At 31.3% G+C, this 81,622-nt stretch carries 67 protein-coding genes and 1 tRNA gene; 36 read left to right on the top strand and 32 right to left on the bottom strand.

Translation table 11 applies throughout. The features are described 5' to 3' along the window. Positions 1 to 108: 108 nt before the first annotated feature. The gene (locus ACODSB_RS17340) at positions 109 to 519 is read right to left on the bottom strand and encodes an XRE family transcriptional regulator (RefSeq protein WP_488937973.1); all 411 of its coding nucleotides are present in this window, start codon (positions 517 to 519) and stop codon (positions 109 to 111) included. A gap of 441 nt (positions 520 to 960) precedes the next feature. Here ACODSB_RS17340 and ACODSB_RS17335 point away from each other — a divergent pair, with 441 nt between their 5' ends. The 6 genes from ACODSB_RS17335 (at position 961) to ACODSB_RS17310 (ending at position 13,714) form a co-directional block, all read left to right on the top strand. Continuing rightward, positions 961 to 1,146, top strand: coding sequence for a class IIb bacteriocin, lactobin A/cerein 7B family (locus ACODSB_RS17335; RefSeq protein ID WP_053470560.1), 186 nt, complete (start codon positions 961 to 963; stop codon positions 1,144 to 1,146). A gap of 952 nt (positions 1,147 to 2,098) precedes the next feature. Further along, positions 2,099 to 3,082 carry a hypothetical protein gene (locus tag ACODSB_RS17330; protein WP_488937972.1) on the top strand — a complete coding sequence of 328 codons (984 nt, stop codon included), beginning with the start codon at positions 2,099 to 2,101 and terminating at the stop codon, positions 3,080 to 3,082. Between the two features lie 306 nt (positions 3,083 to 3,388). After that, positions 3,389 to 7,420, top strand: coding sequence for a DUF5977 domain-containing protein (locus tag ACODSB_RS17325; protein WP_488937971.1), 4,032 nt, complete (start codon positions 3,389 to 3,391; stop codon positions 7,418 to 7,420). A gap of 5 nt (positions 7,421 to 7,425) precedes the next feature. Then, positions 7,426 to 11,052 (top strand): DUF6443 domain-containing protein, encoded by a 3,627-nt coding sequence (locus tag ACODSB_RS17320; RefSeq protein ID WP_488937970.1) that lies wholly within the window; start codon positions 7,426 to 7,428, stop codon positions 11,050 to 11,052. A gap of 5 nt (positions 11,053 to 11,057) precedes the next feature. Further along, on the top strand, positions 11,058 to 11,510 hold the full coding sequence (locus ACODSB_RS17315; RefSeq protein WP_488937969.1) for a hypothetical protein: 453 nt from the start codon (positions 11,058 to 11,060) through the stop codon (positions 11,508 to 11,510). A gap of 815 nt (positions 11,511 to 12,325) precedes the next feature. Next, a complete protein-coding gene (locus ACODSB_RS17310) occupies positions 12,326 to 13,714 on the top strand; it encodes a serine hydrolase (RefSeq protein ID WP_488937968.1) in 1,389 nt (462 codons plus the stop codon). A gap of 279 nt (positions 13,715 to 13,993) precedes the next feature. Here ACODSB_RS17310 and ACODSB_RS17305 read toward each other — a convergent pair whose 3' ends face one another. The 5 genes from ACODSB_RS17305 to ACODSB_RS17285 all read right to left on the bottom strand — a co-directional run bounded on the left by ACODSB_RS17305 (position 13,994) and on the right by ACODSB_RS17285 (position 18,001). Beyond that, positions 13,994 to 14,440 (bottom strand): hypothetical protein, encoded by a 447-nt coding sequence (locus ACODSB_RS17305; protein WP_488937967.1) that lies wholly within the window; start codon positions 14,438 to 14,440, stop codon positions 13,994 to 13,996. A 170-nt stretch (positions 14,441 to 14,610) separates the two neighbouring features. Then, complete coding sequence (locus ACODSB_RS17300; protein WP_488937966.1) at positions 14,611 to 15,225, bottom strand: hypothetical protein; 615 nt, start codon at positions 15,223 to 15,225, stop codon at positions 14,611 to 14,613. Positions 15,226 to 15,284: 59 nt separating this feature from the next. Next, positions 15,285 to 15,722: a hypothetical protein gene (locus ACODSB_RS17295; RefSeq protein WP_488937965.1), complete on the bottom strand. Its 438-nt coding sequence runs from the start codon at positions 15,720 to 15,722 to the stop codon at positions 15,285 to 15,287. Between the two features lie 51 nt (positions 15,723 to 15,773). After that, positions 15,774 to 16,493 carry a hypothetical protein gene (locus tag ACODSB_RS17290; RefSeq protein WP_488937964.1) on the bottom strand — a complete coding sequence of 240 codons (720 nt, stop codon included), beginning with the start codon at positions 16,491 to 16,493 and terminating at the stop codon, positions 15,774 to 15,776. A gap of 23 nt (positions 16,494 to 16,516) precedes the next feature. Continuing rightward, complete coding sequence (locus ACODSB_RS17285) at positions 16,517 to 18,001, bottom strand: hypothetical protein (RefSeq protein WP_488937963.1); 1,485 nt, start codon at positions 17,999 to 18,001, stop codon at positions 16,517 to 16,519. A 751-nt stretch (positions 18,002 to 18,752) separates the two neighbouring features. Between ACODSB_RS17285 and ACODSB_RS17280 the strand changes: the two genes are divergently transcribed. After that, positions 18,753 to 19,631, top strand: a complete 879-nt coding sequence (locus ACODSB_RS17280) for a Shedu anti-phage system protein SduA domain-containing protein (protein ID WP_488937962.1) — start codon at positions 18,753 to 18,755, stop codon at positions 19,629 to 19,631. Between the two features lie 154 nt (positions 19,632 to 19,785). Further along, positions 19,786 to 21,663 carry a P-loop NTPase fold protein gene (locus ACODSB_RS17275; RefSeq protein WP_488937961.1) on the top strand — a complete coding sequence of 626 codons (1,878 nt, stop codon included), beginning with the start codon at positions 19,786 to 19,788 and terminating at the stop codon, positions 21,661 to 21,663. A gap of 309 nt (positions 21,664 to 21,972) precedes the next feature. Here the strand turns inward: ACODSB_RS17275 and ACODSB_RS17270 are convergent, their stop codons facing one another. The 6 genes from ACODSB_RS17270 to ACODSB_RS17245 all read right to left on the bottom strand — a co-directional run bounded on the left by ACODSB_RS17270 (position 21,973) and on the right by ACODSB_RS17245 (position 26,196). After that, positions 21,973 to 22,437 carry a JAB domain-containing protein gene (locus ACODSB_RS17270; RefSeq protein WP_488937960.1) on the bottom strand — a complete coding sequence of 155 codons (465 nt, stop codon included), beginning with the start codon at positions 22,435 to 22,437 and terminating at the stop codon, positions 21,973 to 21,975. 211 nt (positions 22,438 to 22,648) lie between these two features. After that, the gene (locus ACODSB_RS17265) at positions 22,649 to 24,190 is read right to left on the bottom strand and encodes a recombinase family protein (protein ID WP_488937959.1); all 1,542 of its coding nucleotides are present in this window, start codon (positions 24,188 to 24,190) and stop codon (positions 22,649 to 22,651) included. Next, on the bottom strand, positions 24,087 to 24,377 hold the full coding sequence (locus ACODSB_RS17260) for a hypothetical protein (RefSeq protein ID WP_488937958.1): 291 nt from the start codon (positions 24,375 to 24,377) through the stop codon (positions 24,087 to 24,089). The genes ACODSB_RS17265 and ACODSB_RS17260 overlap by 104 nt, the downstream gene beginning before the upstream one ends. A gap of 265 nt (positions 24,378 to 24,642) precedes the next feature. After that, entirely contained in the window at positions 24,643 to 24,960 is a 318-nt protein-coding gene (locus ACODSB_RS17255) for a hypothetical protein (protein ID WP_488937957.1), read from the bottom strand. Positions 24,961 to 24,989: 29 nt separating this feature from the next. After that, positions 24,990 to 25,328: a hypothetical protein gene (locus ACODSB_RS17250; RefSeq protein WP_488937956.1), complete on the bottom strand. Its 339-nt coding sequence runs from the start codon at positions 25,326 to 25,328 to the stop codon at positions 24,990 to 24,992. A gap of 13 nt (positions 25,329 to 25,341) precedes the next feature. Beyond that, positions 25,342 to 26,196 carry a hypothetical protein gene (locus tag ACODSB_RS17245; RefSeq protein WP_488937955.1) on the bottom strand — a complete coding sequence of 285 codons (855 nt, stop codon included), beginning with the start codon at positions 26,194 to 26,196 and terminating at the stop codon, positions 25,342 to 25,344. 173 nt (positions 26,197 to 26,369) lie between these two features. Between ACODSB_RS17245 and ACODSB_RS17240 the strand changes: the two genes are divergently transcribed. Continuing rightward, positions 26,370 to 26,780, top strand: a complete 411-nt coding sequence (locus ACODSB_RS17240; RefSeq protein WP_488937954.1) for a helix-turn-helix domain-containing protein — start codon at positions 26,370 to 26,372, stop codon at positions 26,778 to 26,780. A gap of 120 nt (positions 26,781 to 26,900) precedes the next feature. On the opposite strand, the gene ACODSB_RS17235 is transcribed toward ACODSB_RS17240, so the two are convergent. Beyond that, complete coding sequence (locus tag ACODSB_RS17235) at positions 26,901 to 29,174, bottom strand: AAA family ATPase (RefSeq protein ID WP_488937953.1); 2,274 nt, start codon at positions 29,172 to 29,174, stop codon at positions 26,901 to 26,903. A gap of 592 nt (positions 29,175 to 29,766) precedes the next feature. Here ACODSB_RS17235 and ACODSB_RS17230 point away from each other — a divergent pair. The 6 genes from ACODSB_RS17230 (at position 29,767) to ACODSB_RS17205 (ending at position 35,475) form a co-directional block, all read left to right on the top strand. Continuing rightward, entirely contained in the window at positions 29,767 to 30,159 is a 393-nt protein-coding gene (locus ACODSB_RS17230; RefSeq protein ID WP_488937952.1) for a plasmid mobilization protein, read from the top strand. Continuing rightward, positions 30,147 to 31,391: a relaxase/mobilization nuclease domain-containing protein gene (locus ACODSB_RS17225; protein ID WP_488937951.1), complete on the top strand. Its 1,245-nt coding sequence runs from the start codon at positions 30,147 to 30,149 to the stop codon at positions 31,389 to 31,391. Before ACODSB_RS17230 ends, ACODSB_RS17225 begins: the two co-directional genes overlap by 13 nt. A gap of 145 nt (positions 31,392 to 31,536) precedes the next feature. Then, the gene (locus tag ACODSB_RS17220) at positions 31,537 to 32,388 is read left to right on the top strand and encodes a hypothetical protein (RefSeq protein ID WP_488937950.1); all 852 of its coding nucleotides are present in this window, start codon (positions 31,537 to 31,539) and stop codon (positions 32,386 to 32,388) included. Between the two features lies 1 nt (position 32,389). Beyond that, on the top strand, positions 32,390 to 32,725 hold the full coding sequence (locus tag ACODSB_RS17215; protein WP_488937949.1) for a hypothetical protein: 336 nt from the start codon (positions 32,390 to 32,392) through the stop codon (positions 32,723 to 32,725). A 440-nt stretch (positions 32,726 to 33,165) separates the two neighbouring features. Next, on the top strand, positions 33,166 to 34,923 hold the full coding sequence (locus ACODSB_RS17210; protein ID WP_488937948.1) for an RNA-directed DNA polymerase: 1,758 nt from the start codon (positions 33,166 to 33,168) through the stop codon (positions 34,921 to 34,923). A gap of 114 nt (positions 34,924 to 35,037) precedes the next feature. Next, positions 35,038 to 35,475, top strand: a complete 438-nt coding sequence (locus ACODSB_RS17205; protein ID WP_488937947.1) for a hypothetical protein — start codon at positions 35,038 to 35,040, stop codon at positions 35,473 to 35,475. A gap of 579 nt (positions 35,476 to 36,054) precedes the next feature. Here the strand turns inward: ACODSB_RS17205 and ACODSB_RS17200 are convergent. The 3 genes from ACODSB_RS17200 to ACODSB_RS17190 form a co-directional block, all read right to left on the bottom strand. After that, positions 36,055 to 37,092 carry a hypothetical protein gene (locus tag ACODSB_RS17200; RefSeq protein ID WP_488937946.1) on the bottom strand — a complete coding sequence of 346 codons (1,038 nt, stop codon included), beginning with the start codon at positions 37,090 to 37,092 and terminating at the stop codon, positions 36,055 to 36,057. Then, entirely contained in the window at positions 37,092 to 39,494 is a 2,403-nt protein-coding gene (locus ACODSB_RS17195) for a hypothetical protein (RefSeq protein ID WP_488937945.1), read from the bottom strand. Before ACODSB_RS17195 ends, ACODSB_RS17200 begins: the two co-directional genes overlap by 1 nt. A 159-nt stretch (positions 39,495 to 39,653) precedes the next feature. Beyond that, positions 39,654 to 40,484 carry a hypothetical protein gene (locus tag ACODSB_RS17190; RefSeq protein WP_488937944.1) on the bottom strand — a complete coding sequence of 277 codons (831 nt, stop codon included), beginning with the start codon at positions 40,482 to 40,484 and terminating at the stop codon, positions 39,654 to 39,656. Positions 40,485 to 41,340: 856 nt separating this feature from the next. Between ACODSB_RS17190 and ACODSB_RS17185 the strand changes: the two genes are divergently transcribed. The 8 genes from ACODSB_RS17185 to ACODSB_RS17150 all read left to right on the top strand — a co-directional run bounded on the left by ACODSB_RS17185 (position 41,341) and on the right by ACODSB_RS17150 (position 50,412). Further along, a complete protein-coding gene (locus ACODSB_RS17185) occupies positions 41,341 to 42,201 on the top strand; it encodes a DUF6602 domain-containing protein (RefSeq protein WP_488937943.1) in 861 nt (286 codons plus the stop codon). 271 nt (positions 42,202 to 42,472) lie between these two features. Continuing rightward, positions 42,473 to 42,589 carry a tyrosine-type recombinase/integrase gene (locus tag ACODSB_RS17180; protein ID WP_488937942.1) on the top strand — a complete coding sequence of 39 codons (117 nt, stop codon included), beginning with the start codon at positions 42,473 to 42,475 and terminating at the stop codon, positions 42,587 to 42,589. A gap of 203 nt (positions 42,590 to 42,792) precedes the next feature. Continuing rightward, positions 42,793 to 43,185 carry a hypothetical protein gene (locus ACODSB_RS17175; protein ID WP_488937941.1) on the top strand — a complete coding sequence of 131 codons (393 nt, stop codon included), beginning with the start codon at positions 42,793 to 42,795 and terminating at the stop codon, positions 43,183 to 43,185. A 28-nt stretch (positions 43,186 to 43,213) separates the two neighbouring features. Continuing rightward, positions 43,214 to 45,430 (top strand): helicase HerA domain-containing protein, encoded by a 2,217-nt coding sequence (locus ACODSB_RS17170; protein WP_488937940.1) that lies wholly within the window; start codon positions 43,214 to 43,216, stop codon positions 45,428 to 45,430. A gap of 221 nt (positions 45,431 to 45,651) precedes the next feature. Then, positions 45,652 to 46,287, top strand: a complete 636-nt coding sequence (locus ACODSB_RS17165; RefSeq protein WP_488937939.1) for a hypothetical protein — start codon at positions 45,652 to 45,654, stop codon at positions 46,285 to 46,287. A 141-nt stretch (positions 46,288 to 46,428) separates the two neighbouring features. Beyond that, positions 46,429 to 47,367, top strand: coding sequence for a HamA C-terminal domain-containing protein (locus ACODSB_RS17160; protein WP_488937938.1), 939 nt, complete (start codon positions 46,429 to 46,431; stop codon positions 47,365 to 47,367). Next, entirely contained in the window at positions 47,364 to 49,634 is a 2,271-nt protein-coding gene (locus tag ACODSB_RS17155; RefSeq protein WP_488937937.1) for a DEAD/DEAH box helicase, read from the top strand. Before ACODSB_RS17160 ends, ACODSB_RS17155 begins: the two co-directional genes overlap by 4 nt. Before the next feature lie 205 nt (positions 49,635 to 49,839). After that, the gene (locus ACODSB_RS17150) at positions 49,840 to 50,412 is read left to right on the top strand and encodes a hypothetical protein (protein WP_488937936.1); all 573 of its coding nucleotides are present in this window, start codon (positions 49,840 to 49,842) and stop codon (positions 50,410 to 50,412) included. 143 nt (positions 50,413 to 50,555) lie between these two features. Here the strand turns inward: ACODSB_RS17150 and ACODSB_RS17145 are convergent, their stop codons facing one another. Both ACODSB_RS17145 and ACODSB_RS17140 read right to left on the bottom strand, forming a co-directional pair. Next, complete coding sequence (locus ACODSB_RS17145) at positions 50,556 to 51,800, bottom strand: relaxase/mobilization nuclease domain-containing protein (RefSeq protein WP_488937935.1); 1,245 nt, start codon at positions 51,798 to 51,800, stop codon at positions 50,556 to 50,558. Continuing rightward, positions 51,788 to 52,180: a plasmid mobilization protein gene (locus ACODSB_RS17140; protein ID WP_179001266.1), complete on the bottom strand. Its 393-nt coding sequence runs from the start codon at positions 52,178 to 52,180 to the stop codon at positions 51,788 to 51,790. The genes ACODSB_RS17145 and ACODSB_RS17140 overlap by 13 nt, the downstream gene beginning before the upstream one ends. Before the next feature lie 474 nt (positions 52,181 to 52,654). On the opposite strand from ACODSB_RS17140, the gene ACODSB_RS17135 reads away from it, so the two are divergent. The 3 genes from ACODSB_RS17135 (at position 52,655) to ACODSB_RS17125 (ending at position 55,015) form a co-directional block, all read left to right on the top strand. Continuing rightward, positions 52,655 to 53,488, top strand: coding sequence for a phosphoribosyltransferase-like protein (locus ACODSB_RS17135; RefSeq protein WP_488937934.1), 834 nt, complete (start codon positions 52,655 to 52,657; stop codon positions 53,486 to 53,488). 1 nt (position 53,489) lies between these two features. Beyond that, entirely contained in the window at positions 53,490 to 53,801 is a 312-nt protein-coding gene (locus ACODSB_RS17130; protein ID WP_488937933.1) for a hypothetical protein, read from the top strand. A 179-nt stretch (positions 53,802 to 53,980) separates the two neighbouring features. Further along, positions 53,981 to 55,015, top strand: a complete 1,035-nt coding sequence (locus tag ACODSB_RS17125; protein WP_488937932.1) for a reverse transcriptase domain-containing protein — start codon at positions 53,981 to 53,983, stop codon at positions 55,013 to 55,015. 57 nt (positions 55,016 to 55,072) lie between these two features. On the opposite strand, the gene ACODSB_RS17120 is transcribed toward ACODSB_RS17125, so the two are convergent. Then, positions 55,073 to 55,465 (bottom strand): helix-turn-helix domain-containing protein, encoded by a 393-nt coding sequence (locus ACODSB_RS17120; protein WP_488937931.1) that lies wholly within the window; start codon positions 55,463 to 55,465, stop codon positions 55,073 to 55,075. 173 nt (positions 55,466 to 55,638) lie between these two features. On the opposite strand from ACODSB_RS17120, the gene ACODSB_RS17115 reads away from it, so the two are divergent. From ACODSB_RS17115 to ACODSB_RS17095, 5 genes are all read left to right on the top strand, one after another. Beyond that, a complete protein-coding gene (locus tag ACODSB_RS17115) occupies positions 55,639 to 56,493 on the top strand; it encodes a hypothetical protein (protein WP_488937930.1) in 855 nt (284 codons plus the stop codon). A gap of 11 nt (positions 56,494 to 56,504) precedes the next feature. Continuing rightward, positions 56,505 to 56,843: a hypothetical protein gene (locus ACODSB_RS17110; RefSeq protein WP_488937929.1), complete on the top strand. Its 339-nt coding sequence runs from the start codon at positions 56,505 to 56,507 to the stop codon at positions 56,841 to 56,843. A gap of 28 nt (positions 56,844 to 56,871) precedes the next feature. Next, positions 56,872 to 57,189 (top strand): hypothetical protein, encoded by a 318-nt coding sequence (locus tag ACODSB_RS17105; protein WP_331138646.1) that lies wholly within the window; start codon positions 56,872 to 56,874, stop codon positions 57,187 to 57,189. Positions 57,190 to 57,480: 291 nt separating this feature from the next. Further along, positions 57,481 to 57,690: a hypothetical protein gene (locus ACODSB_RS17100; RefSeq protein WP_129746339.1), complete on the top strand. Its 210-nt coding sequence runs from the start codon at positions 57,481 to 57,483 to the stop codon at positions 57,688 to 57,690. Beyond that, positions 57,647 to 59,203, top strand: coding sequence for a recombinase family protein (locus ACODSB_RS17095; protein WP_488937974.1), 1,557 nt, complete (start codon positions 57,647 to 57,649; stop codon positions 59,201 to 59,203). Before ACODSB_RS17100 ends, ACODSB_RS17095 begins: the two co-directional genes overlap by 44 nt. On the opposite strand, the gene ACODSB_RS17090 is transcribed toward ACODSB_RS17095, so the two are convergent. Next, positions 59,163 to 59,235 (bottom strand) — tRNA-Met (locus ACODSB_RS17090). The two genes, ACODSB_RS17095 and ACODSB_RS17090, sit on opposite strands and share 41 nt — an antisense overlap. Positions 59,236 to 59,351: 116 nt before the next feature. Here ACODSB_RS17090 and era point away from each other — a divergent pair. Both era and der read left to right on the top strand, forming a co-directional pair. Beyond that, entirely contained in the window at positions 59,352 to 60,233 is an 882-nt protein-coding gene (era, locus tag ACODSB_RS17085) for a GTPase Era (RefSeq protein ID WP_053470550.1), read from the top strand. 232 nt (positions 60,234 to 60,465) lie between these two features. Further along, a complete protein-coding gene (gene der / locus ACODSB_RS17080) occupies positions 60,466 to 61,773 on the top strand; it encodes a ribosome biogenesis GTPase Der (protein ID WP_053470548.1) in 1,308 nt (435 codons plus the stop codon). 77 nt (positions 61,774 to 61,850) lie between these two features. Here der and ACODSB_RS17075 read toward each other — a convergent pair whose 3' ends face one another. Next, complete coding sequence (locus ACODSB_RS17075; RefSeq protein ID WP_488937928.1) at positions 61,851 to 63,722, bottom strand: transthyretin-like family protein; 1,872 nt, start codon at positions 63,720 to 63,722, stop codon at positions 61,851 to 61,853. Positions 63,723 to 64,063: 341 nt separating this feature from the next. Between ACODSB_RS17075 and ACODSB_RS17070 the strand changes: the two genes are divergently transcribed. Continuing rightward, the gene (locus ACODSB_RS17070; RefSeq protein WP_488937927.1) at positions 64,064 to 66,826 is read left to right on the top strand and encodes an outer membrane beta-barrel protein; all 2,763 of its coding nucleotides are present in this window, start codon (positions 64,064 to 64,066) and stop codon (positions 66,824 to 66,826) included. Between the two features lie 226 nt (positions 66,827 to 67,052). Here ACODSB_RS17070 and ACODSB_RS17065 read toward each other — a convergent pair whose 3' ends face one another. From ACODSB_RS17065 to ACODSB_RS17020, 10 genes are all read right to left on the bottom strand, one after another. After that, positions 67,053 to 67,838 (bottom strand): hypothetical protein, encoded by a 786-nt coding sequence (locus ACODSB_RS17065; RefSeq protein ID WP_488937926.1) that lies wholly within the window; start codon positions 67,836 to 67,838, stop codon positions 67,053 to 67,055. 60 nt (positions 67,839 to 67,898) lie between these two features. Continuing rightward, complete coding sequence (locus ACODSB_RS17060; protein WP_488937925.1) at positions 67,899 to 68,243, bottom strand: zinc-ribbon domain-containing protein; 345 nt, start codon at positions 68,241 to 68,243, stop codon at positions 67,899 to 67,901. A 210-nt stretch (positions 68,244 to 68,453) separates the two neighbouring features. After that, positions 68,454 to 68,996 carry a hypothetical protein gene (locus ACODSB_RS17055; RefSeq protein WP_488937924.1) on the bottom strand — a complete coding sequence of 181 codons (543 nt, stop codon included), beginning with the start codon at positions 68,994 to 68,996 and terminating at the stop codon, positions 68,454 to 68,456. Positions 68,997 to 69,218: 222 nt separating this feature from the next. Continuing rightward, a complete protein-coding gene (locus ACODSB_RS17050; protein WP_488937923.1) occupies positions 69,219 to 71,765 on the bottom strand; it encodes a TonB-dependent receptor in 2,547 nt (848 codons plus the stop codon). Positions 71,766 to 72,018: 253 nt separating this feature from the next. Next, complete coding sequence (locus ACODSB_RS17045) at positions 72,019 to 72,432, bottom strand: RrF2 family transcriptional regulator (RefSeq protein WP_053470541.1); 414 nt, start codon at positions 72,430 to 72,432, stop codon at positions 72,019 to 72,021. 81 nt (positions 72,433 to 72,513) lie between these two features. Next, positions 72,514 to 73,329, bottom strand: a complete 816-nt coding sequence (locus ACODSB_RS17040; RefSeq protein ID WP_488937922.1) for a TPM domain-containing protein — start codon at positions 73,327 to 73,329, stop codon at positions 72,514 to 72,516. Between the two features lie 3 nt (positions 73,330 to 73,332). After that, positions 73,333 to 73,770, bottom strand: a complete 438-nt coding sequence (locus ACODSB_RS17035) for a TPM domain-containing protein (RefSeq protein ID WP_053470539.1) — start codon at positions 73,768 to 73,770, stop codon at positions 73,333 to 73,335. A gap of 60 nt (positions 73,771 to 73,830) precedes the next feature. Then, positions 73,831 to 74,415 (bottom strand): LemA family protein, encoded by a 585-nt coding sequence (locus ACODSB_RS17030; RefSeq protein WP_256637108.1) that lies wholly within the window; start codon positions 74,413 to 74,415, stop codon positions 73,831 to 73,833. Positions 74,416 to 74,449: 34 nt separating this feature from the next. After that, complete coding sequence (locus ACODSB_RS17025) at positions 74,450 to 74,782, bottom strand: MerR family transcriptional regulator (RefSeq protein WP_053470537.1); 333 nt, start codon at positions 74,780 to 74,782, stop codon at positions 74,450 to 74,452. Between the two features lie 46 nt (positions 74,783 to 74,828). Next, positions 74,829 to 75,806 (bottom strand): peptidoglycan DD-metalloendopeptidase family protein, encoded by a 978-nt coding sequence (locus ACODSB_RS17020; protein WP_256637110.1) that lies wholly within the window; start codon positions 75,804 to 75,806, stop codon positions 74,829 to 74,831. A gap of 279 nt (positions 75,807 to 76,085) precedes the next feature. Between ACODSB_RS17020 and alaS the strand changes: the two genes are divergently transcribed. Continuing rightward, complete coding sequence (alaS, locus tag ACODSB_RS17015) at positions 76,086 to 78,722, top strand: alanine--tRNA ligase (RefSeq protein ID WP_488937921.1); 2,637 nt, start codon at positions 76,086 to 76,088, stop codon at positions 78,720 to 78,722. A gap of 207 nt (positions 78,723 to 78,929) precedes the next feature. Continuing rightward, on the top strand, positions 78,930 to 79,307 hold the full coding sequence (locus ACODSB_RS17010; RefSeq protein ID WP_180858571.1) for a GxxExxY protein: 378 nt from the start codon (positions 78,930 to 78,932) through the stop codon (positions 79,305 to 79,307). A gap of 92 nt (positions 79,308 to 79,399) precedes the next feature. Here the strand turns inward: ACODSB_RS17010 and ACODSB_RS17005 are convergent, their stop codons facing one another. Then, positions 79,400 to 81,145 carry an ABC transporter ATP-binding protein gene (locus ACODSB_RS17005; RefSeq protein ID WP_053470533.1) on the bottom strand — a complete coding sequence of 582 codons (1,746 nt, stop codon included), beginning with the start codon at positions 81,143 to 81,145 and terminating at the stop codon, positions 79,400 to 79,402. Positions 81,146 to 81,622: the final 477 nt, after the last annotated feature.

Raw genomic sequence — 81,622 nt, 5'->3', positions numbered from 1 at the left:
CTTAATTAAATATTTTTGTCTAATTAAATCTGTATCGATTATTTAGGACTAGTCATATGTGTGATACTAAACTCAAATTTTACTTGAATTAATATCTTTTTATAAAGTTTATTTATCCTTTAATAATTTCTCTAAAACCTTAATATGTTCATCTTTGGTTTTCAAAAGCTCCAAATTTAAACGTTTAATTTCCTCTAAAGCTTCGATCCATTTTTCTATTGGATTTACATTAAATGTTGGACTATGCCCTGCATTCAAATAAGCTCCATTATCAAATGTATTTGAAATAATATTAATCGCCTGTTCTTCATCAAAATTCTGAAAAGCTTCAACAGGAATTTTTAAAACTGCAGAGATTTGTTTCAGCAGATTTTCTTCAATTACATCTTTCTGCTCCAGTAAAGAAATTTTCTTTTGGTTCCATTCTTCGCCCAAATCATAAGCTAATCCTTCCTGTTTTATGTTAAGCATTTCTCTGAAACGTTTTACGTTTCTTCCCTGATGTATTTTCTGTTCCATAATGAGTGTCAATTTTTCTAAAGGCTCAAAGACAAAGCCGTTTCAGATTAAAAATCCTGAGTTTCAAAGATAAAAAAATATCCCGTAAATATTCCTTTTGTCAGATATTATAACCAAATCTGTAATACTTTATCCATTTGAAAGAATGTATTCTTAGAATGTATTTTGATTTAAATAATTGAACAAAAGCTGCAAAATGAGGTAAGTCCGTAAAAAATCAATATTTAGATAAGATATATTCGTACAATGTAAGTTTTCCCTAAGAAATAACCATGACTGAATTAAAATATTTTCTAAATGATTTTTCAGAAGAAGAAGCATTTGAGAAGAGATTTAGTTCAATTTATAAAATATAGAAAAAATTCTTGCGCGAGGATAGACAAAAATCCCAAGTGTCTTTAAATGATTGGGGTATTAACTAAATTTTTAAAACCTTAGATTATGTTAAAAAAAATTTTAAAATTAAACGGAGCTCAAGAATTATCTAAAGATGAGCTAAAAGCGGTAAATGGTGGAATAACAGAAATTTGCGTTAAAGGGATTGCAAGTGGACTGGCCATTTTAAAAACTGGACCATGTCCTCCAAATTATCCTCTAGAGGGTGGAGGATGTTGCTTCGCAGATTAATAATTAATTTCACAAAAAAATATTTATTGTAAGACATGGAAAATTTAAGAGGTTAAGCTACCCCATACAAAGGCAGTTAAATTTTCAAACAAAAAACTTAAACTAATGCTCTTACTTTGTTGATTGTATAATGATATACTATCTTCAATATTTATATTTTTTTAAGAAGAGAGGAACTTATTTCCTCTCTTTTTTATTATAAAATTTCAAATTTCTTACTGCTGTTGCAATTGTTCCGATCGTAAACAACGAGATATAATGAAGGTTTTCTAGAGTCCAAACGAGATAATTCTCAAACCATTTTTAGTTGTTTCAATAAAATATTAGGATGTTTTGTTTTCTCTTTTAAATAAAAAATAAGATTTCAAAAAAAAGAGAGGTCTTACAGAATTTTCAAAAGATAAGGTTAAATAAGCCCTAATAATAAAAATTAATTTAGAAATCTTTACTATTTTATTTGCTGTTTTGTTATTTTTTAGTATTAAAGCTAAATGTAGAAGAGCATAATTATTTGATAAATTAAATGCTTAGTTTCGTACACTAAAAATAAATCTATATTTAAATTAAAAACTTTCGACATTTCTTAACTTGTAATTATTGTTTATACTTTAGATGAGGTGGAATTAGCCTTTGAATGTTAAGAAATCATAGATGTCGGTTGGTTTTGTTTTTTAACAATTATAATTTGCGCTTTCTGGATGATGTTGACAAATACATCAAAGAAAATAAGCATTTGTATGAAATTGCTTTTGTTACTGAAATCAATGTAAAACTTTTAAAAAACTTGAACAAAAATTATTTATGAAAATTAAAACACTATGCTTATTTTTTCTTCTTTCTGTAATTTCTATAAATGCTCAAATTTATACACCACAGAGTACAATTCAAGGAGCGTCAACAAATGATAATGTAGGTATTGGAACTAATGCTCCTGTAACTAAATTAGATGTAATTGGTATCTACAACACTTACTGTTGGGTTAGGCACTGTAGTGGGAAATAGACTTATAACATTAACACCAACTATTGATGCTTCAATGCCAAATATTCAAGGAATTCTAGCAGGAACAGGGGCAGGAAGTTTTACTTTACAAGGTTTAGGAGGAAACGTTGGTATAGGCTCTCAAAATGCACCAACCGGAAAATTAGATATTTTTACCGGTATTAATGGTGTTCCCACAACAATAGCATCATTACCTACTGGTATGATTTCATTTGCAAATAATGGTTTAAGTACAGCAGTTCCTACTATCTTTAGTAAAAGCAGCAACTCAATAGGATTCTCAATTTTCGCAGGCACAAATGATGCAAATATAAATCCAGATATGAGATTTGTAGTAATGGAGGAAGATGGTACTGATTTCGCAGCTCTCACAAGTCCAGCATTTAGATTCTCTAGATTCAGTACTCCACTAGTTGAAATTTTAAGAAATGGAAATGTTGGAATTGGAACTGCATCGCCAATAGCAAAATTTCATATCGTTGACACAAATGGAGGAGTTTTCTTTGATGGATCAAATGCAACATATAATAGATTTAAGTCAACAGCAGTTGCTCCAGGTAATCCAAAACCGTTATTGATTAGCGCACAATTATCAGGGACTACTCCTGATGTTTACATTACTTCTGGAAATGTAGGTGTAGGAACTATCAATCCAACTTCCAAACTTACTGTTGCTGGTAACATAAATTCTCGAGAAGTTAAAGTAACTGTTGATGCTGGAGCAGATTTCGTTTTTGAAAACAACTACAATTTAACATCTCTATATGCTCTTGAAAAATATCTAAAAGAAAACAAACATTTACCAGAAATCGCTTCTGCTGATGAAATGAAAAAGGAGGGAATCAATTTATCTGAAATGAATATAAAACTTTTGCAGAAAATTGAAGAATTGACCTTATACACAATTGAGCAGCAAAAAACAGTGAAAAACTAACAAAAATTATTGAAGCATTAACCATAAGATTGGAAGTCGTGGAAGGAAAATAATCTTAAACTGCATTGACTACAATTATATTGAAAACATGAGTATGAACAAGATTTATTTTTGTAAAATATGTAATGTGTTTAACAAATTCAATACCTTTTAATATCTATGCTTTGTTAAGATAAGAAATGAATAATCTAAGGGAGACTTTCTTTGATGATTTAAATGTTTCATGAAAGTGTAGAGAAAAAATAAAACGTACAATTCTTTAGTAAATCATATTTTATACTCTCAAAAATCAATTTATATTTTATAATGAAAAACATACAAACAAAACAAGTACTATTTTTTACGTTATTATTTTTAATTTCATTAAATGGCTTTACTCAAGTTTCATCTACATATGTACCTAAACTTAATATTCCTTCTTCTCCAGAAACATCTAAATTCAATCAGTTTGTAGATACTCCAGTTGGATACAATACTGGAATGCCTAATATTGACATTAATTTGGGAGAAATCAATATTGATGGCGTTTCTGTCCCTATTTCATTAAGTTATCATTCAGATGGTATAAAAGTTGATGAAAAAGCAACATGGGTGGGTTTAGGTTGGAGTTTAAATGCGGGATATAAGGTATCTCGAAAAGAAAATGGTATTCCTGATGAGAGCCGATTGTTTTTTCAACTCGATCCAAACTCACTTAATTCAATACAGGGAATTAAAAATTTTTCTGACAATAATCCTCAGACCATACCAAACTCTATGACTGTATCTACAGCGTTAAAAAAAGAGAATACTAATTCTGATTATCGCCCTGATGAATTTAATTATTCAACCCCTAGTTCAAATGCTAAATTTTTGTTTTCACAGCTAAAACAAAAATTTGTTGCTTTTCCTTCGAATATGGATAAAATAGAGGTTGATTATCAGTTAAGTAAAATCAATAATGTTAAAATCACTGATGATAGTGGTGTTAAATATTTTTATGGTATAGATTCAAATGCAAAAGAAAGAACAAATCCAATAGCTCATAATTTTTATAATTCATGGAACATAAGCAAAATTGAAAATATTAAAAACCAAGTAATTTCTTTTTCATATAACTTATATAGTTTACAAAACTACGAAAGACCAGTAGTTTTAATGGATAACCTTTCGACTACAATAAGTAATGATCAACTAATCAATTTAGAATCAAGTTATATTTCTGAAATAAATTATTCAGAAGGTAAAATAGAATTTATTGCTCAGACAAATAGACAGGATTTAAAACAATTTCCAAAATTGAACTCTATTATTTTTAGAAATAAAGCTAATCAAGTAATTAAAACTATAATCTTTAATTATTCTTATTTTGTAAACACTTTGCCAAATGCTTCAAGTGATAATTTTACTGAAAACAGTGGAAAAAGATTAAAATTAGATAGTATTGATATATTAAATAATATAAATACAGAAAAACAATCCTATTCTTTTTCTTATTACGATGCTAATATTCCAGATAGATTAAAAGGTGGTAGTGATTATTGGGGTTATTACAATGGAACTATTCAAAGTGGTGTGCCTTCTCGCGTAAAATACGCTACTAATATTACTACTGGTCAAGAAAATCCAGATATAATGAGTGGCTATTATTCTGGGGCTGATAAAAATATAAATACTCAAACTTTTAATACATTTTTATTAAAAAGCATCACCTATCCAACTGGTGGAAAACAAGAATATGTATATGAAAACAATTTTGGAAAACTTTCTAACAATAAAGATCAAACATTTTTTTGTTTAGCTAACAAGTATCTGCCTGTTAATCAAAAACTGCAAAATTGTAACATTAACATTTCTGGGCTTTTTAGTCAAACTTATGCAGACGGTATTTACTTCGGATCTCCTCAGCCTTCAGAAATAATTACTCTAAATCAATACGAAAAAAAATATATTTTTAGAACAAGCTTTCCAATTAATATCTCAAACGTAAAGAGTATAGGTATGTTATACACAAATAATCTGTCTCATAATTTTGATAAAACAGTACTTGGTGTAACAAATGCAAGTCAATTAAACATGGGTATTGAAGAAAAAAGATATTTAATAAAAAATGGTGTAAAAACCCTAATATCTGGTCCTGGTCCTATGAATACAAGTTTACCTAATAATAATGAAAAATATATTTCATATTATGCGACAAACTTATTAAATGATAATTATGATACTTTTGAAATAGAAATCTCATTTATTTATAACAAACTATTGACTCCGCAACTTAGTAATAGACCTTTTAATTTTAATTATAATTTAGATGATGTTAAAAGAGACTTCAATCAGTTAAACAATGATAATGTTTACTTAATAGGCGGCGCAAGAATTAAAGAAATAAATGTAATTGATAAAAATTCTATAATCAAAAAAAGAGGTTATAAATATTCAGATGATTTTTCAGAAAGTGGTTTGGCTTATTTTGTTCCCTCTTTTTCGCAAAGAAGAGTGAAATACAATCGTTATGTTGATGATCAATGTGGGTTACCATGTGGATATATTGCAGATCGTTATTGGTCTTATAGTTCAGATGGTATCTTTAATACATCCAATGGGAGTAATGTCGCTTATCAATATATAGAAGAACAGATTTATGGGACTGGTAATTCTTATTTAGGAAAAACAGTTTATGAATATTATTTGTCTACACTATCTAGTGATAATAATTATACTTCATTTAATGCAAATCCTTATTCATTTATAAATACTTTCGACTGGGTTAATAAATCATTAAAGGCTAAGAGAATTTATAATTCAACAGATGCTTTAAATCCTTTAGTTAAAGAAGAATATGAATATTTTTTTAATAAACCTAGTATAATAGAAAGCGTAGATGAAATAAGAAATGATTTGGCAATTAATGATATGATTATAACCCAAGGAGATGATTGCTTATATTCTATATTTTATACTTATGAGTATGCTAGTGTTTTTAAAAAATTGCCCTATTTTAAGCATTTTCAAGGATTTAGTTTGCCTAAAACAAAAACGATAACGGAATATTTTAATGGAGCTGCACTAATAAATACTACTAGCTATAATTATAATTTTACTGGAGATTTATTATTATTAAAAAATGAATTGACAACTAACTCTAAAAATGAAAATTTAGAAAAAAAATATTATTATCCAGTTGATTCGGCAGATCCTGTGAGTTCTAATTTAGTTGCAGCTAATAGGATTTCAAAACCAATAGATACAGAAACTTATAGAAATGGATCAAAGTTATCTGAAAATAAAACAATTTATGTTAATGACGCCACAACAGCAGGATTACTATTACCTAAGTACGAGTATGCTGCTAAATTCCCTAATAATTTACCTAACATTACTGATATTGGGACTCTGGAAAAGAAAATCACATACAATCAATATGATTCCAATGGAAATATTCAACAGTATACCCTTGAAAGCGGAATTCCAGTAAGTTTAATCTGGGGTTACAATAAAGCGCAGCTCATTGCGAAGATAGAAAATGCTACAAATGCACAAATAGCCACCGCATTGAGAGTTTCTGATGTGAATACCCTAAACGAAAGCAACTTATCAGCAATTAATGCTTTGCGAGGTGATATTTCTTTTGCCAACAGTATGATAACAACCTATACCCACAAACCCCTTGTTGGAGTAAGCACTATTACTGATCCTAAAAATGATACAGTTACATATGAATATGATTCTTTTGGCAGATTAGAATTGATTAAAGATTCTAAAAACAACATATTAAAGGAATTTGCTTATAACTACAAAACAGCTGTTCAACAATTTGGTAATTCAACCATTAGTAAATCTTTTACTAGGAATAATTGTGGAGCTGGTACAACAGGTGGAACAGTTACATATAATATTCCAGCAGGAAAATATGTAGCAAGTTCTCAATCACTAGCTGATCAGTTAGCACAGAACGATATGGATACGAATGGACAAAATTATGCTAATATAAATGGCTCATGCACAACTTCAAATAGTTGTTCATTTACTCAATCTGCCTCAATTCCAACTTTTACAACCTCCACAATTGGCTTTACAGATTCAACGGTTTCATTTTCATTTGTATTTACACCAAACGCATCACAAACTATAAATTTACAAAACTATGCCAGCATATCTTTAGGGAATATTACTTCTGGTTGTAATCCTACTGTTCAAAGACGCTTTAATTATGTAGAATCTACATCTCCATATAGACAATGGGAATTTACTGTAGAAACGTCAGGAGCCATTTCATTAAAACTATTATATTTTTCAGGAGTAATGTCAACGGACTGGAAAACTACTATATCCCTAATTAATGCATCATTTCCAAAATAAAACCAATGATTAAAAAAATAACCATCATTTGTTGCCTTGTTATGGTTTTTCAAATGACATTACAAGCGCAAACTCAATCTGAAAATTATATTAAAACCGTTACTTACAAGACAGCAAGTACCGTAAAAATAGCTGCACCTACTATTTTACAGGCATCACAGACGATTACTTATTATGATGGACTAGGAAGACCTATTCAGCAAATTGAAGGGCAGCAGTCTGCATCGGGAAAAGATATCATTACCCATATCAAATATGATGGTTTTGGAAGACAGGTAGAAGAATATCTTCCTTTCAAATCTTCTAATACGAATATGGCCTTTGATCAGACTGCTGAGGCAAACGTATTGGCATATTATGCAAATCCTATACTTACCATCACTGGAAATCCATCAATGGAAGCCACAACGAATCCTTTTAGCAGAAAAGAACTTGAAGCTTCTCCACTTAATCGGGTACTAAAACAAGCGGCTCCTGGAAACGACTGGAAATCAGGGGTAGGGCATGAAATAAAAATGGATTACCAAACCAATGGTTTAGAAGAAGTAAAACTTTTTACTGCCAATACCAATTGGGATGCAACAGCAGGATTGTACACAATTACTTTTTTAAATAGCGGTTATTATTTTCCTAATCAACTTTATAAAACCATTACTTATGATGAAAACACTGCTGCTACACCATCTGAAATAAATGGATCAACAATAGAGTTTAAAAATAAAGAAGGGCAGGTTATTCTTAAAAGAACATATGGAGCTGTTGGAACAGGTACAGTGAATGAGAAACATGATACCTATTATGTGTATGATATTTACGGAAATCTAACTTATGTGATTCCTCCAAAAGCTTTGGATCTTATAGGGACATCCACTGGTATTCAGGCCGATGTAACATCCACGGCAGTTGTAACTACGACAAGTGGTCCTTTAAACTTAACAGCAAGCAATTCTATTAGATTATTACCGGGCTTTAATGCAACAGTCGGAAGTACTTTTAGTGCGGTTATCGATAACACCAATCAAACCATTTTGGATAATTTATGTTACCAATACAAGTATGATTCGCGTAATAGGCTGGTTGAGAAAAAGCTGCCGGGTAAACAATGGGAATTTATTGTATATGATAAATTAGACAGGCTGGTAGCTACAGGACCTGCTAATTCTCCATTTTCAGATTTGAGTACTACAGGATGGCTCATAACTAAATATGATGCTTTTAGCCGCCCGGTTTATACAGGGTGGATGACTTCTACTTCAGCAACAAATCTAGGAAGAAAAGCATTGCAGGATGCTCAGAATAGCGCTGCACTTACCGTACTTAATGAAACTAAGCAAACAAGTGGAACAATAGATGGTATTGATGCCTATTACAGTAACATTGTAGCCCCAACTTCTTTTAAACTTCTTACCGTTAATTACTATGATAATTATACTTTTCCAAGTAACCCAACAATTGTAATACCTACAGAAGTAGAGGTGCAAGCTGTGTTGACGACTGCGCAGGTAAAAGGACTGGCAACTGCGTCCTGGACAAGAGTACCTACTACCAGCACAGCAATATTAGGAGAAACCAATGCTATATTTTATGATGCAAAGGCAAGGCCTATTCGTAACTATACTATAAATTATCTGGGAGGTTATATTTGCACTGACAGCAAGTTAAAGGATTTCTCTGGACGATTGGAATATACTATAACAAAACACCGAAGATCCTCTTTAGATACGGCTGACCTTATTACAAAAGAGACATTTAGCTATTCTGATCAGGATCGTTTACTAACACAGACACATCAAATAAATGGAGCTTTGCCAGCCGAGCTTATTCTAAGTAATACCTATGATGAATTAGGACAGTTAATTTCTAAAAAAGTAGGAAATACTGCGGCAGCTCCAACTCAAAACATAAATTATACCTATAACATCAGAGGATGGATGACGGGGATTAATGATATCAGTGCTTTGGCGAAAGCGGGAGATCCAAAAGATCTATTTGCTTTTAAGATAAATTACAATATGCCAACAACAGTAATTACCGGCGCAAAATCATTATATAATGGAAATATTTCAGAAACTTTTTGGACAAGTGCTTCTGAAGCTACACCGGTAACTCGTGCATACGGTTATCAGTATGATGACTTAAACCGCCTTAAAAATGCTGTATTTAAAAGAGGTACTGCTGTAGCAAATAATGCTTACAATGAAACACTGACTTATGATAAAAACGGAAATATCATAACACTTTTACGTAATGGGGGAAGCGATGTAACGGCAGTTCCAATAGATAATTTAGTCTACAGTTATGCCAATAATAACAGTACCAATCAATTGATGAAAGTGGCAGACAGCAGTAATAAAACTTTAGGGTTTGTTGACAGTGCGACAAATACGGTAGACGATTACAGTTATGATGCCAACGGTAATATGATCAAAGACAACAACAAAAACATCACGTTAATTACTTACAACCATTTAAACCTACCTACAAAAATAACTTTTGCTGCAACCGGAAAGATTGTATACCTTTACAATGCTTCAGGACAAAAGGTGCAGAAAATTGTAAATGAAACAGGGAACCCTACAGTAATTACAGATTATCTGGGAGGATATCAATATGATATTGTAAACAGTGTCAGTACACTAAAGTTTTTTCCAACTGCAGAAGGTTATGTTGAACCAGCCGGAAGTTCTTATAAATATATCTATCAGTACAAAGATCATTTAGGAAACATTCGTGTGAGTTATGATAAGACGCTTGCTATCAAAGAAGAAAGTAATTTTTATCCATTTGGTTTGAAACAGGAAGGATATAATAATATTAAAATTGGTGTAGAGAATAAGTATAAGTTCCAAGGTCAAGAGCGTCAAGATGAGCTGGGATTGGGATGGGACAGTTTTAAGTGGAGAAACTATGATCCTGCAATTGGTAGATTTATGTGTATTGACCCTTTAAGCGAAAAATATAGCTATCAATCTCCATATAACTTTGCTGAAAATCGAGTTATTGATGGTAGAGAGCTGGAAGGTTTAGAATGGGCCAATATTAAAAATAATGATGGGACTACTACTCGACAATTGACAATTCAAATGTATAATAATTCTTCATTGTCTGATAAACAAGTTGCTAAAGCAACAGAAACAATGAAGGCTGACTTTGCAAAAACATATAGTGGCGAGGGTGCTTCTGCTCAATTAGTTGTAAACAATGTTTCCGAAGCTAAAGGAGACTTCTTAGTTACTTTGGTTGATAAAATTTCTAATACTCTCTATGATAGTAATGGTGAGATTATTGGAACTGCTGTTACAGCTGGTAAAACAGGAGAATTAGGAAATACGCAAAAAAATGCCTTTGAAGTAGCTGCCACGGTTGATGGAGTAAAAGTAAGTAACTCAGATATGTCTAGGACGGTATCCCACGAAGCTGGTCACACGGCAGGCCTACAACATCCTTCACAATCTACAAATCCTGTAAATGATATTAGACAGGATGCTGAAGGTGTTTCAGCAAAAACTGTAAAGGATAACGTGATGAATTCTGATCAAAATAAAATTAATCCATCCCATTCTGGAACAAATGCAACTGCTGGACAACTTAAAAGCATGGATGAATTAATAAATAAACAACAAAAACAATAAGTCAAATGAAAAAAATAACAGGAATTTTATTATCAATAATTGTTCTTAGTTGTTCTTCAAAAGAAAAAATCGTTAAAAATATTTCTTGTGGAGGAAATGTTTCTGTCCAATATGATAGATTGAAGCCGAAAAAATCAGGTATTGTGTCGAATCAAAATTTGAAAGCATTTACAGTTTATTTTTTGTATGAGTTTAATGATGATATCAAAGGATTTGTTAATAATGAGTTGAAATATGAAAAAAAATTAAACCTATCTGGAAGTTCAGATACTTTGGAGGAATATTTTGGTTATAATTATTCGAAAGATTCAGAGATTCCTATTTTGAAAGTAATTTCCGAAACAAAAAAAACTTGTTTTGATATACGAATAGACAAAAGATATAAGATAATTTATGTTTATCTCTCGAAAGACGGAAAATGGACTATTAGATTTTCTAATGTCTATTATACAAGCTAATCTCTCTGCTGGCGCAAGCATCCCGCACGTGAGCACAACGAGATGTTGACAAAGAGGGGTTTTAGGATAGGTCAAAACAAAAAAAGCTTCAGAGAAATCTGAAGCTTTTATATTTGTTATATCTATGTTTAATACTCAATTCAAATTTTACTTGAATTAATATCTTTTTATAAAGTTTGTTTATCCTTTAATAATTTCTCTAAAACTTTAATATGTTCATCTTTGGTTTTCAAAAGTTCCAAATTTAAACGTTTAATTTCCTCTAAAGCTTCTATCCATTTTTCTATTGGATTTTACATTAAATGTTGGACTATGCCCAACATTTAAGTAAGCCTCCCCGCTCTCCGAAGAGTTCAACTGAAAAATTGCATAAATGTCTCTGACTTTGCGCACTTTTTGTTATTTAGAAATTGTAAATGTGCTAAAAGTCTACTGATTTATTATTAGAATTGATAATGCAAAACAAAAAAAGCTCCAGATTTCCCTGAAGCTTTTGGTCTTAGCAGCGGAAGCATTCAAATATCTAACTAGATTGTCTTAAATTATTAAAATGTTTTAGCATTCGCATCTTATTTTTTCTATGCTTTTGTTTGCATAGCCACTCATATAAGTCCCAAAAAGTATCAATCAAAGTTAAAGTTCTTTTGACAGTTTGTAGTGGAAAAATTATATATTTGAAAATAAATCATGTGTGAAATTTATCACAGATATCTAACCAAATTTGGATGACTTTGTATGGTTTTGTCACACATATAAATAAGTTGATGGCAATTTTGCAAGACATCTCACCTACATTAATTAACAAGAAATAAAAAATGAAATTAACAATTACAATCGGACTTCTTTTAATTGCACATCTTACATTTGGACAAGACAGAATTCAAAAAATTGACAGTTTACTCAATTCTCTTTATTCAAAAGAGAAAATCAATGGAAATTTTCTAATTGCAGAAAAAGGGAAAGTTATTTATAACCATAGTTTTGGACTTGCAAACGAAGCAACAAAAGAAAAATTGAACGAAAATTCGATTTTTGAATTGGCATCTTGTTCAAAGCAGTTCACAGCTATGGGGATAATGATACTTAAAGAAAAAGGGAAGTTGAATTTGGACGATGATATCGCAAAATACTTACCCGAACTTTCTTTTTATAAAGGTGTAACTGTAAGAAACTTATTGAATCATACTGGAGGTCTGCCAGACTATATGCAGCTTATGGATAGTTTATTTGACAAATCTAAAATTGCTACTAACAAAGACATAATCAATATATTTAGTAAACATCAACCAAAAATATTATTTGAGCCAAATACTAAATGGGAATATAGCAACACGGGCTATGCACTATTGGCTTCAATAATTGAGAAAGCATCGGGTATGACATACGCTGACTATCTAAACAAAGCTATTTTCCAACCGTTGAAAATGAAAAACACCTTTGTTTACAATCGTAGATTATCGCCAAAGAAAATTGAAAATTATGCTTTTGGTTATGTTTACTCAGATAGTTTGAAAAAATATGTTTTACCAGACGAATTGAAAGAAACTAAATTTGTTATTTGGCTTGATGGTATTGTTGGAGACGGAACAGTTAATTCAACTGTAAACGATTTATTGATTTGGGATAGAGCATTATATGCCAATAAATTACTCACAAAAGAGGGAATGAAATCAGTTTTTGAATTAGCAACTTTGAAAGACGGAGCTAAAAGGAATTATGGTTTTGGTTGGGGAATTGAAGAAAATGCTGATTTTGGAAAAATTGCAAACCATGATGGGGGTTGGCCAGGTTATGTAACTTTTATCGATAGACATATCACAAATGATAAAACAATAATAATACTTCAAAATCACAGCAACGTTTCAATTCCTTCTAAAGCAATTAGAAGTATTCTATATAATAAACCATTGCCTGTGCAAAAAATCAGAAAAGAAATTAGTATTACTACTGAAGAACTTCAAAAGTTTGTTGGGACTTATGAAGTTGAAAAAGATTTTGAAATCAAAATTTCATTAGATAAAGACCAACTATTTTCACAATTGACAGGACAAGATGCGTTCCGAATATTTGTAGAAAGTGAAATGTTATTTTTCTACAAAGTAGTAGATGCACAAATTCAGTTTGAAAAGAACGAAAAAGGAGAAATTTCAAATTTATTTTTATTACAGAATGGAAAAAAGATAGAAGCAAAACGGACGAAATAAAAACTTCCGATCGCTCCGATATGTAGACAACGATAGCGCAGATTTGCAATCTGTGCCCATAAAGAGAATCAGGAAAGGGTAAAAACAAAAAAAGCTTCAGAGAAATCTGAAGCTTTTTTTTTAGTAGCCCTAACGGGACAATTTTCGAACCATTTTGTAGATGATTTAAAAAGAATAAATATAATTCAATGATAAAGAGATTAATTTGTTTTAACAGGTGTAGAAAACAGACATCTTACTTTTTGCCCATTTTTAAGCAAGATCAATTTAGAATGTTGATCATTCAATTTTTTTATTTAGTTTTTTCTGAGTAATTCTATACTTTTTAATTTTACTACAGTCGATTTCTTTATTGTAATCGTATAAATAAGTATTGCTAGTTTCTTTTTTTATATGAGACAAATCAATAAAATAAATTCCCTTTGCAAAATAAATCTCTTTTAGATATAATTTCTCTCCGTAATCTAAATTAAAATTTATTTTTATTAAAATACTCATTGTGGATTTATCGTTTTTAATGATATTCAAAATAATAATATCGTTTTTTCGTGGATAAGGATTCCCCATATAGATGTACATGAATTCCGTATCAGTCCGAATTCTATCTCTATAATTCTTCCAGTATTCATCTGTAAGATAAGTATTTTTTGATTTCTTATAATATTCTAAAGAAGGAGAGTCTATTTTAAAATGGTGTTTAATCTTAATTGAATCTTTTTCTAACAAGCTATATTTTAATTTAAAAATAGCTGGTGGTTCTTGAGCAAAGCAAAAAAAAAGATTGAATAAATAGAAGTATGTAAATATAGTTTCTCATAATTAATATCTATCACATTAAGAATATTACCTGATCAATCGGGTTTATAATTGCTGCAAAAATATCTATTGCAGGAAGTTTATTCTTCAATATACGCGGTAATATCATTTATAATTTCTCCTGTTTTACCATCAATTTTGATTGTTCTAGTTCCTGCCATTGTAGCTATTTGTATTGAATAACAATAACTAGTTATAAAATAGAATCGCTTGTAAAACGATCTTTCTATTACTAATGATTTATAATTACTATCATTAATTAAATCAATTTGAAGCTCTTTTTTGAACATTGAAATTAAATCCTTTATGGTAAAATCAAATCCTTCATCATAATTTGTCAAGTTTTTTAAAGTACCATTTTCCTCATAGCTTTTCCAAACACCAATAGGCATTCCGTAAAAATGGCATAATTCATTTACTAATGAATTTGTAGTTTTACTATAAACAAACTCGTGCTTGAAACTATAATTATTAGCTATCAATACTTTTTTATAATAATTTTTATCTTCATATAATTTGACAATAGTGTCCTTTAGAAGATATTCATAAGTACTATCTTTTTTGTTTTCATCGAATCTTTTTAAATCAAATTTTTCCAGAGATTTTGAGGTCAATTTTTCAGAATGAATTGCTTTTCTATCCTTACAAGATAAGAGACCAAATATTATAATTACTAAATAAATTGATTTTTTCATTATCGTTATTTAAGATTATTGCTCAAATCTATTGAATTGAGCGTATGATGTTATTTTTCTTAATCAAGACAATCATAAAAACCGCTTTCAATCTTTTCTTTCAATTTCTTTACGAGTTTACGATAGTATCTGCTATTTTTTCTCGCTGCTTTTTTACTTTGAAAATAAATTAAGTCATCTAATTTAACTGTACCTAAATTAATTTCGTAGCAGTTTTTATCAGTAATTAATATCTTTTTGGGCTTAATAAACAATAGCTTGACAATTAATTCCTCGTCTTCTCTTACTTCAATTTCAAATTTGCCATCATTGTCGGTTTTTGTTTTTCTTTCCGTTCCTACTACTTCAATATCAGCATCACTAACGGGAAGAGGAATGCTTGAAAAATAGGAGTTATCAAAAACAAATCCTCGGATTAATTTGCTTTTTGTCACTACTTCCTGTCCAAATGATAAAATAGCCAGATGACAGAAAAATAGAGATATAATTTTTTTCATAAATACTTTTGAAATTGATTTATAATATTTGAAGCCTACATTTGTATTCTTTTAGTCTATAATTTGCATGATTATTTTAACCGTAATTTTATCATTATTTCGCCATTTTATCCAGCCTTGAATATCTTTGCACTTTTCATTTCCAACAATATAATCAACAGGTTTAATTTCTGCCCATTCATTTTGAACATCTATTACTCTGAAAGCACAATGATCATCAAGTATAATAGTTTTTGATCCCTTAGGTTTGTCATAAAGTACTTCTTTATTAAAAAGATTTATCATCTGGGCACTTTGCAGATAACTTTTCCAGCTTTTATAATCGTACTGCTTTTTAATGTTTTTTATTGGTTTAATGTATCCGATTTTTTTAGTGGTTTCATTTAAGATGACTTTAAAATATTTAGGATTCGATTCAATTACCGTAAATTTTAAACTAGTTCCATAACTAGTTAAACCTGAATTGATGAGGCCTTTACTTTCGGCTGTGCCTGAACTGGCAGATATAGCATAAGGTTTGAATTTTGTTTTTAAAACACTTGAGTTAATTTCGAGGCGCCCACTGTTTTTTCCCAGATAAACCCGGTCAAAGGTTATGGTATCGATTACTTCCTCAAGGGTTTTAGATAAATATATAGGTAGTCCTTCATGGGAGTTAATTTCCAATATTCCAATTCCAATAGGATTTTTAGTTTCAATTTCAAGCGGTTTATTTTCTGAAATACAGGAAACAAACAGCAGAGAATATAATAGCCGAAATAGCTTTTTCATAGTTAATTGTGTTTTTTTCTAATTTAGTCATCTAAATATTCATTTCCTTTTAAATCCAACCAGCCTTTTTGTCCATTTGGCAGCTCAAAACGAGCAAAATTCTTTTGGAAACTCTCCAACTTTTTATATTTAATCTTTTTCATTATTGGGTAAAGAGTACATAATCCATCTTTTTCAATAAAATAAGTTTGAGGAGATATTAATTTAATATCATCTAAGTTTTTGGGTAATTTAGTATTAAATGTTACAATTTCATTATTGGGATTTTCTGTCCCTAAATATTCAATTGTGTTCAAATTATATTTTCCGTTTTTGAGTTTTGCATAAATCATAATTGGAAAATTTACACTAAAATCCATCATTTCAGAATTTAATGTTATAGACGTATTTTCATCTAAAAATTCAATTGTTTCGTATTCATCAGCATTGAATAGCTTAAAATGATTTTCAAAACTTACTAAACTCGGAACAAGCGAAAAAATATTATCTGTATACAGATAAAAATGATCATTTTCCTTAGTGATTTTAAATTCAACTCTAGAAGAATCAAAATAATTTGAAAAGTCGGGAATGTATTTTATATCTCCAGCATTAAAATTTTCTCCAATTAAGTTTATTCTTCTTATTGAATTGCCTTCAATAATCTGTAAAACCGGATAAAATCTTTCTTGACCAACTGCTTTTAAATTTGCAATTTTTAGCTCCTGAAATGTATAATTATAAAGATTAATTTTTGCTTTTTGATACGCTATTACAAAGTAGTCATTAAAAATAATTGAATCAAATGTTTTATTGACAGCTCTCTGGTTATAGACATCTAGAATTTTTACGCGTTTGTTTTTTAAGCTGTCAATTTTATAGAAATTTTCATTAAGTCTTAATTTTTCTACCTGTAACGAAAAAACTTCTGCTGTTGTTAAGTTTTTAAGCTCTGAAATTCTGTAATTTCTAAAAGATGTAGTTAAGTCATTTTCTTTAAACAAAAAAATAATTTTTTCTTTTGTCGGAATAATAAACCCTCCTTCGTGATAAATAATTTTCTTGTTATTGCCAAAATCTAAAATGCAGTAATGAAAAATATTTGCTTTTATGGGTTTCTGTTTAGAATCTTTTATAAAATCTATTCCGAAGAAATTTTTATTGTACTTATAGAATTGATAATTACCATCATGATTAATCGTTGTGAATTTTTTGGTTTCAAAATTTTTAAAGTCATAAGTTGCGATGTCAGGTGAAGCAATAGTTGAACCATCTCTTTTTACAGCTTCTATTTCTTCTATTGTCACACTTTGTACCTCGTATTTAGAATCTCTGGCAAACTTGTCATAATCCTTAATTTTCTGTAACCTTATTTCATAATATGAATTTCCTTTTTTTATGAAAATCCCTTTTTCAAGATTTATAAATTCAAGTTGTCCTTCTTTAATTTTAAAAACTTTTTGTCCAGAACAAACCTGAGCTAGGAGAACAAAAATAAAAAGTAGTTTCTTAGGGTATTTTGCAATCATCAAATAATCAATTTAATTGGAGAAAGATAGCATTTTTTTAGAAGAAGGAATAATTGTTTTGTTTCCAGTTTCTATTTAGATAGATGATTATTTGATCTAAAAGGTTGGGAGCGGTAATGAAAATAAATTTTCAAATATTTTAAAATTTTTAACTTAACGGGACTCGAACCAAATTCTCTTGAAAATACGGGAGTTTCAAATTTTAAAAAATTGAAACAAGATTTTTCGAACCACAAAAAAAGCCGAGAAATCTAGGTTTCTCGGCTTTTAATTTTTCTTAGTAGCCCTAACGGGACAATTCTCGAACCATTTTCAAGATGATTTGAAAAGAATAAATATAAATTCAAGATCAGTTTTCTGCGTTTAAAAGCGTTGTTTTAAACTTAATGGTTATTAAATAAAGGCTTCTCTATTTTCAAATAGTATCTGTCATTTTCCGATTACTAAAAAAGACTTAATAACGACGTTCTTATGAGACTTGTTAATAGTGCGAATGATTCAATTATGTAGCCTTTTTGAGATTTTTACAGTATTTTATCTTGCGTGTTTTTTTTCTCCACTTTTGTTTACATATGAATTGTATTAAGTGAAAAAAAATAATCAAATTTAAAGCCTTTTTGATAGTTCTAGTGACTTTGTGAAAATTAAAAATATGTGAATTTTCCTCGCTTATCTATATGAATTTAGATAGTTTTGTATAGTTATGTAACATATAGAAATAAGTTATAATTCATTTTAAAACATTTATAATATGATTAAAAATTACTACGAAACAATAAATAGTCAATTTAGGGAATTAATAAATCGTGAAAAAAAATCATCCTCATATGGGGAGCAAACCATTCACCAGTTTATTTGTGAAAATCCAACTTGTCTGTTGGGAACAGTGATGAATGGGAAAGTAGATGGTTATTATTTATATGGGGATTCAATTTTTTCAAAAATCTCAATAGGAAATTGGGAAACACGAATACCTGATTTTATAATAATAACTTACAATTCACTAGAAATTACTTTTAATTTGATTGAGATTGAAGCCCCTAACAGAAAGATATTTACAAATCAAAATGATTTCACAGCTGACTTTAATCATTCATTTACCCAATTAGAAGACTGGAAAAGATTATTTCCAACGAATGCCAATGAAATGACACGAAAAATGATAACATCTTGTTTTAGTGACATAGGGATTTATAACGGTTCTCAAGCAATTACATCAAAATACATATTAATATATGGCTCATCTGAGGAGTATAGTGGTCAAGAAATAAAAATCCAAAGACTTAATCAAAAATTCGAGAATGCAGGTTTTCACTACTCATCATATGATCGATTAATTAGAAATTTTATTGCTGAGCGCGGTATATATACGCTAAAATATAATTCTACAACTGGTGGATTTACTGCAATAGGATGTACTCCGTATCTAAATTATCCTTTAGAAAGAAGGAGGGTATTTGGAAGAATTGAGGAAAAGGAATCATTAATAATTGCCTCAAGTTTCTTAGAACCAGACCAAAAAGAACAATTACTAAGCCAAATGGAAGCTTTAGATAAAACTGCAATAAGTAAACTTGAAGAAGATGATCTTGGAGTTGAATTAATCTCAGATCTTAACAAATACGACTAATAGAAATGAGTTATTACATTGGTTTTTACAAATTTAGATTTGGATGTTTAATAGGATAATCTTTTTCTACATTTGGCTTAAGTCCAAATAGATGGGTAACGTCAAACAAACCGAAACTTCACAAAACCACTAGACATTGGCAATAATGATACAAATGAACACCGAACAAGTAGAGATAATAAAACAATATCTAAATATTGAAACAAACTATGCTGTAATCATAAACGGACAGTACGGGGTTGGCAAAACTCATTTTTATAAAAACTACTTATCACCTAAAATCAAAGAAGTATCGCTTCTTAAAGATGAAAGAAAAAAATTCACTCCGATACATATTTCACTTTTCGGGTTTAAAAATTTAGAAGAAATTCAGACAGCAATTTTTGTTGAGCTTTATCCAATTTTGAAAAATAAAGGGTTAAAATTAGCTGCAGGTATAGGAAAATCTTTGATTAGAGGAATAGCTCAAATAAAAGGGGCAGGCGATATAGACAAATATATCGGTGATATAAGCCAAGATGCAGACAATTGGTTAAAATACGACGAACTAGTTATTTGCTTTGATGACCTTGACAGAAAAAGTGAAAGTTTAGATTTGCGTGATGTTTTCGGTTTTATAAATTCATTAGTCGAAAATCAAGGAGCGAAAATTATAATTATTGCTAATGAAGAACAGCTCATTAATGACGAGAATTATTCTTCAAATCTAAGAGAAAAGGTAATAGGTGTTTCAGTTCAATTTGAGCCAGAAATAGCAGTAGTTTATAAGCAAATTATAGAATCGAGATATTCATCTTCTTCAAAGTTGTTTTATACTTTTCTAGAAAATAATTCTTCGCGAATTATTGAAATAATTCAAATCAATCAAAACAACTTGCGAAATTTGATTTTTTTTCTTGAGCACTTCAGGACAATATATTATCCCTTAGAAAATGAATTTGAGACTGATAAGGATTTTAATATTTTAAAAGACAATAAGCTTAAATCAGTACTTGATTTCACTTTAGCAATTACAATTGAATATAAACTTGGGCTAATAAACTCAACCAATTTCAAAGATGTTAAAGAATTAGGCACAGATGCCTTTTCTAAGTTTGATTTTAGCTCATTTCTCAAGAAAACGAATAATAAAGAAGAAACACCACCTACCTACATAGAAACATTTAGAATTAAATATTTTTCAAATAAAAAGTATTATTTCTTTAAATCTATTTTTGATTACGTAACAGGTGCTAAATCATTTTGTATCGAAATGCTTAAATTAGAATTGATGGACTACTTTATTATTAAGGACGGTAAAATTCCTGAGCATGATAAAGTGTTAAATGACTTAGCATATTTAGAATGTCTTGATTTAACTGACAAAGAATACAAACAACTAACCTCTAAAATGCTTGATTTTGTAGACGAAGGTAAATTTCAGCTTCGACAATATGCTACAGTATTCCATTATGCAACACGTTTCAACAATTTGCTTAAATTCAATTTTTCATCTCTTAAAAAGAGATTTAAAAAGGGTATTATAGTAGGGAAAATTAACTACAATTATCAAAATCATCTCAGTTTCCATATGTCAGTAGACAATAATACGGAGTTTAAAGATGACGTGGTTGAAATAATTGAATTCTGTATTGATGTAAATAATTCTTTAAAAATTGATAATAAACAAAAAGACTTAGATGATTTATTTTCAAAATTTCAATCAAACTACAGCAGCTTTTTAGAAATGGTTTCTGAATCAAATAACGAATACCGATTTACACCATTTTGGTTAGATTTTAATTTAAACAAGGTAGTTAAAACAATAATCAATTTAGAAAACAAACAAATTTGGGAATTAGGACACTATTTTCAAGATAGATATCGTGTACAGATTTACGAAAAAATTTATCCCGAGAAAGAATTTATAATTAAACTTAGAGAAGCAATTGACAAGCCAACAAAAAAAAGAAAAATCAAAAGCCTAAAAAATTCAAGTTTGGACTATCTGACAAAATCATTAATTGAATGTGAAAAAAACTTTCCAAACTAGGGATTCCCAATGCCAACACAAAAAGTTTTTAACCCAAATATTAGGCATTTTTAATCTCAGCCATAGGTAGCGTGATACCCCTTTGCAGTAAGCTTTGAAAAAAAACTAAATAAAATCTTACAAATAAAATATATCTATCGAATATCATTGTGATGATACTGGGCATTTGTTTAGGTAGTGTTACAGATTATGGGTAATGTGTCAGATGTGTTGGTGATATTCGAAAGATGATAAAGTATGGAAAGACAAAGCCTTGCATTCAAAGATATATTTGCAGAGTACGACAGTATAAAAAATGGTAAAAGGCGCCTACAAGACGCCTTCATCCGCAAAGGAGTAATAAGTCTCCGAGGTTATGATTAGATGATCCAGTAGTTTTATATCAAGCAGTTCGCCTGCCTGCCTGATCTTTGCAGTCATATGTTTATCTGCTTCTGAGGGGCTTGTATTTCCTGAGGGATGATTATGTGTAATCATAATATTTGTGGCATTTGCTTTCAGGGCTGCCGAAAATATCATGCGAAGATCTACTATAGTTCCCGTTATTCCTCCCGAGGACATTTCGTAAAGTCCTAAGGCTTTGAATGAATGATTCAGAAACAAGATCTTGAATTGTTCAAAGTAATCTATCTTGCCTTGATCCCATGAGGATTTCAAAAGTAAGTAGGCGTCTTTAGATGATTTGATCTGAGGTCTTTCAGAGGTTTTAATTTTTGATTTGTAGATTAATTCAATTTCCGATACAATCTGCCATTTCTGATTTAAAGTTTCCATAATTTTTAAATTTTAGATTAATTATGGAACATCAATTGGAAATCATCCAGCAAGTGCAAAAAGCAACGCAATAAAGCAGGATTTTTATCCTGCATTTATGGGGGAATTTTTTGCAAGCGCCCGCAGGTGATTCCCGAACTTTGTGACGAAATTAAATAAGATATTATAATAATTTACCTTTTGTACAGTCAAAAGAAAAAAATCAATATAACTATGGTTCGAACCCCTCCGCGGTCACTTGACGGGACAAAGAAGATTTTTTCTTCTTTGTCCCGTTATTCTTTGGGTCTAATTCCTCATTAATTAAGTAAACTATCTGAACAACCTCATTAACTCTTGCGGTTCGAAACTGCTTTTCTTCGATTGTGAATTTTTCAGGATATATTGAACCGATAATATTGCGAAAGTGAGTTAAATCCGCTTCACTACAGCATTCGTTGAGTTTCATTAAATTTTTAATTCCAGTTTTTGATAAATCCGAAATACTGATATTCTCCTGAGATAAATCGGCTAATTTAATTTCAAGACGATGAATTTTATTGTCATAATCAGTTTTCATCTCAGTGTAATCTTTCACTTCAATCTTTCTTGAAGCCAGCAAATCTCTAATATAAGAAATTTTCTGTTCGAATTCTTTCAGCTGAGAAATGACTCTGTTCTTTTCTGCCACTGCCTCCTTGTTGAAATCATTAAAATATTCTTTGACAGCTGTAATGTAAATCTTTTCTGTTTCAGGTTTTGGAATATACTTTCGTAACTGATCATAGAAAATGCGGTTAACCTCACATGATCTGATTCTGTAATTACAGCCTTTATAGCAATGATAATATGAATAATGACTATTTCTGCCTTTAGATATGCTTGCAGTTAAAATTTTATCGCATAAAGGGCATTTAATTAAGCCTCGAAGCGGAAACGGTTCGGAGGTTACCGACTTAGCCCTGAAATTCTTTCTTCGTCCGTCTAAAACATCCTGAACAAGATAAAACAGCCCTTCAGAAATTAACGGCTCATGCGATCCCATTACATATTTTGCTTCCTCATCCTTATATTTGGGAATTAATATTTTTCCGCAGTAAACAGGATTGCGGATCTGTCTCCAAAAATTATTTTTACTCGTTTTAAGACCTTTCCTTTTTGCCTGAAGAAAAATCTGTTCCGTATTAAAAATATCTTTTGCAATTTCTTCAAAACACCATTTTAAGATAGATGCTTCAGGCTGGTCGAACGTTATATATTTCTTACCATCTTCGGTAATTTTATTTATATAACCAGACGGAGCCAGTCCCATGTAACGCCCCTCCTTTCTTGCTCTTCGCATACCATGAAAAGTGTTTAAAGCCCGTCTGTCATTTTCTACTTCAGGAGCTGCCAGATAAAAAGCAAGCATCATTTTATTTTCTGGAATAGACAAATCCAAAGGCTGTTCTATTGCCTGAGGCTCGACACCAAGTCTTCTCAGTGTATTAATCATCTGGTATGCATCACCTGCATTTCTGCTGAACCTGTCCCATTTGGTGAACAAGATCAAATCGGTTTTGTTTTTGTACTTTTTAATTGTTGCCAGATAAAGTTTCCATTTGGGTCTATTAAATGTTTTTGCAGAATGATCTTCATAAATAATATCCCTTATATGAATGGAATTAATCTCACAATACTTTCTTAGCATTTCCTCTTGGTTTCTTTGAGAGTAACCTTTTTCCGCCTGCTCGTCCGTACTCACTCTCACGTATAAATCTGCTGTCTTTTTCATCCCTCTTCTTCTTTAAATAGTTTAAAACCGTTACTTTGGCAAGCAGTCGTAAAAAATCTAATACTCTACCTGCCTGTTCAAGCGTTACATCTACATTCTCATCTTTCAGCATTTTCATGGCTTGCTCTGCCGTCATTTTTCCTCTTTCATTCTCATCTTCATTTCTCATTTCACAATTCCTCTTCATTAAAAAAAGACCGAGTCTCGGTCTTTTTTGTTCCACAATCATTCATCGCTATAAAGTTAAAACACTTTTCTCTTTTTATCCTGCGCAAAATTTGGGTAGGATAACACAAATATAAAACCTAACCAACTAAGGATCATAAGTAAAATTTACTTATCATCACTCAATCAAATTTTTGATTCTGACAAAGATAAAATGCTTTTCTCTCAATCTCATGGACATAATATGTTCATGAAAACGGTATTGGAATTATTGATAAGCCCAGTGTTCATTTATCTTCCCTCTGCTTATTGAGCATCCTGTATATTTCATCCAGAACCTCAATTTCTGCACTTGGAATCAGCTGAAGGGCAAGTTCCAGAACAGAACCTATGTATATTTCTCTGTTATCCAGCTCGTCTGAATAAATGATGTGCAGGCACATTCGGATAAGATTCACTCCAAGACACGTCATATCAGTGTATCCGTAAAATCTTATCTCACATATTGATTCCCCTCTCTTGTCCAGAGCAGGTTTCAGAAGCTTGAAATGAAACGATGCAAAATCCTTAAATTCATCCAGTGTTTTTATTTTGTCAGTTTCCATAATTTTAAAATATTAAATCTTAATCTGTGCTATTCTGTTTCTTCTTTACTTTCTGAAAACAGATCAGTAATCTCATTTAAAAATTCTAATTCGTCAACTGGAAAAAGCTGAAGTGCAATCCCCAGTATAAGCCCAACATCAATGTATTGATTTTCAATCGTGGGCGGAACTTCTGCGCTGTCCTGATCTAAGGCGATAATGCAGAGTTTTATCAGGTTTCTTATAATTGAAGCAAGCTCATAATAATCATAAACTCTTATCTCTGCATTATACATTCCTCTTTTATCGTTAGCTGGTTTCAAAGCAGTACGAAGTCTTGCACTTAATTCTTTGATAGTTTCCAGTTTTTTGATTTCATCGGTTTCCATAACTTCATTTTTTTTATGCTGATAAAGTCAGATCCTGATGAATTTCCGCAAGTCTCGCAAGTTCCTTCTCAATCATAGCTTCTGCCTCTTTCATAAAATCACGGCATCGGTCTTCCATGAGCTGATAGTACAGATAATCAGAGCTGTTTGTTCTGCTGAATCGAAGAGTGTTTGGATTCTTTTTCAGAAGTCTGAACATATTTTTTTCATCCCTGCTGTTTCGAGGGAAGTAATCAGAAGTTATGCACGTAAAGTATTCGCATAGTTCAAATAAGTAGCCCATAGAAAAACGGTTAGGTGTGTACCCCAGAAATACCCTTATGAGTGAAAGGCACGTCTGCTCTACGATCTGATGAAGGGAGCTCATTCTGACTTCATAGGAAAAATACTGGTCATTATTGTAAATAAGATCCCAGATCGATGCAGAAACACTGCTTCGGTCTCCAGCATATAATGTGGTACTTTTTACATGGCGTATCCCAGAATTAACTCCAAGTTTGGGATGCTTTTCGGGATCAATAAACAGAGCCTGAGAGTTCTTAATAATATTACATAAGAATAACTGCTGGTCGCCGTATAATTTCACAATATTTCGCAGGCTGTGCATGAGAATAGTTACCGTTATTAGACCTTTTGATCTGCTTTTTATTTTATCGGTAAGGTCATTTCCTATGTTATCCTCGAACTCTTCCGCTATGACCAGCAGATAAAGATGAACATGCTTCTCTTTTTTAACGGGCTTTTGAAAAGGCTCATTAAAAGTATAACTGCTTTTCTTCTCTGCAAAACAGTAAATGCCTATCGGATCGATGTTTTGGGAAATAACTCGATAAATTAAATCTGATTTGGTGTTTTGAATTGCTTTCATAATTTTACTCATTTTAGTTAATACTTGTCTGAAAAATTGTATTTTTGTTTAATACACAGGCAAGTAAGCAATTACTGGTACCGTACCGTATCAAATTTTACCGTACCGTACATGAGATTTTTTGTATCATACATGAATCTCGCTTTTTTATTCTTAATTATTATCTTTGAGCTATGAGTACATTAACAAAACCAAACCACATGGGGCGCAAAATCAGCCGTATCCGTGAACTGAAAGACATGAAACAGGAAGCATTGGCACAGGCTATGGGAACAAACCAGCAGACTGTTTCGATATTAGAAAATAGTGAAGATATTGATGATGAAAAATTAGCAGAAGTCGCAAAAGCCTTAGGAGTTACTGTCGAAGCAATTAAAAATTTTTCAGAAGAAGCAGTGTTAAATATAATCGGAAATACTTACAATGATAGTAATGTTGTTAATGGAAATGCATACAGTTGTAATTTCAATCCACTTGACAAACTAGTTGAAGTTTACGAAGAAAATAAAAAACTTTACGAAAGATTATTGAAATCTGAACAGGATAAAATCGAATATTTGGAAAAGCTACTTAAAACCAAATAAACTTTTATAAAAACATATTAATTCCCAAAAAGAGACTTTAGAGTCTCTTTTCAGTTTTATAACATCCTAAAAAATGTTAGAAAATATTTTAAATAATATTACAAATTATAACAAAAAGTTTTAAACACATATTTTTTTACAATGCTCAACCTGCCCTTTGAATTTGTATTCAATATGTTTAACTAAGGCTTCACATACTTCTGCATATTCATCATCATTAATTGGTGCCTGCTCTGTTCTCCATCCCCCGTGCGATAAATCATTTATTAATGTATAAGATTTTTTATCGTCAGGAATATTCTCTCTTATATATTCAGCAATACTGTCTGTCGAAATGTCAATCTTTTCGAATTTTGTTAATGTTTCGATGATATGACGTATTGAATTAGCAGTTGTATGAGTAGGCGAATCATTTAATCGAGCTATTTTATAAATATCAATAAGATGAATTATGTATGGAACTGTTAGATTATTATTAAACTCCTTTAGTTCACTATTTTTTAACAGTAAACGTTTGTCAACGATATTATTTGTTGCAAGTACTCTCATAAAATCATTGTTATGTGTAAAGATTAAAAGTCTCTCTCTTTCAAGTTTATCTATTATTTTACTGATATCCCTAATTACACCACATAAAGTATAAACATGCGAAAAGTCCATGCTTGAAATAGGATCATCAATAATAAAAAATATTTTCTTGTAGTCATCTTCAGTTTCAACTTTTAAATGAGTATCTCCAATATAATATGCAAACGCTACTATGTTTTTTTCACCCTCACTTAAAATATCTCTGGCTTGATTCTTTTCCAAAGTATTTTTATAAAATATGAGTCTAAAAGATTCTTCATCAAGAGAGTACTTATCTGCAAAAAAATAATTTAATACTGTTTTAATTGTTGAAGCAACTTTAGCTCGCTTACTAACTTTTTGTTGCTCTTTTTTCTTTTTTATATCTTCACTAAGCTTTTTATAATCCTCACGTAGTTTTAAAACAGTTTTAATATTTGCTGAATGAGTATCAAGCAAATAATTATAGGCACTTTTACAGATATCCTTTCTTACTGCTTTACTCTCTTCTCCAATTTTATTCTTTTTATTATTAATATTCTCTATTTCTTTATTATTCAATTCAATCATGTGTTTTAAGGAAGTTGTATAATTTTCTAATGATTGAATCAGTTGATCTTCAATTACAATTTTTTTATCAATACTTTCCAGCTTCTTAAGATTAAGCGAAATTAATTCTGATAACGCATCTATTATTTTATTTGTATCTAACAGATCTAGTTCAATACTTACGCTTGACGGTATATATTTAGTTTTATAAATATTAAATTCATTAACTCTTTTTGAATTTAGGTTTTCTACATATTTAACGTTTTCAATATATTTTTCTAAAATTTCAATATAAGTTCTAAATTGCTTAATTGTTTTTGCTTCAGTATCATTTAAATATTTAGTGTATTGATCTATCAGTTCCAATGACTTGTCTTGAATTTTCTGTTCACAGAATGGGCATTTTGATTTTTCATTTTCATTAAGTAGTTCCATTCCTAATTCAATAAAATCTTGTTTATTTTTTAGTTTGTTTTTAAAGTCTTCAGCTAACGAACTAAGGCTATATTCTTTACTACAATTATTTTTTATTTCCGCTATTATACTGAAATCAACTTTTGGAATTTCAATGAATTTGATATTTTCCAAATTCTCAGGAACTGATTTAATTTTATTATAGTTATCTATTAAGTCTTCAAAAGTGGCTGATAAATCATACTTTTCTTTGTCGACGTTTCCAAGAATATTTAGATATTCTAGATTTTTATATTCATTAAGTCTCTTTATATCCTGAATATTACTAATATTTGCTTTGACATAATCATTAATTTCTTTTTCAATTTGTGTAGCTAAAACTTTTCCTTCCTTTATTATTCTTTCAAGCTCTTCTTCTTCTTCCTTTAGATCAATATTCACTTTCCCTAAAATAAACCCCTCTATTTCGCTATTTTTATCATAACTTAATGCTTTAATATTATCTTCAACGTAATCTTGATTAAAAGTGTGATATATGTATTCGGTTTTAGGAATTAAAGGAATCTGACCTTTTCTTATTTCAATTTTAAAATTTTCTTTAACAGTGCCTGTACTATCTATTATTTTAAAAGAGAAACTACAATCATTCTTCCCAAGCGAAACTATTCTATCCGTCAAACATTTACCTTCGAAACTAAGCTCCGTGCCTTTCTCTGTTAATCTAAACAATCTGCTGATAAAGGTTTTTCCACTTCCATTATTTGCGAATACACCAATTTTCAGCGAGTTTGAACTAATTTCTTTTGATAGATTTAATATTGGTGCAATATTTTGACATTGAATAATAGTTTTAGTGATTGCCATAATATTATAGTTAAATGTTAGTATTCTTTAATTTGCTATTGAATCGTACTTATTATAAAAACAAAAGTTGTAACAACATAAAATCGGGCATCTATTCGCCAATTATCTTATTATCAAATATATTGATTTTTTGATTCAATAAATACAATCAATTAAAGGGCTATAATCTCGAAGTTGGTTAATATATGACAGTAATTCTAAAGAAAAAAAGCAAAGCAAGGTATTGGACACAGCCAGAGAAGTGCACATAACATTTTTCTTCGTCCCTCAAAAAATGCCCTTCGGGACTTATAGCACTTCACCTGTCTGACTGTCCAATTGAAGACTGCTTTCTTTTTTCCCTTTTTCTTTTTTTAAGCATTTATCCATTGTAACAGCCTACAGCTATCATGACCATATTTTGCGCATGATACATTCAAATATTTTCTTTAAATTACAAGCCTGCTTTTAAAAATCTCCAAAGATTGCCACGTTCCTGCAATCAGCAAGATGAACGGTTGTTTAACAACCGCCTATCTTGCCACCCATTGCCTCGGAACTCGGCGGTGGAGAAACTTAAAAGATAAGAGTTTGATAACAATGAAAATGAAAGATGATGAAAAGAGAAAAATCAAACAGAACACGAATCGTGGGACTGCGATTCACTCCATTGGAGTATGCCGAACTGGAAAAAAGATTCAGAGCAAGCACCTGCCGAAAATTAAGTGACCACATCAGAAGCCACTTATTCAACAAACCAATTGTAGCCACTTACAGAAACCAGTCTTTAGACGAACTGATGGAAGAGACAGCTTTACTTACTTCCGAATTAAGGGCAATAGGCAATAATATCAATCAGATTGCCAAAAAGATAAACACGCTCAAAACAGTTCCCGAATTCAAAGGACATCTTTATCTGTTCGAAATCCAAAGAGAAAGGCTTTTTGATAAAATGGAGGAGGTTTCTGTCCACACCCAGAAAATCGCAGAAAAATGGTTGCAGTGATAAAAACAAGCTCGTCCATAAGAGGTATTCTGAATTACAACGAAAATAAAGTTGAGATCGGAAAGGCTGAATGTATAAGTGCTGTGAATTATCCATTGAAATTGGAAAAACTGAATTTCACTTCAAAATTAAACCGCTTCCTAAAACTGGCAGAACTCAATACAAATGCGAAGCGAAACACAGTGCACATCTCGCTCAACTTCGATCCATCGGAGAATCATTCGAAAGAAAAACTGGCTGAAATTGCAGACACCTATATGGAAAAACTGGGATTCGGCAGACAGCCTTATCTAGTATACCAGCATCATGATGCAGGGCATCCGCACTGCCATATAGTGACAAACAACATTCAGAGAGACGGAAAAAGAATCGATCTGCATTTACTGGGAATCAGAAAATCAGAACCTGCCCGAAAAGAAATTGAAGAAATGTTCGGGCTTGTAAAAGCCGAAGGAAGAAAACAGAAAGAACAATTTTCATTAAATCCGATAGATGTCGGCAGAGTCCAATACGGAAAAGCAGAGTCCAGAAAGGCAATCAATTCAGTTTTAAATCAGGTATTGTTTGACTATAAATATTCAAGCCTGCCTGAACTCAACGCGGTTTTAAACCTCTACAATGTTCATGCAGACAGAGGAAGCGAGGAATCTAGAGTTTTTAAAAATAATGGATTGCTTTACAAGATACTTGACCAAAATTTAAAACCGATAGGCGTGCCGATAAAAGCCAGCGAATTCTACAGCAGACCTACTTTAAAATTTCTGGAAGAGAAATTTAAAACTAATGACGCAGAGAAAGAGTCTTGTAAAAAATATGTAAAAAATGCCATAAAACTGGCTTTCTTTCGTGAAGACATATTTTCTCCCGAAAAATTATCCAAGATATTGGAAAGAGAAAGCATTCATATGATACTAAGAAAAAGCAATGAAGGACAGCTTTACGGAATAACTTACGTTGACCATAAAACCAGATCCGTTTTCAACGGAAGCAGTCTGGGGAAAGAATTCAGTGCAAAAGGAATTCAGGAAAGCTGTGCCAAGAAAATTCTTGCTCTCGAAAGAAAGCATCAAAACTCTATTTCAACTAGTTCAGAGAAATTTCATGACCTCAAATCACGAGAGTCTATAAAAGAAAATCTGGTCGAAATTCTGCTTCGTGGTGAAAAAGCAGATGAGTATGTTTCAAAACAGTTTAAACAAAAGAAGAAAAAGAGGCTTTATAAGGGCATTTAAAATAGTTAAGGGTGTAAAATTACACCCTTAACTTTGTCTCCAAATTTCGTTAGCACATCCAATCTGTATTTAAAAGAAATATCAAAAGATGTAGTTAAACTATTTATCTTAAAAACAATATCAAATTTGTCTTAAAAAAAAATTTATGAATAGCGAAACTAACTTATTAAAAAGACTTTTAAAATCATATCCTATTAAAGTATTAAAGGAAGTATTTGATATCAGAGGTTTAAATCAAAAAAATGTTATTGATGAAATATTAATCTCTAACAGCCATGAAATTATAAAAACCTTCATTTTTACTAATTTTTCTTTTTTAAGACAGCATATTTATGTTTACGACATTAATGGCACAATGAATAATGATTGGATTTGCGACGAAGAGTTACTTTACAATCAAAATATTGTCAACAACAGTAACAAGACATTAAACTTATTTTTCAAAGCCACATACCAAGTGTTTAGCACCGAAACAAATGGCCTAATAGATGTATTGTTTTATAAGCCTGTCCAAATTAGAATAATAAATAATAAATTAATAATTAGCATAAATATTCAAGAAAGAGACACTGCGAATTTATTCCCTACTAGAAGTTTTTTAATAAAAAAAGACATGTCTGATCATGATATTCTAACTCATATTATTTCAAAAATGCCATTAACTGCTAATCTTGTAAAGACAGATATCAATAGGGGCATTAAACAATTATGGGAAGAAGATTTTGTTGATGCTGCATTTGTTCAATTTAAAAAAGCCTCATCGACGTCAACTGAATCAATGGATGAAAATTTTACTCTTAAGGTTAAATCACCAGAAGAATACCAACGACTAGTGAACGAGCCACTACAAAAAAATGTGCTTAAAATACTTGGGAGTGATGTTATAATATCTCATTTTACTACAGAGCCTGGTATAGGAAAATTGTCTTTTACAAAATTTCCCGAAACATTAGATTCAATCCCTAGCCTCGTTGATTTAATTTTAAGCAAAAATTAACATGTTTAAAAAATATTTTAAAAGAAAAGCAGAAATAATTGAAAGAACTGATCCCGATAGAATATATGTAGAAAATATCAGGAGCTTTTTCAATTTACCTTATAATATTGCAAAAAAGCTGTGTGATATGGCTGTTAGGCAAAATTATTTTCGAAGAAAATATGGCATCTATTGCAAAAATGATGACTGTAGAAGAATAATAAATATCTACGACACAACAGAAGATGTGCCAGATCAAATTGAATGCTATATATGCGAAGCAAAAGAAAAAGAGCATTATATTTTTAACAAATATGAAGTAGAAATTATAGAGTTCTATCAATTAATATCCAAATGAATTTATCTAAAAGACAAGCCGATACGTATGTTATTTTAAGTAATATAATACTGAAATTTATAGTAACAATAGTCTCGTTGGGCGTTTTTGTTACCATCCTCTATATGTTTTTTAATAGCGAATGCAATTTGGAAAGTAAAATTCCATTGGGTATAATTGAGGCAATCTTGGCAGGAACATTATATAAAATGTTTGATCATTTTTTCCCGAAAGCTAATCCTTAAATATTTTACATTAGAGAACAGTATTATAAACTTTGATTTTATTTTATCATTGTAAAATGGTAGTTACTTTTATATTCAATACATTGTTATAGACACTCATTACTAAAATATTATGGTTTTCCGCAATAACATCATATTCTTTTTGAGTTAATTTGTTAAAATGTGGTAGAAAAATGCACTAGAATGTAGATATGCATCTTTAGATAAGAACTCACTATGAAATTAAAAAAACTGTTACAAGATGGTTATTTTCCAAAAGAACTTCCACCTCCTTTTCATACAAAATCCTTCGGAGAAAAATCAAGATTTGTAATTTCAAAATGGCAAAAATTATTAGCTGATGAGCAATTACCAAAATCTGGTGAAGTCCCAAAAGATGCAAAAAATAGATTTAATGAAAATTTTACTCAAAAATATGGAAGTTCAAAATTGATTGAATACAGTATTTCTAAAGGTGTTTATTCTAGAAGAAAACTTGAAATTCCAAACCCTAAACAATATCTTGATTTAGCACAAGCCATCGTTGATAATTGGAAAATTATTAATGAAACATATAAAATAAGTTCATACTCTGAAAGTAAACCTGTTTTACACAAAGCAAAGCGCTCCATAAGAACAAAAAGTAAATCTTGGAATAACTTTAAATTTGAACTTATTGAAAAATCATTTAATAGAAAAGTGGAACTTAAAATTGATATTTCAAATTTTTATCCGACTATATATACTCATTCAATACCTTGGGGCTTACTTGGAAAAGTGGATGCGAAAAAGTATTTCAAAATTAAAAATTCTAAGCCCGCTCAATGGGCTACATTGTTAGCTACCGATTCAAAAGCTAAAACATATAGGGTTGCAGATTTTATTGATACATTAGTTCGGAATTGTAATGAAAGACAAAGTATAGGTATTCCTATTGGACCGGATACTTCATTTTTACTAGCTGAATTAATAGGATGCAGGATTGACTTCGAGATCCATAATAAAATTAAAAAAATTTCTCACGAATGTATTCGATATTATGACGATTATTTTTTTTATGTAGATACACAAGGAGAGGCTGAAAACATTTTAAAAATTGTTCAACGAATTTTATATGAATTTCAACTAGAAACAAATGAAAATAAAGTTGGCATCAAGGAAATTCCATTACGATATATCGAAAATTGGTCAATTACATTATCTAATTTTAAGTTTCAAAATAATGATAAATACGAGCTTAGAAATTATTTTACAATTCTGTATTCTATTGTTGATAGTAATAAAGCAAATTCATCTTGGATTATAAACTATGGATTGACGCGTTTTGAATACGGAAATGTAAAGATAAAAAAAGATAATTGGCAAATATTTCTATCATTCCTTTTACAAACTATACTCATTGATCCAAGTAATATCAAGCAGATATTCAAAATAATATTATCATATAAAATCTATGTAAATCCTAAATCCAAGGAAAGAATTATATCGGTATTAGACAAAATTATAAACGAACATATAAGTCTTAATCATTCTTTTGAAGTATCGTGGTCGCTTTGGTTTTATAAGTCATTTAATATGAAATGCAAAAGTGATACAATTTCATCTGTATTAAAATCGCATGACGAAATCTCAAAGTTAATTGCTTTAGATTTAATTGATTCTAAGCTATTCTTTGGCAAAAAGCCCACATTAACTGAACTTGCAAAATCTGTAACTTCTCAATCTCTTTTTGACGAACATTGGATTTTTGCTTATGAAGCATATATAAAAAATTGGCTTGACTTTAAAGGTAGAAACATTTTAAGCTCAAATGATTTTTTTAATATTCTCAACCACTATAACATTTCATTTTATGATCTAAATCTTCAGTTAAAAACAGAGTTTACAATTAATACTCCAATAGTTGTGGATGATCCATTTCCCGATTGGCCAGATTTTCTAGATGCCGAAGATGATGATGATGATGATGATGATGATCAAGGTGGAGAATACTAACAACAAATAACTTTTAAAACGGATTTGGGCAATTGCTCAATAGCAAATGTTTTTGATTTTAGATTGGCAGATCCGAAAGTACGAAGCAAGACGCTTATAAATATTAAAAAAATTATGGCTCTAAGTGAAAATGATAAAGAAGTATTAGATTTAATAGACCTTGTTATTCTCCAATGTCCTGAACATACAGTTTTTTACATTGGAACAATTATCGAAGAAGATTTAAATTTACCAGATAAAAAATATTTGGCTGATAAAGTTAGAAGTGGAATGTATAATTTGGGATATATTGAAATTACACAAATTATTAATTTATTATCAAACATTACACTCTCAGATTTTGGCAAAGAGGTAAAACGACTAGGAGGTCATTATAAATACATAAAATGGCTTGAAAACGAAGACAAAAAGGAACAATTTAAATATGAAGCAGAAGTCAAAAATTTAGAATCTTCAACAAAATTAAATGATTGGCTATATAGAACAAAATGGTTACCTCTTATTCTTTCGATCATCGCATTAATTGTTTCACTGATTGCATTACTTAAATAACAATTAATAATTAACTTTTAATTTAAAAATATGGCTTACTTGCTTTATACGATAGTGAGATCAAAAAAACTAACCGCATAACATTAAGACCTCATAAATATTCTACTCATCAAATTATTGAACATTTTTTTGATTTGGAAGCGGTTTAAGATAGTTCTATTAAAGTAAATAATGTTGCTATTTACAATCTAACTGAGTATAAAAATAGCCAAAAAACTTTTGCTAATTCATTTACTATGCTTTCATTTTTATATTGGATTAAAGACGGTCTTATTGTAGATTTACATATACTTCCCACTTGAAAATATATTATAAAATGTTATTAATCTTCTTTAAATCATCTTCAAAATGGTTCGAGAGTTGTCCCGTTAGGGCTCTTCAATTTATAGATGAGTATTTTTTTCTCGAATAATATAATCACTTAACTTATCTCCATTTTTTGTTCACATATCCCAACTGGCGTTCTGGCACTACAAGAGGTTTGGGATTAAAGATGCGAGTTTTCCATTATGAACAAATTTGCCAAGTACAAAACCATCTTTAAATTCAGCCAAATGCCCAAATCTCGTGTAACGGTTGCTATGCGACGCCATTTTGATCTAGTTTTTCTGTTAAGCACATTACTCTTTTTAGTATTTCATTATATTCTGTTTCGGAAAGTTTATCAAGTGTAGAAATAATATAATCAGATATGCTAAGCATTTCGTCCATTGTATTTTTCTGCACAAAAGAATATGTCGAAAGTGTGTATAATCTATAACTCAGTTGATGTAAAACATCTTTAATAACTAGTTCATTTTCTGTAAATTTAATACTATCTAATTCTTTTTTAAGTTCTTCAAGTGTTTTTGCTACAAATTTATTTGGAGCCTTGTTATATATTATAAATTTATCATCAATGTCTTTGAGTTTAGATATAAGTTTTATTGCTTTTACAATGTTTTCTATGTTTTGGGTTTTAGAATTTAAAGTTATTAATGTTGTTTCGTGACCTGTAATTGTATCATTAATAGAATCAACTTTCGCCTTAGAGGATGATAATATTTCTTTCAATTCTTTAAGTTCATCTAAACTTCTAATATTAATAATTAATGGAAAAAAAATACCTAAAAATCCAATTACACCAATCCATATTGAAATCCAAGTATTTATTTTTGATATCTCAGTATCTATTTGATTTTTAGAATCTTCTACTGCCTTAGTAACAGTTGAATTCAAGAATTCTATATGTTTAATTATTTTTTCTTCACTTTTAATTTCATTGTTTAATATGTAAGGAGAAATATTAAAAACACTATTTTGACTATTTTCCTGACTGTATTTAGTTGATATATAATCTACAATAGCAATTTTTAAAGAATCGTTTAATTCTTTTTTATTTTGTACCGAACCATTTGCCTCAATCAGAATTAAATCTGGAATCAAAGATTTTTCTTTTGATGCATTGATTAATATTTGAGATATTACATCTTTGCTTTTTTCTTTGTGGTTATTAATGAGGTTATATGTTATGATATGACCGATTAGAAGTAATAAAAGAATAACAATTAATGAAACTCCGATTATTCTATAATGGCATTTGTACCATTTGTTTTTGTTTTGAACTACTTCTGACATTATGCGTAAACTTTAGATAAAATTTTGAATGGTAATTGCGATGGTATTTTTGAAATAATATTTTTATAATCATTAGCAATTGTAGCATCCTTTGGATGAAACAATTTTGCAAAGTTTATTTTATATTCTTCCGAATTATTTACAGCGTGAATCGCTGAGTCAAATATCATATTATCATGTGTGAACATAATTAATTGCAATGGCATATTAGGAGTATATTGATTAAAAAGATTAAATAATTTTTTTATGAATTTCTCAATAGTTGCTCTGTTTTCGAAATCACTTGAATAGAAAATATCATCTAAAATTAAAGGTAGATTAATTTTCGTTTTTTTTCTAGATGCAATTGCAATGCTAATTGCAACCATTGTGCAAAATAATTTATAATGGAAAGTATTAAAATATTTGTTAACAGGTATTCTGATATTTTCTTTTCCCTCTTTTATATATGCAACAATTTTATTTGATAAAATTTCACCGGTTTCATTATCAATTTCATCCGGTTCATTCTCTAAGATTAATTCTACTTCATTATTTCTTGATTCCCTTAAATAATCATTTAACACAGCTAAAATGATTTCTTTTAAAGGTTCAAATATTTCTGTTAATTCATTATTGATTTCTTTATGAATTATCCTATATAATTCTGTAGCTTCTCTTTTTACATTGATGTAAAAGTTGTTTTCTCTTAAAGCAATCTCATATTCGTTTGTAAAATTTTGTAATCCATTGTTCAAATTATTAATTTGATTTTCCAATTCTTTTATTTCATTTTGTAGCAATGATTCTTGTAAAATTCTATCAGTAATATTTCTATTACTATTTACTTTATCTTCGAAATATTGTATTGAATCTTTTCTTCTGTCGTTTAATATATTAAGTGTTTTTATAAAATAGGGTAATCGTTCATATATATAATTTTCGCCTTTTTCAAATAAAAACTGAATGAACTCAATTGTTTTGGCAGTTGAATTTTCTATTTTTTCTTTATTTTTTTCTAAATCAATAATTAAATCAGAAGATGTTATATTTATTAATGTGTTTCTAATATTTAAAATTACCTCTTCATATTCTTCAGAGATAAAATTTTCTGAAGCTTGCTTTATTTCAAGCTCAACTTGGTGTCTTAGTTTGTAAAATGTATTATTTATAAAATTTATAGATTCAAGAATATTTATTGATATACCTTCTAATTCAGCACTTATTTTCTTATATGATTGATATTCATTAATTATACTTTCTGTACTTTTTTCAATCTCAGTTTTTGACAATTTTGAATTTTTGCAAAATGGGCAATCTTTACTTTGTTGTAATAATTTTAATCCTGTCTCTAAGAAATTAATTTCTGAAATATTACCAATTTTTGAACTTAATTTCTTCATAGATTGGTTTTGTTCATTAAATCTAATTATATTTTTTCTTAAATCTTCGTATTGATAATTAATAGAATAATCTTTTGTCTTTAGTTCGTTCACTAATGAAAGTGATTTGAGTGATGAGATTCTTAGTTCTTCAGATAAATCTTCTTTAGATTTGTTTAGAAGTTCATTCTTATTTACTAACTGCTCAGAATAAGATTTAATTTTTTTATTTGAATCTTCAAGGTTGTTTTTAGCTTTTTTGACATTATTTGATTCTATTAATCTATTGTATTTGATGAAATGAAAGAGATTTTTATCTAATTCAATTAATTCTGATAGACCAACATTTTTTGCTATTAAATGATTAAAAGAATCAATATTACTACTCTCGAAATTTAATTTACAATTTGTAGTTATGTCAAACTCACTTATAAAATGATTATTAGGATTGAGTAATTTTCTGATTTTTAAAGGAATGTTATCTTTGTTCAGTGAAAAATCTTCACCTTCTTTTGTCAAAATATTAAATTGACACTCATTAAATGGATTATTATAGTGCTGTAAATAGCTTTTAAAATAGCTATCTTCATCTTCTAATTCATTATTAGTTCGCAATTCAGCTTCTCCAATCCTTTTTGTATAGCTATATTCCAAAGCATTAAAAAGAGAGGATTTCCCAACGCCATTACTTCCGATAATAATGTAACTTGAAATATCATTATCTTCTTTAAAGTTTATCCCAAAGGGTATTTCTGATTTTGGAAATGCTCTTAAGTTATTTATGGTAATTTTTGAAATTCTAAAATCTTTATTTTCCCACTTAGAAATTTCTGAAACTTCATTATCATCAATTAATTCTAAATGAAAAATGCGGTCTTCAATTTTATAATCATTATAGAAGCGTTTGACGTTATCAAAAAAAAATTCTCTTTTTGAAATATCGACATTTGGATTCTTAGCAAATATTATTGATAAAAGATTATCTTTTAAGTGTTCGTTATTTGCAACTTTAAATAGAAAATTTGTTTTTTGGTCACTCATTGAATCTGTTTTTTAGGTATTGTGTCGCATAACGTTCCGTCGCTTGTGGCTCTTGTGGGCTTATGAAACTGAGTGTTTTCGGCTTAACGTAAATTTGAATAAACAACGCTAATTCCACTAAATCCCATAATAGACACAAACGACTGTTGTGCGAAGTTACTATTCTTCTAATGCTTTTCGCTGTTTCCATTTATCATACAAAATACTACTAAAAATTGATGTTGCTACTCCAAAGAAAGTTCCAAATAAAAATTCATAAATACGTGTTGACCAAGACTTATAATTTACAATTGAACTCAATTCTTCTTTACGTTTATCTATCAAATCTTCAACACCTTTAAGTTTCTCGTATTCTAATGTAATTTTTTTATTTTGTATTTCTGTTTCAATCATATCTTCTTTAATTCGATTTAGATCTCCTTCAAGATTTTTAATCCCACTTAAAACAAGTTCAACATTTTCAATTTTATTTTCTAAAGGTTTCTCTTCTTTGTTTCCAAAAAATGAAAATATTGATGTAGATGAAACAACAATCGATGTAATTACCGCGATAAGTGATGAATTGAACAGAGCTGATGTTTTCTTTTTTTGGACTTTTAAGTTTTGAAAGTAGCGTCTTGCCACGTCACCGTGTTTATCAAGCAATTTAAATAATTCTTCTTGATCATAAATGCTTATTTTGTCGGTGGAATATTTACTTTTAACTTGTCTTGGAATTTTAGCGGAAACAATAAAAATAAAGTTATGATAAAACTCAAATTGAGTTTTAGAATTTTCTAGTTGTTCTATTAAAGAGTTTTCGCTAAATGTCAATTTATGTTTAACTTCGATGCCAGTTTTGACTATTCCATTATGGCCTTGAATATCGACAGTTTTTCCATTGTTGTTTTCAAAAATGAATAGTTTATCATAAATGAATTCAGCTTGAAATAAATCAGCACATAATTGTACGAATTTCTCTGGTTTTAACTCAAATATTGGATATTTCATCGATTTTTCGCTTTAATTTCGCACAACAGCATATACTACTGGCAACATTAGACTAATCACCCCTAAATTGGGTAGATATGTCTGATAAACTTCAGGGTTTATTTATTATCAAATATATAATAATAAGCTTATAAATCATCAAAAGGACTTTTAATTTGTTGAATGCTTTTTGTACTGACATGAGTATAAATTTCGGCAGTTTTACTATATTATATCCTAATAATTGCTGAGAGAAGTAAAACAACTTTCAACCGCAATCTATCGTAAAAAAATAATTGAAAAATAAAAATAAAACAAGAGCTTTAGACAAATCTAAAACCTTTTTTTAGCAGGAACTTCATTCTAACCAAGGTTAAGTTTTCTCCGAATCAGAAAATTAGATTCCATTCAAAACCTTTAAATCTTCCATTAAGCGGTTCGAATTCTGTACCGTCAAGGTCACATTTAATAACAAAAGTATACCCGTTATTAATTTGTATTTTTTTTAATCTCTAGTGACCTTGACGGTACAGAATTCGAACCTTTTATTGGAGGATTTAAAGATTTTAAATGATGCTTAATTTTTTGATTCGACGTTAATATTACTATTGGTTAATCGTGTTTGTGTTGATCCAATTAAGCAGCACGTCCCCCGAATTCTATATCCATTTCAGTAGCAAAAGCATTCAACGAATTGAAAGCTCTTTTGATTATTTATAAGTTTATTATTATATATTTGATAATAAAATAACCTGACCTTTGTCTGTCATATCTACTCAATTTTGGAGGTGATAAGTCTGATGTTGTCTGTAGTATATACTAGTTAGCTGATATAGCCCCGAAAAGAAGAAAATTTTAAAATCAAATACAATAAATTATGAATGCAGTTCACGGAAGTATTTTAGAAAACCTCAAATTGGTCGAAATTATTTATGAAGAAACCGTTGACGCATTTAAAAAAGATAGGACTAATACTTCCGATTCAAAGGAAGTTACAGTTAATCAATTTATAGGAAGTTATCTACCATCAGACTATCAAATTAAAACCCGTAGTAAAATTTATTCTCGAACTCAAGAAACTAATAATATTGATTGCGTTGTACTTTCTCCTCACCATCCAAGACTAATTACTCCGAAAAGAGAGGTGGTCATTGCAGAAGGTGTTTTTGCGGCAATTGAGGTAAAACCTGATATTAGGACTCTGACAGAAAAAGGAGAATTTTATGTTGCTCTAAATCAGATTAAATCTGTAAAAAATATCATTCGAGACATTCAAAGACTTGATTTTTCAGAACTCTTTGAAGAAAAAAAGCCTCCTGCGTATTACGACAAAATTCCTAGCGTAATCTTTTCTTCTAAATCTTCAGATTTGGAAAAAACAATAAAGTTTATGATTCAACAATTACGAGAAAATAAATTTGACTTTGAAGAGTTTCCAGATGTCATTGTTTCTCTTGAAAAAGGTATAATAACTTATTCTCCACATTTTGAATTTACTGGGTTAGCTGAATATTTTAAAAAGGAAGTTAAAGGGGATATACCTAAACGCGCTTTTATTAGCTATGAATCAAAAGAAAAATCATCAATATTAATTTTATTTTTGAGACTTTTTTTAAATTTCACTCCTTCTCAAATGCACGTTAGTGATTTTATTATCAAAAACTATCTTTCAGATATTAAGACAAGCTTTAAAATAAAAATTTATGATGTAGATAAAATTAGTAGAGCGGAAAACTAGATCAGCTACTATACGCTACAAGCAATTTGGAAATTAGGCTTAATTTGAAAATGGTTTTGCATTCAGAATGATTTGGCAAATCCGAAGAATGGGTTTAAAATATCAAACTTATTACAAAGCAAAAAAAATCAGGACTATTGTAAAAACTTAAGCACTAAAATGAAAAGAATAATCTAATCTTAATTGCTGTTGTCACAGTAGTTGTTTGCTAAAAAAAAAATACTAAATATTCTGACAGGAGCTTAAAAGAGACATTAAAAAAAGTATTAAATTGGCGGGCATAAGCAAACCTGTAACTTTACATTGGCTCAGACACATTTATGCAACGCATTTGTTGGGAAGCTGTACAGATTTACGTTATATACAAGAATTACTAGCACATATATAGTAGTACAAAAGCAGAAATTTATACTCATGTAAGTATGAAAAGGCTACAACAAATAAAAAGCCCTTTTGATGACTTATAAAAAATAAAAACTTAACAAGAGTTGAGTATATACAAGAATAAATTGATGTACATACTCAGTAAAATGATTAAAAAATGGGTATATAAACAAGTTCGTGATAACCCTGAAGAAAGACAAATAAAATATGAGTTTCAACCAAGAACCGAAAGACCCTAAAAAATCAATAAGACTAAAATATAATCGTAGACGAGAATTTTTAAGACATAGCCTTGAACAGTTCATCATTTTTGCTAATGAACGACTTAATGAAGAAAAGTATGGTAAAATTTACAAGAAAGAAGAAGTCGAAAATCTCCTAAAAGGAGCTGACAACTTCTTGAAAACATTTCCTCCTGTAAAAGAATATGAATTTACTGCTGAGGACTTTGCCAATTTTGATTTAGCGATGGAGGAAGCTGCTAAGGAGACAGAAAAACTCTTTGAAAACATCAAAAATGACAATACCGACTACGTTGCTTTGTTAAAGGAAATTCATGAAGAAATGGAAAAGCGAGAAAAAAAAGACAATTCAAAATAAATAGTATAATGATTAATACACAGGCGAAATGCAGTTAAATATCAAACAGAGGTTTTCAGTTGTCGGAATTTACATCGCCTTAATTTTAGGTATCGGATACTACTTTTCCAATGACTGGCAATTTCTTGTTGACACAAGCAACAATTTAAACGCAGTTTTAATTGCAACAGGACTTGCGTTAATTTTAAGTGTTTATATAACCGAACCTTACTTTTCAAAGCCTGTTGACGTAATTACAAGGTGGGTAGCAATATTTCTATTTCTAATCGGGCTAAACAGCAAGCAGTGCTTATCTCTAACTCTATATTGGTTTATTGCTTGTGCTGTTTTTACTGTATTAGGTTTACTACTGATATTTTTACATGGCTTCAAAAAATTTGAGAAACAGCAACGAATTGCGGTTGACTTCATTTGTAAAATATCAAGACCTGAAATTGTTTTTACCCTTCTCTACTTTGACATTGTTATTTCCTTTTTTCATTACAATCAAAAAGAATATCCCATTCTAATTGGATTTGGCTTTTTGCTTGCAGTAAATAAACCCATTGTTTGGTTTGTGAATTTTATTTTCACTCAATTCAAAAACATAACATCAACGACAGATGCTTCAAAATTTATCGGGCAAGTAATTGGACATGAAAGCACAGACCTATACAAAGTTGAACTTCAAAGTGACAACCCATTTAGACAAAAAGAATTGAAAGGTAGTTTGGTTTATCTTGAAAATATCACAAACGGAGTTGCTGGAATTGTTTTAAGTGAACGAATATTGTTAGGAAAAAAATGGTTAGAGATTTTATCCCTACGTGATAAAAATCAAAATCTTATTTCTTTCGACATTAAGACATTTATGCCACTTACAGGAGAAAAATCTATTTTTTCCAAAACGAATGCAGTATATCTATTGAATATTGACTCTTTGGAAGAACAAGTAAGAGAGGCAATCAATTCAAATAAAGTAAAAGCTAATTTTAAAAATTTAATTGGGAATGTTTGGGAGGGTTCAACCATAAACAAAATAAAATTCAACAAACTTTTCTCAGATGAACTTCAAAAGGAAAGAGGAATTGGCGAAGGAAGTATAATTCAAACTGAAATTGCAAACGAAGAAGTATTGTATCAAATAATTGATGCAAAAACAGACAAAGAAAGTTTAGAATTTAAAGATACACATGGTTTAACAATTGGAACGGCTCAAAAATTAGGTAAATACATTGCAGTATCAAACGAACTTAATACTATTAAGTGGTTGCCTGAAATCTACACTCCAATTTTTTTACTTGACCCTTTGACTGTTGCTTATAACACTAACAACTTCATTGGGAAATTACCAAATACCAATTATGGTATACCAATTAAATCACCCCATGAGCTTGTAACTCACAATACCGCTATTCTAGGAATTCTCGGCATTGGTAAATCATGCCTAACATTTGAATTACTTCAAAAGTTACTTTCAACAACAGAAGTTAAAATCTTCTGTATTGATTTGACAAATCAATATTCAAAGGAATTACCAAAATATGTTTCGCCAACTTTAATTCAATTTGATTTTATTGCAGCAACATTAACAGCATTGAAAACAGGAAACGCAACTGGAGTTCCTGCAAATCCAGCAACTTGGGGAAACGAAACTTTGTATAAGACGACAATTGCTACAGAAATTGATGCTTTTATAGCGTCTGACAAAAGAGTTATTACCATTAATCCTGACATGCATAATGTTTCAAAGCCAGGTAGTCAATTTAATATTACTCACAAAGTTGATTTAACACCAGCAGAGAAAGTGAGATTGATTTCAGAAAGGCTAATCGTTAAAGCAAGTTCATTGGGCGAAACATCAGAAGCAAGATTTCTCATTGTGTTCGAGGAAGCACATTCTCTCGTGCCAGAATGGAATTCTATTGCAAATGAGGGCGACAAAAATGCAACCAACGGAACAGCAAAAGTTATTCTTCAAGGCAGAAAATATGGTTTAGGTTCATTCGTTGTTACTCAAAGGACAGCTAATATCAGTAAGAGCATTTTAAATCAGTGTAACACCATTTTTGCAATGAGGGTTTTTGACGACACAGGGAAACAATTTTTGGAAAACTATATAGGTTCAGACTACTCAAATATTTTGCCGACACTTGAAGAGAGACATTGTATAGCAATTGGAAAAGCACTAAAACTAAAGCAACCAGTGATACTTGAACTAAATGATATGAATGAAATTATTCTACCTCCAGTTGTAATTACTTAAAAGTAAGCTCACATTATGAAACACATAGAAACCACTTGGACAGAAGAAAGGGCAACCACTAACAGCACATTTGCAATAGGCGGAGTTTCGTGCCCCGTAAACAGTTTAGTGGTAGCTAAAGGTTTTGTGCTCCACATAAACATTAGTGGTGAAAAGCCCACCCATCGCAAATCTTCAAGCCTTTAGCTGTTAATTTACAAAACTGCCTAAAATATAGACTTATGAATACAGAAGAAATACCAGATATCGTTTTTATTTATCCATATAATTTTCCAGATGAATTAATATCAGAAGAAACTATAGAATTAAATTCTAGTGGATTAAACATAAAAATTCAGAAAGTTGAAAATGAACCTTTCAGCGCTTTTGAATGGGTTATTCCAACTGCTTTTGGTGTTTATATTCTTAAGCCTTTTTTTGACTCATTTCTTTCAGAAGCGGGAAAAGATTTTTACATACTGTTGAAAACAGCTTTGAAAAAAGTTGCTGAAAAAGGAAAACAATTTAATTACAAATTAATATCAGCGAGCCAATCAACGCAAAAGTTGTCTGGAAATTATAATCAGTCAATAACTGTTTCTATAAATATTCAGACAAAAAACAACAGACTCATAAAACTTTTATTTGATAATAATTTAGATAAAGATGATTGGGACAATGCGATTGACCAGATATTGGAATTTGTGATTGAAAATTACGAAAACTGCCCAAATGATCGCTTGACAAAAAAAATAAATTCAATAAATGAGAATGAACACAAAACTATTTATGGAAAAATAAATCCAGAGACTAAAGTTGTCGAATTTTTTGACGACAATTTGATGTTTTTCCAGTTTAAAAATAAAAACAACAGCTAACATGCGTTTGTAGATATTTTGGGATTAGGCTTTATTTGAAAAGATTCGGGCAAGAATAAAAATAGTATTAATTTACAAAGTATGGTTGTTAATTCGCCCACAACAGCTATAAGCACGTTAGACAACATTTTAAACCGAAATATGAATACGCCTTTCAACTCAGAAAATATTATCACACATAAAATAAATGAAAATGGATTCAGTACATTTCTTGTTGGTTTTGATATTGATGATAAAGCAACTCCTGTATACAGATTAAAACCATTAATTCAAAAATTATGTGATGTATTGCAAGAATTTGCTTTTGGTTTTCATGAAGGTGAATCAACTGAAAATACTAAAACATATTCTAAGCTAATTGAAGCGGCTCAATCAATTTACAAAATTGATGCATTTCAAAAAGTAAAAGACATATATGATAATAATGGTTCTATTGATGATGATGTAGATGATAAATTTTTAAGACGTGGAGAATTCGGAGAGTTAATCTTACACCTTTTGTTGAGAGATTTTCATAATACAATTCCACTCTTATCAAAAGTTTATTTTAAAGATTCTCTTGGTCATGCAGTACATGGTTTTGATGCAGTACATATTGAGCCTAACACAAAAACACTTTGGCTGGGAGAATCTAAATTATATACTAACGGGAAAGCAGGATTAAAAGCATTAATTACAGATATTGAAGAACATTTTAAAAGTGACTACTTAAATTCTGAATTTATGCTTATATCAAAAAAACTTACTCAAATTGACAATATTCCTGATAAAGATTATTGGTTAGATTTGATAAGTAAATCAAAAAAATTAATTAACCAATTAAGCGCTATAAATATCCCACTTTTATGTACTTATCATTGTGATTTATTTTCTTCACATAATGATGAGAATAACCAAATGTTTGTAGATGAATATATAAAGGAAATGAGATTGTTAAAACAATATTTCGAAGATAATAATCAACATCCATTAAAAACTAAATTAAATATTATTCTTATTTTATTTCCAATTCAAAATAAAAAAGAACTTGTAAAAGGGTTACATAATAAACTTTCATTAATTCAACAATTAGGGGAATGATAGAAAATTTACTTTTAGAAATCAAGTCTAAAGACTATTTCAGCTACGAAGAAACATTCGATTTTTACAAAAAATGTAGTCAATTAATAATTGAGAATGAAAATATTGCTCAAAAACTTATTATAAACATCCTCGATGAAAAAAGTAAATTTGATCCAAACTTAAATTTAATATTAACTGATTTAATAGAAGCAGTCGGTTTCTATCCATATATTGAAAAGGAAAATTTTAAATTAGATTCTACAGACGCTTTAATTAGGCAAGTATATCATCATTCAGATAATTTAGACAAATATTTGCATGAAGATCAGAAGCACTTATTATCCCTTTTAAATTCAGATAAAAATGTCATAGTTAGTGCTCCAACAAGTTTTGGGAAAAGTTTATTAATTGAAGAAATTGTTGCATCAAGAAAATTTAAAAACGTAATAATAATTCAACCAACACTTGCATTACTAGATGAGACGAGGAGAAAACTAAAAAAGTATGATGACAATTACAAGCTAATTGTTAGAACTTCTCAAGAAACCTCAATTGAAAAAGGAAATATATACCTTTTTACAGCAGAAAGAGTTAATGAGTATAAAGAGTTTATTGATGTTGATTTTATTATTATTGATGAGTTTTATAAACTTAGTTCAAAAAGAGATGATGAAAGAGCGGATTCACTAAATAATGCTTTGCATTATATTCTTAAAACTTTTAACTGTAAATTTTATTTATTAGGACCAAACATAGATGGTATTTCTCAAGGATTTGAAGATAAATATAATGCAATATTTTATAAAACTCAATCTTCTTTAGTTGATGTAAAAAGTATTGATTTATACACTCCAAATAAAGAAACATTTGATAAGACCAGTCATCATAGTAAAGATGGATATAAAGACGCAATCATATTTAAAGAAGATAAATTATTTGAATTACTTTTTGAAAAAAAAGATGAGCAATCAATAATATATTGCTCATCACCCAATAGGGTTAGATATTTATCTCAAAAATTTTGTAATTTCTTAATTGGTAAAGGGATTAATAAAAGTGACTCTAATTTAGATATAATAGAATGGATTAATCAAAATATATCTGATAATTGGAGTTTAATATCGTTATTAGAAAACAATATAGGAATCCATGACGGTGCATTACAAAAGCATATTACAACTACAGTAATTGATTATTTTAATAGAGGACAGATAAATTTTCTTTTTTGCACAACTACAATTATCGAAGGAGTAAATACAAGTGCTAAAAATATTATTTTTTTTGATGGAACAAAAGGAGTTAATACCAAAATAGATTATTTTGATTATTCAAATATAAAAGGTCGAGCTGGACGTTTAATGATTCATTATACTGGAACAATATATAATTTTAACCCAATTCCTCCCAATCAGCAAGTTGTAATTGACATTCCTTTTTTTGAACAAAATCCAATTTCGGATGAAGTGTTAATTCATTTAGATGAAAATGAAGTAAAGAATATCAATTCAACTCAATACAAAAAAATCAAGGGTATTCCTTTAGAAGAAAAAGGAATTATTAAAAGAAATGGAGTTCAGGTAGATGGCCAATTAAACATTTTTAATACATTAAGAGAAGATATATCTAGTAAATATCATTTAATCTTTTGGAATACAACACCAGATTACAAACAATTGATGTATTGTTTAAATTTGGGTTGGAAGTACTTAATGAAAAAGGGAGAATCTAAATCGTTAGGTATAAATAAGCTGGTCAACAAAACATTTAATTATGGTTTACACCAAAGCTTAGGTAGACTCATCACATCTGATATTGACTACACAATTAAGTCAATTGAATATTATGAAAAATATAAAAATTCTGAAGATGAAGAAATCAATACTATTATGCTTAATTATGGACAAAGGTATTCTGCATTCTCTGAGCAAGATATTTTAGAAGAAGTAATCATGACGAACTTTCAGATTCAAAAACACTGGTTTCAATACAAAATCCCTAAATGGTTATCAGTTTTAAATTCAATTCAAGAATTTGTTTGTATTGAAAAAGGACTTAAACCTGGTAATTATTCTTATTATTCTAATCTTATAGAAAATGAATTTCTTAGAGAAAATTTAGCGATATTGTCGGAATTTGGAATTCCTAGTTCCGCAATACGCAAACTAGAAAAACTAATACCAGCTGTAGTGCCTCAAGATGAAGTAATAAACATGATAAGAAGCAAAAAAATATTTGACAATAACATTTTCATTGATTACGAAAAGAACAAACTAAAAGAAACATAAAAAAACGTCGCCTAACATGCGTTTGGAGAGATTACGAATTTTTCGGTAAAATCAAGTTCACGTTTCGCAAGAAATTTTATCTTTAACAGAAAATAAGCAGTTCCAAATTTCGCAACCTCCCCAAGAGCAGTAATGTAACCTCTAATAGCACAGATAACAGTAGATAAAGAACAAACGATTTAATAAATTTAAAAAAAAAACTAAAATGAATATTATAGAAAAAGAAGCTGATACTTTTTTTAGATTTGAACTTTACAATGGGGTTGATAGTTTAAGTGGAATTAAATCAATAATTACTTCAAAGCTTTATGATTTTAATCGTGATCGTGATAAACTTGATTTTCTCAGAATCATTTACGAAAAAACAATAGAAGCCAAAAAAAAACATCCTCAAAACTGTACTTGTTCCTTTGACAAATCTCGGAATACTGGATTATTTGCAATTGAACAAGAAATTGACAACATAAATTCATATTATACTTATATCGCTAAATCAGAAGATTCATTTACCATAATTCAAGAATCTAAACTGCATACTATGCTCAATGAAATGGCTGAAAACTTAAAAAAACTTGGCTATGGTCAAGAAATTATTTTCGATGAAATTGATGAACTTAAAAGCCATTTTAATTTAGGAAAACATAATTGGTTTCAATTAGTAAAAGGTAAGTTATTTGACATTGGTATAGCGTATGGAGTAGAAAAGTTAATACTTGAAGGAATGTACACTGACTTGGCAAAAGAAGTGGAAAATGTAATTCCTACCTTTTTAAACTAAAAGCTACTGCAGGGTAACAGCCGTAACAAGCCATTTGCGGATTTAGTGGAATTATTAACCAAAAATTAAACCTAAATAATCATTGTATGAGCAAGCAAAATTGAAGAGATATTTAAGGATTCAGGTCTGCATCCTTAAATATTTTAGATTCCATTATAATGTCTCCTCTTCTTTTTTTGTTTAAAATGTTTCGAAACATAGTCGTTTACTTTTTCACTACGAAGAAGTATATCGGCAAGATTTTCTTTTATATACTCATTTAACTCAATATTTTGAAATGTTTCTGAATTTATTGAAATAGAGTTTTGATACTTTCTCTCAAGGGAAAGAATATTCATGGCACAGTTTTCCTGAATTCCTTTTGCACTGAATTCTTTTCCAAGACTGCTTCCATTGACAACCGACTGTGTTTTAAAGTCGATAAAAGTAATTCCGTAAAGTTTTCCCTCACTGCTTTTTCTTAAAATAGTATGAATCGCTCCATCTTTGAGCCTTTCGGATAACCTCTCGACAGAAGTCATTCTTTGATCCAATAAAGCCTGTCTCAAAGCATTTTTGACGTGGCTTTTGCCGTATTGTTTCTTTGTTTCATTTACCCTGAATTTTTCCTCCAGAAATTTTAAGGTAGGTCTGCTGTAGAATTCGCTGGCCTTTATCGGCACGCCGACTGGTTTTAAATCTTTATCAAGTATTTTATAAAGCAGTCCATTGTTTTTAAAAACTCTGGATTCCTCACTTCCTCTGTCAGCATGAACATTATAGAGGTTTAAAACTGCGTTGAGTTCAGGCAGGCTTGAATATTTGTAATCAAATAAAACCTTGTTTAAAACTGAATTGATCGCCTTTTTGGACTCTGCTTTTCCGTATTGAATTTTGCCGACATCTATCGGATTTAACGAAAATTGTTCTTTCTGTTTTCTTCCTTCGGCTTTTACAAGGCCGAACATTTCTTCAATTTCTTTTCGGGCAGGTTCTGATTTTCTGATCCCTAATAAATGCAGATCTATTCTTTTTCCGTCTCTCTGAATGTTATTTGTCACGATATGGCAGTGCGGATGACCCGCATCATAATGCTGGTATACAAGGTAAGGCTGTCTGCCGAATCCCAGCTTTTCCATATAAGTGTCTGCAATTTCAGCCAGTTTTTCTTTCGAATGATTCTCCGAAGGATCAAAGTTTAGCGAGATATGCACCGAATTCCGCTTCGTATTGGTATTGAGTTCTGCCAGTTTTAGAAAGCGGTTTAATTTTGAAGTGAAACTCAGTTTTTCCAGTTCCAGTGGATAATTTACCGCACTGATGCATTCCGCTTGTCCGATTTCAACTTTATTTTCATTGTAATTCAGAATGCCTCTTATGGACGAGCTTGTTTTTATCACTGCAACCATTTTTCTGCTATTTTCTGGGTATGGCCTGAAACCTCTTCCATTTTATCAAAAAGTCTTTTTCTCTGGATCTCGAACAGATAAAGATGTCCTTTGAAATCTGGAATCGTTTTGAGCGTGTTTATCTTTCTGGCAATCTGATTGATATTATTGCCGATTGCCCGTAATTCGGAAGTAAGTACAGCTGTCTCTTCCATCAGTTCGTCTAAAGACTGGTTTCTGTAGGTGGCTACAATTGGTTTGTTGAATAAGTGGCTTCTGATGTGGTCGCTTAATTTTCGGCAGGTGCTTGCTCTGAATCTTTTTTCCAGTTCGGCATACTCCAAAGGAGTGAATCGCAGTCCCACAATTCGCGTTCTGTTTGAATTTTCTCTTTTCATCATCTTTCATTTTCATTGTTATCAAACTCTTTTCTTTTAAGTTTCTCCACCGCCGAGTTCCGAGGCAATGCGTGGCAAGATAGGCGGTTGTTAAACAACCGTTTCATCTTGCTGATTGCAGGAACGTGGCAATCTTTTGAGATTTTTAAAAGCAGGCTTCTAATTTAGGGAAAATATTTGAATCGATCATACGCAAAATATGGTCATGATGGCTGTAGAATGTTACTATGAATAAATTCTTAAAAAAGAAAAAGAAAAAAAAGAAAGCAGTCTTGAATTGGACAGGCAGACAGATGAAGTGCTATAAGTCCCGAAGGGCATTTTTTGAGGAACGAAAAAAAATGTTATGCGCACTTCTCTGGCTGTGTCCAATACCTTGCTTTACTTTATTTACTTTATCATTATCAAGTATTCATCCCTTACAATGTTTTATCTTGCAAAGGAATTTGTACTAATTTATTTTTATATTTGTTATCTATGGATATTGAAGTAATAGCTAAAATACACTCAATTTTTAATGTCAAGAAATGGCACGGTAATGACGGAAATACTATAGTATTTACTAATTTTTGCAATTTATTATTAAACTTAACGGAGGTACAGAGAAATCTTATTTTTGAGCTAGCTGAGCGTTACACTTGGATTACTTTGGCAGAATACCAAGGTAGGCTTTTAAATATTTTTAATAGAATTAATGATAGTGAATTGGTAGATGTTTCTAAAATTACTATTTTTCCAGTTATAAAGCCTGAGCATGAAGATGATACTAAAAGTGGAAATACTGTATTGTATATTATAAAAGGTCTTAAAGGATTGTTGCCAAAGTTTAAAACGATAGAATTTGAGTATCTTGAACAATACGAAAAACTTCATCAAAAAGACTTTAAGATTAAAAAAAATGAGAGAATTTATTTGCTAGATGACTATTTAGGATCTGGAGAAACTGTTAAGGCTTCAGTTGCAGAAGTATTGAAGAATACAAGTATCAAACCAGAAATGATAACCGTAATTTCTTTGGCATCACAGCAAGAATCAGTAGAATTTTTAAAAGAGCAAGGCATTTCTCTTTATACTGACTTTATACAAAGAAAAGGAATAAGTGATTTTTATTCTTCTCCTGAATTAGAAGAAAAGGTGAAAGTTATGCAAGAAATTGAAAATTTAATACCAGCTAATCACTTTAGATTTGGATATAATGAGTCTGAAGCATTAATAACATTATCTCGCACTCCTGATAATACATTTCCTATTTTCTGGAAAGAATATAAAAAAGATAGTAAAAAATATGATGCACCCTTTTCAAGAATTTAAAATGGATAATAATTTATATTTACTTCTCGATGTTATAAAAAAGAGTGGTTCTGTTAAAAAGCTGACTCGTATAGGAATAACATTTAATCAAATAGCTGAATATACGAATCAAGCTATACAAAAAGGCTTAATTACAAATGTTGAAAATAAAATAGTTCTGACAGAGCTAGGATTAGAAAGTTTCGAAGTTTTGGAGAAGCACTATAAGAAAACAAATAAAGAAGAGTGGATTGAAATTGATGTTGAAAATAAAATTCCCAAAATAGAAAAAAATTCTATATTTTTACCTAGACAAAATGCGTTAACATTTTAACTTAAAATATTAAATCGTGTCGGTTATACGACACCGGAACCGTGAGGTCACTGTTCTGTAATTGAATGCTTTTTCAAGCGTTAAGATTTTAAAGTTCCTCCGCAGAGCTCCAGAACTTTAAAATCTTTAATCATAATTTGAATGTGGGACTTTGTTCCACATTCAATTAAAGAACTAAAATGGAATTTGCATACTACAAACAAGAATTTATAAAAGCGGCTATTTCAGCAGGGTATTCTGAATTAAACATTCAAAGATGTTTAGATTATGCTGAACCTTTAATAAATAAAAATCTACCAGTAATTTATAACACTTCCCATCTTTCTGGATTAGTTGGGTACAAAACAAAATACCTTAAGAGAGCAGTAACATATACTTCGTTTTATTACAATGATTACAAAATCTTAAAAAAAAATAAAACATATAGAATAATATCCGAACCCTTGCCAAGTTTAAAGGAAATACAAGTTTGGATTCTTGAAAATATTTTAAATGAAGTTAAAGTAAGTTCATATGCTAAAGCTTATAAACAAAATGTTAAGCTTATGGAAAATCTTAAGTTTCATAAGAAGCAAGCTAAAGTTTTTACAATTGATTTAAAAAATTTCTTTCCGTCAATTACACTTGACTGTGTTAATGAAATTTTTTTGAATTTAGGTTATTCGAGATTAATTGCTAATTTATTAGCAAAGTTATGTTGTAAAGAAAATTGTTTGCCTCAAGGTTCTCCTACCAGTCCTTATCTTTCTAATATTTATATGATAAAAGCTGATGAAATTATAGCAAATTATTGTTTAGAAAAGAAAATAAGATATACTCGTTATGCTGATGATTTGAGTTTTTCGGGTAATTTCGATGAAAATGAACTAATGAATGTTGTAAGTTCAATTATCGCCGAAATGAATTTAGAGATAAATTATAAAAAAGTTAAACTTATGAAGCAAGGTTCTCGACAAACTGTTACAGGTATTGTTGTAAACGAGAAGCCTCAGGTTGTTTTTCATAAAAGAAATGAATTAAGACAAACAATGTATTATATACAAAAATTCGGATTGGAAGATCATATGAAACATCAAAAGATATTGCAATCAAATTATCTCGAGCATTTGTTAGGAAAAATAAATTTTATACTTCAATTAAATTCTTCTGATAAAGAATTTAAAGGATATAAGCAGTATTTGAATAAATTAAAACAACAACGAGAGCTATTGTAAAAAAAAAGAGACTGTTAAGCCTCTTTTTTTGTGAATCAATATGTCCTTTGTAATGGCTTATTTCCCTTTTAGTAATTTTTCCAAATATTCAACCTTATCTTTTTCTGCTTGAACTAATCGTTCATAAAGCTCAACAACCTTGTCGATAGGATTAAAGTTAATTGTATCTTGTCGCCCAAAATTATTATTTGCAACGGCTTCATTAAAAGTGTTGAAATAATTAATCACACCTTCATCAGAAAAATTCTTAATTGCTTCTACAGTTACTCCCAAGGCTTTTGCTACTTCTGCTAATTTTTCATCGTCGATATCTTCACTATTTTCTAATATCGAAACAGTCTGCTGGTTTGTACCCATAGCCTGCGCGAGCGCTTCCTGTTTCATGTCTTTCAGTTCACGGATACGGCTGATTTTGCGCCCCATGTGGTTTGGTTTTGTTAGTGTACTCATAGTTCAAAGATAATAATTAACAATAAAAAAGCGGGATTCATGTATGATACAAAAAATCTCATGTACGGTACGGTAAAATTTGATACGGTACGGTACAAGTAATTGCTTACTTGCCTGTGTGTTAAACAAAAATACAATTTTTCAGACAAGTATTAACTAAAATGAGTAAAATTATGAAAGCAATCCAAAACACCACATCCGATTTAATTTATCGAGTTATTTCGCAGAACATCGATCCGATAGGCATTTACTGTTTTGCAGAGAAGAAAAGCAGTAATACTTTTAATGAGCCTTTTCAAAAGCCCATTAAAAAAGAAAAGCATGTCCATCTTTATCTGCTGGTCATAGCGGAAGAGTTCGAGGATAACATTGCCAATGATATTACCGATAAGATAAAGGGCAGATCGAAAGGCCTGATAACAGTGACCATCCTCATGCACAGCGTGCGAAATATTGTGAAATTATACGGCGACCAGCAGTTATTCTTATGTAATATTATTAGGAGTTCGCAGGCTCTGTTTATTGATGCCGAAAAGCATCCTAAAATTGACATTCATTCTGGGATACGCCATGTAAAAAGCACCACATTATATGCTGGAGACAGAAGCAGTGTTTCTGCATCGATCTGGGATCTTATTTACAATAATGACCAGTATTTTTCCTATGAAGTCAGAATGAGTTCCCTTCATCAGATAGTGGAACAGACCTGCCTTTCCCTTATAAGGGTATTTCTGGGATATACTCCTAATCATTTTTCTCTTGGCTACTTATTTGAGCTTTGCGAATACTTCACGAGCTTGACTTCTGAATACTTTCCCCGAAACAGCAGGGATGAAAAAAATATGTTCAAGCTTCTGAAAAAGAACCCAAACACGCTTCGATTCAGCAGAAGGAACAGTTTTGATTATCTGTACTATGGGCTGATGGAAGACAGATGCCGTGATTTTATGAAAGAGGCAGAAGTTCTGATTCAGAAAGAACTGGAGAGGCTTGAGAGAATTCATCTGGAAGAAGCTTTATCAGCATAAAAGCCAAAGTCATGAAAACTGATGAAATCAAAAAACTGGAAGACATCAGGGGGTTAAGCGGAAAACTGCTTAATACCCTGAAAAAAGCAGAGGATAAAAGAGGGATGTATAATGCAGAGATCAGGGTTTATGGCTATTGCGAACTTGGTTCAGTTGTTAGAAACCTAATGAAGCTCTGCATTATCGCTTTAGATCAGGACAGCGCAGAAGTTCCGCCTACGATTCAAAACCAATACATTGATGTTGGGCTTATACTGGGAATTGCACTGCAATTATTTCCAGTTGATGAACTTGAATTTTTAAATGAGATTACGGATCTGTTTTCAGAAAATAAAGAAGAAACAGAATAGACTACATTAAGTTTTAATATTTAAAATTATGGAAACTGATAAAATAAAAACACTGGAAGAATTTAAAGATTTTGCATCCTATCATTTTAAACTGCTGAAACCTGCTGGGGACAAAGGCGGTGAATCAATACGTGAGATAAAATTTTATGGTTACGCAGATATGACATGTCTGGGAGTGAATCTTATCCGCATGTGCCTGAATATCATTTATTCGGACGAACTTGATAACAGGGATATTTACATAGGCTCTGTTCTGGAACTTGCTCTTCAATTAATTCCAAGTGCCGAAATAGAGGTTTTGGATGAAATATACAGAATGCTGAATGAGAAGAGTGAAGTTAATTGAATGCTATGCTAAAGAAGTTTGTCAATAGTAGCAGAACTATTTTTATGTACATATTATGTCCATGACATTGAGAGAAAAGAGGCTTATCTTTATAATAATCTGAAAAAGGATTGAGTTATAATAGGTAAATTTTGCTTATGATCCTCAGTGGATTAGGTTTTATATTTGTATTATCCCCACCATATTTTGATCAGGATAAAATGAAAAAAGTTTTTTAACTTTAGAGCGGACAGTGATTGTGGAACAAAAAAGACCGAGGCTCGGTCTTTTTTTAATGAAGAGGAATTTCAAATGGAGAAAGATGGAAGAGAAGAAAGAGGAAAAATGACGGCAGAAAAGACCAGAAAAATGCTGAAAGATGAAGGAGTGGAAGTGACGCTGGAACAGGCGGGAATGATTTTAGAATTTTTAAGAAAACTGGCAAATATGGCAGTTTCAAACTATTTAAAGAGAAAAGATGAGAAGAATAGCAGACCTATACGTGAGAGTGAGTACCGATGAGCAGGCAGACAGGGGCTACTCACAGAGAAATCAGGAAGAAATGCTTCGCAAGTACTGCGAAATAAATGCAGTTGAAATAAGACATGTTATTTATGAAGACCATTCGGCAAAGACATTCAACCGTCCGCAGTGGAAGAAACTGCTTGCGGATTTAAAGAAGCATAAGAATAAAACCGATCTTCTCCTGTTTACCAAATGGGACAGGTTCAGCAGAAATGCGGGAGATGCATACCAGATGATTAGTATCCTCAGAAAATTGGGAGTTGAGCCTCAGGCAATAGAACAGCCTTTGGATCTATCAATACCTGAGAATAAAATGATGCTGGCTTTTTATCTGGCTGCTCCCGAGGTGGAGAATGACCGTAGAGCCCTGAATACCTTTCACGGAATGAGAAGAGCTAGAAAAGAGGGAAGATACATGGGAATTGCTCCCATTGGATATGTTAACCGAGTAAAAGAAGATGGCACAAAATATATTGCATTCGACCAGCCAGAAGCCTCTATTTTAAAATGGGCTTTTGAAGAACTTTCCAAAGGAATTTTCAATACGGAACAGGTGCTTCACATGGCAAAAGAAAAGGGGCTTAAAGCAGGCAAGAACCATTTTTGGAGAGCGATCCGCAATCCTCTTTACTGTGGAAAGATAGAAGTTCCTAAATATAAGGAAGAGGAACGCACTTTAGTGAGAGGACAGCACGAAGCTTTAATTTCGGAAATACTTTTCTATAAAGTTCAGGATGTGCTTGACGGAAGATCCCGCAAATATCTTCCAAAAACTCTTTCAGCCAAGCCTTTTCCGCTGAGAGGTTTTTTTATCTGTCCCGACTGCGGGAAAATATTGACTGGAAGCATATCTAAAGGACGACATAAATATTATCCATATTATCATTGCAGTGCAGGTTGCAGATACAGGATTAATTCGGAAACAGCCAATGAGATATTTATACAAAACCTGAAAAAATATGTTCCTATTCCTGAAATTAAAAATATCTATGCCAATGTCATAGGCGACTGTTATAAAGAACAGATTAAGGATGTCTTGGAAGAAAAAACTAAAATCATAAGCCAGATCAAAGATTATGAAACCAGAATCTCAAATGCAAGAGATCTTCTCGCAACAAAGCAGATAGATGCTTCGGACTACAGAGAGATGAAGTCAGATTACGGTGAGATGGTAAGAAGGCTTGAACTTAAATTATCTGGCATTGATGATGAAAATAAAGATATCGAAGAGCTTTTAAAAGCAGGAGTTGAGAATCTAATGAAGCTTAACGAATATTATGAAAATGGCAACTGGATTGAATCGAGAGATTTATTAGGTTCGATTTTTCCCGAGAATTTTACGATCTCAGAAAACGGGTTTCGAACCGCTAGAGTAAATGAAGTGGTGCATCTCATCTACAGTATTAACAGGCTGATAGGGCTAAATAAAAAAGGGACAAAGAAGAAATTTTCTTCTTTGTCCCAATTAGTAGCGGGAACAGGACTCGAACCTGTGACCTTCGGGTTATGAGCCCGACGAGCTGCCTACTGCTCTATCCCGCGATGTTTCGGGTGCAAAGATACGCCGATTTTTGAGAATTCCAACGAAAATTTTAAAAAATGTTTTATTTTCTGTATTAACTTGATATGACTACCTTTGCAAAATAAATAATACGCAAATGTCACATAAAGCAGGTTTTGTAAACATAATCGGGAATCCAAATGTTGGAAAATCGACACTAATGAATGCCTTTGTTGGAGAAAGATTATCAATCATAACATCAAAAGCACAAACAACACGTCATAGAATCTTGGGAATCGTAAATGGCGAAGATTTTCAAATGGTACTTTCAGATACTCCCGGAATTATAAAACCGGCTTATGAAATGCAGGAGTCGATGATGAACTTCGTAAAGTCGGCTTTTGAAGATGCTGATGTTTTAATTTACATGGTCGAAATAGGGGAGCAGAACTTAAAAGATGAAGATTTCTTTAATAAAATCTTTTATGCTAAAATCCCGGTTTTACTATTACTGAATAAAATCGACAACTCAAATCAGGAACAATTAGAAGAACAGGTTGGTTTTTGGAAAGAAAAACTGCCAAACGCTGAAATTTTCCCAATCTCGGCTTTACAGAATTTTAATGTTCCGGAAGTTTTTGGACGAATTATCGAATTGCTTCCAGAATCTCCACCTTATTATCCAAAAGATCAATTAACAGACAAACCGGAACGTTTCTTTGTAAACGAAACCATTCGTGAAAAAATCTTATTGAATTATAGTAAAGAAATTCCGTATGCAGTAGAAATTGTAACAGAAGAATTTCATGAAGACGAGAAAATTATTAGAATTCGTTCTGTAATTATGGTCGAACGCGATACTCAAAAAGGAATTATCATTGGTCATAAAGGTGCAGCACTAAAGAAAGTTGGAACCGAGGCCCGTGCCGATTTAGAGAAATTCTTCGGAAAACAAATTCACATTGAGCTTTACGTAAAAGTGAATAAAGACTGGAGAAGCAATGCGAATATGTTGAAACGATTTGGTTATAATCAATAGAGTTTAATTGTTTCAAGTTTCAGGTTTCAAGTTGAACATCAGGGCTCAACTTGAAACCTGAAACTTGAAACAAAAACAATAAAAACTTAGGTACTTAGAAACTTAGCGACTTAGTCACTTTTTTAACTACCTTTGCAAAAAATTAAAATAAAGCATTTTGGATTACAGATGGTTAGGTTTTTAGGAAGCTAAAAATCTAAAATCTGAGATCTGAAATCTAAAATTCAAAAAAATGAATAACATTGTTGCGATAGTAGGAAGACCTAATGTAGGGAAATCAACCCTTTTTAATAGGCTGATACAAAGAAGAGAAGCTATTGTAGATTCAGTATCTGGGGTTACCCGTGATAGAAACTATGGTAAAAGCGAGTGGAACGGAAAAGAGTTTTCTGTTATTGATACGGGTGGATACGTTCGCGGATCTGACGACGTATTTGAAGGTGAAATCCGTAAACAAGTAGAGCTTGCTATCGACGAAGCAGATGTTATTATTTTTGTAGTTGATGTAGAAGAAGGTATTACGCCAATGGATGAAACGGTTGCAAAGTTACTTCGTAAAGTAACAAAACCAGTTTTATTGGCTGTAAACAAAGTAGATAACGCAATGCGTGAAAAAGATGCGATTGAGTTTTATAATCTTGGTTTAGGAGATTATTTTACTTTCGCAAGTATTTCTGGAAGCGGAACTGGAGATTTATTAGATGCATTAATTGATGCTTTTCCAGAAAAAGAACCTGTTGAGGTTACAGAAGAATTACCTCGTTTTGCAGTTGTAGGTCGCCCGAATGCTGGAAAATCTAGTTTTATCAATGCCTTAATTGGTCAGGATCGTTATATTGTAACTGATATTGCAGGAACAACACGTGATGCAATTGATACAAAATTTGACCGTTTTGGTTTCGAATTTAACTTGGTTGATACTGCGGGAATTCGTCGTAAAGCAAAAGTTAAGGAAGATTTAGAGTTTTACTCGGTAATGCGTTCTGTAAGAGCAATTGAGCATGCTGACGTTTGTATATTAGTAATTGATGCAACTCGTGGTTTTGAAGGGCAGGATCAAAGTATTTTTTGGCTGGCAGAGAAAAACCGTAAAGGTGTTGTAATCTTAGTAAACAAATGGGATTTAGTTGAAAAAGATACCATGTCAAGCCGCGATTACGAAGAGAAAATTCGTAAAGAATTAATGCCATTTACAGATGTGCCAATTTTATTCGTTTCGGCTTTAACAAAACAACGTTTATTAAAAGCTTTAGAAGCTACAGTTCAGGTTTTTGAAAGCAGAAAACAAAGAATTGCAACTTCAAAATTCAACGAATATATGTTGAAAGTTATTGAAGCTTATCCTCCGCCAGCGACAAAAGGAAAATATGTAAAAATTAAATATTGTATGCAATTACCAACGCAGACGCCTCAGTTCGTGTTTTTTGCTAATATGCCGCAATACGTTAAGGAACCATACAAAAGATATCTGGAAAATAAAATTCGTGATAACTGGGATTTCTCAGGAGTTCCAATCGATATTTATATCAGAGAGAAATAGATTTTCAGGAATCTAATCAAAATAAAAAAGCAGTATTTCAAATTCGAAATACTGCTTTTTTGATTTACAAAATGATTTTAAACATCATAAAAGAATAATTGTTCCAGAGGCGTTCCGCCGTCAGAATCTCCATAATCACCATTATGTTTTCTGGTTGATGAATACAGTTTTAATGTATATGTACAACGCGTCATATCTGCAGGAGGATTGTTCAGCTGCGAACTATTGTTGGTTCTTTCGTCAACAGCCGGAAGTGCATTTATTACACCGTCCAGAATATCTCTTTCAACCGAATGGCTATTATTATTCAAGTGTAAACTACAGCCTGCTAAATACGGATGATAAACAGTATATCGTCCATGAATTGTTCCGCTTATTGGACTGCAAAGACTGCTTTCGTCTAATTCCTTAATAGATAATTTTCTATATATAGGATTATTATTCATCACGACAGAATTCAATGTTTTTCCGTTTCCGCCAATAACACCAAAATTATTAGAAGGCTTGTCGATCACTTCTCTGATTTCAAATCTGATAGCAAATTTTTCTAACGGAATTTTGCTTCCAGCTGGAATATTCTGTCCTGCATTGATACTGTTTGCCGGAATACTCGGAGCTGTTGTAAGTGCTGTAGTATTTAGCGAAATCAGCGTATCTTCTTCAATAATATTATAAAGCGCTAAATCGGCAGGAGTTAATCCCACGGCAATTAAAGTTCTTTCAATAGCATGATTAACATCAAACCAGCCTTCGGAATCAAAATCACTTTGATCACTCCAAACAAAAATATCGTTAAGAATAAAAGAGAAAACTTTACGGGTTAGTTTAGAAACTATGCTTGAAGTAAATAATCCAGGAGTTACACCAACAATTTTGGTAAAATTAGACTCTGGTAAACTAACCGTATTATTTGGTGCTGTTGTGTCGCTCACTCTAAAGCGGTATTCGATAGGGTTTCCTGAACCTGATTTCAAGGCAGCTTGTCCCGTTAATCGTATAACAGAGTATAAAACGTTTTTACCAGCTCCGGCAAAACCATCAGCATCAAAATCATAAGAGCTTGATCCGTATGAAGAACTAAAAGCAGCTCCAATTCCTGTCCACGCACTTGGGAAATTAGGATCGTTTGGATCTACCACATTTACATCAGAACATAAATTTACGCATAAACAAAAACCAACATTTTTGCGTGCATCAGCTTTGGTTTCGTCAACTAATTTTGTACCGCCTAATTCCGCTTTAAAATAAACATCAGGCCCGCTCTGGAAAGAAAGAAAACTTGGATCAGTTTCTATGTTAATCCAAGGCGATAAAAATGTCTTTTTAAAATCGGCAGAAGTATAATCAATTCTAAAATGTCCGTTTGAATCTGTTGTTGCCGTTCCTAAATTATCATCGGTAAAAAAATCGGCATCCATTGCCGTAACCTTCGCATTAGCAATTGGTTTATTAGTCTGACAGTTCATTAAATGACCGCAGATAACCCAAGCATCAAAAAAGTGTCCGCGAATATAGCACCACCATTTATAAGCAATAGCATATTCCCATCTGTGTTTTTCATCTTTTGCTTGTTTTTCAAGCTCTAAACGCATTGAGAAAGTTGTAATATGCAGCTGCACTATTTCATCTCTTTTTGGTTTTGGATGTTTTGGCGGAACAGTGCCGCACACAAAATCAATATCGAAGCTTGAATCAAGATGATTTTCACTAACTTCAATTTGAAAATTACCTTCTGCATCTGTTTTTGCTTTATAAACAAGTAATTCTGCTCTTTGTTTCGCTTCTTCTTTTGAAACAAAACGAAATGTTTCTTTTACATTTGAGGCCGCATTGGCAGTAGAATTAGCATTTCTGTATGGATGATAAATTAGAATTTCTACTTCAGATACGGCTTCAAGACAATCTTCACATACATATCCTCTTAAGGAGCCTTTAAAAATATTTCTCATGGTAATTGGTTTTAAGTTGCCTACTCTTATCAGTTTTCGACTTTTCTGTCATACTCTGTTTTAGGATTTTCTGAATTCTCCTTTATTGTTGTCGCAAAGTTTTTGTATTTTGATGAAATAGATGTAAGGCTTAATACTGTTTTTAAAAGGGCGGTTTTACCCTTTTTTAAAGGGTTTAAAATATTGAAAATCAATAATTTATTTATAATAATAAAGCTTTTGATATATTTTTTGTTACCTTAATAGAAGCTAAAATGGCATACTATTTGAATAAATGTAAAAACTACAATTAAACCTTTTGGCTTTTATGTAGTCTAATCATCTAACTAACCAAATTTTTTATGACTAAGATTTATTCATTTCTTTCGTTTTTTTTCCTTTTTGTCTTTACAGCCCATTCGCAGAATGATATTACTATTAGAGGGGCAATTTTAGATGTTAATACCCAATTGCCGCTGGAAATGGCAACTGTTTATTTCACCACAATTAAAGATTCTACTGTTATTGAATATGCCACCACAGATAAAAATGGTGCTTTTAGAATGGATATCAAAAAATATGATAAACCTGTATTTTTGAAGGTAAGTTATATGGGATATCAAACCTATTTTGAAGAATATAAAGGACTTACAGAAAGTAAAGATTTTGGTAAAATATACATGCTTGAAAATGTAAACGCCTTAAATGATGTTGTTATTAAAACAGAAGCAGCGCCCATAACAATCAAAAAAGATACTTTAGAATTTAATGCGGCGTCATATAAAGTCCGTCCGGATTCTAATGTCGAAACTTTACTAAAGCAATTGCCCGGATTTGATGTCGATAATGATGGAAAAATTACCGTAAATGGGCGAGAGGTCAATCAGGTTTTAGTAAACGGAAAGACCTTTTTTGATAAAGACGGAGCCATTGCGATTAAAAATTTACCGGCAGATATTATAAAAAAGATTCAGGTTTCTGATTTTAAAACCAAGAAAGAAGAACTGGCAAAACAAGAATCTACTTCAGATTTTTCGAGTATTAATATTACTATTGATGAAAAGAAAAACAAAGGATATTTCGGGAAAATAATGGGCGGTTATGGTACAGATGATCGTTATGAAGCCAATGTAAACCTGAATTATTTTAATAATAAACAAAAAATAAGCTTGCTGGCTTCTTCCAATAATATCAACGCAACCGGATTTTCTATGGATGATGTTTTTGATAATATGTCGGGCGGGAGAAACAGCAGCGGAAGAGGTGGAAGTACAAATTCTGGCGGAAGCGGGAAGGGGATTACACAGTCAAATTTAGTGGGACTTAATTATTCTGACGACTGGACGAAAAATCTGCTGGCAATGGGAAGCTATAACTTTTCGAATACCATTAATAATAACGACAGTAAATCAAATCAGCTTAGTTTTTTGCCAACTGGAAATATTATTACTGAGGCAGAGTCTAAAACAAGAAACGAAAGCACCGGGAATAATGTCAATTTTGAATTAGAATATAAAATTAATCCAAGTATGCGAATTGTGGTGGCGCCAAAGCTGAATCAATCGCGAACAAACAGCAATTCGACTTCATCAAGTTCTTCTGAAGATGAAAACGGAAATGCATTAAACGAAAGCAATTCTAAATCATATTCTGAAAGTGATAATTTTAATTTTGGCAACACAATCAACTTTAATAAAACTTTTGAAAAGAAATCCCGAAATCTAAGTTTTGTATTCACCAATAATAATACAAGTACGGATTCTAATGGTTTGAATCTTTCTGAAACAATTTTCTATCAGGACAATCAGCCAAATGATGAAAGAAATCAGACTACAAAAAAGAAAAACAGCAGTGATGCTTATTCTGCAGATATCGAGTATACAGAACCCATAACCGATTCTTTAAGAGTAAGATTTGGATCTGATTTTGATTGGAATACTAGCGTAAATGATGAAAAGACTTTTAATTTCAATCCTGATACACAAGAATATAGTGACTTGAATTTGTCTTTAAGTAATTATACAAGTTCTGTACAAAATTCAGTTACGCCAAAAGTTGGAATTACGCTGCAAAAAAACAAGTTTACATTAAATCTTGACAGCCGAACTTCAATCGTAAATTTTGATAATCATTCGTTATATTTAAATAATGCGACAGATTTAAATAAAAAATATGCATTGCCATTTGCGACAGCCATATTTAGATACAAGTTTACGCGTTCTAAAAATTTATCGCTTAAATATGATTATTCAAACGCGCTGCCGTCAGCAACGCAGTTAATGCCTGTTGTAAACCTTAACAATCCGCTAAATACAATTGTTGGAAATCCTAATTTGTATCCGGTTGAAAAAAGTAGTGTAAATTTCAATTTCAAAAATTACGATTTCCGTTCACGTTCCGGTTACAGTTTATATTTAAAAGGAGATTATTATGATAATGATATCGTGTCGACTTCTATTTATGATGAAAGTGGAAAAAGAAATACAACGTATGTAAATATTTCCGGCGTTTACAATGCCTCTATTGGTGCAAACTGGAATCAGTCGGTAAAAAGCGGAGCACATACTTTACGATACGGTTTAGGATTAAACGCAGGGTATTCTTTTGACAAAGGATTTACAAATGCTGTTTTGTACAATGCAAAATCAACTTCGATTACTCCAAAAGTTTATATGTCATACGATTATGGAGAAATATTGACTATTGCGCCATCTTATAATTTATCATACAATCAGTCGAAATATGAAAATTATTCAAGAGATGCGACCTCAAATGTGGTTCACCGAATCAATTTACAGACGACAACGTACTGGCCGGAAAATTTAATCTTCGGAAATGATTTTGGATATACTTATAATTCGAATATTTCCGGTGATTTCAAAAAAGATTTTTATCTATGGAACACCAGTTTATCTTACGGATTCTTTGATAAAAAACTGTATGCAAAAGTAAAAGTGTATGATGTTTTAAACCAAAATTTAAGTGCTACACGAACTATTTCTGCAACCGCAATTCGCGATGAAGAAAATACTGTTTTAAGACGTTATGTAATGTTTTCCCTGGCTTATAAAATCGGAAACTTTACAGGATCTGAAAAAGGAGGAAAGAGAAGGCAGAGAGAGTAGGTTTTTTGAGGTTCAGAGGCTCAAAGGGACAAAGGTTCAAAGGAACATAGAATAGAAAAAATCCTAAATCAAATTTATTTGATTTAGGATTTTTCTATTTATTAAATAATTCTTTTTATTTATGTTTTGATTTTTTACATCTGTTGCTATTTACTATTTCTGTTTTTTGAATTTACATTTAGAATAATTTACATTTTAATTTATGAAATTCTCTCCATTGCAGGAATTATGAAGCAGTTATTTGCAGACCTTTTCTCAGAAGTTCTAAAAAAACATCAGGACTTGTCATTTGAGAATATAAAACAATAAACATTTCATCTCCGTTTTTACTAAATGCTGCGATATTGCCGTCTTGGGTAAGAGTAACGGTTTTCATATCAGAAAATAAAAAGTCTTTGTTGTTGATAATAACTTTTGTTTTAGATAAAACTATATTTTTGTTGTACTTGCTTAATCTTGAAAGAGGTGCATGAACCATTTGATTCATTATTGGGTTATTATCCGTTGATGTTTTAAAAACAATATTGTTTCCGTTGTCTAGCTGCTCAGCCAAAATTGGTGTGCGTTGTTCGTGATAAAGATTCTTAAAATGATTTATTAATTCCATATAATTTTTAACATCCGAATTAATTATATACCATTCTTCACCATCATTTTTTTGAAATGCAAGATTTAATAATGACATTTTGCCACTATAAAAACTTACTTCATTTGTAATATCTCTAATAGAAATCTGTTTTCTTTTTTTAGTTTTTCGATTTATAATTGTAATATCATTTTCTGAAAGTTCAAAGTTTACTTTTGGTAACATTTTGCGTGATAATACGAAAAAGAAAATACCGCCAATTAGAAAAAGAAAAATGCTTTTTTTTGATTTGTTTGCTAATTCTGATATCTCAGCAGAATGGTTAAACAAGAAGAAAAAACAAGCTGCACCAATTGTTAGGCATAATATTGCAACAGCCATTAATAAATTACTATTTAATGCACTTGAATTATATGTTTTTTTCATAATATTTTATTGTAATACTTAATTCTTGCCAGATCTGGCATTTGAAGTTAAGAAGAGAGGTTAATTTGCTAAATGGCTGTTATATAATTTATGCAGATAAACAGCAGCTATAAGTAGTATTGTAATTATTAAACCAGTAAAGAACCATATTTTTGGAGCTGGAAGTTTTGTCTCGTATTCTTTTGTATAAGAAGACGGCATAGTATGGTCATCAGTACTATATCCACAGCTGGTGCATACGGTTACTCCTGAGCGGGAAAGAGGTATAATAGGGATAAACCAAATGTGATAATATTTTTGGTAATACTGAATTTGAGTAGTATGTGTTTTTTTGCAGTCTGCACAAGATATATTGTTTGATTGCTCCTTTTTTGTTTTTACAGTTCGTGTTCCGTAAACAATCATGATATATTATTTTTTAAAATAGTTATTGCCTAAATCGAAATTTATTTTTTTAATAAACAGATGATTTCAGGATGTTATAAAAGATAAAAACCGAGTGTAAATTTCTTCTTTAGGAGCTTTTCATAGGGCTTTTAAAAGTTCAAAAAATATTAAAAAAGGATATTTATGAATGTTTGTAATTGTCTGTTAATTTTAGAATTACAATAAAATCTAAATTGTAGAACAATATTTGGAGTCGAAAACGATGACTTTACTATTTAAGTTTAAAAACGATTCCAGCTGCGGTATGATTTCCATTTCTAAAAAACGTACTTCGGGATTGGATTTATTTTCGTTTTTGATGCGGGCTGTTAATTTGATCTTTTTAATTTTATTACTGTCCTTAGAAGTAAGAACATAATGATAACTCATTGCTCCGGACTTTGTAACAATATCTATTACATTGTTAAGTGAAATCACTTTCTTTTTACCCCGCAGCGTAATTTTGTACAAAGCGTTTTCGGTTTTATCAAAAATAAATGTCTTTTTATTTTTAATCATGAATTTGTAAATGCCATTAAATATTAAAACAGCACTTATAAAAATAGAGATAATAAATCCGATTTTGAAATCACTTAAGTGTGATAAAATAAATCCGGAAGCCAAAACTAAAATTCCCGATATGCATTTTAAAATGATATTTGATTTTACATACCAATAAGGACTATATGACATTTGACTCGCTGAAACTGTGAAATTATAGTAATTCGGCATTTAGTATTCTCTTTATATTGCTGATTATCTTTTGGCTAGAAGAAAAATCATTGCTATGAAATACTAAATTCATTGTTTGAGACTAAAAAGGAAGCCTTTGTAAGTTTTTAAAATAACAGTTTAAGGTAATTTATGCTTTGAAGAAACATTTTGCAAAAAAAAAACGAGATACGTTTTACCGTATCCCGTTAATTAGTTTTTAGTTTTAATTTTTATTTATTCTTATAAGTTGTATTTCAATGTGATTCCGTAAGTTCTTTGGTCACCTAATACACCAGCATATTGTCCTGCGTTACCTCCTGCAGGCAATAACTGCTCATAATAATCTTTATTTAAAAGGTTACGTCCCCAAAAATGAACAGATAAACCTTGAGATGCACGGAAACCTAAACGAGCATTAAAAATCGCATAACCTTGTACAACTAAATATTTTGAAGCCGAAGGGCTTGAAGAAAATTCAGAACGAGCGTAAGAATCAATAGCAAGGAAAACTTTTCCTGCGTTTCCAAAGAATCTTGCACTATCAGAAAGTTCACCGCCTAAAGATCCTGCCCATCTTGAAGCACCCGGAAGATTAGTTCCTGAAACATCTTTGAAAGATACCGGAGCTCCGGTTTCTTCTAACGGAAGCGGCGCATTAGTAAATTTTTCATAAATCGCATCTGTATAAGTTGCGGCACCATTTATAGTTAAATGAGAACTTACTACAAAACTTGCATCTAATTCAACACCTTGTACACGTACTTTATCTGCATTAGCAAGATAACCACGGTTTACACCCAATTCAGCAGCCTGGACGTTAGTTTGAAAATCTTTAATGTCTGTTTTAAACGCAGCAATATTGAAGATTGAATTTTTGAAAGGAGAAGTTTTTACCCCAACTTCATAATGATATACTTTTTCAGGTCTAATAACCGCAAGATCTAATAAAGGAGCACCTTTAGAATCTGTTGGAAGTCCCGCAACATTTACACCAACCGGTTTGTAGCTTTTTGCAAAAGTTCCGTAAGCATTGATTCTGTCATTTGCTTTAAAAGTAACCGTAATGTTTCCAGAAAAGTCAGTGTTATCAGTACTTGAATCAAAAGCCTGATCAGAATAAACTAATTTTTTCAAGGCTAACAATGCCGGATCAGTAGTTTGTAAACCTCCGTATGTTGTACGAGCGTAGTGCGCGTCTTTTTTATCAAAGTTATATCTTAAACCTGGTAAAACGTGTAACCAATCTGTAATTGCCCAGTCAATTTGTCCAAATACTGCAGCACTCGAAGCTCTGATTCTTGCATCAGTTTTAATTCCGTATCCTTCAAAAAGACCCGGAGTTTTCCATAATGCACTTGTTGTACTTTGAGAGAATCTCCATTGTGCATTTCCAGATTCTTCTGTTCCATCAGTTTGAGATGTTTGATCGATAAAGAATACTCCGGCAACACCGCTAATTTTAGATGTTAACTGTCCTGCGTAACGAACCTCTTGCGTAATTTGAGTTTGTCTTGTTGGGTTTTGAGATTTAGCCAATACTTGTAATCCTGTAAAATCCCTGTCATTTGATGGATCCCAGTTCCAAAAACGCCATGCAGTAGTAGAAGTAAGAGTTCCGCCTCCAATTTTTGTATCAACATTTAAAGATAAACCTCCCATATCCTGATTAGAACGCCAAGGTGTATCCTGATCAATTCTACGATCAAAAGCATTTTGACTTGGAAGCTGATAATTTAAATCTTTAATGATAGCATCAAATTGACGGTAAGCAGCTCTTTGAGTTGGAGCAACACCAGCCACAACTTGTGCATATCCATCAGGACGCTGCGTTGTAATATCAGCAGCAAATATAACGTTAGTATTTACAGTTGGAGTCCAAAGTAACTGACCTCTAATACCTTGATTGTTTAATGTATTGGTAGATCTTCCGGTTGCAACATTATCAACTAAACCATCACGTGATGTACCTGAGAAAGATAATCTACCTGCAACTTTGCTTCCTAAAGCACCCGTAACAGAAGCTTTTGCCTGCAGGAAAGAATAATTTCCGTAGCTCACTTCAAAGTCAGCGCCTGAAGTAAAACTTGGTTTGCGAGTTGTAATATTGAATGCTCCGGAAGTTGTATTTTTTCCGAATAAAGAACCTTGTGGTCCGCGTAAAACCTCGATTTGTTCTACGTCGATAAAGTCAAGAGTTGTAGCTGCCGGACGAGCGTAGTAAACACCGTCAACATAAAATCCAACTCCCGGATCGATACCGTCATTTGTTAAACCAAATGGAGAACCTAAACTTCTAATATTAATACCTGTATTTCTTGGATTTGAAGAATAAAGCTGAACTGAAGGAACTAATTCTTTAATACGGTTTACGTTAAAAGCTCCCGTTTGTTCTGCTTGTTTTCCTGTAATAACAGAAATGGCAATTGGCACATCCTGAACTTTTTCAATTCTTCTTCTTGAAGAAACCACAACTTCAATAAGTTCGTTTTCTTCTTTAAGCAAAACCTGAATTGGATTTACAGGGATTGAAGTAACTTCAATTTCAGATGTTGTATAACCTACATACTGAATTAAAAGTGTTAATGGCAATCTTCCTTTTGAATCGATTGTAAATTTACCGCTGTTATCTGTAACGGCACTTGTTGTAGTTCCTTTAATTACCACGTTTACGGCTTCTAAAGGGATATTTTCGCTTGTTGTAACAACACCTTCAATGTTTTGTGCAAATGAAATAGAGAAGGTTAAAAAGAATAAAATTGTAAGTATATTTTTAGTGGAATTTTTCATATTTTATAGTAAGTATATATGATTAGTAGAATTTAAAATAAAATTTTTTTAAATCAACAGCACATACATATAATAGATGAATTTCTATTTACAGGAGCAGAAAGCCCTGTTTGTTTATTTTGCAAAAATTTTGATACACCCGATGGACTAAAATGTACTTTCATGTTAAAAATTTTGTAAATGGTTAGTTAATTATTTTGTGCAAATATAAATATTAATTCTATAGATTTGCTAGGAATTAGAAAATATTTTTTTATTTATTTACCAATGAAGCTATAGTGATACCTTCCATAGCCTTTAAAGTTTTATCTCTAATAAGCATTAAACCGTGACGCAGACTGCATTCAGACTCGGTTTTACAATCAGAGCAAGGCTCGTAAAAATTTAAAGAAGCGCATGGCAAAAGTGCAATTGCACCGTCAAATAATCGGTGAATTTCTGCCAAAGTGATGTCATTTTTTGATTTTATCAGGTAATATCCGCCAAATTTTCCCTGCTTACTGCTCACAAAACGTCCTCGTTTTAGATCTAAAAGAATCTGTTCTAAAAACTTTTTAGGAATGTTAGCGCCATCAGCTATTTCTATAGTTCTAGAAATGTGATTTTCGTCTTGTTCTGCTAAATAAAGTAAGGCCTTAAGGGCGTATTTTGCTTTATGTGATAACATCTATATAATTAATTGTAAAATGTAAATGTATGAATTTAAACTTGAAACTGAAAACTGCGACTGCAAACTGTTTTTCTTTTTCTACCAGCTTCCGCCAGAACCTCCTCCGGAGAATCCGCCTCCGCCAAATCCACCGCCGAAACCGCCGCCTCCGCCAGATGAACCACCGCCAAAACCTCCAAATCCACCGCCGCTGCTTCTGCCAAGACTGCTTAAAAGGATTACATCCATCAGGCTTGGACCGCCGCCACTGCTGCCAGAATTTCCACCTCCTCTTTTGCCGCGAGAAAGTAAAATTAAAACAATTACAACAATAACGATAAATGGAAGTATAGGAAAGTCTTTTCCTTTAGACTGCTTGCGTTCGCCTTTGTATTTGCCTTTAAAAACATCAAAAAGTGCATCGGCACCTTTATCAAGTCCGCGATAATAACTTCCGGCTTTAAATTCGGGAATAATAATGTTTCGGGTAATTTCTCCTCCAATTCCTGCGGTTAAACGATCTTCTAATCCATAACCAGGCGAAATCCAGATTCTTTTTTCGGCTTTAGCCAATAAAATTAAAACACCGTTGTCTTCTTTTGCTTGTCCAATTCCCCATTCCTGAGCCCATTTTGGAGTAAGAATTCCAATATCTTCACCTTTTAAGCTTTCGATAGTAATGACTACAATTTGAGTGGAAGTGGAATCAGAATAACGAACTAGTTTTTCTTCTAACTGCGTTTTTTCAGCAGCACTTAAAACATTGGCGTAATCGTAAACAGAAGTTTGAAAATCCGGTTTTTTTGGAATATCAAATTGAGCAAAAATGCTATTGCTGATAAAAAGCGTGATAAACAAAAGAGTAAACTGAAAAATTCTGTTGGAATTTAAAATTTTATTATTGGAATTTTTCATTATTTATCCTTTTGAGATTTCGTTAGATAATTCGTTTGTATCGTCTGCTAATGAAGGAAAATGCTTTTTTAACTGTTCTCCGGCATTCAAAATACCATCAACAATTCCCTGTTTAAAGTTACCAGATTTAAAATGATTGGTCATAATGTCTTTGGTACAATCCCAAAAATCATCAGCAACCAAATCATCGATTCCTTTGTCTCCGCAAATCACGAAGTTTTTATCCTCAACTGCAAAATAGAGTAATACACCATTTTTTAGTCTGGTTTCATGCATTCGTAATTCATGAAAAACTTCTAAAGCTCTGTCATAATGAGCTTTAGAAGTTGTTTTTTCTATATGAACCCTAATTTCGCCAGAAGTATTATTTTCGGCCATGCGAATAGCTTCAACAATTTCCTGCTCTTCTGCTTTGGTTAAAAAATCTTCTACTTTTGACATGTGAAATATTTTAGAGTTTAGATTTGTGATTTTAGATTATTTTCTAAAAATATTAAATTCTTAGAATTTTACTTCAACTGGTTTATCTGCTCCGGTAGAAGCCTCGAAGTATGGTTTTTCTTTGTACTCGCTCAGGAACCAGTTGTTTGGAATTTTTAAGATGTAACCATTATAACCTTGTACCGCTTCGTTAAAACGAGTTCTAGCCGTTAAAATTTGGTTTTCGGTACTTGCTAATTCGTCTTGCAATTTCAAGAAATTCTCGTTTGCTTTCAATGTTGGATATTGTTCCACAGAAACCAATAATCTTGATAAAGAAGAAGAAACACCGCTTTGAGCCTGATTAAATTCTTTTAATTGCTCTGGAGTTACATTACTTGGATCAACAGTTACAGAAGTCGCTTTTGCACGAGCCTCAATTACTGCTGTTAAAGTTGATTTTTCAAAATCAGCAGCACCTTTAACTGTATTTACTAAATTCCCAATAAGGTCATTTCTTCTTTGGTAAGCCGTTTGTACGTTACCCCATTCTTTATTTACAGCTTGGCTGTATTGCAAAGCACTATTTTTAATTCCAATCGACCAAAATGCGATAATGGCAATAAATACGATAATAATTCCTACAGGGATTAACCACTTTTTCATATTTGTTTTGATTTAAGTTTATTTCTATTTTTAATTACAATTCGTTTTTGATGTCGTTCAATTGTGTTTTAATGGTCTCTAATTTACGTATTATTTCGAATTTATCTAATGTTTTCTTCTGACCTTCTTTTAAATGTGTTTTGGCACCTTCAAGTGTAAAACCTCTTTCTTTAACTAAATGATAAATCAATTGCAGATTGGTTACATCTTCGGGCGTAAACATTCTGTTGCCTTTGGCATTCTTTTTTGGTTTTAGAATATCAAATTCGCTGTCCCAAAATCGTATCAAGGATGCATTGACATTAAAAGCTTTGGCAACTTCGCCAATGCTGTAATATCTTTTATCTTTTGAAAGCTCAATATGCATGTTTTTTTGTTTCTAATTTATTTCAAAAATAATACTTTTTGTAGTATTAATCTAATGACTGATTTTCCTGGTTTGCCATTTTCGAAATTGCCACGTATTCTGCCGCCGAAATATTGCCATAATAGAAGTTCAGCGGGTTGACAACATTACCATCTTTATGTACTTCATAATGACAATGCGGCCCTTCAGATCTTCCTGTGCTTCCTACATAACCAATTACGTCACCGCGTTTGACATGTTGTCCGGGTCTGCAGTTATATTTGCTTAAATGCGCGTACAAACTCTCATATCCAAAACCATGCCTGATCACAACATGGTTCCCAAAGCCCGAAGCTGTGTTGTCAGCCCTTGCCACAACGCCGTCGCCAGTGGCATAAACAGGCGCTCCCGTGTTGGCAGTAAAATCCATTCCGTTGTGCATTTTTCGCACTTTCGTGAAAGGATCGATTCTGTATCCAAATCCAGATGCAACACGTTTCAAATTTTCATTTCGCACGGGCTGAATCGCCGGAATCGCTAACAATAAACTTTCTTTTGCACCGGCTAATTTCAATATTTCATCTAATGATTTCGACTGAATCGCCAATTCTTTTGAAAGTTTATCGACTCTTTTTGTCGTATTCAAAACCAGCTGCGAATTGTTATAACCTTCTAATGTTTTATATCTTTCAGGATTTCTAAAACCTGCTTTTCTAATAGAATCCGGAATTTCGGCTTTATTAAAATATACTCTGTAAATATTATTGTCACGTTCTTCTAAAGCCTCTGCGGCAGCGTCGATTTCGTCCAGTTTTTTATTCAAAATGGAATATTGCAGCTTTAAATTTTCAATTTCACGTGCCTGTAAACGATCTTTTGGCGTTTCAAAATACGGAGTGTTAATTAAAAGTACAAAAACTAAAAATCCAAACAATGCCGAAGCCACTAAAAACAGTAAAGCATAACCGATTTTGATTCTTTTTCTGGTTTTTATTTTTGTATAAGCCAGATTTTCTGAGTCGTAATAATATTTTACTTTCGCCATATTTTAAAATACGCTATTTTTGCAGCTTGTAAAATCAATTAGTCGAACAATAGTGCTAAATGTTTCAATTGTTGACAGCTTTTTTACAAGAACAAAATAATTTGATAATTTGGGGGAATTACATAATTATATAATGCGCAAAATAGGGAATTTATTGTTGAAAAGCATAAGTTTTAATTTTCGATTTTAAAATTAACGCATTATTAATTTGAGATTATTTCTAATTATCACATTATCAAATTGACACATTTGTAAACAGATACATTTTCTAATTTAAATATGAAATCACAAGACGTACGTAAGCAATTTTTAGACTTTTTTAAAAGCAATGGACACCTTATTGTTCCATCGGCTCCAATCGTTCTTAAAGACGATCCAACCTTAATGTTCAATAACTCGGGAATGGCCCAGTTTAAAGAATTTTTCTTAGGGAACGGAACTCCAAAAAGTCCAAGAATAGCCGATACGCAAAAATGTCTTCGTGTTTCTGGAAAACATAATGACCTTGAAGATGTAGGTTTTGATACCTATCATCATACTATGTTTGAGATGTTAGGAAACTGGTCTTTTGGAGATTACTTCAAAAAAGAAGCAATCAACTGGGCTTGGCAGCTTTTGACAGAAGTTTATAAAATTCCAAAAGAAAATCTTTATGTTTCTGTTTTTGAAGGAAGCAAAGAAGATAATGTTCCATTTGATCAGGAAGCTTGGGATATCTGGAAAACATTAATCGATGAAGACCGAATTATTCTTGGAAATAAAAAAGACAATTTCTGGGAAATGGGAGATCAGGGACCATGCGGACCTTGTTCTGAAATTCACGTTGATTTACGTCCGGAAGCTGAGAAAGCTTTAGTTACAGGAAAAAGTTTGGTAAATAATGATCACCCGCAAGTAGTTGAAATCTGGAATAATGTATTCATGGAATTCAACCGTAAAGCTGACGGATCTCTTGAAAAACTTCCTGCACAACACGTTGATACCGGAATGGGATTTGAGCGTTTGTGTATGGCTTTGCAAGGAAAAACATCAAATTATGATACAGATGTTTTTACACCGCTTATAGAAAAAGTAGAACAAATTACAGGTTTAAAATATACATCTGATGAAGTAAAAAACATCAGCGAAGAACAAAATAAAACCAATATTGCAATTCGTGTTATTGTAGATCACGTTCGTGCGGTCGCTTTTGCAATTGCCGATGGACAATTACCGTCAAATACTGGTGCTGGTTATGTGATTCGTAGAATTTTACGTCGTGCAATTCGTTACGGATTTACATTCTTGAATACTAAAGAACCGTTTATCAATAAATTGGTAGAAGTTCTGGCAAACCAAATGGGAGAATTTTTCCCTGAAATTAAATCACAGCAGCAATTAGTTACCAATGTAATTCGTGAAGAAGAAGCTTCTTTTTTAAGAACTTTAGATCAAGGTTTACAATTGTTAGAAAATGTAGTTGCAGAAACTACAGGAAAAGAAGTTTCTGGTGCTAAGGTTTTTGAATTGTATGATACATTCGGTTTCCCAAAAGATTTGACTGCTTTAATTCTAAAAGAAAAAGGATTCTCTTATAATGAAGAAGAATTTGAAGTTGAATTACAAAAACAAAAAACACGTTCTCGTGCAGCTTCTGAAGTTTCAACAGAAGACTGGAATGTTTTGATTCCCGGAAATGTAGAAACATTTGTGGGTTATGATAAAACAGAAAACGAAGTAAAAATTACTCGTATCAGAAAAGTTGATTCTAAAAAAGATGGTATTTTGTACCAAATCGTTTTAGATAATACACCTTTTTATCCAGAAGGCGGAGGACAAGTTGGTGACAAAGGAACACTAGTTTCGGCAAACGAAACGATTGAAATTATCGATACCAAAAAAGAAAATAACTTGATTTTACATTTCGCAAAACAGCTTCCTGAAAATGTAGAAGCAGGTTTTGTAGCAAAAGTAAATACTGATTTAAGAACTTCAACTTCAAAAAATCACTCAGCTACGCATTTAATGCATTTGGCTTTGAGAAGCATTTTAGGAACGCATGTAGAGCAAAAAGGATCATTGGTAAATCCAAATTACCTGCGTTTTGACTTCTCTCATTTCAGCAAAGTTTCTGATGAAGAAATTAAACAAGTTGAAGCTTCTGTAAATGCTCAGATTGAAGCGCAATTACAGTTGGTTGAACATAGAAATATTCCAATTCAGGAAGCATTAGATAAAGGCGCAATGGCTTTATTTGGTGAAAAATACGGAGATAATGTTCGTATGATTGAGTTTGGTGAAAGTAAAGAGTTATGTGGAGGTATTCACGTAAAAAATACAGCAGAGATCTGGCATTTCAAAATTATTTCTGAAGGTGCAGTTGCGGCAGGAATTCGTCGTATTGAAGCGATAACTGGTGATGCGGTGAAAAACTTCTATCTAAACCAGGAAAATACATTGGCAGAGATAAAAGAAACGCTTAAAAATCCACAGGATATTTTGAAATCTGTTGCTTCTCTTCAGGATGATAATGCGAAGTTGAAAAAACAAATTGAGCAATTATTAAAAGAAAAAGTAGGCGCTTTAAAATCAGAATTAGAGAAAGATTTCCAAGAGGTAAACGGAGTAAATTTCCTTGCTAAACAAGTTGATTTAAGTATGGCTTCTACAAAAGATTTAGCTTCGGCTTTAGGAAGTTCAAAACCGGATTCGTTTGTTTTTTTAGCTTCTGTTGAAGATGGTTTACCAAATATTCACTGTTATATCGCTAAAGAATTGGTCGCAAGTAAAAGCTTAAATGCTAATGCAGTTATCAAAGAATTAGGAAAATATATTGACGGAAATGGAGGAGGACAGCCTTTCTTCGCATCTGGAAAAGGTAAAAATGCTGCTGGAGTTGTAGAAGCTTTGGCTAAGGCGGTTGAGTTTTTAAAGTAAGTTTTTTTTTAATCTCGCAAAGACGCAGAGTCGCAAAGTTTTTTTAAGCTTTGCGATTTTTTTTGGAATAGTCTTGCTCGCTAAGTATTGAGTTTATTAATTTTTTTTTAATCTCGCAAAGACGCGAAGTCGCAAAGTTTTTTAAACCTTGCGATTTTTTTTGGTTTAATAAACTACATTTGTAAGTTTTTACTTTAATATTTTAAAATGACTGAGAATGAAATTTCGGCTGTTGTAGTTGATGCTTGTTATAAAATACATGTAAAATTGGGGCCTGGATTGTTGGAGTCAGTATATGAAGCTATTTTGCATCATGAATTGACAAAGAGAGGGTTGAGTGTTGAAAGACAAAAAACGTTGCCTGTTATTTGGGATCAAATAAATTTAGATATTGGTTTTAGAGCAGATTTAATAGTAGAAAATAAAGTGATTTTAGAAATAAAATCAATAGAACAGCTAACAGATATCCACGCAAAACAAGTGCTGACTTATCTTAAAATCACAAAAATGAAACTAGGTCTACTTATAAACTTCAATGTACCAATTATCAAATTTGGTATAAAAAGGGTAGTTTCAAATCTTTAATTAAACACTTAAAAAACTTTAAATAAAAGCAGAGTCGCAAAGCTTAAAAAAACTTTGCGACTCTGCGACTTTGCGAGATTCTTTACGCGCAACTATTTTCGTTCCCCAATTTGCTGACGCCACATAGCATAATACAAACCTCTTTCAACAATTAAATCATCATGTTTACCTTGCTCGATGATTTTACCTTGTTCTAAAACAAAAATTCTATCAGCGTGCATTACAGTTGATAAACGGTGTGCAATTAAAACCGTGATTCTGTTTTTATCAGATATATTTCTAATTGTAGCATTAATTTCTTCTTCAGTAATAGAATCCAGAGCAGAAGTTGCTTCATCAAAAATCAATAAATTTGGATTTCTAAGAATTGCTCTGGCAATAGATAAACGTTGTTTTTCTCCACCCGAAACTTTGATTCCGCCTTCACCAATTGTAGTGTTTAAACCATCTTCGGCACGTTTAAGAAGTTTATCACAGCTGGCTCTTTTTAAGGCATCATATAATTCTTCGTCAGTTGCATTTGGTTTAACGAATAATAAGTTTTCGCGAATTGTTCCAGAGAATAATTGGGCATCCTGCGTTACAAAACCTAATTGTTTTCTTAAGTCTAGTAAATCAATTTCTGTAGAATCAATATCATTATAAAGAACCTGGCCTTCGGCCGGAGTATATAAACCAACTAATAACTTAACCAAAGTTGTTTTCCCTGAACCAGACGGGCCGACAAATGCAACAGTTTGGCCTTGTTTGATTTCAAAATTGATATTTTCAACCGCTTTGAATTTTGCTGTTTTATGCTGAAAACTTACATTCGAAAATAACAAAGACTGAATTGCTCCAACATGTTTTGGATTTTTTGGACGGAATTCTTTTGGAGCGCTTAATAGTGTTTTAAAGTTTTCCATCGAAACTTTAGTTTCGTTCAAAGCAATAATGAAATTTCCAAGTTCCTGAAGCGGACCAAAAATGAAAAACGTAAAGAATACCATTGTCAGCAAATCACCCACAATAATTTTTCCTCCAAATAAGAAATAATACAAAGTGAAAACAACGCAAGTTCTTAAAAAGTGAACAGTTGTTCCCTGAATAAAACTCAAACTTCGAATAAATCTGATTTTTTCTAATTCTAATTGCAGAATTTTAAAAGTGTTTAAGTTCAAACGTTTCTCTTCCTGATAGGTTAAACCAAGACTTTTTACCAATTCGATGTTTCGTAAACTCTCTGTTGTAGAACCCGCCAAAGCATTCGTTTGATTGACAATTTTTTTAGAAACAATTTTGATTTTTTTACCTAAATAAGAACTTACCAAAGCAATAATTGGAGCTGTAATTAAAAAGATAAGTGAGATTCGAAAATCAATTCGGGCAACATAAAGAATTACAAAAATGAATCCGATAACGGTTTGAAAAATCAAAGAAATCGAAAGTGTAATTAATTTTTCAGAATCAGACCGAACTTTGGTTAACTTACTCAAAGTTTCACCGCTTCGCTGATCTTCAAATTCGGCGTAAGGTAAATCGAGGGATTTTTTAATTCCGTCGGTATACATTTGTGCGCCGGTTCTCTGGATTACAACATTCGTGAAATAATCCTGGAAGTTTTTGGTAATTCTGGAAATCATCGCGGCACCAAGCGAAAGCCCAAGCCAGAAAGAAAGTGATTTGATAAAACCAGTTGGATTTCCTTCGTATTTGTGTAATCCAACACCGCAATCCTGCATTAATTTACCGGTAATAATAGAGTCTGATAAACTGAAACAAATGTTTATGGAGGCCATAATCAAAGCAAAAAGCAAAAGCATTTTGTGTTTGATTATATAAGAATATAATAATTTCATATAGAGTATAAAAAAATGGAAGATGCAAAAGTAAGCAATAGTTTGTCTTGATGGAGTTGATTTTTGTTATTAAAAATGTAAATTTTTAATAATTGATTTTTAGCTTATATCGAAGGGATTATTGTTTAATAACACAATGAGCAAGTATTGGTATTTATTTGAGAAATTATATTTATAATGATAAAGATTATTATTGAATAGAATAGAATGCATCAACTAGTTCTGGAGATAAAAAATACCTTATTATAATAGTAAAATGACAGGAATAGCTCATTTTTTTAAGTGGTGTGCGATATGTTTGTTTGTATAAATCTAATACATGCCAAATGAAAAAGAATTTACTTCTTTTCTTAATTTTAATTTTTACATTCCTTTCATGTTCAAGTGATGCAAGTAATGATAGTGATAATACTAAAGATGATATGGATGTGCTAACTTAGCATGGAGTTCTAGTTAAGAACTAAATCTTAACTTTAG

The sequence above is a fragment of the Flavobacterium sp. FG68 genome (assembly GCF_057808895.1).
Note: the sequence above shows the minus strand (reverse complement) of the source record. Positions and strands in the feature narration are given on the sequence as shown.

Coding starts and splice junctions, on each gene's coding strand:
- ACODSB_RS17250 (WP_488937956.1), bottom strand. CDS start 25,328: ATGGAAACCGATGAAATCAAAAAACTGGAAACTATCAAAGAATTAAGT.
- ACODSB_RS17010 (WP_180858571.1), top strand. CDS start 78,930: ATGACTGAGAATGAAATTTCGGCTGTTGTAGTTGATGCTTGTTATAAA.
- ACODSB_RS17100 (WP_129746339.1), top strand. CDS start 57,481: ATGGAGAAAGATGGAAGAGAAGAAAGAGGAAAAATGACGGCAGAAAAG.
- alaS (WP_488937921.1), top strand. CDS start 76,086: ATGAAATCACAAGACGTACGTAAGCAATTTTTAGACTTTTTTAAAAGC.
- ACODSB_RS17325 (WP_488937971.1), top strand. CDS start 3,389: ATGAAAAACATACAAACAAAACAAGTACTATTTTTTACGTTATTATTT.
- ACODSB_RS17195 (WP_488937945.1), bottom strand. CDS start 39,494: ATGAGTGACCAAAAAACAAATTTTCTATTTAAAGTTGCAAATAACGAA.
- ACODSB_RS17130 (WP_488937933.1), top strand. CDS start 53,490: ATGGATAATAATTTATATTTACTTCTCGATGTTATAAAAAAGAGTGGT.
- ACODSB_RS17030 (WP_256637108.1), bottom strand. CDS start 74,415: ATGAAAAAGTGGTTAATCCCTGTAGGAATTATTATCGTATTTATTGCC.
- ACODSB_RS17340 (WP_488937973.1), bottom strand. CDS start 519: ATGGAACAGAAAATACATCAGGGAAGAAACGTAAAACGTTTCAGAGAA.
- ACODSB_RS17260 (WP_488937958.1), bottom strand. CDS start 24,377: ATGAAGAGGAATTGTGAAATGAGAAATGAAGATGAGAATGAAAGAGGA.
- ACODSB_RS17065 (WP_488937926.1), bottom strand. CDS start 67,838: ATGAAAAAAACATATAATTCAAGTGCATTAAATAGTAATTTATTAATG.
- ACODSB_RS17225 (WP_488937951.1), top strand. CDS start 30,147: ATGGTTGCAGTGATAAAAACAAGCTCGTCCATAAGAGGTATTCTGAAT.
- ACODSB_RS17040 (WP_488937922.1), bottom strand. CDS start 73,329: ATGAAAAATTCCAATAATAAAATTTTAAATTCCAACAGAATTTTTCAG.
- ACODSB_RS17050 (WP_488937923.1), bottom strand. CDS start 71,765: ATGAAAAATTCCACTAAAAATATACTTACAATTTTATTCTTTTTAACC.
- ACODSB_RS17290 (WP_488937964.1), bottom strand. CDS start 16,493: ATGAAAAAGCTATTTCGGCTATTATATTCTCTGCTGTTTGTTTCCTGT.
- ACODSB_RS17235 (WP_488937953.1), bottom strand. CDS start 29,174: ATGGCAATCACTAAAACTATTATTCAATGTCAAAATATTGCACCAATA.
- ACODSB_RS17285 (WP_488937963.1), bottom strand. CDS start 18,001: ATGATTGCAAAATACCCTAAGAAACTACTTTTTATTTTTGTTCTCCTA.
- ACODSB_RS17240 (WP_488937954.1), top strand. CDS start 26,370: ATGAGTACATTAACAAAACCAAACCACATGGGGCGCAAAATCAGCCGT.
- ACODSB_RS17170 (WP_488937940.1), top strand. CDS start 43,214: ATGCAGTTAAATATCAAACAGAGGTTTTCAGTTGTCGGAATTTACATC.
- ACODSB_RS17315 (WP_488937969.1), top strand. CDS start 11,058: ATGAAAAAAATAACAGGAATTTTATTATCAATAATTGTTCTTAGTTGT.
- ACODSB_RS17295 (WP_488937965.1), bottom strand. CDS start 15,722: ATGAAAAAAATTATATCTCTATTTTTCTGTCATCTGGCTATTTTATCA.
- ACODSB_RS17115 (WP_488937930.1), top strand. CDS start 55,639: ATGAAAGCAATCCAAAACACCACATCCGATTTAATTTATCGAGTTATT.
- ACODSB_RS17120 (WP_488937931.1), bottom strand. CDS start 55,465: ATGAGTACACTAACAAAACCAAACCACATGGGGCGCAAAATCAGCCGT.
- ACODSB_RS17185 (WP_488937943.1), top strand. CDS start 41,341: ATGAATGCAGTTCACGGAAGTATTTTAGAAAACCTCAAATTGGTCGAA.
- ACODSB_RS17255 (WP_488937957.1), bottom strand. CDS start 24,960: ATGGAAACTGACAAAATAAAAACACTGGATGAATTTAAGGATTTTGCA.
- ACODSB_RS17310 (WP_488937968.1), top strand. CDS start 12,326: ATGAAATTAACAATTACAATCGGACTTCTTTTAATTGCACATCTTACA.
- ACODSB_RS17155 (WP_488937937.1), top strand. CDS start 47,364: ATGATAGAAAATTTACTTTTAGAAATCAAGTCTAAAGACTATTTCAGC.
- ACODSB_RS17205 (WP_488937947.1), top strand. CDS start 35,038: ATGGCTCTAAGTGAAAATGATAAAGAAGTATTAGATTTAATAGACCTT.
- ACODSB_RS17230 (WP_488937952.1), top strand. CDS start 29,767: ATGATGAAAAGAGAAAAATCAAACAGAACACGAATCGTGGGACTGCGA.
- ACODSB_RS17200 (WP_488937946.1), bottom strand. CDS start 37,092: ATGTCAGAAGTAGTTCAAAACAAAAACAAATGGTACAAATGCCATTAT.
- ACODSB_RS17175 (WP_488937941.1), top strand. CDS start 42,793: ATGAGTTTCAACCAAGAACCGAAAGACCCTAAAAAATCAATAAGACTA.
- ACODSB_RS17280 (WP_488937962.1), top strand. CDS start 18,753: ATGATTAAAAATTACTACGAAACAATAAATAGTCAATTTAGGGAATTA.
- ACODSB_RS17055 (WP_488937924.1), bottom strand. CDS start 68,996: ATGCCGAATTACTATAATTTCACAGTTTCAGCGAGTCAAATGTCATAT.
- ACODSB_RS17190 (WP_488937944.1), bottom strand. CDS start 40,484: ATGAAATATCCAATATTTGAGTTAAAACCAGAGAAATTCGTACAATTA.
- ACODSB_RS17320 (WP_488937970.1), top strand. CDS start 7,426: ATGATTAAAAAAATAACCATCATTTGTTGCCTTGTTATGGTTTTTCAA.
- ACODSB_RS17070 (WP_488937927.1), top strand. CDS start 64,064: ATGACTAAGATTTATTCATTTCTTTCGTTTTTTTTCCTTTTTGTCTTT.
- ACODSB_RS17165 (WP_488937939.1), top strand. CDS start 45,652: ATGAATACAGAAGAAATACCAGATATCGTTTTTATTTATCCATATAAT.
- ACODSB_RS17270 (WP_488937960.1), bottom strand. CDS start 22,437: ATGGAAACTTTAAATCAGAAATGGCAGATTGTATCGGAAATTGAATTA.
- ACODSB_RS17075 (WP_488937928.1), bottom strand. CDS start 63,722: ATGAGAAATATTTTTAAAGGCTCCTTAAGAGGATATGTATGTGAAGAT.
- ACODSB_RS17215 (WP_488937949.1), top strand. CDS start 32,390: ATGTTTAAAAAATATTTTAAAAGAAAAGCAGAAATAATTGAAAGAACT.
- ACODSB_RS17060 (WP_488937925.1), bottom strand. CDS start 68,243: ATGATTGTTTACGGAACACGAACTGTAAAAACAAAAAAGGAGCAATCA.
- ACODSB_RS17210 (WP_488937948.1), top strand. CDS start 33,166: ATGAAATTAAAAAAACTGTTACAAGATGGTTATTTTCCAAAAGAACTT.
- ACODSB_RS17025 (WP_053470537.1), bottom strand. CDS start 74,782: ATGCATATTGAGCTTTCAAAAGATAAAAGATATTACAGCATTGGCGAA.
- ACODSB_RS17245 (WP_488937955.1), bottom strand. CDS start 26,196: ATGAAAGCAATTCAAAACACCAAATCAGATTTAATTTATCGAGTTATT.
- ACODSB_RS17335 (WP_053470560.1), top strand. CDS start 961: ATGTTAAAAAAAATTTTAAAATTAAACGGAGCTCAAGAATTATCTAAA.
- ACODSB_RS17145 (WP_488937935.1), bottom strand. CDS start 51,800: ATGGTTGCAGTGATAAAAACAAGCTCGTCCATAAGAGGCATTCTGAAT.
- ACODSB_RS17135 (WP_488937934.1), top strand. CDS start 52,655: ATGGATATTGAAGTAATAGCTAAAATACACTCAATTTTTAATGTCAAG.
- ACODSB_RS17140 (WP_179001266.1), bottom strand. CDS start 52,180: ATGATGAAAAGAGAAAATTCAAACAGAACGCGAATTGTGGGACTGCGA.
- ACODSB_RS17160 (WP_488937938.1), top strand. CDS start 46,429: ATGAATACGCCTTTCAACTCAGAAAATATTATCACACATAAAATAAAT.
- era (WP_053470550.1), top strand. CDS start 59,352: ATGTCACATAAAGCAGGTTTTGTAAACATAATCGGGAATCCAAATGTT.
- ACODSB_RS17265 (WP_488937959.1), bottom strand. CDS start 24,190: ATGAAAAAGACAGCAGATTTATACGTGAGAGTGAGTACGGACGAGCAG.
- ACODSB_RS17300 (WP_488937966.1), bottom strand. CDS start 15,225: ATGAAAAAATCAATTTATTTAGTAATTATAATATTTGGTCTCTTATCT.
- ACODSB_RS17095 (WP_488937974.1), top strand. CDS start 57,647: ATGAGAAGAATAGCAGACCTATACGTGAGAGTGAGTACCGATGAGCAG.
- ACODSB_RS17220 (WP_488937950.1), top strand. CDS start 31,537: ATGAATAGCGAAACTAACTTATTAAAAAGACTTTTAAAATCATATCCT.
- ACODSB_RS17125 (WP_488937932.1), top strand. CDS start 53,981: ATGGAATTTGCATACTACAAACAAGAATTTATAAAAGCGGCTATTTCA.
- ACODSB_RS17045 (WP_053470541.1), bottom strand. CDS start 72,432: ATGTTATCACATAAAGCAAAATACGCCCTTAAGGCCTTACTTTATTTA.
- ACODSB_RS17035 (WP_053470539.1), bottom strand. CDS start 73,770: ATGTCAAAAGTAGAAGATTTTTTAACCAAAGCAGAAGAGCAGGAAATT.
- ACODSB_RS17150 (WP_488937936.1), top strand. CDS start 49,840: ATGAATATTATAGAAAAAGAAGCTGATACTTTTTTTAGATTTGAACTT.
- der (WP_053470548.1), top strand. CDS start 60,466: ATGAATAACATTGTTGCGATAGTAGGAAGACCTAATGTAGGGAAATCA.
- ACODSB_RS17275 (WP_488937961.1), top strand. CDS start 19,786: ATGAACACCGAACAAGTAGAGATAATAAAACAATATCTAAATATTGAA.
- ACODSB_RS17105 (WP_331138646.1), top strand. CDS start 56,872: ATGGAAACTGATAAAATAAAAACACTGGAAGAATTTAAAGATTTTGCA.
- ACODSB_RS17020 (WP_256637110.1), bottom strand. CDS start 75,806: ATGGCGAAAGTAAAATATTATTACGACTCAGAAAATCTGGCTTATACA.
- ACODSB_RS17005 (WP_053470533.1), bottom strand. CDS start 81,145: ATGAAATTATTATATTCTTATATAATCAAACACAAAATGCTTTTGCTT.
- ACODSB_RS17110 (WP_488937929.1), top strand. CDS start 56,505: ATGAAAACTGATGAAATCAAAAAACTGGAAGACATCAGGGGGTTAAGC.